The organism is Chloroflexota bacterium (assembly GCA_026708035.1).
Taxonomy (GTDB): domain Bacteria; phylum Chloroflexota; class UBA11872; order UBA11872; family UBA11872; genus JAJECS01.
In genome coordinates, this window is sequence record JAPOVQ010000035.1 from 1 (window position 1) to 115,343 (window position 115,343).

The 115,343-nt window shown below is 67.7% G+C and carries 100 protein-coding genes and 1 tRNA gene (1 of these 101 running past the window's edge); 50 read left to right on the forward strand and 51 right to left on the reverse strand.

The genetic code is table 11. The annotated features are described in order from the left end of the window. Positions 1–110 precede the first annotated feature (110 nt). Entirely contained in the window at positions 111–1,325 is a 1,215-nt protein-coding gene (locus OXG33_13725) for a mandelate racemase/muconate lactonizing enzyme family protein (protein ID MCY4114973.1), read from the forward strand. A 94-nt stretch (positions 1,326–1,419) separates the two neighbouring features. Then, complete coding sequence (locus tag OXG33_13730; GenBank protein MCY4114974.1) at positions 1,420–2,901, forward strand: M81 family metallopeptidase; 1,482 nt, start codon at positions 1,420–1,422, stop codon at positions 2,899–2,901. Between the two features lie 167 nt (positions 2,902–3,068). Here OXG33_13730 and OXG33_13735 read toward each other — a convergent pair whose 3' ends face one another. After that, positions 3,069–4,700 (reverse strand): hydantoinase B/oxoprolinase family protein, encoded by a 1,632-nt coding sequence (locus tag OXG33_13735; GenBank protein MCY4114975.1) that lies wholly within the window; start codon positions 4,698–4,700, stop codon positions 3,069–3,071. After that, positions 4,697–6,766, reverse strand: coding sequence for a hydantoinase/oxoprolinase family protein (locus OXG33_13740; GenBank protein ID MCY4114976.1), 2,070 nt, complete (start codon positions 6,764–6,766; stop codon positions 4,697–4,699). The genes OXG33_13735 and OXG33_13740 overlap by 4 nt, the downstream gene beginning before the upstream one ends. Before the next feature lie 101 nt (positions 6,767–6,867). Here OXG33_13740 and OXG33_13745 point away from each other — a divergent pair, with 101 nt between their 5' ends. After that, entirely contained in the window at positions 6,868–7,968 is a 1,101-nt protein-coding gene (locus OXG33_13745) for a sialidase family protein (protein ID MCY4114977.1), read from the forward strand. 85 nt (positions 7,969–8,053) lie between these two features. Here OXG33_13745 and OXG33_13750 read toward each other — a convergent pair whose 3' ends face one another. From OXG33_13750 to OXG33_13760, 3 genes are all read right to left on the reverse strand, one after another. Further along, positions 8,054–10,252, reverse strand: coding sequence for a beta-galactosidase (locus tag OXG33_13750; GenBank protein ID MCY4114978.1), 2,199 nt, complete (start codon positions 10,250–10,252; stop codon positions 8,054–8,056). Positions 10,253–10,376: 124 nt separating this feature from the next. Further along, the gene (locus tag OXG33_13755; protein ID MCY4114979.1) at positions 10,377–10,835 is read right to left on the reverse strand and encodes a RidA family protein; all 459 of its coding nucleotides are present in this window, start codon (positions 10,833–10,835) and stop codon (positions 10,377–10,379) included. A 776-nt stretch (positions 10,836–11,611) separates the two neighbouring features. Further along, positions 11,612–14,230 carry a hypothetical protein gene (locus OXG33_13760; protein ID MCY4114980.1) on the reverse strand — a complete coding sequence of 873 codons (2,619 nt, stop codon included), beginning with the start codon at positions 14,228–14,230 and terminating at the stop codon, positions 11,612–11,614. Between OXG33_13760 and OXG33_13765 the strand changes: the two genes are divergently transcribed. The 3 genes from OXG33_13765 (at position 14,229) to OXG33_13775 (ending at position 17,539) form a co-directional block, all read left to right on the forward strand. Then, a complete protein-coding gene (locus OXG33_13765; GenBank protein MCY4114981.1) occupies positions 14,229–15,506 on the forward strand; it encodes a sulfatase in 1,278 nt (425 codons plus the stop codon). The two genes, OXG33_13760 and OXG33_13765, sit on opposite strands and share 2 nt — an antisense overlap. Before the next feature lie 50 nt (positions 15,507–15,556). Next, on the forward strand, positions 15,557–16,282 hold the full coding sequence (locus OXG33_13770; GenBank protein ID MCY4114982.1) for an SOS response-associated peptidase: 726 nt from the start codon (positions 15,557–15,559) through the stop codon (positions 16,280–16,282). 75 nt (positions 16,283–16,357) lie between these two features. After that, entirely contained in the window at positions 16,358–17,539 is a 1,182-nt protein-coding gene (locus OXG33_13775; protein MCY4114983.1) for a phytanoyl-CoA dioxygenase family protein, read from the forward strand. Positions 17,540–17,578: 39 nt separating this feature from the next. Here the strand turns inward: OXG33_13775 and OXG33_13780 are convergent, their stop codons facing one another. Continuing rightward, entirely contained in the window at positions 17,579–18,484 is a 906-nt protein-coding gene (locus OXG33_13780) for a phytanoyl-CoA dioxygenase family protein (protein MCY4114984.1), read from the reverse strand. 191 nt (positions 18,485–18,675) lie between these two features. Here OXG33_13780 and OXG33_13785 point away from each other — a divergent pair, with 191 nt between their 5' ends. Beyond that, positions 18,676–19,155, forward strand: a complete 480-nt coding sequence (locus OXG33_13785; protein MCY4114985.1) for a GyrI-like domain-containing protein — start codon at positions 18,676–18,678, stop codon at positions 19,153–19,155. Positions 19,156–19,213: 58 nt separating this feature from the next. On the opposite strand, the gene OXG33_13790 is transcribed toward OXG33_13785, so the two are convergent. The 9 genes from OXG33_13790 to OXG33_13830 all read right to left on the reverse strand — a co-directional run bounded on the left by OXG33_13790 (position 19,214) and on the right by OXG33_13830 (position 30,121). Further along, a complete protein-coding gene (locus tag OXG33_13790; GenBank protein MCY4114986.1) occupies positions 19,214–20,305 on the reverse strand; it encodes a Gfo/Idh/MocA family oxidoreductase in 1,092 nt (363 codons plus the stop codon). Positions 20,306–20,315: 10 nt separating this feature from the next. Continuing rightward, positions 20,316–21,164 (reverse strand): sugar phosphate isomerase/epimerase, encoded by an 849-nt coding sequence (locus OXG33_13795; protein MCY4114987.1) that lies wholly within the window; start codon positions 21,162–21,164, stop codon positions 20,316–20,318. 112 nt (positions 21,165–21,276) lie between these two features. Then, positions 21,277–21,714, reverse strand: coding sequence for a hypothetical protein (locus tag OXG33_13800; GenBank protein MCY4114988.1), 438 nt, complete (start codon positions 21,712–21,714; stop codon positions 21,277–21,279). Positions 21,715–21,784: 70 nt separating this feature from the next. Further along, a complete protein-coding gene (locus OXG33_13805) occupies positions 21,785–22,819 on the reverse strand; it encodes an ATP-binding cassette domain-containing protein (protein MCY4114989.1) in 1,035 nt (344 codons plus the stop codon). A 34-nt stretch (positions 22,820–22,853) separates the two neighbouring features. After that, positions 22,854–23,891, reverse strand: coding sequence for an ABC transporter ATP-binding protein (locus OXG33_13810; protein MCY4114990.1), 1,038 nt, complete (start codon positions 23,889–23,891; stop codon positions 22,854–22,856). Between the two features lie 7 nt (positions 23,892–23,898). Further along, positions 23,899–25,044: an ABC transporter permease gene (locus OXG33_13815; protein MCY4114991.1), complete on the reverse strand. Its 1,146-nt coding sequence runs from the start codon at positions 25,042–25,044 to the stop codon at positions 23,899–23,901. Between the two features lie 3 nt (positions 25,045–25,047). After that, positions 25,048–26,058: an ABC transporter permease gene (locus OXG33_13820; protein MCY4114992.1), complete on the reverse strand. Its 1,011-nt coding sequence runs from the start codon at positions 26,056–26,058 to the stop codon at positions 25,048–25,050. Between the two features lie 158 nt (positions 26,059–26,216). Beyond that, a complete protein-coding gene (locus OXG33_13825) occupies positions 26,217–28,334 on the reverse strand; it encodes an ABC transporter substrate-binding protein (GenBank protein MCY4114993.1) in 2,118 nt (705 codons plus the stop codon). A 419-nt stretch (positions 28,335–28,753) separates the two neighbouring features. Then, the gene (locus OXG33_13830; protein ID MCY4114994.1) at positions 28,754–30,121 is read right to left on the reverse strand and encodes a hypothetical protein; all 1,368 of its coding nucleotides are present in this window, start codon (positions 30,119–30,121) and stop codon (positions 28,754–28,756) included. A 722-nt stretch (positions 30,122–30,843) separates the two neighbouring features. Between OXG33_13830 and OXG33_13835 the strand changes: the two genes are divergently transcribed. Both OXG33_13835 and OXG33_13840 read left to right on the forward strand, forming a co-directional pair. Beyond that, positions 30,844–32,949 carry a beta-galactosidase gene (locus OXG33_13835; protein MCY4114995.1) on the forward strand — a complete coding sequence of 702 codons (2,106 nt, stop codon included), beginning with the start codon at positions 30,844–30,846 and terminating at the stop codon, positions 32,947–32,949. A gap of 59 nt (positions 32,950–33,008) precedes the next feature. Beyond that, positions 33,009–34,952 carry a hypothetical protein gene (locus OXG33_13840; protein MCY4114996.1) on the forward strand — a complete coding sequence of 648 codons (1,944 nt, stop codon included), beginning with the start codon at positions 33,009–33,011 and terminating at the stop codon, positions 34,950–34,952. A 15-nt stretch (positions 34,953–34,967) separates the two neighbouring features. Here OXG33_13840 and OXG33_13845 read toward each other — a convergent pair whose 3' ends face one another. Then, positions 34,968–36,743 (reverse strand): family 10 glycosylhydrolase, encoded by a 1,776-nt coding sequence (locus OXG33_13845; GenBank protein MCY4114997.1) that lies wholly within the window; start codon positions 36,741–36,743, stop codon positions 34,968–34,970. Between the two features lie 106 nt (positions 36,744–36,849). On the opposite strand from OXG33_13845, the gene OXG33_13850 reads away from it, so the two are divergent. Genes OXG33_13850 through OXG33_13860 form a run of 3 tightly spaced genes read left to right on the forward strand, consistent with a single transcriptional unit; the run spans position 36,850 to position 39,939 of the window. Beyond that, positions 36,850–37,605 carry an aldolase/citrate lyase family protein gene (locus OXG33_13850; GenBank protein ID MCY4114998.1) on the forward strand — a complete coding sequence of 252 codons (756 nt, stop codon included), beginning with the start codon at positions 36,850–36,852 and terminating at the stop codon, positions 37,603–37,605. A gap of 16 nt (positions 37,606–37,621) precedes the next feature. Then, on the forward strand, positions 37,622–38,959 hold the full coding sequence (locus OXG33_13855; protein MCY4114999.1) for a sialidase family protein: 1,338 nt from the start codon (positions 37,622–37,624) through the stop codon (positions 38,957–38,959). Beyond that, positions 38,956–39,939, forward strand: coding sequence for a TIM barrel protein (locus OXG33_13860; protein MCY4115000.1), 984 nt, complete (start codon positions 38,956–38,958; stop codon positions 39,937–39,939). The genes OXG33_13855 and OXG33_13860 overlap by 4 nt, the downstream gene beginning before the upstream one ends. Before the next feature lie 271 nt (positions 39,940–40,210). Here the strand turns inward: OXG33_13860 and OXG33_13865 are convergent, their stop codons facing one another. After that, positions 40,211–40,699 (reverse strand): VOC family protein, encoded by a 489-nt coding sequence (locus OXG33_13865; protein ID MCY4115001.1) that lies wholly within the window; start codon positions 40,697–40,699, stop codon positions 40,211–40,213. Between the two features lie 101 nt (positions 40,700–40,800). Between OXG33_13865 and OXG33_13870 the strand changes: the two genes are divergently transcribed. Next, positions 40,801–42,039: a hypothetical protein gene (locus tag OXG33_13870; GenBank protein MCY4115002.1), complete on the forward strand. Its 1,239-nt coding sequence runs from the start codon at positions 40,801–40,803 to the stop codon at positions 42,037–42,039. A gap of 73 nt (positions 42,040–42,112) precedes the next feature. Further along, positions 42,113–43,024, forward strand: a complete 912-nt coding sequence (locus tag OXG33_13875; protein MCY4115003.1) for a dihydrodipicolinate synthase family protein — start codon at positions 42,113–42,115, stop codon at positions 43,022–43,024. A gap of 188 nt (positions 43,025–43,212) precedes the next feature. Here OXG33_13875 and OXG33_13880 read toward each other — a convergent pair whose 3' ends face one another. Continuing rightward, the gene (locus OXG33_13880) at positions 43,213–43,989 is read right to left on the reverse strand and encodes a phytanoyl-CoA dioxygenase family protein (protein MCY4115004.1); all 777 of its coding nucleotides are present in this window, start codon (positions 43,987–43,989) and stop codon (positions 43,213–43,215) included. A gap of 59 nt (positions 43,990–44,048) precedes the next feature. On the opposite strand from OXG33_13880, the gene OXG33_13885 reads away from it, so the two are divergent. The 7 genes from OXG33_13885 to OXG33_13915 all read left to right on the forward strand — a co-directional run bounded on the left by OXG33_13885 (position 44,049) and on the right by OXG33_13915 (position 51,567). Continuing rightward, positions 44,049–44,774 (forward strand): hypothetical protein, encoded by a 726-nt coding sequence (locus OXG33_13885; GenBank protein ID MCY4115005.1) that lies wholly within the window; start codon positions 44,049–44,051, stop codon positions 44,772–44,774. Positions 44,775–44,888: 114 nt separating this feature from the next. After that, a complete protein-coding gene (locus OXG33_13890; protein MCY4115006.1) occupies positions 44,889–46,181 on the forward strand; it encodes a sialidase family protein in 1,293 nt (430 codons plus the stop codon). A gap of 126 nt (positions 46,182–46,307) precedes the next feature. Further along, a complete protein-coding gene (locus OXG33_13895; GenBank protein MCY4115007.1) occupies positions 46,308–46,529 on the forward strand; it encodes a ribbon-helix-helix domain-containing protein in 222 nt (73 codons plus the stop codon). Then, the gene (locus OXG33_13900) at positions 46,507–46,767 is read left to right on the forward strand and encodes a type II toxin-antitoxin system RelE/ParE family toxin (GenBank protein MCY4115008.1); all 261 of its coding nucleotides are present in this window, start codon (positions 46,507–46,509) and stop codon (positions 46,765–46,767) included. The genes OXG33_13895 and OXG33_13900 overlap by 23 nt, the downstream gene beginning before the upstream one ends. A gap of 127 nt (positions 46,768–46,894) precedes the next feature. Further along, positions 46,895–47,908: a Gfo/Idh/MocA family oxidoreductase gene (locus tag OXG33_13905; protein ID MCY4115009.1), complete on the forward strand. Its 1,014-nt coding sequence runs from the start codon at positions 46,895–46,897 to the stop codon at positions 47,906–47,908. 106 nt (positions 47,909–48,014) lie between these two features. Further along, the gene (locus OXG33_13910) at positions 48,015–50,342 is read left to right on the forward strand and encodes a LamG domain-containing protein (GenBank protein MCY4115010.1); all 2,328 of its coding nucleotides are present in this window, start codon (positions 48,015–48,017) and stop codon (positions 50,340–50,342) included. Positions 50,343–50,346: 4 nt separating this feature from the next. After that, positions 50,347–51,567 (forward strand): aminotransferase class V-fold PLP-dependent enzyme, encoded by a 1,221-nt coding sequence (locus OXG33_13915; GenBank protein ID MCY4115011.1) that lies wholly within the window; start codon positions 50,347–50,349, stop codon positions 51,565–51,567. Between the two features lie 15 nt (positions 51,568–51,582). On the opposite strand, the gene OXG33_13920 is transcribed toward OXG33_13915, so the two are convergent. Further along, on the reverse strand, positions 51,583–52,674 hold the full coding sequence (locus OXG33_13920; GenBank protein MCY4115012.1) for a zinc-binding dehydrogenase: 1,092 nt from the start codon (positions 52,672–52,674) through the stop codon (positions 51,583–51,585). 133 nt (positions 52,675–52,807) lie between these two features. After that, complete coding sequence (locus tag OXG33_13925) at positions 52,808–53,821, reverse strand: hypothetical protein (GenBank protein ID MCY4115013.1); 1,014 nt, start codon at positions 53,819–53,821, stop codon at positions 52,808–52,810. A gap of 121 nt (positions 53,822–53,942) precedes the next feature. Between OXG33_13925 and OXG33_13930 the strand changes: the two genes are divergently transcribed. Next, entirely contained in the window at positions 53,943–55,121 is a 1,179-nt protein-coding gene (locus OXG33_13930; protein MCY4115014.1) for an LLM class flavin-dependent oxidoreductase, read from the forward strand. A 171-nt stretch (positions 55,122–55,292) separates the two neighbouring features. Here OXG33_13930 and OXG33_13935 read toward each other — a convergent pair whose 3' ends face one another. Beyond that, positions 55,293–56,396 (reverse strand): sialidase family protein, encoded by a 1,104-nt coding sequence (locus OXG33_13935; GenBank protein ID MCY4115015.1) that lies wholly within the window; start codon positions 56,394–56,396, stop codon positions 55,293–55,295. Positions 56,397–56,490: 94 nt separating this feature from the next. Here OXG33_13935 and OXG33_13940 point away from each other — a divergent pair, with 94 nt between their 5' ends. From OXG33_13940 to OXG33_13950, 3 genes are all read left to right on the forward strand, one after another. After that, positions 56,491–57,834 carry an aminotransferase class III-fold pyridoxal phosphate-dependent enzyme gene (locus OXG33_13940; GenBank protein MCY4115016.1) on the forward strand — a complete coding sequence of 448 codons (1,344 nt, stop codon included), beginning with the start codon at positions 56,491–56,493 and terminating at the stop codon, positions 57,832–57,834. A 144-nt stretch (positions 57,835–57,978) separates the two neighbouring features. After that, a complete protein-coding gene (locus tag OXG33_13945; GenBank protein MCY4115017.1) occupies positions 57,979–59,256 on the forward strand; it encodes a hypothetical protein in 1,278 nt (425 codons plus the stop codon). A gap of 33 nt (positions 59,257–59,289) precedes the next feature. Further along, positions 59,290–59,859, forward strand: a complete 570-nt coding sequence (locus OXG33_13950; GenBank protein ID MCY4115018.1) for a GNAT family protein — start codon at positions 59,290–59,292, stop codon at positions 59,857–59,859. Between the two features lie 53 nt (positions 59,860–59,912). Here the strand turns inward: OXG33_13950 and OXG33_13955 are convergent, their stop codons facing one another. From OXG33_13955 to OXG33_13995, 9 genes are all read right to left on the reverse strand, one after another. After that, positions 59,913–60,326 (reverse strand): ester cyclase, encoded by a 414-nt coding sequence (locus OXG33_13955; protein ID MCY4115019.1) that lies wholly within the window; start codon positions 60,324–60,326, stop codon positions 59,913–59,915. Positions 60,327–60,329: 3 nt separating this feature from the next. After that, positions 60,330–61,100 (reverse strand): SDR family NAD(P)-dependent oxidoreductase, encoded by a 771-nt coding sequence (locus OXG33_13960; protein ID MCY4115020.1) that lies wholly within the window; start codon positions 61,098–61,100, stop codon positions 60,330–60,332. Positions 61,101–61,241: 141 nt separating this feature from the next. Beyond that, on the reverse strand, positions 61,242–62,024 hold the full coding sequence (locus OXG33_13965; protein MCY4115021.1) for an alpha/beta hydrolase: 783 nt from the start codon (positions 62,022–62,024) through the stop codon (positions 61,242–61,244). Beyond that, a complete protein-coding gene (locus OXG33_13970) occupies positions 62,021–63,181 on the reverse strand; it encodes an exo-alpha-sialidase (protein MCY4115022.1) in 1,161 nt (386 codons plus the stop codon). The genes OXG33_13965 and OXG33_13970 overlap by 4 nt, the downstream gene beginning before the upstream one ends. Further along, the gene (locus OXG33_13975; protein MCY4115023.1) at positions 63,174–64,742 is read right to left on the reverse strand and encodes an FAD-dependent oxidoreductase; all 1,569 of its coding nucleotides are present in this window, start codon (positions 64,740–64,742) and stop codon (positions 63,174–63,176) included. Before OXG33_13975 ends, OXG33_13970 begins: the two co-directional genes overlap by 8 nt. 78 nt (positions 64,743–64,820) lie before the next feature. Then, on the reverse strand, positions 64,821–65,930 hold the full coding sequence (locus OXG33_13980; protein MCY4115024.1) for a metal ABC transporter permease: 1,110 nt from the start codon (positions 65,928–65,930) through the stop codon (positions 64,821–64,823). Continuing rightward, on the reverse strand, positions 65,927–67,060 hold the full coding sequence (locus OXG33_13985) for a metal ABC transporter permease (GenBank protein MCY4115025.1): 1,134 nt from the start codon (positions 67,058–67,060) through the stop codon (positions 65,927–65,929). Before OXG33_13985 ends, OXG33_13980 begins: the two co-directional genes overlap by 4 nt. Positions 67,061–67,094: 34 nt before the next feature. Next, complete coding sequence (locus OXG33_13990) at positions 67,095–67,910, reverse strand: metal ABC transporter ATP-binding protein (protein ID MCY4115026.1); 816 nt, start codon at positions 67,908–67,910, stop codon at positions 67,095–67,097. Then, on the reverse strand, positions 67,907–68,737 hold the full coding sequence (locus OXG33_13995) for a zinc ABC transporter substrate-binding protein (GenBank protein ID MCY4115027.1): 831 nt from the start codon (positions 68,735–68,737) through the stop codon (positions 67,907–67,909). Before OXG33_13995 ends, OXG33_13990 begins: the two co-directional genes overlap by 4 nt. A 356-nt stretch (positions 68,738–69,093) precedes the next feature. Here OXG33_13995 and OXG33_14000 point away from each other — a divergent pair, with 356 nt between their 5' ends. Further along, positions 69,094–69,351, forward strand: a complete 258-nt coding sequence (locus OXG33_14000; protein ID MCY4115028.1) for an antitoxin — start codon at positions 69,094–69,096, stop codon at positions 69,349–69,351. After that, positions 69,348–69,773, forward strand: coding sequence for a type II toxin-antitoxin system VapC family toxin (locus OXG33_14005; protein MCY4115029.1), 426 nt, complete (start codon positions 69,348–69,350; stop codon positions 69,771–69,773). Before OXG33_14000 ends, OXG33_14005 begins: the two co-directional genes overlap by 4 nt. Positions 69,774–69,887: 114 nt before the next feature. Here the strand turns inward: OXG33_14005 and OXG33_14010 are convergent, their stop codons facing one another. The 3 genes from OXG33_14010 to OXG33_14020 form a co-directional block, all read right to left on the reverse strand. After that, positions 69,888–71,255 (reverse strand): PD-(D/E)XK nuclease family protein, encoded by a 1,368-nt coding sequence (locus OXG33_14010; GenBank protein MCY4115030.1) that lies wholly within the window; start codon positions 71,253–71,255, stop codon positions 69,888–69,890. Positions 71,256–71,355: 100 nt separating this feature from the next. Further along, the gene (locus OXG33_14015) at positions 71,356–71,829 is read right to left on the reverse strand and encodes an SRPBCC family protein (protein MCY4115031.1); all 474 of its coding nucleotides are present in this window, start codon (positions 71,827–71,829) and stop codon (positions 71,356–71,358) included. A 40-nt stretch (positions 71,830–71,869) separates the two neighbouring features. Then, the gene (locus tag OXG33_14020; protein MCY4115032.1) at positions 71,870–72,688 is read right to left on the reverse strand and encodes a class I SAM-dependent methyltransferase; all 819 of its coding nucleotides are present in this window, start codon (positions 72,686–72,688) and stop codon (positions 71,870–71,872) included. Between the two features lie 195 nt (positions 72,689–72,883). On the opposite strand from OXG33_14020, the gene OXG33_14025 reads away from it, so the two are divergent. Beyond that, positions 72,884–74,461, forward strand: coding sequence for an NAD(P)/FAD-dependent oxidoreductase (locus tag OXG33_14025; protein MCY4115033.1), 1,578 nt, complete (start codon positions 72,884–72,886; stop codon positions 74,459–74,461). A 44-nt stretch (positions 74,462–74,505) separates the two neighbouring features. Here OXG33_14025 and OXG33_14030 read toward each other — a convergent pair whose 3' ends face one another. The 3 genes from OXG33_14030 to OXG33_14040 form a co-directional block, all read right to left on the reverse strand. Then, positions 74,506–75,537 (reverse strand): restriction endonuclease, encoded by a 1,032-nt coding sequence (locus OXG33_14030; protein MCY4115034.1) that lies wholly within the window; start codon positions 75,535–75,537, stop codon positions 74,506–74,508. A 92-nt stretch (positions 75,538–75,629) separates the two neighbouring features. Beyond that, positions 75,630–75,706, reverse strand: a tRNA-Pro gene (locus OXG33_14035). 37 nt (positions 75,707–75,743) lie between these two features. Continuing rightward, a complete protein-coding gene (locus OXG33_14040; protein ID MCY4115035.1) occupies positions 75,744–76,667 on the reverse strand; it encodes an FAD-binding oxidoreductase in 924 nt (307 codons plus the stop codon). Between the two features lie 21 nt (positions 76,668–76,688). Between OXG33_14040 and OXG33_14045 the strand changes: the two genes are divergently transcribed. Both OXG33_14045 and OXG33_14050 read left to right on the forward strand, forming a co-directional pair. Continuing rightward, positions 76,689–78,083, forward strand: coding sequence for a MurT ligase domain-containing protein (locus tag OXG33_14045; GenBank protein ID MCY4115036.1), 1,395 nt, complete (start codon positions 76,689–76,691; stop codon positions 78,081–78,083). Continuing rightward, positions 78,080–78,832 (forward strand): glutamine amidotransferase, encoded by a 753-nt coding sequence (locus OXG33_14050; protein MCY4115037.1) that lies wholly within the window; start codon positions 78,080–78,082, stop codon positions 78,830–78,832. Before OXG33_14045 ends, OXG33_14050 begins: the two co-directional genes overlap by 4 nt. Here the strand turns inward: OXG33_14050 and OXG33_14055 are convergent. Further along, positions 78,829–79,764 carry an alpha/beta hydrolase gene (locus OXG33_14055; protein MCY4115038.1) on the reverse strand — a complete coding sequence of 312 codons (936 nt, stop codon included), beginning with the start codon at positions 79,762–79,764 and terminating at the stop codon, positions 78,829–78,831. The genes OXG33_14050 and OXG33_14055 overlap by 4 nt on opposite strands. 255 nt (positions 79,765–80,019) lie before the next feature. Between OXG33_14055 and OXG33_14060 the strand changes: the two genes are divergently transcribed. Then, complete coding sequence (locus OXG33_14060; GenBank protein ID MCY4115039.1) at positions 80,020–80,517, forward strand: Rieske (2Fe-2S) protein; 498 nt, start codon at positions 80,020–80,022, stop codon at positions 80,515–80,517. A 59-nt stretch (positions 80,518–80,576) separates the two neighbouring features. After that, positions 80,577–81,059, forward strand: coding sequence for an HIT domain-containing protein (locus OXG33_14065; GenBank protein MCY4115040.1), 483 nt, complete (start codon positions 80,577–80,579; stop codon positions 81,057–81,059). A gap of 171 nt (positions 81,060–81,230) precedes the next feature. Here OXG33_14065 and OXG33_14070 read toward each other — a convergent pair whose 3' ends face one another. After that, positions 81,231–82,172, reverse strand: coding sequence for a DUF402 domain-containing protein (locus OXG33_14070; GenBank protein ID MCY4115041.1), 942 nt, complete (start codon positions 82,170–82,172; stop codon positions 81,231–81,233). Positions 82,173–82,335: 163 nt separating this feature from the next. Between OXG33_14070 and OXG33_14075 the strand changes: the two genes are divergently transcribed. The 3 genes from OXG33_14075 to OXG33_14085 all read left to right on the forward strand — a co-directional run bounded on the left by OXG33_14075 (position 82,336) and on the right by OXG33_14085 (position 84,165). Beyond that, positions 82,336–82,821 (forward strand): HIT family protein, encoded by a 486-nt coding sequence (locus tag OXG33_14075; GenBank protein MCY4115042.1) that lies wholly within the window; start codon positions 82,336–82,338, stop codon positions 82,819–82,821. Between the two features lie 113 nt (positions 82,822–82,934). After that, positions 82,935–83,375 carry an SRPBCC family protein gene (locus OXG33_14080; GenBank protein MCY4115043.1) on the forward strand — a complete coding sequence of 147 codons (441 nt, stop codon included), beginning with the start codon at positions 82,935–82,937 and terminating at the stop codon, positions 83,373–83,375. Positions 83,376–83,385: 10 nt separating this feature from the next. Further along, on the forward strand, positions 83,386–84,165 hold the full coding sequence (locus OXG33_14085) for a hypothetical protein (GenBank protein MCY4115044.1): 780 nt from the start codon (positions 83,386–83,388) through the stop codon (positions 84,163–84,165). A 20-nt stretch (positions 84,166–84,185) separates the two neighbouring features. Here OXG33_14085 and OXG33_14090 read toward each other — a convergent pair whose 3' ends face one another. From OXG33_14090 to aroF, 9 genes are read right to left on the reverse strand one after another with little or no spacing between them, the layout of a single operon-like run. Continuing rightward, positions 84,186–85,361 (reverse strand): mandelate racemase/muconate lactonizing enzyme family protein, encoded by a 1,176-nt coding sequence (locus OXG33_14090; protein MCY4115045.1) that lies wholly within the window; start codon positions 85,359–85,361, stop codon positions 84,186–84,188. Positions 85,362–85,395: 34 nt separating this feature from the next. Further along, a complete protein-coding gene (radC, locus tag OXG33_14095; protein MCY4115046.1) occupies positions 85,396–86,127 on the reverse strand; it encodes a DNA repair protein RadC in 732 nt (243 codons plus the stop codon). Between the two features lie 8 nt (positions 86,128–86,135). Further along, positions 86,136–86,960 (reverse strand): gamma carbonic anhydrase family protein, encoded by an 825-nt coding sequence (locus OXG33_14100; protein MCY4115047.1) that lies wholly within the window; start codon positions 86,958–86,960, stop codon positions 86,136–86,138. Between the two features lie 51 nt (positions 86,961–87,011). Continuing rightward, complete coding sequence (aroB, locus tag OXG33_14105) at positions 87,012–88,076, reverse strand: 3-dehydroquinate synthase (GenBank protein ID MCY4115048.1); 1,065 nt, start codon at positions 88,074–88,076, stop codon at positions 87,012–87,014. Beyond that, a complete protein-coding gene (aroK, locus tag OXG33_14110) occupies positions 88,076–88,624 on the reverse strand; it encodes a shikimate kinase AroK (GenBank protein MCY4115049.1) in 549 nt (182 codons plus the stop codon). Before aroK ends, aroB begins: the two co-directional genes overlap by 1 nt. Beyond that, complete coding sequence (aroC, locus tag OXG33_14115; GenBank protein MCY4115050.1) at positions 88,621–89,805, reverse strand: chorismate synthase; 1,185 nt, start codon at positions 89,803–89,805, stop codon at positions 88,621–88,623. The genes aroK and aroC overlap by 4 nt, the downstream gene beginning before the upstream one ends. Positions 89,806–89,809: 4 nt before the next feature. Then, entirely contained in the window at positions 89,810–90,673 is an 864-nt protein-coding gene (gene aroE / locus OXG33_14120) for a shikimate dehydrogenase (protein ID MCY4115051.1), read from the reverse strand. After that, a complete protein-coding gene (gene aroA, locus OXG33_14125) occupies positions 90,670–91,962 on the reverse strand; it encodes a 3-phosphoshikimate 1-carboxyvinyltransferase (GenBank protein ID MCY4115052.1) in 1,293 nt (430 codons plus the stop codon). Before aroA ends, aroE begins: the two co-directional genes overlap by 4 nt. After that, positions 91,962–92,999, reverse strand: a complete 1,038-nt coding sequence (gene aroF, locus OXG33_14130) for a 3-deoxy-7-phosphoheptulonate synthase (protein ID MCY4115053.1) — start codon at positions 92,997–92,999, stop codon at positions 91,962–91,964. The genes aroA and aroF overlap by 1 nt, the downstream gene beginning before the upstream one ends. 339 nt (positions 93,000–93,338) lie before the next feature. On the opposite strand from aroF, the gene OXG33_14135 reads away from it, so the two are divergent. Next, complete coding sequence (locus tag OXG33_14135) at positions 93,339–94,769, forward strand: DUF2851 family protein (GenBank protein ID MCY4115054.1); 1,431 nt, start codon at positions 93,339–93,341, stop codon at positions 94,767–94,769. Between the two features lie 26 nt (positions 94,770–94,795). Here OXG33_14135 and OXG33_14140 read toward each other — a convergent pair whose 3' ends face one another. Further along, a complete protein-coding gene (locus tag OXG33_14140) occupies positions 94,796–96,109 on the reverse strand; it encodes an extracellular solute-binding protein (protein ID MCY4115055.1) in 1,314 nt (437 codons plus the stop codon). 173 nt (positions 96,110–96,282) lie between these two features. Here OXG33_14140 and lon point away from each other — a divergent pair, with 173 nt between their 5' ends. From lon to OXG33_14175, 7 genes are all read left to right on the forward strand, one after another. Further along, a complete protein-coding gene (gene lon / locus OXG33_14145) occupies positions 96,283–98,706 on the forward strand; it encodes an endopeptidase La (protein ID MCY4115056.1) in 2,424 nt (807 codons plus the stop codon). A 12-nt stretch (positions 98,707–98,718) separates the two neighbouring features. Beyond that, a complete protein-coding gene (gene dnaK / locus OXG33_14150; GenBank protein MCY4115057.1) occupies positions 98,719–100,650 on the forward strand; it encodes a molecular chaperone DnaK in 1,932 nt (643 codons plus the stop codon). 3 nt (positions 100,651–100,653) lie between these two features. Continuing rightward, a complete protein-coding gene (locus OXG33_14155; GenBank protein ID MCY4115058.1) occupies positions 100,654–101,178 on the forward strand; it encodes a nucleotide exchange factor GrpE in 525 nt (174 codons plus the stop codon). Between the two features lie 7 nt (positions 101,179–101,185). Beyond that, a complete protein-coding gene (locus tag OXG33_14160) occupies positions 101,186–102,112 on the forward strand; it encodes a J domain-containing protein (GenBank protein MCY4115059.1) in 927 nt (308 codons plus the stop codon). After that, a complete protein-coding gene (locus tag OXG33_14165; GenBank protein MCY4115060.1) occupies positions 102,113–102,523 on the forward strand; it encodes a MerR family transcriptional regulator in 411 nt (136 codons plus the stop codon). A gap of 27 nt (positions 102,524–102,550) precedes the next feature. Further along, on the forward strand, positions 102,551–105,079 hold the full coding sequence (locus OXG33_14170) for an AAA family ATPase (GenBank protein ID MCY4115061.1): 2,529 nt from the start codon (positions 102,551–102,553) through the stop codon (positions 105,077–105,079). A gap of 198 nt (positions 105,080–105,277) precedes the next feature. Next, on the forward strand, positions 105,278–106,027 hold the full coding sequence (locus OXG33_14175) for a creatininase family protein (protein ID MCY4115062.1): 750 nt from the start codon (positions 105,278–105,280) through the stop codon (positions 106,025–106,027). A gap of 2 nt (positions 106,028–106,029) precedes the next feature. Here the strand turns inward: OXG33_14175 and OXG33_14180 are convergent, their stop codons facing one another. Continuing rightward, positions 106,030–107,859 carry an ASKHA domain-containing protein gene (locus OXG33_14180; GenBank protein ID MCY4115063.1) on the reverse strand — a complete coding sequence of 610 codons (1,830 nt, stop codon included), beginning with the start codon at positions 107,857–107,859 and terminating at the stop codon, positions 106,030–106,032. Positions 107,860–108,180: 321 nt separating this feature from the next. Here OXG33_14180 and OXG33_14185 point away from each other — a divergent pair, with 321 nt between their 5' ends. From OXG33_14185 to hisG, 6 genes are all read left to right on the forward strand, one after another. Beyond that, entirely contained in the window at positions 108,181–108,666 is a 486-nt protein-coding gene (locus OXG33_14185; GenBank protein ID MCY4115064.1) for an NADH-quinone oxidoreductase subunit B, read from the forward strand. Positions 108,667–108,705: 39 nt separating this feature from the next. Continuing rightward, on the forward strand, positions 108,706–109,395 hold the full coding sequence (locus OXG33_14190; GenBank protein MCY4115065.1) for a PHP domain-containing protein: 690 nt from the start codon (positions 108,706–108,708) through the stop codon (positions 109,393–109,395). Between the two features lie 10 nt (positions 109,396–109,405). Then, positions 109,406–110,755, forward strand: coding sequence for a hypothetical protein (locus tag OXG33_14195; protein MCY4115066.1), 1,350 nt, complete (start codon positions 109,406–109,408; stop codon positions 110,753–110,755). 232 nt (positions 110,756–110,987) lie between these two features. After that, complete coding sequence (locus OXG33_14200) at positions 110,988–111,833, forward strand: ABC transporter ATP-binding protein (GenBank protein MCY4115067.1); 846 nt, start codon at positions 110,988–110,990, stop codon at positions 111,831–111,833. Beyond that, positions 111,830–112,654: an ABC transporter permease gene (locus tag OXG33_14205; protein ID MCY4115068.1), complete on the forward strand. Its 825-nt coding sequence runs from the start codon at positions 111,830–111,832 to the stop codon at positions 112,652–112,654. The genes OXG33_14200 and OXG33_14205 overlap by 4 nt, the downstream gene beginning before the upstream one ends. 125 nt (positions 112,655–112,779) lie before the next feature. After that, the gene (gene hisG, locus OXG33_14210; protein MCY4115069.1) at positions 112,780–113,673 is read left to right on the forward strand and encodes an ATP phosphoribosyltransferase; all 894 of its coding nucleotides are present in this window, start codon (positions 112,780–112,782) and stop codon (positions 113,671–113,673) included. Here the strand turns inward: hisG and OXG33_14215 are convergent, their stop codons facing one another. Both OXG33_14215 and OXG33_14220 read right to left on the reverse strand, forming a co-directional pair. Next, complete coding sequence (locus OXG33_14215) at positions 113,674–114,357, reverse strand: MBL fold metallo-hydrolase (GenBank protein ID MCY4115070.1); 684 nt, start codon at positions 114,355–114,357, stop codon at positions 113,674–113,676. Between the two features lie 33 nt (positions 114,358–114,390). Continuing rightward, positions 114,391–114,870, reverse strand: coding sequence for a flavin reductase family protein (locus tag OXG33_14220; protein MCY4115071.1), 480 nt, complete (start codon positions 114,868–114,870; stop codon positions 114,391–114,393). A gap of 163 nt (positions 114,871–115,033) precedes the next feature. Between OXG33_14220 and OXG33_14225 the strand changes: the two genes are divergently transcribed. Then, positions 115,034–115,343 carry the 5' portion of a hypothetical protein gene (locus tag OXG33_14225; GenBank protein MCY4115072.1) on the forward strand. The gene runs 593 nt beyond the window's last position, so 310 of the gene's 903 nt are visible here — the first part of the coding sequence; its start codon is at positions 115,034–115,036; its stop codon lies off the right edge, out of view.

Genomic DNA, 115,343 nt, shown 5'->3' on the forward strand with positions numbered 1-115,343 from the left:
GATCTTCAACCATGAGGTCGGAGACCGGCCGCGCCTGATGCTCGATCATGTGATGCTGGTACGGAAAGAATCGCCTGGCGCCCAATAGCCGCCCGGACGGAGAACCGACTATGCGAATCACCGACATTCGCTCGCTGCTGCACCATCCCGCACGGTTGACGTTGATCGAGGTTCACACCGACGCCGGAATCGTGGGGCTGGGATCCACGGGGTCGCCGCCGGGCATGATCGAGTCCATCATCGACGATCCCGGCGACGGCCTGCGTCAGCTTGTGGTGGGTGAGGATCCCGGCGACCCCGAGGCGCTTTGGCGGCGAATGGCTGAGCGATGGCCGGCCCAGCGCGGGCGCGCCGACCGCGGCGGTCTCCAGGCGAATGCAATGGGGGCCATCGACATGGCGGTGTGGGATATCGCCGGCAAGGCCGCCGGCAAGCCGGTGCACGAGTTGCTGGGCGGCGCTCGTCGCGACCGCGTGCTGGCCTATGGCTCAGCGTCCACGATGTTCTACGCCGCGAGCAAGAAGAGCGACGAAACGGCGCGGGAGCGCGAGCTGCGGCACAAGCCGCCGGAGGAGATCGCCCGCGAGTGCACCACGCTCCGCGAGCAGGGCTTCAGGGCGGTCAAGTTCGGCTGGGGCAACGACTTTGGCGACGAGGGGATGGCCAAGCTCGCCGCGGCCCGCGAGGCGCTGGGGCCAGATGTTCGGCTGAGCGTCGATTTCGGATGTCCCGCGTATTTCGATCCGTCCTGGAGTGTCGAGCAAGCGATCGAGGCTGCCCACAAGCTCGAGGCATACGACGTGTACTTCTTCGAGGAGGCGTTGCACCCACTGGACGTGGACGGCTTCGCCGAGGTAACGGCGGCCACGTCCGTCCACATCGCCACCGGGGAGAGCCTGACCACGACCGAGGAGTTCGAGCCGTTCATCCGGCAGCGCGCGCTCGACATCGTGCAGCCGGACGCGGCGCAGATGGGTATCACGCAGACGTTTCAGGTGGCGCGCGACGCCGAGGCCGCGGGCATGATGTGCGTGCCGCACGGCCCGTGGACGGTCTTCACCGTCACTTGCCACACGCAGATCCTGAGCGTGGCGGGCCTGGAACCCATGATCGAGTACCCGGCGCTGGTCAGCTATCGCGGCGAGGGCCTTGTCACGCAGCGAGCCACGGCGCTGGCCAACTACGAGTTGGTAGAGACGCCGCCGGAGCTGGTGGACGGGCACGTGGTGCTGCCGCAGGGACCGGGCTTGGGCCTCGGCAACTTCGTGCCGGAAGCCGTGGAGCGCTACCAGGCGCTCATGGAGGAAGCGGCGTCGATGTCTTGACGGCGCAGTCTTGATTCCGGCGCATTTGGCTCCGCAGCCGGCTCCCGCCGGCTCGCGTACCATCGCATCCGATCGCCTGCCCACCTGAGGCGCCATGCGCATCGCCACCGGCACCATTGCCCACGAATCCAGCACATTTACGCCGATTCCCACGCCATACGAAGCGTTCTCCGAAGGTTCGGCCCTTGGCATCGTGCGTGGCCAGGAGATCCTGGAGGCGCACCGCGACACCAATCGCGAGCCCGCCGGCTATCTGGACAGTGCCGAGGAGCACGGGTTCGAGCTCGTGGGGTTGCTGTGGACCGCGACGCAGCCGTCAGGCCCAATCGAGGCTTCGGCGTGGCGCCGCTTGAAGGGTGAGTTCGTCGAGCGCTTGCAGGCCGCGATGCCGGTCGACGGCGGGCTCTTCGACCTGCACGGCGCGATGGTCGCCGAGGGCGTGGAGGACGCCGAAGGCGATCTGCTCGAGGCCATCCGCGAGGTCATGGGACTCGACCGCCCGGTCTTCGTGACGCTCGACCTGCACTGCAACATCACGCCGCAGATGGTCGAGATGGCCGACGTCATCATCCCGTGCGACAACTTTCCGCACACCGACCTGCGCGAGCGTGGGCGCGAGGCCGCCGACCTGATCGTGCGCACCCTTCGAAGTGAGATTCGACCGACGATGAGCTGGACCCAGCTGCCGCAGCTCTGGGTGGCGGGGCAGTTCACCGGGCTGGAGCCGTTCAAATCGATCATCGGGCGGGCCCACGAGCTGGAGGCCCAACCGGGCATCCTCACGGCCTCGGTCGCGCCGGGATTCACGTGGGCCGACATCGAGCACGCCGGCTCCTCGGTGATCGTCATCGCGGACGGGGACCAGGCGCTGGCCGACCGCGAGTCGCGCGCGCTCGGCGAGTGGGTGTTCGCCCAGCGCGAGCACTTCGACGCGCATATGGTGAGCTTCGACGAGGCCGTGCAGTCCGCGCAGGCGATGAACAGCTGGCCGGCGGTGATCTCGGACCCGCAGGACAACCCCGGCGCGGGAACCCCCGGCGACTCCACCGGTATGCTGCGGGCGTTCCTCGAGGCCGACCTCCAGAACGCGCTGCTGGCGTGCGTGTGGGATCCCGAAGTGGCGGCGGCCGCGACGGCCGCCGGGGTAGGGGCGGAGCTGACCGTCGATGTGGGCGGCAAGTCGATCGCCACGCAGGGCGCGCCGGTGCCCATGACGGCGACGGTCGAGCACCTGTGGGACGGCAGATTCACGGTCGAGGGGCCGATGCATGCCGGAATCCTCGAGGACTATGGCCCGACGGCAGTGCTCCGTCGCGGCGGCGTGCACGTGGCCGTGATGACCGAGCGCAGCCAGATCTACGACCTGGAGCCGATTCGCAAGATGGGGTTCGACCCGGCCGCGCTGCGCTGGATCGGCCTCAAGTCCATCAATCACTTCCGGGCCGCGTTCGCGCGCGTCTCGGACAGCATTCACCGGGTCGAGTTTCCCAGCTGCCAGCCGCACGACGCCCGCAAGCTTCCCTATAGGCGCCTGCGAAGGCCCATCTGGCCGCTGGACGAGGACGCGAGGCTCTAGCCAGCGGACGACGACCGGCGATCCTCTCCGGGTTCCAGAAATGTCATTCCGAAACGAAGTGAGGAATCTAAGGACGCTGCGCCGTCTCCCCGCCCCTTAGATTTCTCGCTCCGCTCGAAATGACAGCTCAGTTCGTTTGCAAGCCAAGTGCTGGGGCAAAGGACTAGTTAGATCTTCTCCTCGCGGCGATCTCTCTCGATGAGGGCCGGATCGCGTTCGGACGGATCGCCGTAGCCGCCGCCGCCCGAGGTCTGCATGGAGATCACGTCGCCGGCGGCCATCGGCATGTTGGAGACCTTGTTCGGGAGCCGGCACTCGTCTTTGGAATCGGGGTTCAGCACGTAGCGACCCGACACGCCCGGCTCGCCGCCGAGCATGCCCAGTGGGGCGAACTTGTAGTGGTCGCCCAGCAAGTTCATCCGGGCGCCCTCGACCAGCACGCGGATGTCACGCCGCAGCCCCAACCCGCCCCGGAATTTTCCGGCCCCGCCGGTGCCCGGCAAGAGCGAATAGTGCTCCACGCGGAGGCGCGGATTCGACTCCACCACCTCGATCGGCGTTGTCGCCAGGTTGTGGACGTGGGCGCTGTAGGCATCCAATCCGTCTGCGGTGGGCCGCGCCCCCCAGCCGCCAACCTCGATTTCGAAGTGGACCCAGGGCGCGCCGGTGTCGGGGTCGAAGCCGCCGATGTTGCAGATGTTGCTCGCGCCGTAATAGCCGGCGGTGACCCGGTCGGGAATCGCCTGCACCAGCGCCTGCATCATGGCGTCCACGATCCGGTGGCAAGTGGTGACCCGGCTGGCCACCGGCGCCGGCGGTCCAGCATTCACCAGGGAGCGCTCCGGCGCCCGGACCGTGATCGCGCGGCGCCAGGCGTCGTTCTTGGGGATGTCCTCGCCGATGGTCGCCATGGCGACGTACATGACGCTGCTGCGCGTCATCTCCATCGTGGCGCTTACCGGGCCGGCGGGTTGCGGCGAGGTGCCGGCAAAGTCCACCTCCAGCGTGTCGCCGCGACGTGTGACGGTGGCCTCGATGCGCAGCGGGTCGTCCGTGATGCCGTCGTCGTCCACGTGGTCGACGCCGCGATAGGTGCCCTCGGGGATCAGCGCCAGCCGTTGCCGCACCTGGCGTTCGGTGCTGTCGAGGATCTCGGCCATGGCGGAGCGGGCCGTCGCGGGGCCGTACTCGTCGGCCAACGCATGCAGCGTCGCCTCGCCGAGCGAGGTGCAGGCCCACATGGCCGTCAGGTCGCCGCGCAGCTTCTCGGGTTCCCGGACGTTCAAACCGATGAGTTGCAGCAGCTCTTCGTTGACTTCGCCACCCCGAATGATCTTGCTGGGCGGAATGCGCAATCCTTCGTGATAGATCTCGGTGGCGGAGGCCAGATACCCGCCGGCCGCGCCACCGCCCGTGTCCAACATGTGGCCGATAGCGCCGGCAAATCCAATCAGCTCGCCGCCGCTAAACGCCGGCCGAAGCACGATGTAGTCCGGCAGGTGCTGGGCCTCACAGGCATAGGGATCGTTGAGGAGCACAACGTCGCCGGGCTGCCAGTCGTAGCCCGTCCGGATCAGATATCCCATGGGCGCGGACATGGTCATCATCTGGAACGGAATCTGCGACGACTGGGCCACCATGCGGCCTTCGACGTCGAATATGGCGGTTGAGTAATCCAGCACCTCGCGGATCACTGTCGAGAACGAGCTCTTCCAGAGCGTGACGGCCATTTGCTCCGCGCCGGCGACCAGCCGGTTGCGGATCAGCGCGAGAGTGATCGGGTCGACGGCGGCACTCATTCCGACAGAATCTCTAGCACGATGTCGCTCGTCGCGTGCACGTGGGCAGATGTTGCGGGCGGCACCACCAGCGTCGTCTGGTCTTGGATAACCAGGGCCGGACCGTCGATTTGGTCGTCGCGGCCAAGGCGTTCCCGCGCGTATACCGGCGCGTCGTGGGTCTCCCCGGCCCAGATCATCGACTGGACACCGAGTTGGCGCCGGGCCAGCGGCTCCGCTGGGAGTGCAAGTTCGGTTGCGCCGGGCCGAACCGTCCGGGCCGTGATGCTGGCACGCAGCGTGACCCACTCGATCGCGGCGTCTTCGTCACGATGCCCGTGCAGCCGGGCGTGTTCTCGATGGAACTCCCGATTCACCGCGTGCCGCAGGGCATCGCCAAACGCCGGCGGCTCTTCGAGCCACACCGGAACTTCGTATGCCTGGCCGCTGTAGCGGACATCGACGCCGAGACGCGCGATGATTGCCTGGTCCCTGAAGCCGGCATCGCGAAGCTCGTGCGCGCCCTGGTCGCGCATGTGGGCGAAGCGTCGCTCCACCTCGGGAAGCTCAAGATCGCTTTCGGCGCTGAGCATGGCCGTGGAGAAGTCGCGTCGAGCTTCGGCCACGAGCAGGCCGCGCGCCGATTGCACCCCGGCCTCCGGTGGAATCACGACCCGGCTGCAGCCGAGCTCGCGCGCGAGGTCCGCCGCGTGCATGGGGCCGGCCCCGCCGAACGCCACCATCGTGAATTCGCGCGGATCGTGACCACGCGCCACGGAGACAAGCTCCAACGCCCGTCCCATTTTCGCGCCCGCAAGTGCAAGGATGCCTTCCGCCGCGCCCTCGACGCTCATTCCCAGCGGGCCGGCGACGTATTTGGCCACCGCCCGCCGCGCGGCGCCAATGTCCAACTGGATATGTCCGCCGGCAAACCGATCGGGTCGCAGGCGTCCGAGCACGGCGTTGGCGTCGGTGGTTGTGGGACGCGCACCGCCGCGGCCGTAGCACGCCGGCCCCGGCTCCGCGCCGGCGCTGGCCGGACCCACATAGAGCGAGCCGCCGGCATCCACGCCGGCGATCGAGCCGCCGCCGGTGCCAATCTCGACAAGGTCGATCACTGGGGTGCGAAGCGGATAGCCGGTGCCGAAGCCTCCGTGCAGTCCCCCGCCGATCTCGTAGTCGTTGTTGATGGTCACGTGACCGTCGCGGATCAGCGTGGCCTTGGTGCTGGTGCCGCCCATGTCGAACGAGATGACGTTGGACGCCCCCAACCGCCGTCCGACCTCCGCGGCGGCGATCACCCCTGCCGCCGGTCCCGACTCGACGATCGAGGCCGGCTCGCGGGCCACGGTGGCGGCGGGGGCCATGCCGCCGCTGGATTGCATGACCGAGAGCGGGGCGCTGATGCCACGTGTGGTGAGCCGGGAGCCGATATCGCCGATGTACGTCGCGACTCGCGGCAGAACCGCCGCATGCACCGCCGCCGTGCTGAAGCGCTCATACTCGCGATACTCGCGGCACACGGCGTGGCTGGCGACCACCGGCAGGCGTGTCTCCCTCGCGATGACGGCGGCGGCTTCTCGCTCATGCTGCGGGTAGCTGTAGCTGTGCAGAAACGCCACCACGATCGCCTCAGCCCCCAGGTCCTTTAGCCGATGCGCGGCGCGCACCACGTCGGCCACGTGAAGGGGTTTAACGATTGAGCCGTCGGCGCCAATGCGTTCGCGCACCTCCAGCCGGTGCTCGCGCGCGATCAAGGTTGGAGGCTTTTCCAGGAATAGGTTGTAAAGATCGCGTCTTTGGTGACGCCCAATCTCCAGCACGTCGCGAAATCCCCGGGTCGTCACCAGGCCCAGCCGTGCCGTGGTTCCCTCGAGCACGGCGTTGGTGGCGACGGTAGTGGCGTGGACGATCTCGCGAATCTCCTGTTCGCCGGCGTCATCCTGCCAACGCTCGAGCACGTCCAGGAGACCTTCCGCCGGATTGGCCGGCGTGGTCAGGACCTTGGCCGACCACGTGCGCCCGTCGTCCGCGACGGCAAACAGGTCTGTGAATGTGCCGCCGATGTCGATGCCAACGCGAGTCAATCTGCTGCCCGCCGCCTGATGTCGCAAGGTGGGATTGTAGTCGCGACCCGCCTCCACGATGGCCGCCTATACTCGCCTCAGGCGACCCCTGGAGACCGTTTGTGATCGAGGTCATCGAGTCCGGTCTCGTCTACCGCAGCCCGGTTTCGCAGTCGCCGCCGCTGCATACGTGGCACCCGACGGCCGTCTTGCTCGATTCGGGTGAACTGGTGGCCGCCTTCGACATCGCCGACCATGCCGAGAGCCTGGACTACGCGACCTATATCGCCCGTTCGACCGATGAGGGGCGCACCTGGTCGGCGCCGGCCCGGATGTTTCTCGACTCCGTCCAGGGCCGGGTCACCAGCTTCGCGCGTATTGCTCGCGTGGGCCCAGGCGAGCTGATCGCGACCGGCGCTCGAGCCTACCGCCGACCCGACGACGACAGCCTGGTGAACCGCGACACGTTGGGATTCGTGCCGGTCGACCTGGTCATGCTGCGCAGTGCTGACGGCGGGCAATCCTGGAGCGGCCCGGAAACCATCGAGCCGCCACTGGACGGACCGTCGTTCGAGATTTGCCACGCGGTGATCGTGCTGCGCGACGGCCGTTGGCTTTGGCCCACGGCTACCTGGAAAGGCTGGGACGGCGACGCGCCAAACGGCATGAAGGCCATCGCGCTGGTCTCGTTCGACCAAGGTGCGTCCTGGCCAACCTACTTCGATGTCTTGGATCAATACGACCGCCACGTGTTTTCGTGGGAACAGTCCATCGTGGAGCTTCCCGACTCCCGGCTCTTGCAGGTCGCGTGGGCCTACGACGAGGTTTCGGGACACAGCGAACCGACGCCCTACGTGATCTCGGCGGATGGCTGGAAGTTTTCGGAGCCACGGGCCACGGGCTTGCGGGGGCAAACCACCAAACTGCACGTGTTGGTGGACGGCACGGTGCTGGCGCTCTACCGACGCGACGACCGTCCCGGGCTATGGGCCCAGCGGGTCCGCATCGATGGCGAAATGTGGATCAATTTGGAAGACCTGGCCGTCTGGCAGGGCGCGCCGTCGGGCATGGCGGGCGAGGGCACCGGCGCCGACGAGCTGGTGGATCTTCAATTCGGATTTCCACAGATGCTCTCATTGCCGAACGGCGACGTGTTTGCCGTCCTCTGGTGCCAGGAAGACGGCATCCGCAACATCCGCTGGTTCCGCCTTCGGGTCACCTAGTCCCGGGCTGGGATTCGGCTTACCGCTTTGGGCGCCTAGGCCGCTCCAGGGAATCCGCCCGTGCCGGAGACCGTGCGGCCAACTGTCACGCCAGGTGCACCACCGCATGCTTCCAGGCCGGAATCGTGATCTCAAACGCACCGTCGTTGACCGGAATCTCTGCCTTGGTGAGCAAGTTGCGCACGGAGTTGGGGCCGCGCTTGGGGCGGACGGCGACAGCGGCGGCGGAGCGCTCGAGGTTGAAGAGAAACGCCACCTCTCCGCCCATCGCCGATCCGCGGACCACCGGCACGACGCCCGAGCCCTCGATCGTCAGAGGCGCTTCAATTGAAGCCTCTTGCACGTGTGGCAGCACCAGGTCTGGGTGGCCGGCGTCGCCGAAGCCGGCCGACAGCGACAGCCCCCACCAGGTGAACCGTCCGTCGGCGCTGCGCACGGCCACCGTTTCGCCCTCGAGCGAGGCAATGGCCGTTGCGCCGTTCTTGGGCTCGAGGACGGCGTAGCCGCAAGGAGTGCTAATCGAAATGGTTCCAGCCGGCGCGTGTAGCACGTTTCGACCATCCATGATGTCCTGCTCGGTGATGGCGTTGAAGTCCGCCACTCGCACGCCGAATCGCTCGGCGAAGCCCTCCGGGGGGGCGTAGGACGATTGTCCATCGGCTGAATACAGCCCAAAGCTCCCGTCCGCCACGAGCTGTACATCCGGGTTGTCGCTGAGGGTCTGCTCGATGCGTCGGCGCAGCTCGTCGGTCATGAGCGCCGCGTTGGTCAGATGGATCAGGCGGTACGGCGACCAATCCATGCCGGGTGACACGATGTCGACCGGAATGCCGTTGGCCCAGAGCGTGCGGTGGACGCCGCGCACGTCGTCGAGATAGCGGTCGTCTTCGTCGTTATAGGAAAACAGCTCCTGTGACTCGGACTGATAGACGACGGCCACGTCCGCGGTGTCGCACGTGAGCGGCAGGTGGTCCTCCATGCCGGCCATCTGGCACAGCGCTTCGGTGGTGGATTGCCAGCGGGCGGTGGGCTGACCGTCCAGGGCGATGAGGTTGTAGCCGGGGGACTCGAAGCTGAAGTACTCGGGGCGATACTGCCAATACATGGCGCCCGCGCCGCCCGAGGCCAGGCACATCCACAGCAACATGGTGGGTTCCTCGGGCGCCGACTGCTTGCGCCAGGTCACGCCGCCGCGCGACATGCCCGAGTAGATCTCCTCATTCCACCAGCGGTTGTTCTTGCCGACGCTGCGTGACCAGTCGTAGCCGAAAGCCCGCTCCGACAGCTTGTACGGGTCTTCGGAAGTCAGCAGATTGTTGGAAGACATGGACATGCCCCAGCTGTCGGCGACGGGCGCGCACATAGTGTCTTGCGGTCTCGGGTACCAGGCGCCGTGGGAGCGCTTCTCGTGCACCGGGTCCACGTCATTGGCGACGTCCATGACCCACTGGAGATGGCCGGCCAGGTTCTCGTAGTGGAATTGCTTGTACAGCAGCATCTCGACGACATTCTGATTCGAGCGCGGCGGCTGCACGTCTTCCCATCGGCGATAGCGGCGGTGCACACGCGCGTTCAGCTCGTCGAGCGTGAAGCGCTCCTTGAGCCAGGCGTCGTAGCGCGCCAGCGTGCTGGGGCAATAGCACGGGAGGCCGTCGGACGTCTTGCTCCACGCTGCCGAGAGCGCGATGCCGTCCCAAAGGCCCCACACCAGCAGGGCCGGGTGGTCCTTGTATCGCCCGATCATGTGGCGCAAGAGATTCTCGCCGTATTCGCGCCACGCGGGATGGTCGTAGCAGTGGATCTGGCTGCCCTGGGGGTAGGCGGGGCTGGCGCTGGTCAGCGAGACGTGGTTGCGGTAGCTGACCACGCGCATGTCGGGGTGCTCGCGCGTCAGCCACTCCGGGCAGGCGCCGTGCGTGGCCAGCGGGAGGTCGAGCCACACCCGCAAGTCGTGCTTGTGCGCCAGATCGAAGAGCAGATCGATGTCGTCGGTCTCGTAGATGCCCGGGCGGGGTTCGAGATGGTTCCAATAGTTGAAGGTGCGAATGATGCGCATGCCACCGGCACGGATGCGGGCGAAGTCTTCGTCCCACAGCTCCGACTTGGGAACGGGCGCGCGGTAGTACTCCACGCCGACAGGAAACGGGACGCCGGGAATACCGAACTGGTTGTCGCTGGCCACGTCAACCCCTTGCTGGACGGCGCGTTCGCCGGCGGGTCGGCGAGACGATTCCGCGCTTGGCATGGTGGGGCGGCCGGCGCGGGCCGTCAAGGCGTGCGCCATGCGCCTGGTTCACGAATTGGCTGAGTCGCCATCACTTGACATAAATCTAGGGCGGGTGAAGCCGTGCATGCGCGATTGGCACGGGAGTCACGTTTTGGACCGGATGCCCGCAGGGGACGCGGCGCTAGCTCTTGAGCTGAAACACCGCCTCGACGGACAACGGGACGTTGCGCGGCATCGTGCCCACGCCCACTGCGGAGCGGACGCCCCGGCCTTCCGGCCCAAACACTTCACGCATCAGCTCGGAGCATCCGTTGACGACTTCGCCCGCCTGGTCCATGCCCGGCGCGGCGTTCACGTGTCCCAACATGCGCACGACCCCTTCGATGCGATCAAGCGAGCCGACGGCCCAGCGCGCGGCGGCCAGCAGGCCAATCCCCGCCGCCCGCGCCGCCTGTTTGGCCTCGGCGACCGAGTAGTCGGTGCCCACCTGCCCCGGACGCCAGGCCCCTCCCGGGGAGTGGCCCGAGACCCACACCAGGTCGCCCGTGACTACGGCCGGGATGTAAGGCGCGTCCGGAAGCGGCGGTGGCAGTTCCGGCAACTCGATACCCAAGGCGGCGAGGCGGTCCTCTGGCGACATGGTGACGCCCTTGACGGATCAGCAGCGCGGGATCAGTCTAGCGATATCGCCATCAGCCGCGAGGGCTGATGGCGGCTGCTAGCCCCCCAAGAGCAGGTCTGCGAGATTCCCGGCCCTGGAAGATTCTTCTCGATACATCTCCGTGTAGCCGCATTCGGCGCAAGACACCGCAATAAACCTCTTGCTTTGCATGTCGAAGAATCTGGAGTACTTGCCAGCAAGCCTCACGTCTTCTCGATCGCACATCCGACAATCGCATTTTGGGCACACGAAATCAGGTCTCACCATGACTTATCCTCGCCTCCCGCGCTCCCACGGTGACCGCTCGCCATCGTCTCGGGCAGTCTATCAGTGGTTTCGGCTATGCCTCCGCTCAGATTACCGGTCACGCTGGCCCTATCGTCCCCGCACCGCCTCGGTATTCCCTCACCCCACCGGCACTCTGACAAAAGGCCTGTTCCGTACTCGATACGTGCCCGGAATCCGGCTGCAACACGTCAAGGGCCGCACCACGCCGCCGCGGACAGGCTTTCCGCTTGCGTGAGGACGGGCTCGGCGAGCCACCTATCGCGGCGGGAGCCAACGCCTTCGTTTGTGTCGGACTGATGGGGCCTCAGGGACCCGGTAAATCGTGGGACTTCGGCCTGCGACTGCGTCCGGAGTCTCGCGTCGATGGAGCGCTGTCATGCCCACATCGGAAGGGCCGGCGCGACACCCTGCACTGAGTGCCTCAGCCATAGGATCGACTTAGGATACGCCCTCGTCCGAGTGGATGGTCATGCGCCGTCGCGTTCGACGATCTCAACGTCGAAGGCCATTTTGTTGTCGAACCATGCGACGCCTTCCTTCACCATTCCGATGATTAGGGAATATTGGCCGGGGTGTGTTGGCGTATCGATGGGACCGGAGAAGGTATACGCCGACCCGGGCACGACCGGGTCCCAGCGCGAAAAGCCATCCAGGTCAATGAAGAGCCGGTCTTCGAGCTGCTGAGGGGCGCTTGAAGGGGATGAACTGCTTTTCAGAGTCCACGAGTATCCCAAGCGATAGTTGCCATCCCATTCTTCGGACCCTCGATTTGTCGCTGAAGCAACGACGCGGACGGACTCGCCGGAGACAACGATCTGGGTGAGCTCGAACACCTGCACCTCGGTGTCCAAGACCGGGTTCCAAGCTGGGGCATCGAACGTCTCGGGCGGCCGCACGGTCACGGTCGCCCTCGCCAACTCGAATCCCTCGAACCCCAACACCAGTCGATAGGAACCGGGAACCTCAGGGGCGCTGAGTCTCACGGGGACCGCGACGGCTCCCGTTGCCGGGATAGCCGGCGGCGGCTGGAATTGAGCGACTCGGGTCAGCGGCGCCGAACCGGAACTCGGCTCCCAACGCACGTCGAGCTCGTAGGTACCCTGCGGGACCGGGCTTAGCCACGGTGTGGCGTTGGCGTTGAACAGGTTGAGAGGCGCGACCAGCTCTCGGCCTGCCGCAAGGTCGGCCAGAAACACTGTTCCCAGAATCGTGTCCCAGGACGACACGGGGCTGGTGTATCCCTGTTCCCCTAGACGGAGCACGACGAACCGCCCCACGTCGGTCCGCGACCCAGCGACCGGTATGTCCGCAAGAGCCCGCGTCCAAGCTCCCGGGCTGCCCTTGCGCATTTCATCGGTATTGAGAATGACCGTCCGAACTCCCAGGGCGTGGAGCGCTGCGTAGATTCGCGGAGCCTCGGTGTGATTCAGCCCGTTGACCAAGCCCGCCAGGTGCTCCTGAGTCGGCGGAATGTAGCCGTTGTATCCGTTCAGAAGCGGCAGCACCGAGCTCTCCGCGCTCCACGTCATATATCTCGACTTCGTTTCCGGATTCTTGAGAATCGGGACCACGATTGCCGGATCGCGCGGAATCGTCCGAAGATAGGCCCTTAGCTCACTCTCTTCCGGCTGCTGATGAAGGCTGAAGGACGGCCGGCCGGTGTCCAGAGCCAGGAGGACGACTGCCGCGGGTACTAGCAGCAGTCGCCACTGCCCGAAGCGACCGGCCAGAGACCAGATCGCCGCAAAGCCTATGCCGGCCAGGATGCTCAGCCCGAGGTGAACTCCCAAGGCCCAGCGGTTGACCGCCCGCAACGACTGGACGCCCGGAATATGCTCGAACACGAACGCATAGGGAAGCGAGATGTCGGTCAACTCCCCCTCCCAATGCAGTATCGGCCCAAGAGACAACACGAAGCATGTAGCTGCGATCAATGCCGCCAGGACTATGGCCATTCGTTGTCGCGTTTTCGCCACTGCATACACCAGACCTAGCGCCGCGAATACAGCGCCCATCAGGCCGGAAACAAAATATGGAGGATAGGAGGCGGCATCGGTCCAGAAGGCCGATTGAATCCACCATCCGCCTCCCCATGAGCTCAAATACTCCGGCAGCACACCGGACTGATTCACGGTCTCGTCAATACGTCGTATTGCGCTCCACGACAGATAGAACTGCAGGTATCCGAATCCAAGCAGCGCCGACAAGGCGAGAGCCGGCAAACCGCCCAAACTCAACGATCGTATGGCATGAAATCTGCCACTCTCGAAGCGACCCCACAGCAGGCTCACGAGAATGAACAACAGAAAAATCCAAGCCGCAAAGAACCCCCAGTAGATGGAAGTGGCAAATTGCAGGAACAACGACATCGTCGCGCCGAGAAAGTTCTTGCTGGGACTCTCTTTGAGGGCTCCAAACAAGTACCAGAGCATGAGCGGCGTCCACCACGCCATCAACAATTGATGATTGGGAATAAACAGCTGCGGCAGAATTGCAAAGCCGAAGACGGCTCCCGCAAACATCCCGGCCACCCAGCTGTCCGTAATTCGCCGCACGAGAAGGTGCATGGCCCAGCCATTGAAGACGAAGAGAGAGATGTACATGACGTTGAATCCGCCTGCGGGTCCCAGAATCCAGGCGGCGACGATGTAGACGGGAAGCGATCCCAAGAGGAGATCGCCAAAGAAGAGAGCGCCAGGCGTCAGATAGTAGAAATTGCCATTGAAGAAATTCGGAAGATCGTTGAAGATCGCGTAGCGTTGCCATTCCAAAAGTGCATGTATCAGGATTGGATCTGATCCGATGTATATCTTGTGTCCGGTCAGATTTGATGCGAGAGGCCATGTGAATATAAGCGTGGCAATCGCGAATACAATTGGTGGGATAAAACGAGCTCGATCAACGCCTCGCGCTTGATGTCTGGCGGGCGGCTGACGCTGGTTGACGGCGTTGATCAGGGGAGAGGATTCCAATTGGTTTGATGCGTGGATAGTAGCAGCGAGCAGATGCGGGACCGTGCGCTGACGGAAACCGCTCGACTCGGACAATGTGCGCGCCCGCGGTCCGCCGCATACATTGTCGACCATGCAGCGTCCGAATGTCCTGATCGTCACCACGCACGACACGGGACGGTTCGTTGAGCCGTACGGCGTCGCCACCGTGGAGACGCCAAACCTGAATCGCCTGGCGGCTGACGGCGTGCGGTTCAATGCCTACGCCACGGCGCCGCAGTGCTCGCCGAGCCGGGCGAGCCTGACGACCGGCCGCTATCCCCACGCCAACGGCACCATGGGGCTCACCCACGGCGAGCATCGCTGGGACCTGCACTCCCATGAGCGCACCATCCCGCAGATTCTGCGCACGGCCGGCTACCGCAGCGGCCACTGGGGCGTGGAGCACGCCGCGCGCGATCCTGACCGCATCGGCAACGACTTCTACGACGAGGGGCGCGAGATTGCATCGATCGTTGGCGGGATGGCCGCGTTCATCGACGCCGATACCGAGCGTCCGTTCGTGGTGCAGATTGGCCTCACCGAGACTCACCGCGTGAGCGATCACGGCTTCGGCGGCGCACCGTTCGATGCTAGGGGCATCACCGTGCCCGCCTATCTGCCGGATGCTCCGGACACGCGCACCGACCTGGCCGACTTTCAGGGCTGCGTCAGTCGAGCCGACGCGCAGGTTGGCCGAATCATCGCGGTGCTGGAAGAGCGCGAGCTGCTGGATGGGACGCTGGTGCTATTTGTGAGCGACCACGGCATCGCCTTTCCGCGGGCGAAGTGCACGCTCTATGACCCTGGAATTGAGATCTCACTCATTGCTCGCCTCCCGGGAACTCCGTTGAGCGGCGGTGTTGCACCTGACGGCATGGCCAGCATCATGGACGTCGTGCCGACCCTGATCGACTTGACCGGTGCCGAGGCCCCGGCCGATCTGCACGGCGCCTCGTTGCTGCCGCTGGCTGCCAGCGCGTCGCCGGGTCACGCCGAGTTGTTCGTGGAGAAGACCTATCACAGCTACTACGACCCCATGCGCGGCGTCCGGTCCGATGACTGGAAGTACATCCGAAACTTCGAGGCCGGGCTGGGTGTTGAGGTGCCGGCCGACGTTGCGGGTGGCGGTGCCTATCGTGACCTGGCCGGCCTGCTGGAACCGTCGGTGCACGCGCCTGCCGAGCTGTACGACCTGCGGTCCGATCCCAATGAACGGACCAATCTGGCCGGCCACACGGACTACGCAAGCATCGAGGCCGAGCTGGACGCCAAAGTGGCGAACTGGATGCGCGAGACCGGCGACCCGCTCGTCAATGGGCCGGTACCGTCACCGTTCTATCGTCGGGCTGTTCAAGGGCTCTTAGGCTAGGCGTGTGACCATGTCGGTGACGCCGGTCGCGACTGGGGACGTTGCCACTCGTGTGCGCAAGGTATAGCCGTCACTCGGATCCTCAAGTCCTCGCGGAGTTCTTCAAGTCGGCGCCGCTCGAGCCGGCTGTCGCGCCGCCGCCAAACTTCAACGTTGCGCCCACGCAGCAGTCGCTGGTGGTGCTGGATGATCCTCGACGCCTGCACGTCATGCGCTGGGGGCTCATTCCCGCGTGGGCCAAGCACGCGAGATTCGGCGCTCGCACCATCAATGCGCGCGCCGAGACGGTGGCTGACAAGCCGGCCTTCCGTGCAGCCTTTCGCGCGCGCCGCTGCCTGGTGCCGGCCGACGGCTTCTACGAATGGACAGGGCCCCGCAACAAGCGCCAGCCGCACTACATTCACCGTGCCGACGGCCACCCGCTGGCCATGGCCGGGCTCTGGGAGTGGCACGCTGAGTTCGGCCTGTCGTTCACGATCATTACCACGGCGCCCAGCACCTGGATGTCGGCCGTCCACAGCCGTATGCCGGCGATCCTCGAACAGGGCGACTGGGACGCCTGGCTCTCGGCCGGCGATGACGATCCGGGGTGGCAGGCGGCCCTGTTGCGACCGGCGGCGGAGCAGGTGCTGCGGAGGCACCCGGTCAGCCGCGACGTCAATGCCGTGGCCAGCAGCGGGCCCGAGCTGATCCAGCCCATTGCCGCGCCGGAGTCGCGCATGTCGCCAGACAAGGATTCGCAGCCGACGCTCTTTGGAGGCAACGGAAAACTTTGACCATCCAATGGCCTGGCACAGCACGATGGCACGTGGGCGCGGCGAGGCGCCGCGGCCGGCGTGAGGGGGAGGCAAATGCCTGATCTACGGTCCGAGCTTGCCGAGCAAGGCTACGTGATCATCAGGCGAACGATTCCGCCCGAGCGACTGGATGGGCTCCGGGCGACGTTCGAGGTCCTGGTGGGGCGGCAACTCGACCGATGGCGGCGCGAGCGGGACGCGGCGGGCCGGTGGCCGGACAGCTACTTTGCCCGTCAGCCGCGAGTCCTTATTCAGAGCGTGGTCGACGCGTCAACTGCCGAGGCGGTGGAGCTATGCCTGGAGGAGGGCACGCTGGGCGTGAGCCGTCGGCTGATGCAGGCGCCGCACGCCGCGCCGACGCTGATGTCCCTGATGTGCAACCCCTCGGAGGACCACGGGCCGGATCGCTGGCACCGCGATATCCGACCGGCGTCGCTCGCTCCGCTGGCTGGATTGCAGCACGACGCGCAAGCCAATGGACCGGCATATGTGCAGTGGAACATTCCGCTCTACGACGATGAGGTGCTGTGGGTGGTTCCCGGCAGCCACTGGCGCGTGAACACGGACGAGGAAAACCGCATTCTTGCGCGCGATGCTTCGGTGCCCCTGCCCGGCGGCATCCCCGCGGAGCTGAACGCAGGCGACGCCGTGGTGTACCTCAACACGATGCTGCACTGGGGCAGCGACTACAGCACCAGGCTGCGCCGCACGGTTCATCTCGGCTACCGAGCGTTTGGCGCCGCCATCTATCCGCACGCCCACGCGTTCAACTGGGACCTTGGCTTCACGAGCCGCCTGTCCGCCGACACGCGCCGACAGTTCGAGTTCTTTTTCGAGCTGCACGCATCCGAGCGGCGGGTGATTGAAGCGTTGCTTCGCGCGGCGCTCGAGCGGGATGCCGATGAGTTCCAGCGACAGTTGACGATTCTTCATCCCGGCGTCGAGGCTCGCATGGTGGCCCTGGTGCTGCTGTCCAAGCTCGTCCTGCGGCTCGCCGGCTTGGCCCGGACCGATCGTGCCGGATTCGATCGGCGCAAGGACATTGCGGAAGCCTTCTCCGCCGGCGAGATCGAGGCGATTGAGCGCCGGTTCGCCGCGCTGGATGCCGCGCTGCGCGCACCGGCCGACCACCTCGTGCCGGGCTTTCAGGACGGCCCGGCGGGCTACGCAAACAACGATATGCCGGCGGGATTTGGCGTCGACGAGTTCATCGCCGGTTGGGGCGCGGCCGCCTAGCCGGGTGACGCCGGTCCGATTCGCGTTTCGGCCGGCGTCCTACATGCCGGGAGCTACGTCCTCGTCCTCGCCTTGCTGCGTCGCGAAGAGGGATTGATAGCCCCCTGACCAGTCCGGAGGAATCTGGCAAGGGCGCGGATCGTGGTGGGCATATCGGGCCGGTTCGCCGCGCACGATTGTGCCGTAGAAACTCGACATAATTGGATTGTAGGTGTAGGTGAAGGCATCGGCGGAGGAGTAGGCATAGAGCAGCAGCGGCCGCCCGGTGTCCGATTGGTTCGGCGGCGATCCGTGAACGGTGCGGCAGTTGTGGATCGTCAGTGAACCCGCCGGTCCGGTCATGTATTCGACGTTCTCCAGGTCCAGGTTGGCCGCGTCGGCGTCGGAAAGCGCGCCGTTCCAGGTCCCGTCGTCGTTGTAGAGGTCGAAGAGCGGGCCGTTGTGGCTGCCCGGAAGGCCGCCGAGCGGTCCTTGATCCGGACCGCAGTCGTAGAGCAAGGTGCCGATCGTTGCCGGTGAGTAGTTCGTGTGCGGCCAGAACTGAACGTCCTGGTGCCACTTCACCTCTTCGCCGCCTTCCGCCCATTTAAAGTTTAGCTTCGAGTGGTGAAACTTCACGTGGGGCCCGACAACGTCCGCCGCCACGTCGGCCACGACTGAGTCCGACGCGAACTCCCAATATACGGGGTGTTGCTCGACGGGGCTTGTCAGGCGGCGCAGCCGGGGATTCTCGGCGGTGTGATCCGGCTCGAGGTCCCAGACTGCATCGGATTCCGTGATTTCGCGGCTCCGCTCAACAAAGTCATTCGTGACATCGCGCAGCCGCTCGATCCACTCGTCGGGCACGGCGTTCTCGACGATGACATAGCCCTTCTCGAAGTACGACTCGCGCTGAGCCTGGGTCAGCACGCGCGGCGGATGGGAGAGGATCTGCTCTGGCGTCATGTCGTAGCCTCCGAGGTTCGCGGACCCGTTGCCATCAGCGTATCTGAGTATCTCGAGATTCGCTCGTCGTGCGGAACGCTTCCCTCTCGGAAGGCACGGGACGCCGGTGCGGAGCCGTTCCGGCGTTGGTCGCAATCTGTGCGATCATCCCTAGCGCACTCCGGCATTCAGCCAAAACGCCTGCGATCTGAATGACAACGAACGGTTCAACAACCAGCGACATCACGCTGCAGCACGTCTCGTCGCAGCCAACCCTGGTCGTGCGCTTCAACTTCGGCGGTCGGGACGTGGCCGAGCTGATGGGCCACGCCCTGGATGCGGTGCAGGAGTATCTGACGCGCGCGCAAATGAGCCCCGTGGGCCCACCGTTCACGCGCTACCTGGCGATGACCGATGAGGTCAAGCGCGCCGAAACGGGATTCCCCGTGGAGTGGGCGATCGAAGGCGGCGACCTGGTCGTGGCGAGCCAGCTTCCCGCCGGACGAGTGGCCCGCATGATCCACACCGGGCCTTACGAGAACCTGATGGACGCGCACAACTCGATGGTGGATTGGATCCGGGATCGCGGCCTCACGCCGGCGGGCGGTCCCATCGAGATCTACCTCAACGATCCGTTCGACGTCGAGGATCCTTCGGAGTACCAGACCGAGATCATCTGGCCCATTGAGTGACGCGCGGCGGGTGGAGGCCGTTAGCCCCACGTCAGGCTGACACCCGCGCCTCAGGTCTCTAGACGGCGGGTACCACCACGGGCTCGACCTGGCCAGAGTCGATTGAGCGGTTCATGGCCAGCACGACTGCCAGACTGCGCATGCCGTCGGCATATGTGCTCAATATGCCGGAGGTGTCTCCCGTGCGTACCGCATCCAGGAACGTGACCATTTCCTGGTAGTGCATGAAGTCGGGCGGCGCGTCGAGCGGCGCGTCAGGCTTGCGCGAGCCGTCGCGGCCCAAGCTTGGGGCTCGAGGAAACGCGTCGTTGACGACGGTTCCTTCACCCTTCGGATCGCCGATGGTGCCGAATACGCCTGGTGCGTTTCCGGCGGGTTCCAGCTCCAGGTGGAAATCCGGGCCATTGAACTCGAACTTGGTGTACCCCCAGGGCGCCGCCCATGAATGCACCTGGTAGCCCACCGCACCGGATTCGAACTGGATCGTACTGACGGCGGTGTCCTCGACCGTAAAGCCAGGACCCTTGGGGCGCGCCACGTTGCTGCCGAACGCGTGGACACTCGTGATCTCACCGACGAGAAAGCGCATGAGATCGGCGTAATGGATGGCCTGGTCTAGCAAGGGGCCGCCCGAGCGAGCTTTGTCAAAAAACCACGGACGGAACCCGCCCGTGAGCGCCGGGGCGCTGAGATAGGTGCACAGCACAAGGCTTACTGTCCGGCCGGCGAGCAGCTCGCGCATTCGCTGAACCGGCGGCAAGTAGCGCATGTTGAATCCGGCCATGCACACGATGCCGCTGTCGCGCACGATGTGGGCCACGGCCTGTGCGTGCTCCAGGGAATCTGCCGGCGGCTTCTCACAGAAGACCGCGACATCTCGCTCAGCCGCCCGCTCGAACACTTGGCGTCGGATCCCCGGCGGCACGCAGATGAGCACGGCGTCCAGCCCGCGCTCCGCATCGAACATGGCGTCGACCGACGGGTATGTGCTGGCGCCGGCCCGGCTTGCCAGCTTGGTGGCTTGGGCGTCGTCGGCATCACATACGGCGACGACGCGATTTCCGGGAATGAACTCCAGGTTTGAGTAGTGGCGCCTGCCAATGCTTCCGGCGCCAATGATGCCGATTGCGAGTTCGTCGGATGGCGTCATGTCAGTACTCCTAGCCGCGAGGCACGCCGGCTTCGCGGAATGCGCCGTCCAAGGTGGCATAGGCGAATTCAGCGGCGGCCACGGGGAGGTAGGCCGGCTTGTTCCAGACCATGCCACTCACCTCCAAGGTGATGAAATCGTCCCAGCCGGCCTCATGCATGGCCCGCACATAGCCGGTCGTGTCCAGCTCGCCTTGGCCGAGCAGCAGCAGGTCGAGGCTGCCGTCGTCGTAGACGCGCGTGTCCGTGACATGGGTATGCCCGGTGATCGGCACCAGCGCCGGCACCGCCTCTTCGACCGTCTCGCCGGCAAGAAAGAAGTGCACCATGTCGAAGTGCAGCTTGACCCGGTCGTGGCCGATCTGGTCGATCAGCCACAGCGCGCGGGTGGTGCGGTCGACGGCGGCGCCGGAGTGGGCCTCGATCGCGAGGTGGAAGCCCTCACGCTCGGCGAGCTCCCCGTACTCCCGACCCGCCGCGGCCAGCGAGTCGCGGATCTTGAGCCATTCGTAGTCCCTTCCGCCAATGCCGAATGCCAGTACCGGCTCGCGGTCGGGAACGAAGTCTCGCACCAGGCCATTGAGCTCGCGAGCGAATTCGAAGTTCGCGGCGTGCTTGGCGGCCTCTGTTTCATGCACGTGAAGGGCCGTGGCGAACGAGGCCGGCACGCCCATGTCGTGATCGGCGAGCAATCCACGAATAGCTGCGCGCCGGTTCGGAGTCATCGCCTCCGGCAGCGAACCGACGTGGCGCGGCCCAGTGCAAATCTCGACGCCGTCGTAGCCGATGTTCGCCAGGATCGGGATGGCGTCCTCGAGCGTGTGCTTCGGCATGGCATAGGTTCCGTAGGCAATCTTCATGTGCTGGAGCTCCGTGTGACTGGGCCGGTGGCCCGGCGGCTGCCGTCGCTTCCGGAGCGAAGGCAGAGAGATTGGATGGCTGTCTTTCGGATCAACGCCGGCAATCTTCGCATCAGGACGCGGTGTGGTTGTTCAGTGGCCGGCGCGCCGCGTCCACGAACTCCTGCCAGCCGCTGGCTTCCCACTCACGCCGGCGCTCATTGATGCCCTCGATGAGGGACTCGCGCGTGAATTCGTCGGCAACCAGGCGCGTAGTCTCGATGTAGCGCACCAAGCGGTCGAGCTCGCGGCCGATGGATGAGCGGGCCAGCTCGACAATTGCCTCGATGTCCGCGCTCGCTCCATCCTTGCGCCGCAGCTTGCCCGCACGTTTGCGAAACGTCTCGATCCAGGGAAGTGGCACTTCGCCCTCGTTCACGATGAGCTCGGCGAAACGATGTCGCTCTTCGATTTGGCTTGCTGCCCGCCGCACCATCCACAGCGACCAGAGAATGACGCCCGTGCACACGAGGGCGATAAGGAAGCCCAGCGGGATTACCAACTGCAGCAAAGACACCGACTCGGCCTGCCGCCTGCCTAACTCACGCCGCCGAGGCCGCGCAGCAGCTGGGCAGGTGGACTCAAGCGGTTACGCCGCGAAGGTCTAGCTCCTCGGCAAAGTGGCAGGCAGATTCGTGTCCCTCGCCAACCACGCGCAACTCAGGGGTTTCCTCGCGGCATCGGTCTTGAGCGTAGCGGCAGCGCGGGTGGAAATAGCATCCGCTCGGTGGGTCCGCGGGGTCGGCCACCTCGCCCTCCAGCGTAATCTCTTCGAGCTTCCGCTTCGGGTCGGGCAGCGGCACCGCCGACATGAGGGCCTCGGTGTAGGGGTGCTTGGGGTTGCTGAAGAGTTCTTCGGTCGAGGCGTGCTCAACGACCTTGCCGACGTACATCACCGCCACTTCGTCGGAGATGTGCTCGACGACGCTCAGGTCGTGAGCGATGAACAGGTAGGCGATGCCGAACTCTTCCTGCAGCTCTTCCAGCAGGTTGATGATCTGCGCCTGGACCGAGACGTCGAGTGCCGAGACGGCTTCGTCACAGATGATGACCTTCGGGTTCAAGGCCAAGGCGCGAGCAATTCCGATGCGCTGGCGCTGCCCGCCGCTGAACGCGTGTGGATAACGCTTGAGGTAGCGGATGTCCAGACCGACCACCTCGAGCAGCTCGCTCACGCGAGTCTCGAGCTCGCGGCCGCGCGCCACATTGTGAATCCGGAGCGGCTCACCCACGATGTCCAGCACGGTTTTTCGGGGATCGAGGCTGGAATAAGGATCCTGGAAGACCATCTGCAGGTTGCGACGGTACTCGCGCAACTCGCGGGAGCCGAGCTCCGTCAGCTCCGTATCCTGGTTGTCGACTTGCATGCGAACGCTGCCGTCGGTGGGCTCGATGGCGCGCACCACGCAACGGCCGAGCGTGGTCTTGCCGCATCCCGATTCGCCCACGAGACCGAGCGTCTTCCCCTCGGCTATCGAAAGGCTGACGTCGTCAACGGCGCGGACGTATCCAACGACTCGCCGCAACAGGCCCCTCTCAATGGGGAAGTACTTCTTGAGCCCCTCGATCTCGAGAATGGTGTTGGCGGCTTGCCCGTTGGATGTCTCTGTCGACATGGACTGGGTTGAGTCGCTCTGCATATCTTGCTCGCTACTCATAGAGCACACACCGTACGTGGTGGCCCGGCGACGTTTCGAGCATGTCCGGCACCTTGGCGTCGCAGCGGCCGGGGATGAACTTGGGACAGCGAGAAGAAAAGCCGCATTCCTCGGGCGGATTCAGCGGCACCGGCACGGTTCCGGCAATGGAGCTGAGGCGCTCGCCGCGCGTCAATCCGATCCGCGGAATCGATTCCATGAGCGCTTGCGTGTATGGGTGTTGCGGCTCGCCGAAGATCGCTTCGACCGAGCCCTGCTCGACGACACGCCCGAGGTACATCACGACCATCTGGTCGGCCATGTTCGCGATCACGCCGAGGTTGTGCGTGATGAACATGATCGACATGCCCATTTCCTTCTGAAGGTCCTGCATCAGACGCAGGATCTGGGCTTGGATGGTTACGTCCAGCGCGGTGGTGGGCTCGTCGGCGATGAGCAGCTTGGGTCGCAGCACCAGCGCCATGGCAATCATGGCTCGCTGACGCATGCCGCCGGACAACTCATGCGGCAGTGCGTCGACGCGCCGCTCGGCCTCCGGGATGCCCACCTGGCTCAGTACCTCAATGGCGCGCTCACGGGCAGCCTGCTTCGGTACGTTTTCGTGCACCAGGATGGCTTCCATGATCTGGTTGCCCACGCTGTGCACGGGCGAGAACGCCGTCATCGGCTCCTGGAAGATCATGGCGATATCGCGCCCGCGAACGTCGCGGATTTCCCGCCCGGACGGATGGAGCGACGCGAGATCAACGGTTTCGCCGTTGCGCCGCAACCAGATGTTGCCTTCGGTTTCGCCGGGCTTGGGCACGATGCGAAGAATCGACTGGCCGGTGACGCTCTTGCCGCAGCCGGACTCGCCGACGATTCCAAGTGTCTCGTTGCGCCGAATGGCGAACGAGACGCCGTCAACGGCCTTCAGCGTTCCTTCATCCAATTCGAAGTACGTGCGGACATCGTTCAGCTCGAGAATGACGTCTTCGTCCGTGAGCGCCCCTGATTCGGGCGCGGCGACGGTTGCTTGTTCTTCTGTCATGGCTCCCCTATCGGTACGGGTCCGCGGCGTCCCGTAGTCCGTCGCCCAGGAAGTTGAACAGCAGCACGGCGAGGATCACAAACACTCCCGGGATCATGAGCCAGGGGAAGACCGCGATCACGCTCACGTTCTGCGCGTCTTGCATCAGCGTGCCCCAGCTCACGGCGGGAGCGCGGATGCCCAAGCGCAGGAAGCTGAGCGTGGTTTCGGCCAGGATCATGCTCGGCACTGCCAGAGTCAGATGCACAATCAGGAAGCTCATGAAGCCGGGCACGAGGTGATCAAACAGCACGCGCATGTTGCCGGCGCCGGCCACGCGTGCCGCCATCACATAGTCGTTCTCACGCAACTCGAGGATCTTGCCACGCACAACCCGGGCCAGGCCTGCCCAACTGACCACCGACAGCACAACCGTGATCGCGAAATAGGTCTGCAGCGGCGACCAGGTAATCGGCACCGCGGCGCTCAGCGACATCCAGAGCGGAATGGTTGGCACCGAAATCACGAACTCGATGAACCGCTGGATCAGCAGGTCAACGGTGCCGCCGAAATAGCCGGAAACGCCGCCGATGATGATTCCCAGCACGAAGCTGAGGACGACGCCAACCAGCCCGATCGAAAGGCTGATGCGGGCCGCGGCAAGGGTCCGCGAGAACACGTCACGCCCCAACTCATCGGTGCCGAAGAGGTGAATTGTCGTCCCCTCTACGCCAAAGAAGTGGCGATCCCACTCGAAGAGGCCCCAAAATTTGTAGGGTGCGCTCTGCGTGAACAGACCGATGGGACGGACTTGCTCGGGGTCCTCTTCAAACGTTCGTTTGAACGACACTGGGTCGACAATCGCCTTCGTGCCGTAAAGGAATGGCATCTGCCATGTCCCGTTGCTATCGATGACGTGAATGCGGGTCGGCGGAGAGGACAGCTTGTCGTGCCGGTCCGTGAAGTCGTAGGGGATCCAGAAGTCATAGGTGATGGCGAAGAAGTAGCCGAGTAGCAACAGCACGCCGCTGAGATAGCCCAAACGGTGGCGGCGGAACTTGCGCCACATGAGCTGCCATTGCGAGGCGACGTAGTACTGCTCTTCCTCGGTGAATTCACGGACTGATATTCCGGCTCCCGAGGTGGTCGTGGGTTCGTAGGAGGTTGTTGCCATTGGTTAGGCCGCCACGGCGCGTTCTTGGCGAATCCGCGGATCCACCACCGCCAGAAGAATGTCGGAAAGGAATGTTCCAAAGATGACGAGCGCGCCCTCGACCATGACGATGCTGCCGGCGAGGAACATGTCCTGCGCCCGGAGGGCCGTTAGCAAGACGGGGCCGGTCATCGGCAGGCTGAGCACGATGGCGACGACGGCGTTGCCGCCGAAGATGCCCGGCAGAATGTAGGCCGTGCTGCTCACGATGGGGTTCAGGGCCAGCCGGACGGGGTACTTGAACAGCAGCTTGCGCTCGGATACGCCGCGTGCGCGTGCCGTGATCACATACTGCTTGCCAAGCTCGTCGAGCAGCACGCCGCGCATCACGCGTATGGTGCCGGCGGTTCCGGCGGTGCCGAGAACCACAACCGGCACGATTAAGTGCTGCAACATGTCGATGACTTTTTCAATGCTCCAAGGCGCCAGCGCGTACTCGGTCGAAAAGAGACCACCGGCGCTGATATCGAAGAATTCATTCAACGCCCACATCAAAAGGAGGGCGAGCATGAAATTAGGCACTGCCAATCCAATGAACCCGATGGCGGTGAAGAAATAGTCGCCCGGTCGGTACTGGTGCGTCGCCGAGTAGATTCCGATCGGGATGGCGACCGCGTAGGTGAAAATGAGCGCCCCGGTCGATAAGAGGATCGTGAAGGGGAGCACTTCGGCAAGAATCTTGGTTACCGGCTGCTCGGCGGCGCGCCAACTGCCGAAGGAACGACCCAGATCGCCCACCACGAAGCGGCCCGCCCAGTAGAAGTACTGCTCGATGGGCGTGCGGTCGAGGCCGTAGTAGAGCTTGAGGGACTCGATCTCCTCACGCTCGAGGAACGTCCCAGCCTGCTCCTGGCCGGCGATGTAGTTGGTGAGGAAGTCTCCCGGCGGGAGCTGGATGACGATGAAGACCACCACACTCAGCAGCCACCATCCGACGACCATGAACAGGAACCGTCGGACCAGATATGCCCTCATGCGTTGCGTCCCTCTCTGACGCCCAACCTCAACTCGCCAGCGTTTCCGTCAACTCGATCCGGTCGTGGCGCTCGCCACCGTAGCGCAAACTCCACGACCGTTGCCACCGGGAGCCGCCGACTGGATGGCCGGCGGCTCCCGGCGACCTTAGGTCGCGACTATGCGTCCGGGATGAACCACTGGAACGCGCGATAGGGCTTCGTGAAGTTGGCCCCAGCGCCGAACCACAGGTTCTCCTCGTCGTCCGGGAAGTTCTTCACCCGGTTGTTGATGATCACCGGCTGCGGGGCAAGCCCCACGGTGCCGATCACCGTCAACTGCTCCGCCTGCCACCCGAAGTACTGCCGACCGAGGTCGTCGTACTCCGCGGTGCCCGGCGCTGCCAGCTGCCAGGCGAACTTCAACTCGGCGTTGTCCTTGATCGCCTGCGGCGGCTCCGCGCCCTCGGCGCCGTCCGTGGCAAACCATCGGGTCCAACCGCCGGCCCAAACGGCTCGCTTGCCCTTGTAGCCCCAGACCCACGGGACCCAGCGGGTGAAGTACCCGGCGGCTTCCGTGTGCTCGGTACCGATCATGATCTCGGTGAGCTGGTCCAAGCGCTCCTCGTAGAGCGGGCGCTCCATCTGGTTCCACTGGGTGTCGAGACCGACGTCACGCCAGTTCTCGGCCACCAGCTCGGCGATCGCGTCCTTCGGGCCTTCCTGGTCACCGATCTCGAAGATCAGCGTCAGGCGCTCGCCGTCCGGTCGCAGGCGCCAGCCTTCGCCGTCACGCTGGTCCAGCCCAATGCCGTCCAGCAACTCGTTGGCCTTGGCCTGGTCGAACTCGGTGTGGATCGTGCCCCAGTGGTCCTCGTAGAACGTGTAGCTCGGGAGGATCGTGCCCTGGAACGGCGTCGCCAGACCGAAGAACACCGCGTCGTTGATGGCGTCGCGGTCGATGGCCACCGAGAGCGCGATACGGAAGTCGAGCTCCTGGAAGATCTCGGCAACCGCCGCGTCCTTGTACGTCCAGTTGGGCTGGAGCGCCAAGGCCGAGCTTCGGAGCGCCTTGCTGATCAGCGTCCGGTAGTTGCCCGATCCCTCCTTGTCGCGGTACAGCGGCATGTTGTTGAAGTCGAGCTCGAACTGCCCGAAGTCAAGGTCGCCGTTGGTGATACGGAGCTGGTAGACCTCCTTGTCGGAGTACAACTCGTAGTTCAGACCGTCCACGTAGGGAAGCTGGTTCCCCTCGGTGTCGACGATGTGGTAGTACGGGTTGCGGTCCAGCGAGGCTCGGTCCGCCGAGTGGGCGGTGAGCGTCCACGGCGCCAGCACCGGGCGGTTCACCGCATGCTCGGTAAACCAGGTCTGGTGCGCGCCCCAGCGCATCTTGGCCTTGAAGAGCTGCGTCCAGTCGTCGAACCCCTCGTCGGTCGCCATCTTCGGGGCGTCCGCGTTGAAGTCCGCGTGGTACTGCTCCATGTAGTGCGACGACAGGTAGAACCCGCGCTCGCTACCACCACGGCCCAGCCGGTCCAGCAGGATCGGCACGGGGTCCGGGTAGGAGATCTCCACCGTCAGCTCGTCGGGCGTCTCGACCTTCGGCGGCTTGCCGTTGATCTTGGGGCCCGGGCCGGACGGCGAAAGCTCTTCGTTCACCATGTAGTTGTCGTAGTGCCACTGGAAGTTGGCGGACGTGAACGGCGCCCCGTCCGACCACTTGTGGCCCTTGCGCAACTCGTAGACAACGGTGGTGCCGTCGGAGCTCACGTGGTGGCTCTTGACGGCGTCGTTGACCAGCGCGGTGCCCTCCATGTTGTAGGCCACGGCGTCGGTGCGGTTGGCGTTGCCAATGTCCACCGAAATCGCCACGCTGGCCCAGTTCGTGCGGCCACCGTAGTTGCCGATCGCTTCCCACGGCTGCCAGATCAGCGGCTCGTCGGGCAGGCGCTCTTCAACCGGCGGAAGATCGCCCGCGGCAACCATGTCGGCCAGCGCCGGCGCTTCCTTGTAGTCCTTGCCCAGCTCATACGTCATGCCCGTGTTGCGGTCGTGCTCGGGCATCATGCTGGGCGCTTCGGTCATGGCGGCGGTCGGCGCCTCGGTCGGCGCGGCGGTCGGGGCCGCGGTCGGGGCGGCAGTCGGGGCCGCCGTCGGGGCCGGCGTTGCCGGCGCCGCGGTCGCCTCGGCTACCTCGTCCTCAGCTTCGCCACAGGCGGCCAGCACGCCAACGGCGGCGGCCCCCGCGGTCACGGCGAGCATTCGCCGTCTACTTAGCAACAGGTCCTTCGTCATCCTCTCCCCCTTCTGGTCTCTACGGTCCCTTGGCGACACTCCGGTCGCCGATTCGGCGCTCAGCGTGGCGCCAACGAACAACTGACGCACGCATGTCCTCTGCTCCCACGCGCGCCGAATCTAGAGATACGCGAACTTGCCACAGTCTGAATGGATGGCATCGCGAACGTCACGCCGAATATTGCCATATGCAACCGGCGCTGTCTGCCCCCACTCGCGCGCCCGCGTTCACGAGCGCACTTCCGTCGAACTCCACCTGCTGGAAAAGCCTCCCTCGCGTGCACAGCGCTAACTGTTACGCAGCGGCCCAACCGGCCCTTTGGCGGTTCGGGTGCCGACGATACCCGTTCGCGAATTCGCATGTCAACGGCGTGAGATGCCGGGCGGTGGCGACCCAGTCGTGTCTGGCGATCGCCGGGTCAGAGGAGCTGCGGCGGTGCAAGCATCGCCGCGATGATCGTCAAAATGAAGATGCCGAGCGTGATGCGGGCACTGATACCACCCGCAGGCCCGACGACGCACCGCCAGAATCGTGGTTGAGGCCCGTGCGGCCCGCGCCAAACAAGAATGACCGGCAGTACCCACAGAAAAGCGATGTGCGTAGCCACCTCGCCGATCAACCACCAGTGTCGTGGCTGTAGCTCCAGCAACCCTTCGAGAAAGCGCCGGTGCGACGTGATCCGCATGGCGAGGTCTTTCCCAAATCGTGTCGGTTCGCCGCTTACTCGGGCCGAACCTTCGGCGATCACGGTGCCGTCGGCCAGGCCCAGGAAAACGTAGGGCAATGGACCGCTGAGGACGCCAACGGCCAGGGTGAACGCCTTCCCGCGACTGTCGGGGATCGGCTCGAAATGAAACGCGGCGGTTGCGTCGCTGAAACGTCGTGCCTCGATCGTCGCCCGGCTCTCGCGCACCGGCCGCACCGAGCCCTCGGGTGTCAGCCGGGCGAAAATCTCGGCGCGCCCGGGCGCGCCATCAACGTAGGCCCAGACATCAATGCGATGGAGGAGGTCATGGCTCGCGCGGAATCGTTGCTCGACCAGCGAGACGGGGCCGGTGTAGGCAATCTGGATCGGAGGCTCGGAGCGCCTGTCGTCGGAGAGGTGCTGCGCAAACAGCAGAAACGCGCCGGCGACTAGAAGCAAGTCGATGAGAGCCAGGACCCAACGCCGACGAGTCGGATTGACCCGACCGATGCCGGGTCGCGCCACCAAGGTCTCGATGAGCACCACGATCAGGACGGCGGCACCCATGGTTTCCGCCCCTTCTTCGAGGTATTGCGACCAGGCAAGGGGCTTATAGCGGAACACTTCGATGTCTTGGACAACGGCTCCGATGAGCAGGGCACTTGCCAGCCCCACCAGCAGCTGCCGTTCTGGATGCCCGCGCTGCGCGGTCCATAGGGTCCACCCCGCCGCCAGCAGCGGAACGGCAATCAGTGGCGCAATCGCGACCACCCAACGATTCAACGGGTGCACCATGTGAAGCCACGTCAGCTCTGCCGTCAGGTCGTAGCCCAAGGCGTCCTTCCGATTGGCGACATCTTCGTAGGCGACGAGCGACGCCACGAGCGTCAGGCAGAGCCAACCGACGACGTGCAGCCAGCGTCGCGACTCAGGTGGGCGGGGGCGAATCAGTTGTGCCAGTCCAAGAACAGCGACAGCCCCCCACAGGACTGCGGAGTACGTGTTGGCCCACGCCCACTCATTGTCGGCCCAGAGGTGTTTAATCCACTCTGGTTCCGGATTCAGCAACGCGAGATGACGCGAACCAGCGGCCGGCAGCAAGACCAGAGCAAAACTGACCGCCAGAAACGACGCCAGCAGGCGGGCGCGGATGCGCGGGCTACGCCACCACCCGAGCGGGGCTACGATGAGATGAAGCCCACGATGGACGCAGTTATCCCAATGGTAGTGAGCAACACTGGGGTCGTCGTGTGAGCAGCGAAGTCTTCAACTGAGCGAAGTCCGTACGGCGAGCGATGGACTCGAAATGCGTATCAATGACCGCACGCCGATTGTCGATACGCCGCAGTTCCCGTTCGGTGCCTGCAGTCCTGGTCGTGGCGGCTAAGCATTCGCTAGTCGGAGTTGGCGCCCAGCGGGCCTTGCGGCCAGCGGCGACATGCGGTGAATTGGGCGTCGCGTTCGCGGTTTCCGCGCCCACGTCCAATGCGGCCTTGGGATCGGCCTTGGCGATGATGCGCTGGATCATTCCGTGGGGGGCTCACCGAGGTCAAGTGGGCCGGTGTGCGCCTGGCGGTGCTCGTCAGCCGAATTCGCCGTCCGAATCACCGAGTGGCGGAGCGAGATTGCTTCGGCGCCAGCGAATGCCACGGCCTCACCATGCTGGCAAATCAGAGTTCAATGACACTACCGAATGCCGCGACAGGTTCCCGTGTGCCCCGCGCGTCGCCGCAGCATTTCGCGCTCCGCCGGTCACTCGCGCTGCCGGGAATTGACGAGTAGCATGCCGCGGTACCGCCTGCCCCCGCATTGTGGCTTGCCGCATGTCTGAGTCAGCCTTCGTCAGCATTCCCGACCACCCGTTTCCCGTCGGCACGGAGCACTACCGCGGGCCGATCCCCAAGCTCGATGTCTGGGACGGCGACTATGCGCGCATCCGGGAATCGGGCATGCGCATCGTGCGCAGCCACTCCTATTGGAACCACATGGAGCCCCGGCCGGGGCAGTACGAGCTTGACGACTTCGACATGATGTTCGATCTGGGGGAGAAGCACGGGCTCTACGTCTGGCTGGACATCATGCTCGGCACCCACGGCGCCTGCCCCGAGTGGCTGACTCGCGAACACCCGGACATGCGGGTGGTGAACTACCTGGGGCAAACGGTGTCGTCGCATGCGAGCGGGGCCTATCCGCAGGGCGGCGTCATCCACTGCTACGACCATCCAGCTTGGCGCGAATACGGCGGCGGCCTGCTGCAGCACGTCGTCAATAGATATAAGGACAGGCCGAGCTTGCTGATCTGGGGGCTCTGGGACGGCGTCAACTATTCCGCCGCCTGGAGCCCGCAAGGCGGCGGCTATCCGTGCTACTGCGACTACACCCTCGCGAAGTACAAATCCTGGCTGCGCGAGCGATACACCTTGGACGAGCTGAACGAACGCTTCCTGCGCCGCTACCGGCGCTGGGAAGACGTTGAGCCGCCGCGCTCCCACAACAATGTGGTCGAGATGCTGGTCTATCGCCGGTTCCACTACGAGAACTTGGCCGATCACCTGCAATGGATGGTGGACACGGCGAATGCCATCGATCCCCACCACGAGAAGCGGGCGCACGGCGCCTGGTTCCCGCGGCCCTGGGATGAGATCTGCGCGCCCTACGCCGACAGTTGGGGCATGTCCATGCCGTCCAACAATCTGTTGACCTCGGACGATCCCTACAAGATCGCCGAGCGGGCCTTCGCGTTCGATTGGTCGCGCAGCGTCGGCAAGAACGGTCGGTGGTGGAACGAGGAGATCTACGCGGGCATGTCGCCGGGCGGCGTGACCTGGAGCAAGCAGTCGGACCCGCAGGAGACCACAACCCTCCTGTGGATGACCCTGGCGCACGGCGCCGCCGGCGCGATGTTCTGGCAGTACCGTCCGGAGTACCTGAGCTTCGAGTCGCCCGGCTATAGCCTGACGGCGCTGGACGGCCGCGACACGCCGCGCCTCACCTCGGCCGCCGAGGCCGTCTCGCAAATCCAGGGCCTGCGCGAGCACCTGCCGCTGGAGTGCCCGCCGGCCGACGTGGCTGTGATCTACCACCCGGAATCCCAGGAGCTGTTCAACTACAACGAGGAGGGCGATCGCTTCGTGGCCGACGTGCGCGGCGTCTACCGCACGCTGTGGGCCAACGGCATCCCCGCCGACGTGCTCTCGCCCAACATGGACTGGTCCGGCTACAAGCTGGTGATCATGCCCAATGCGGCGCTCATGACGGAGGCGCTGCAACGCCGGATCGAGGAGACGCTCGAGCATTCACCCGAGACTCGAATCGTCGCCGAGGGCAGTTTTGGCATGTACTCTGCCGACGGCCAATCGAGCTACGCCCCCCCGGAGGGGTTCGCCGAGCGGTTCGGCGTGCGCGTGGCCGACTTTTCTGGAGTGACCGAATTCGACATCCGCGAGGGCCGCAATCAATTGTCGACGGCCTACGGCGACCTTTCGATCACCAGCGAGTGCGGCTATGCCGTGCTCGAGCCGCTGGGCACGACGAAGGCCGTGGCCGCTATCGATGGCGAAACGGTCGCGGTGCAGACGGCGGACGCCCGCTTCACGTGGTTCGGTCTCACGACCTCGGCCGGCTTCGGCGACGTGGGAGTGCCGGAGGTGGTGCTGGGGCTGGCGCGCGACGCCGGTGTATTGGCGCCCATCGATGTCACGGGCGACCCGGTCGTGCCGGTGGCGCGGCGTTCTCGCCTCGGTGGTCGGCTGCTATTCGTCTTCAACGTCGAGCGCACTTCGGCGCGCTTTCGCCTGCGTCCCCGCGAAGCCGCCGTGACGGCTCGCGATTTGCTCACGCACACGGACCTGCCGGTGAGCGACGGCTCAATCGATCTGGAAATCGAGCCTTGGGGCCGCGCGGTCATTCATCTGCCGGATCACGCATGACTCGCACGCGGCAATCGCCGGGAATGACCGGCCGGACCGCCGGCTAGCGCGTCAAACCCATGGCAGCACCTCGAGGGCGCCCCGTCTGGTCACGGCTCCGCCAAGGCAGCGGCGGCACGGTCACGTGCCTGGCGTCCGCGCCGATCGGCTCGGGGTCGTCGGCCGTGCTGGCGGGGACGCTGAGCGGGCTCTTCCTGTCGCCGGACGGCGGGCAGAGGTGGGTGCGCGCGGCCGGCGGCATTGGCGCGCCCTACGTGCAGTCGGCGGCGGTGTCGCCGGCGTTTGCCACCGATCACACGCTATTGGTCGGCACCGTCGACGCTTCGGCTTTCGTGTCCATCGACGGCGGGGCCACCTGGCGCGACACCTTCTTCTGGGGCGCCAAGGCCAGTGTCACGTCCGCCGCATTCTCGCCGCAATACGGCCAGGATCGACTCGCGCTGGTGGGAACCGAAAACGACGGAGTTTACGTATCGGCCAACCTCGGTCGGACATGGAATGCGCAAAACGACGGTCTGGACGACCAGCAGGTCCTCGCCGTGGCCGTGTCGCCGGGCCCGCCGCACCAGGAGCGCGTGCTGGCCGGAACCGCGAGCGGCCTCTACATGCGTTCCCGAGGCGCTAGCGCCTGGCGCCTTGCCGACGATTGCGCCAAGGGCTATCCGGTTCAGGCGCTTGAGTTCGTGGCGCATCCCGATGCGTACACGGCCTATGCCGCCACCGAAGGCGCCGGTCTCTACCGCACTACGACCAATGGTCTCACCTGGCAGCAGGTACCCGAAGTCGGCGCCTCGACAACAGTGAACGCGCTGGCGATCTCTCCCGACTACGGCCAAGACGGCATGGTCGTCATCGCGTCCGCCGAACGTGGCTTGCTGCGGACCAGCGACCGCGGCGAGACCTGGCAGCAGATCGGCAACATTGACGGGCGTCTGGTCTTGACCTTGGCCGCCGTGGAAGCCGGCGGCGGATGGGCACTGTTGGCCGGCCTCTACGAAGGCGGCGTCTGGCGCTCCGACGACCATGGCGAGACGTGGCGGCGCAGTGACGACGGCCTTGCCAGCCGTCCGCTGCTTGCGCTGGCCGCGTCCCCGGCCTTCGCGGACGACGGCACGCTCATCGCCGGTACCGCCGACGAAGGGTTGCTGTGCTCGCACGACGCCGGTCGCACCTGGTCGCCACCGGCAGCCGCGCCCGACGAGCCGACGATTTCCACCCTGGCCATGTCGCCCGATTTCGGCAATGACAAGCGCGTGCTCGCCATCGCCGGGACAGACGTGCAGCAAAGCACCGATGGCGGCCGGCACTGGGACGAGTTGCCCGGCCTGCCTGAGACCCTTTCGCCCGCGAGCCTGACGATCGGGGCCGGGGGGCGTCTCGCGGTCGGCGGCGCGGCCGGTGAGCTGCGGCTTTCCGACGACGGCGGATCAACGTGGCGCCAGGTCGCCGAACGGTTCAGCAACGGACGCGTCGTGGCGATTGCCTTTTCGCCGCGGGTAGACGACGACGGGACGATCTTCGTCACCTCCATTGCGGATGGACGCATTCGCCTCTATCACACACGCGACGCCGGGGTTACCTGGGTGCGGGTGTTCGAGAAGGGCGCGCGCGGGCAATTGGCGCCCATCGCCGTGCCATCCAACTACCGTGATGCCCGCGCGTTCGTGGGCGTGGTTGCCGGGCGCGACGTCTTCACGCCCAACGGCCCACGCATGGCGTCATGGGTCGAAGGCCGGGTGAGCGTGGATCGCTTGGCTGCGGTCACCAGCCTGGATGTCTCGCCGAACTTTGGGCGCACGGGCCGGTTCTACGCCGGCACGGGCCTGGGGCTGTTCTACTCGCGGGACAAGGGGCACACCTGGAGCCCCACCGGCGGCCGCGACGCTCCCGCGAACGTGACCTGCGTCACCGCGGCCATCGAAGCCTCGGGCGCGGAGGCCGTGTTCGCCGGCACGCTGGACGGCGACGTCTGGCGTCGAGGTCCGCGCGCGCCGACCGACTAACGCGGTCGGCGCGCCCTAGCCGGGAGTGTCGTAGGAGAAGTCCCAGTCGCCGAGCGTCGTCAGCGTGTGCTGCGGCGCCGACAGGTCCGGCTCACCCGCCGCATGCCAGGCCTCGATGTTCTCGCGATGCCCGAGCGAACGCAGCCCCTTAAAGGAATCGTGCGCCGTGGTGCAGTCCCAGAAGAACAGCCGCTCGACGCCCGTGCGATAGATGCGCGCGGCGGCGTGCTGGTATTCCTCGGGCGTCATGGACCGCGGCAGCACGCTCGCGGCCAACTCGACCGGCGTGTCGCGCACCAGGTCCAGGAAGAACTCGAGCTGCCGCTCGGGATCGTCCCAGGCGGGCACCCGGCTGTTGAGCTCCGGCGCCGAGGTGTAGGGAATGATCGTGTCGATCAGCCCCTCGGCCACCCAGGCTTGCAGGTCAAGGGCGCGGTGCAGGTTCTCGGCTTCGTCCTTCATCACGATCGCGGAGACGTTGATCGGCTTGTCACGTCCGGTGGCTGCGGCCACCTCGGCCAGCCCGGCCCGCAGCTCCCGCATGAAGTCAGTCATCACGCGCGCCCTAAATCGCAGCCAGTCCGGGTCGTGCTCGTCCAGCTCGCGGGGGTCGTGGCCCGAGGCGGCTGTGAACGCCTCGACGACGTGCGGCTCGTACTCCGTGAACGGCGGACGGCGGTTGTAGAGCAGGCACACGCCGTCGACCGGCTTTTCGGCCATCTCGCGCAGCAGGGAAATGGCGAAGGCGCGGAAGCCCGGATAGGCGTAGGAGAGCCGCGGCGTAATCCGACCCTCACGGTCCACGCTGCGCCACTCGGGATGCGCTTCGAACACCCCGTCGCCGGAATTGAAGTGATCGTTGGGCGGCGGGTAGTGGAAGCCCGTCACGCGCCACGAAGCGTGAATCTCCATGCCCATGTCGTGGGCGTGCTCGATGGCAACGTCGTAGGGATCGACGCCCTGGTCTCGAAAGATCCGCCAGGCCTCCGACTGCTTCCGGTAGCCGACGTGCGAGAAGTCCTCGTGAGCGTCGAGCGTGTGATCGCGGGCGATCTTGGTGAAGTAGTTCAGCAGGTCGCCGCCGCCGGTTTCCAGATAGATTCGCTCGAAGTCTGTGTTGCGGTACGGCTCGAGGTGACCCTGAACGTCCTCCGGCGTGTGCGCTCGGACATGGCCCATCCAGCCGTGGTTGTCGTCGTGGGCGTAGAGGCGCTTGGTGTCGGTTCGCGCGCGGTCGGCTTGGAGCGCCGCCACCTCGCCGTCGGTGAGGGGCACGAGCTTGACGTAGGCCGGCCGGGCCGGCTCGCAATCGCAGATGCCATCCGGCTGGTTGACATCCGCCGACACGGCGATCTGCTTGAACTGCATGTCCTGACCGGTGAGGTCGGCGATCTTGAAGAAAGTCTCCGCCAGCAGCACGCCGCCGCCGGGCTGTGGGTTGATGCGCGGCGGGAGATGCATGTTGGTGAAGCCGCGCTCGCCGCTGAGCTTCGCCAGCAAGTTGCCGCTCCACTCGTAGAGCTCGTGGTCGTGCACCATCTGGCCGATCGAAATCGCGTGCCAGCCGCTCACGCCGAGGGGCAGCGTTACCTCCGGCGCGGCCGTGTTGTCGCCGGCGTAGAGCAGCGTGCCGCTCAGGTTGGCCGTGGAATAGGCAAACGCGCGCCAGCGGCCCGTCTTGGACTCGCTCGACAGCGCGTCCGCCGGCTGGCAGCGGTCGAGATTCGTGAGATAGATCGGCGGCTGGGACAGACCGAGATCGCCGATGTGTGCGGTGCCTGCTGTGGACATTCGGAACCACCTTTGCGGCAAGCGGGCGGGACTTTCGGCCGCGGTGGGCGGCCGCCACGGTGCCGCAGTATGCTCCGGTCGGCACGGCCTCGCCAAAACCAACGCGGTGAAATTTCCCAATCCGGTCAAAGAGAAGCTCGCGCGGGGCGAGGTGTCGATCGGCTCGTGGCTCAACCTGGCCTCGCCGCTAGCGGCGGAAGTGCTGGCGGAGGCCGGCTATGAATGGCTGGCCATCGACACCGAGCACACCGCCTGGGACCTGGCCGAGATCACGCACGCCGTGCGGGCCATCGAGGCGCGAGGCGCGGTGCCGATGGCGCGTGCCTGGTCGCACGAGCCCGAGGGTCTCGGACGAATCCTGGACACCGGCGTGATGGGCCTCATCGTCCCCCACGTGAGCACGGTGGAGCAGGCCGAGGCCATCGCCGACGCCGTGCGTTATGCGCCACGCGGCCACCGGTCGGGCGGCAACTCGCGCGCCGCGATCTCCGGCGACTACGTGTCACAGATCGACGACAACCTGCTGGTGTGTCCGCAGATCGAGGACTGCGAAGGCGTCGACAACATCGCCGAGATCATGGCCGTGGACGGCATGGACGTTGCGTTCATCGGTCCCAACGATCTCGTCGTCGCGCTGGGCTACACGCGCGCCGACGTCTATCGCGTGCCGGAGCACCTGGAAGCCATGGCCCGGATCCTCGCCGGCGCGCAGGCCAACGGCAAGCCCGCCGGAACGCCCGCCCCGACGGCCGCGCACGCGCGGCAGCTCATCGCGCAAGGATTCACGTTCGTCGATCTCTCCAGCGATCTGCGCCTGCTGGCCCAGGTCGCGTCGCAGGAATTGCAGGCGGTCCGCGCCTGAGCTGAAAGGACGACCCATGGCTCCCGCATCGACCGCCGCCGATCGTTGGGCCGACGCCCACGTGAGCGACCCGGATTTCGTGGTCTACATCCCACAGGACGGCGACACGCCGGCGCACCGCGAGGCAACTGAAAACGGGCCTTGGGACGCGGGCAACGTGCACTTCGTGGTCACAGCCACCACGACCGGCGCGTTGCTCGGCACCTGGACCCAGGCCGACGGCAACAGCTTTCACGGCCCCAACGCTCGCGTCGTGGTGGCGCGCAGCGAGGACCGGGGCCGCACCTGGAGCCGGCCGACGGTTCTCGACGCCCCGCCCGAGGGCACCGAGCAAACGGCCGTGTGGTCGGTGCCGGTGGTCGTGCCGCACTCAGGGCGCGTGTGGATCTTCTATCACCGCAACACCGGGCCGGTGGACTTCGACCGCGGCATGACCGGCCTGCTGGCATGGCGCGTCTCCGACGATGACGGCCACACGTGGGGACCGCGGCGCGACACCGCTATCGGCCGCGGCGCCATCGACGATCCCGATCCGGCACTGCTCAGCTCCTGGGTCACCTCCGGCTGGCAGGCGCCCATCGTCACCCGGCGCGGCAGCGTGCTGTGTCCGATCACACGCTGGGCGGGCAACGCCTTTCAGGGTCAATTCGAGACGGTGACGCCCGAGATCGGCTTCAACGAGCGGCACCACGAGGCGTGGTTCCTGCGCTTCGACAACGTGATGACGGTGGACAACCCGGCCGACCTGACCGTGTCGACCTGGCCCGACGCCGACCACGGGATCCGAGTGCCGCAGCTGCGCGATTCGCGCATGAGTACGGCGATGGAGCCGAGCATTCAGCCCCTGAGCGACGGACGTATCGTCTGCGTGTTGCGGACCATGACCGGCTACATCTGGTATTCGGTGTCGAGCGACGACGGACAGTCCTGGTCGGAAGCGGAGATGCTGCGCTTCCAGCCGGACGGTCCGCCGATTCCCCACCCGTCGGCGCCTTGCCCGCTCTACAAGCTGCGGGACGGCCGCTACTTGCTGTTCTTCCACAACAACGACGGCACCGCCAACGGCGGCAGCGGTCCGGGCAGCGGCGAGTCTCGCCGCCCGATATTCGTCAGCGTCGGACGCGAGATCGACAATCCCGGCGGCCAACCGCTGGTTTTCGGACGGCCGCATCTGATCGTCGACAACGCCTGGGCAACCTCGGTGACTCGTGGGCGCCCGGGTGGCCTCGCCGCCTACGGCAGCCTGACCGACTTCGCCGATGAGGTTGTCCTCTGGTACTGCGACCGCATGCAGTACCTGCTCGGTCGGCGGCTGACCGACGTGATGCTCGACGACACCTGGCTCCCGCGGTGAGCAGCCGCGCGTGGCGGCCGCGCTTTTCAGACGGTCTCTACCGCCACTTTCGGACACGGCACGTCGACGGTCCGTCCAACGCGGAGATCGACGCCGCGTTCCGGCACATGGACGGCGTGCCGGACGTGGAGGGCGTGGAGTGCTTTAGCCGCACGACCGTCACGCTCGAGAACGCCGCGCACGTAAAGCGTCGACTCGACGAGCGCGGGCTGGTGTGCGCCATGGTGTCGCACGGCGAGACGGTGGCGCGCGGGTTTCCCAAGGCGCTCTGGACGTCGCCGGAGGCCGCCGACCGGCGCGACGCCATCGACATGGCCCTCTACTCGATCGACGTGGCGCGGGCCCTCGATGCCCGCGGCATTTACCTGTTCACCGCGCTGGATGGACCCGACTATCCCTTCCAGCAGAATTTTCGTCTTGCGCGGCGCTACACGCTGGAGGCGCTGCGGGAGATCTGCGATGCGGCCGGCGACCTGCTCGTGGCGCTCGAATACCGCATTCACACGCCGAAGGGCTGGTCCAACATCGGCTCGATGGCCGCCACGCTGGACCTAGCCAACGAGGTCGGGCGACCGAACCTCGGCGCGCAGCTCGAGGTGGCCCACACCCTGCTCAGCCACGAGAACCTGGGCCAGGCCGCCTGGGACGCCGCGCGCGTAGGTCGGCTGCACCATCTCCACCTCAACGACACGCAGCTGCCGATCGACATCGGCACGATATTCGCCAGCCACCACTTCTGGGAGTGCCTGGAGCTGCTCTACTGGCTGCGCGAGGCCGACTACGCCGGCTTCCTGGGGATCGATTGCTTCTGGTGGCAGGTCGACTCGGCGCAGAACGCCGCGCAACAGGTCCACAACATCCATTTCATGCTGCGGGTGCTCGAGGCCCTCGACGACACGGCCTTCCGCGAGGCGATGAGCGAGCAGGACATCCTGGCGACCCAGCGCATGCTGTGGGAGGCGCTGCGGCGGGCGAGTTAGAGGCGACCTACCCGGATAACCCGAAGACTGCGGACGGGCGCCCACGAGGGGCGCCCCTACAGGGAATCCGGAAGTTGTAGGGGCAGCCCTTGTGGCTGCCCGGATTTGGTCACCCGGAATGGCCGCCAATGCTCACCCCGAACGGCGACGGCCCACGCTGCACGCAGCGTGGGCCACCGGATGAGGAACGCGGACGGGCGCCCACCAGGGGCGCCCCTACACCGGATTGGGGTTGTCGGGGCGGCCGGGATCCCGGGCTGTAGGGGCAGCCCTAGCGGCTGCCCGGATTCACCTGGCTGTCTCCCGGATGCCGCACGTCGGGCAGCCGTTCGTTGAACTCCACCACGTTTCCCTCGGGGTCCTTGGCGTAGAGCACGCGGCGCCAGAGGCGAGGCCAGTCCACCGGCCCGCCCCACGCGTCCAGCCCCTCCGCGCGCAGCGCATCGACGATTGGGTCGAGCTCGTCAACCACGAACTGCACGTGATTCGGGCCGTTTCCCGATGGGCCGCGGGCGGGGCTTGCATCAGGGTGGTTGTGGTACTTGAGCAGCTCCACGGCCTCGGGGCGTTCGTCGGTGCCCAGGAAGACGGCTTCAAGCGTGACGCCCGACAACCCGGTGAGTTCGTCGATGTGCGGCCCCTCGAGGGTCGCAGCGCGGGTCTCCCGCAGGCCCGCCACGCGTATGTAGAAATCGCGCATGCGGTCCATGTCCCGGACCACAAGGCCAACGTGGCCCACCGTGGGGGCGGTGTGGGGCATTGGCGACCTCGGAATCTCGGGGCGGCATTCTTGCATGAAGCGCCCACCACGATGCGAGACTTGCATACGCTAGGGACTCCGTGACGCATCGAGCGTCGGTGATGAGCTACGACCTCGCCGAAAACTACGACCTCACCGACCGCCTGAGAGGCTGGCCGGGATTTCGGATCGGCGCCGTGGCCGGACTGGTGATCGCCTTCGCCTGGATCCATCACGTCGACTTGGTGTCGGCCGTGCTCGCGGGCGACACCTTTGCGCTCGGCATCGGCCTTCACACCGTCATCTTTGGGTTGCTGTTGGCCGGCTGGATCTGGGGATTGCTCTTCCGTCTGCGCGCCGGTTTTTCCTGGGCGGCCGGGCTGGCGGTGGCGCTTGGCTTCGTGACCGGGCTCATTGCGTGGCTCGACACCTTCATCGGCTGGGGTGTCGATTGGCAGATTGGGGAGCGTGCATTGCTCGTGCCCGCCGAGGCCCGTCCGAAGGGCTTTGGACTGGCCTTGCTCGCCGGCACGCTGTGGGCAGTTGCCAGCGCCGCGTTCGTGTTTATCTTCGCGATGGTCGCGGCGCTCATCGGCGCTACCACGCTGCGACGCCTGGTCGAGCCTTGGGCCGGGCGCGTATTCCCTCGGTTCGTGGACGGGCTGCCGGAGTTCTGGCATGCATTCCTCGCGGCTCGCGGGAATGACGAGGCCCCGCAGCGAGTAAGCCCGGCGCTGAGCGCCCGGCGTCGCCTCCCCGAGCGCGCACAAGCGTGGCGCACGGTCTATGGACGCGCGGTGCTGATCCTGGCCTACGGCGCCGCCGTGCTCACGCAGCTGTGGATCGAGCCCGCCGAACGTGCCGACGCGGCGTTCATGTTCGGCATGTTCGCGATGGCCGACGGCGCGCTGCTGCTGGTGCTCGCAGACCGGAGCCGCGCATTCGCGCCCGCCCGGCGCCAACTGCGCCTCGAAGCGGCGGCATCGATTGTGATTGGGCTCATCGCCGCCGTCATTTCGTTTGGCCTCGGCCGCCCAATGCCTTTCGAGCTGTTTTATGGACTGGTTGCCGTGTGGGCGATGCTGACGGCCGGGGCGCAGTTCGCGGTGTCATTCGCCATGCGCCACGGCGATTCCGCGCACCTCGTGATTCTCTACACGATATTCATCGCCGTGACCCGCCTCGTCTACGGCGTCGAGGCCGCCGCCGCCCCCGAGGTCGTGCGCCTGGCCAACACGCAGAGTGTGATTCTTATGGCGGTCGTGGTGCTCACGGCCATGCTCTACGTGCTCCTCGGAAACGTCCTGCGGGAGTGGCCGCGATCCGAATTCGAAGCGGCGGGGCGCTCCGCGCGCACCTGAGGTCATTGGTCGGGGCGGCACGCCGGTGTCACACTGCGCGCCGGATGTCGATTCAAGGTATTCGGGGGCAGGCATGAGTCGCGGACAAGACGTGCTCGCGCGGATGAAGGGTCCGGTCGTTCCAATCAACTTGTGCTTCAACGTCGACGGCACCCCGGACTACCCGTCGATCGCGCGCTATGTGGACTGGCTCGCGGACGAGGGCATGCCGATCCTCATGCTCACGGCCGGCAGCAGCGAGTTCGCCAGCCTGAGCGACGACGAGATCTGGCGGCTCACCGCGGTCGTGGCCGAAGCCAACCAGGGCCGCGCCGTCTTCATCGCTTCATCCGGCCTATGGAAACCGTCCGTGACGCGCGAGTTCCTCGTCCACGCCGACCGCGTGGGCGCCGATGCCGTCAAGTTGCAGTTCAGCAGCTGGCTCACGCTGAGTCACGGGGTCGTGGTGCGCTATTTCGACCTGGTGCAGGACGCCGCGGACGTGCCGATGCTGCTGCTGTCGGGGCCCAACTTCCCGCTGGACGCGGCCATCGAGTTGGCCGCGCGCCCCAACATGATCGGCATCAAGAACGACGGGCATCCGTTCTACGACTACTACGAGCTGATGCGCGGCACCGCGGACGAGGACTTTGGCGTCATCAGCGGCGGCCAAATGCGTAACTTCATGTTCGGTTACCCGCTGGGTTCACCGGCCTACCTCTGTCCCATCGCGCCGATCCGGCCGCGCCTGGCCAACGAGTTCTACGACCACCTGGCGGCCGGTCGCATCGACGAGGCCTGGGAGTTCGTCTTCAAATACGAGGACCCGTGGCTCCAGTGGGCCTCGAGCCAGAACTGGCTGGCGTCGCTCAAGGCGGCGATCCACCTGCAGGGCCTCTACCCGAACAACCTGCTCGGGCACGCCTACCCGCACCCGGAATCCGACGTCGTCGACAAGGTGCGGGACAAGCTGATCGAGGTGTTCGGCAGCGCGACGGTTGAGTAGGTGAGCAGCCGCAAGGAGTGCGGCGTCCCCACGTTGTCATTCCGAACGAAGTGAGGAATCTAAGGACGCTGGAAACGCTCCCCGCCCTTTAGATTCCTCGCCTTCGGCTCGGACTGACAGATCGGGGCGGCCGACGCAGGTCGCCCGGAGGGCCGGGCTGCGTGCAGCCCGGGAGCCAGCCGAAACGGCTATGCAAACGCCAGGTTGCGCTTCTGTCCTCGCAGAATCAGGCCGTTGACGCCGGAGTTGTGCCCGCCGGTCTGCACGTTCTGCGGATCGCGGTAGCCCGTGCGAACCAGGCGCCGCCACCCATCGGTGCGGTTCGGGTCCGAGCCGTGAATCGTCAGGTAGCTCATGAAGACCACGTCGCCGGCGTTGGCGGGCACGGGCGTGGCGTCCGCCAGCCGGTATTCGTCCACCGGCAGGTGGGGACGGGTGTCCTTGGAGTCCACGCGCCCGATGTGCTGCAGCGGGCCAAGCTTGTGGCTGCCGGGTAGGAACTTCAGGCAGCCATTTGCCTCCGTGGCGTCGTCGATATGGAGCAGCGCGTCGATGTACCCCGGACCCTCATGCGCGTAGAAGGGGTAGTCCTGGTGCATCGGAAACGGCGTGCCCATCTCGGGCCCCTTGGCGTGCAGCATCGTGTGGTGATACTCGACGGCGGTGCCCAGCAGGTCCGCCACTGCGCCGACCAGCTTGTCGTCGGTGACGGCGCGGAAGTACTCCGCGGAATAGCCGGGAAGATCGCCAAGAATGTCTAATCTCGCACGTTGGTCTTCCTCGGCCGTCATGTAGGCTTGACGCCATGGCCCCTTCCACCCCGGACCCTGGGTGGCCCACTCTTGCATGAGCCGCTCCAACTCCTCCGACTGGCGGGCGACGGTTTCGGCGTCGAAGACATTCTCCAGCCGCAGATAGCCGTGCTCGTTGAAGGCGTCGACCTGATCCTGCGTCAGCGTTTCCATGCGCACACCTCTGGCAGCGACTCCAAAGTCTACCGCTCGTTGACGTACTGGCGGTCCCAATGACGGTACAGGCGTCCGCCGCCGAGCTGCGGACGGTCGCGGTTCCGCGATCCCGCTGGTGGCTGCTGATGGTGCGCGCCGTGGTGCCGCTGCTCTTCGCCAACGCGCAGATCGGCCTGCTGTGGCCCGAGGACCTGAAGGCGCCGCCGGCCATCGTGTTCGGCATCTTTGCGCTGGTTGACGGCGCGCTGGCGCTGGCCGTGGCGCTGGGCATGCGCGAGTTTCGGCCGGCGCGTGGTTTGGTCCTGGCGGACGCCGCGCTGGGAGCCGCCGCGGGCATTACCGGATTCCTGCTGTGGCTGGTGGTGTGGTCCGATTCCGTGGTCCCGGCCGCGGCATACGTCGGGCTCGCCGGCACCTGGGCCTTCTTGAGCGGCCTGCTGCACGCCGCCGTCGCCATTCCGCTGCGACGCCTCGAAGGTGCGCAAATGCCGCTGCTGTTCATCATTGTCAGCGGCCTGGTTCGCATGGCCTACGGCGTACCGACGGGACTCTCGGCCCTCGTCGTGCTCAATTTCACCGGCTTCCGCCGATTCCTCTCTGTGCAGCAGTGGTTCGTGCTGCTCCATGGGATCACCTATCTGTTGTTCTACGGCGGGCTCGCCGAAGTGTGGCGGGAGCGGCGGCAGACCGAGGTGGCGACGCAAGAGCGGATCGCGCGCAAGGACTTGCAGGTGCGGCAGGCGCGGGAACGCCGCGCGGCGCAGGAATTCCGCACGGTATAGCGACAGGCCGACCGCCGCCTCTCCAGGCGTGGGCTATGATCCCGCACTCGCCGCTGGACCGGGACTGATTCTCGACCGTCGGGAACGGCGCCCGGACAAAGGAGGCGCGCGGTGATGATTGACGAGAGCCAGCACCAGACCTATTCCGACGACTGGCGGCGCACCAACCCCGATCTGGCGTTCTTCCTTCCGCCCGCGCCGCCGGAGTGGCAGGAGTCGGTGGACCACGTGCTGGTCAGCCTCACGCGCGAGGGCGCGCTGCTGGCCATCTGGACCTACTGCACCCAGGAGCACGCCGCCGACGAATCGATCATGGTGCGCCGCAGCGAGGACGGCGGCCGCACCTGGAGCGGCCCCGACGTGCTGGCGGGACCGGGACGCTACCCCGGCCAGGTCGCGTCGTTCGGGTTCCCGGTGATGAGCCAGGGCGGGCGTATCTATTGCTTCTACAACCGCAGCACGGGCCTGGGCGACAGCTACACCAATGCGTTCCTGGAGTGCAAGGTCTCGGACGACGACGGCCGCACCTGGGTCGACGGCAACGTGCAGATCCCCTTCCGGCACACCCGTTTCGACCTGACCGACCCCAAAGCCGGCGCCTCCTGCATCGTGTGGCAGAAGCCGATTCGCGATCGCAACAACAAACACATCGTGGGTATCACCCGCTGGACGTCGGAACGCGTCCGGCGGCGAACGCCGGCCTCCGCTCGCGCGCCGCGCGGCGTCGGCGACTGCCACGTCGAGTTCCTACGTTTCGAAAACATCGACGACGAGCCGGACCCGCAGGACCTCGAGCTCACCTGGCTGCCCGACAGCGACGACCTCGTTTCGTCACCCGTCATGTTCGACACCGAGTACACCGCCGGATACTCCTTTTGCCAGGAGCCAGGCCTGGTGCTGCTGCCGGACGGACGTCTGTTCGCCAGCATGCGCACGCCCAACGGGCAGATCTGGTACACGGTCTCCGCCGACGACGGCCACTCGTGGCGCCCGAGCGAGATGCTCCGGTTTCAGGACGGCGGCGCCCCGATGGAGAACCCGGTCTCGCCCACGCCGCTCTACCGGCTGCACGACGGTCGCTACATCCAGCTGCTCCAGAACCACGACGGGTGGGGATACAACGGCTTCGGCCCGCTCAACAGCGACAGCCGGCGGCCGCAGTTCCTCGCGGTCGGCGAGTTCCGCCCCAACGCCCATCAACCGCTCTGGTTCAGCGAGCCGCTGCTGCTGTTCGACACCGACGGCGTGGGCATCGCGCCGCACTACCGACCGTGGCTGTCGATGTATTCCAGCCTCACGGAGCGCGAGGGCGAGCGCATCCTCTGGTACTCCGACCGCAAGCTGTTCGGGCTTGGGCGCTACATCACCGACGAAATGCTCGCGCCGCTGACCGTGCCCGAGGCGTAGATCGGGAGCGTCGTCGGCGCTACAATAACTCAATCAATGTCATTGACATTGATTGCAATGAAACAGCATCAGGGAAGATGCGCCATAGCGATCAAGGAAGACTCGCCATGACCGGGAGGCTGCGCCATGACTCAGATCACCGCCCGCGTGCCAAACGAGCTGGCGGAATCTCTAGACGCGGCCGCGGCCATGCTCAAGCGCAGTCGCGCCGCCGTGGTCCGCCAGGCGTTGGAGCAATACTTGGAGAACTTCGACGACCTGTCTGTCGCGCTGGACCGGCTGCGGGATCCCGCGGATCCCGTGCTGGACTGGGACGAGGTCAGGCGTGAGCTACTCGGTTCGGATTAAGCGCAGCGCGTCGCGAGAACTGGCCCGAATTCCCCAGCCGGCGAGGACGCGCTTGGTCCACGCCATCGACGGCCTTGGCGAACAGCCGTTCAGCGGCAGCGTCCTGAAGGGCGGGTTGCGCGGTCTGCGCCGCCTGCTCGTGGGCGACTACCGCATCGTGTATGAGGTGCTCGACGCCGAGTTGGTCGTCCTCGTGATTCGCGTCGCTCGCCGTGGAGGCGCCTACCGACCGATCTGAGCCGGTCGTACATCGGCGCCTCGCGCGTCCTCGAGGCCGGACCGAGCGCCCGCGATTCCAGGACACCCTGGGCGGGCATAGACTGTCGGGCGTGCACGCCGCGTGCGCTCAGTGAAGGGAAAGCTTCTTGGCCACCGTTGCGTTCATCACCGAGTCCGAAGCCAAGCATCGAATGCCCTATGCCGAGGCCATCCGCGACGTCGAGCGGATCGAGGCCGCGCACGTGGTCGACGACGGCGACGACGGCCTGCTCGGCGTCATCGGCTCGAAGCTCGTAGGCCGGCATACGTCCGTGGACGGCCTGCTCGACACGGTACGCCCGGACATGGCCATCGTGTCCCTGGTGGCGTCCAACTCGCCGCCCGCGATCGAGGCGCTGCTCAACGCCGGCGTGCCGGTCATGGCGGAGAAGCCGGCTTGCGTGGACCCCGAAGACTTCGCCCCGCTGGCGCGGCTCGCCGACGAGAAAGGCGTGCCGCTGATGCTGGCGCTGGCCAACCGCATGCGCCCCGACATGACCGACGCCCGCCGCATCATCGCCGAGGGGGGAATCGGCGAGCTGTACGCCGTGCGGGCGGCGCAGGTGGCGGATCAGACCCGCATCCAGGAGCTCACCGAGCCCGATTGGACGTTCGAACGCGCCCGGGCCGGCGGCGGACATCTGGTCTGGTTGGGGATTCACTTCGTCGACGTGATTCGTTACGTCACCGGCCGCGACATCGAGCAGGTGCAGGCGCTCACGGGCGTCGTGGGCGGCGCGCCAATCGACGTTGAAGACCTGGCCCTGGTCAACATGCGCTTGTCCGGTGGCGCGCTGGTGTCGCTGTTCTCCGGCTACGTGATGGAGGAGAAGGGCCATCAAGGCTTGACGATCTACGGCTCACGGGGCTGGCTGCAAACCGACGCCGCCGCGTCGCCGAAGTTGATGTTGTGCTCGGGACGCGGCGACGACGCGAAGGTGCGGCGCACGCTCTACGAGGACCGCGGCGCGCCCTACACGAGTTGGGTGGCCTTGACGCTGCGCGCCTGCCTGGGCGAGATCGAGCCGCCGCTGTCGGCCGCCGACGGTCTGGCGGCGCTGCGCGCGGTGCACGCGGCGTATGCTTCGGCCGCGCACGGCCGGCCGGAGACGCTGGCGTAGGCCGACCCTGGCCAGCCATGAACGCGTGATTGGGCGTTCTGGGGCATGCTTGGCGTCGCGCTCGGCGGATGACTCGATGCACCTTGCGGCAAAGGACCGGTAAGCCATGAAGATCGTCGGCTATTGCGATCCCCTGCACGTCGCGCCCGGCGACACGGTGCGCTTCATGGTCAGCAGCGCGCATGCGACCTACCGGGCCGATCTGGTTCGGGTGGTGCATTGCGACAACAACCCTCGCGGCCCCGGATTCAAGGCACCGATGGTCGAATCCGCCCTCAGCGGCGACTACGCCGGACGCGAGCAGGAAATCCGGACCGGCTCGAGCGTGCAGATCCCATACGCCGACGCGCTGGGCCAGCTCGACAGCTTCACGGTCACGGCCTGGATGATGCCGACGATGCCCGACAAAGGGAGACCACAGGCCGTCGTTTCGCATGGCCTCGAGGCTCCCGGCAATGCCGGCTACGGCCTTTTGGTTGGAACCGGCGGCCATCTCGTCGGGCAAGTCGGCGACGGCACGGGGGGCATGACGGTCGTCGGTCCCGCCACGCCGCTGATCGAGCATCAGTGGACGCTCGCGGCCATGACCTATGACGCGGGCTCGCAGCGGCTCGCGGTCTATCAGCTCCCCAAGCACCCCTGGCCGGTCGAGCGCGGACGCGGCGTGGCGGTGACATCAGCGCCAGGTTCCCGACCTTCGGTGGGCGCGCCGTTGGTGATGGCGGCGGCGGTCGAGTCGCGCGAAGGCGGCAAGGTGCTCACACACTCCCACTACAACGGCAAGATCGACGCGCCGCGCATCTACGACCGCGCGCTGTCAGGCGACGAGATCGAGTCCCTGGCGGGCGGCGGAGACTCGCTGGCGGTCGAGGGGTTGGTGGCCGCCTGGGACTTCAGCCGGGACATCAGCACCGACCACGTGACCGACCTCGGTCCGCACGGCCTCCACGGACGCGCGGTGCAGATGCCCACCCGCGGCGTCACCGGCCACAACTACACCGGACGCGAGACGAATTACCGGCTGGCGCCGGACGAATACGGCGCCATCCACTTCCACGACGACGATCTCGAGGACGCCGGCTGGGAGGTCGACTTCGAGCTGACGGTCCCGGACGACCTGCGCAGCGGCGTCTACGCCGCCTGGGTGCGATCGGGCGTCGACGAGGACTGCATAACCTTCTTCGTGCGGCCCGCCGACGATGCCGAGACGGCCCCGATCGGCGTGTTGATGTCGACGGTTTCCTACGTCACCTATGCCAACTTCCGGGACGTCGACGGCGGCTTCTGGAGCCCGGAGCGCGTCCCGAACGCCGATCCCAGCCTGAACCCGGCGGCGCACGAATTCCTGCGGGCGAACCCGATGCCGGGGCTCTACGACTTCCACTCCGACGGGACGGGGGCGGCGCTGTGCTCCTGGCGCCGGCCGATCCTGAACATGCGGCCCACCTACCGCTACCGCGTCTGGTCGGCGCCGTCGCGCTTCCCGGCGGACCCCTACGTCATCGATTGGCTGGAGGCCCGCGGCCTGGACTACGACGTGATCACCGACCACGACCTCCACGCCCAGGGCGCGGATCTGCTCAAGCGGCACCGCGTCATCATCTCGGCCTCGCATCCGGAGTACTGGACCTCGCCCATGATCGAGGGGCTGGAGACCTATCTGAACGACGGCGGGCGCTTGATGTACCTGGGCGGCAACGGCTTCTTCGGCGTCGCCGCCGTCGACCCGAACCGGCCGCACGTGGTGGAGGTGCGGCGCTGGGGCACGAGCTGGCCCTTCGAGCATCCCCCGGCCGAGCGAGTGCTCGCCACGACCGGCGAGCTGGGCGGCGTCTGGCGCAACCGCGGCCGTCCGCCGCAGGCGCTGGTGGGTATCGGCTGCGGCTCGGCGGGCTTCGACAAGGGGGCGCCCTACATCCGGCAGCCCGACAGCCACGATCCGCGCGCAGCCTTCATCTTCGAGGGCATCGGCGACGACGAGCACATCGGCGACATCCCGTCGCTGGTAGTCAATCACGGCGCCGCGGGCTACGAGATGGACCGGCTGGACTTCAGCCTGGGCACGCCGCCGCACACCCTGCTGCTGGCGTCTTCGCTGGGGCATTCCGACAAGTACGTCGGGCTGGCCGACGAGGCGCTCTGGTACACGCGCGGCATCGACGGCGTGTCGGTAGGGGATCCGACAACGCCGGGGGAGTACCACCCGTTCATTCGCGCCGACATGACCTATTTCGAGACGCCCAACGGCGGCGGCGTGTTCTCGACGGGCTCCATCGCCTGGCGCTCGTGCCTGTCCTACAACGACTACGACAACACGGTTTCACGCGTGACCGAGAACGTCGTGCGGCGGTTCGCGTCGCCCGAGCCCCTGGCCGATCCGTCGGCCAATCCGGGCGTCATCACGATGGCCGGCGAATCTCGCCGGGAGGAGTAGCCCCGTGGCCCAGGAGTTCGAGCGACACACGCCTCACGACCCGCTGCCCATGCCGCCGCCGATGGATTTTCCGGAGGAGGGCGCGGCCGAATCCGAAGTCCTGGGCGACGTGCACGCGCGGATCGCGGAGGATCCGTTCTCCGTCGAGCGCAACTTCGGCATCACCTACGTCGGGCCGCCGCATCCGATCGCGGAGTGCGTCGCGACGCTGACCCGGGGCACGTACTTCGTGGAGTGGGCGCGCCAGATGAACCCCGGCGCCTACGCCTTCGAGAAGGAAGCCATTCGCATGATGGCCAGCCTGCTCGGCCGGCCCGAGGCCACCGGTTTCATCACCAGCGGCGGCACCGAGTCGAACATGTCGGCCATGCGGCTGGCGCGCAACCTGGGTGGCAAGTCGGAACCCGAGATCGTCATGCCCACGTCGGCGCACTACAGCTTCCGCCTGGGCGCCGAGTTGCTCGGCATCAGCCTGATCGAGACGCCGGTGGACGAGCAGATGGCGCCCGACATGGATGCGGTCAAGCGCGCCATCACCCCCAACACCGTGGGGTTGATCTGCTCCGCGCCCGAGGGGAATTTCGGCCAACTGGACCCCATTCCCGAGTTCGCCAAGCTGGCGGTCGAGCACGATCTCTACCTGCACGTCGACGGAGCGTTCGGCGGGTTCATCCTGCCGTTCATGCGCGAGCTGGGTCACGACCTGTGCGACTTCGACCTCAGCGTGCCGGGGGTCAGCTCGTTCATGACCGACGGGCACAAGCTGGGTCAGCTGCCGGTGGCGACGGGATTCTTCCTGATCCGCGACGCGAGCCTGCTGGAGGCCGTGCCGCTGGATTGGACGTTCATCCACACGCTCACCGCCACCAAGCCCGGCGACCACGCCGCAACCGCCTGGGCCGTGATGCGGCACCTGGGACGCGCCGGCTACCGCGCCTCCACCGCGCGGCTGCTCGAGTCCGTGCGCATCGTGGTCGAGGGCATTGAGGCCATCGACGAGCTGCGGCTGATGGTGAAACCGTTGATCAGCGTCATTAACTTCACCTCGGACACGGTGGACATGGAGCAGGTGTTCAACGACCTGTCACGGCGCGGCTGGGGCAGCACCTTCGGCCACATGAACGGCCACGCCCGCATCCGCCTGTCGCTCCACCCCTACCGCGACGCCGACCACGCTCATGGGTTCGTGCAGGCGTTGAGGGAGTCGGTTCAAGCCGCAAGGTAGGGCGATCGGCCCGACTCATGCCCACGGATCGAGCGCGACCTTGACTACACCGTCGGCAGGCGTGGCCGAGCGGACGAGCTCGATGCCCTCGGCGGCCTGGGCCAGCGGCAGGCGGTGGGTGAGCATGCGGTCCAGCGGGTAGCGTCCGGTTTCGGCGAGTTGGACGGCCGCGCGGACGGCCTGGGTTTCGTGGCTGTTGACGCCAAGTACGCGGACCTCGCGGGCCACCAATTGGTCCCAGGGAAGCTCGACGGGCGCGCCGCCCTTGGACCCGGCCATGACGAAGGTGCCGAGCGGACGCACGACCGAGGCCGCCTGGCCGGCCGCCCCGGGACTGGCCGTCACGTCGACTGCGACGTCGGCCATTCGGCCCGCCGTGAGGTCAGCAATGTCGGCCACCGTTGAATCCGAGGCGATCAGGGCGTCGGTGGCGCCGAACTCACGGGCAAGGCTGAGCCGGGCGCGGTCACGGTCCAGGCCGACGACGATGATCCGGGTCGCGCCGGCCGCGTGCGCCGCGATGGTGCAGGCCAGCCCCTGCGGTCCGGGTCCGAAGACGACGACCGTGTCGCCGACGCCGGCGTTGCCCAGCGTTTGCACCCAGCGGATGCCATTGGCCAGCACCGCACCGAGCACGACGCCAACCTCGGGCGTGATCCGCTCCGACACGCGGTGTACCCGGGCGCGCGGCGGCAGGTAGAGAAACTGTCCGTAGGCGCCCCAGAGATAGGGCGGGTCGGCGGCGGACAAGCGACCGCCATAACCCTGCTCGTCGGCGCACATCTGGTAGGAGCCTCGGCGGCACCACTCGCAGCGGCCGCAACCGAAGCTGGCCTCCACGATCACGCGGTCGCCGGCGGCCGCCTGCCAGCGGTCGGCGGCGTCCGCGCCCACTTGCTCGATGCGGCCCACGATCTCGTGGCCGAGCAGGGCCGGGACATTGCGGATGACGGCGGAGTGGCCGTCCCAGTGGTGAATGTCGCTGCCGCAGATGCCGGCGAGCTCGACGCGCAGCAGGCCGTCGTCGTCGCCGATGGCGGGGAGCGGGAAGTCGCGCGGCTCGATGCGGTGCGCCGCGACGAGCACGGCGCCGCGGCTGGTGGTCACGTTGACTCGCCGGACTGGATTCCGGCTTTCGCCGGAATGACGGAGGGAGCGGTCCCCTCACCCCAATCCTCTCCCCACGGGAGAGGGAGTCGAACCGGTACCGACGCACGGGGCGGCTTGGTGGGCCTCGAGGTCATGGTCGGCTTGCGAGGCAGCCGACGATCGTGTCCACGTGCGACACAAATTCGGCGGTCAGCTCGATGGCCTCGCCGAGCGTGGCCTTGGCATCCCAGGACCACGAGCCGTCCGCCTGCTGCGTCTCGACGAACCAGTCGCCCACCCGCACCGTCCAGTCGCGGTATTCGGCGTCTCCCGTGAGCTGATAGAGCAGCGCGGAGCCCCAGCCGCTCTTGCAGACTTGGGCGTAGTCGAACTGGCGCGGCGTGCATTGCATGGAAAAGTCCATATGGTCCCGGGCGAGAACCAGATAGCCCGGCTGCGGGTCGACCATGTGCAAGCGGCAGAGAAACGCCGCGGCAATGCCGCCCACCGTCCAGCGCTGCTTGCGAGCGGCCTGGGCTTCGACCGTGAACCACGACTCCTCGCCGGCCTCGGGCGTAACGAGCGCCTGCCGCTCGCGCGACCACGCATAGTGCAGCCGGTTGGGAAGCTCGCGCTGCGCGTGCCAGATCCGCTCCAGGAAGGCATGGACCGCCCGCGCTTCGTCAAGGCGCCCCAGGGCGATGCAGGCCAGGCCGCAGCCGCAGGCGTAGGGCACGTCCATTACGTCGCTGGGCGCGCCGTCGGCGTCCAGGTCGTTGGTGAACCCGCCGGATTGCGGATCTTGCATGGTGAGCATGAAATCGAGTCCGCGGCTGCTCAGGTCGAACTGCCGCGCCATGTGCGCGCCGTAGACCAGCGTGGCGTTGCGATAGGCATAGGCATCGGTCAGCACGCGCCGACCGCCATCGAAATCGCCCTCGGGGGTGAACATGTGCTCACGGATCCAACCGCACAGCGCCGTGGCCGCGGCAGTTTCGCCGGCCACGGTCAACGTCCACGGCACGCGGTAGAACCTGAAGCCATGCGACGGATTGCCGATCGAGCCGTCGGGATGCATGTGCCCAAGCAGCCAATCGGCGCCGCGTCGCTTGGCGTCGGCGTACGACTCCAAGCGAGCGCGCAGATCGATCGGCGAGGCGCTCATCGTCATCGGCGGTCAGCTTAGCCCCACGCGCGGCGCGTCGACAGCGGCCGGCCGGTCGCGCTACGGTCGGCTCGACCCCGATCCAACCCGAGCGTTGCCCACGAATGCCGAGGCGCCTCTGATGACGCTGGCCATCGACGCCTTCTACGGCGGTCACGTCGAGATGCCGAACCCGGGATTTCGGGGGCCGCCGGCGCACACGCGGCGAATGAGCGACGCGCACCTGGCGACGGTCTACGACGAGGCCCTGCGCTTCGCCGAGCTGATGGAGCGCACGGGCTACGACACGCTCTGGCTGGCCGAGCATCATTTTCAGCGCGAGGGCTACGGCTGCATCGGCAACGTGCCGCTGCTGAGCCTGCATCTGGCGCACCACACCGAGCGGCTCAAGTTCGGCGCGTTCTTCAACACGGTCACTGCCTGGCACCCGATGCGACTGGCCGAAGACTACGCCACGGTCGACGTGCTCACCGGCGGCCGGCTGCGGTTCGGCATCGGACGCGGCTATGTGGCGCGAGAGGTCGAGACGCTGGGCGGCCCGCTACTCGATGACGCGGCCAACCGCGATCTGTTCGAGGAACAGGTGGAGATCATGCTGAAGGCGTGGCACGAGCCGGAGTTCGCCCATGCGGGCACGGCCTACCGGGTGCCCGCCGACGTGCCGCACATGTTTGACGACCTTGTTGACATAACGCTTGTGCCGCGACCGGCGCACCTGCCGGTTGAAATCTGGCAGCCCATCACCAGCACCAAGCGGCGCGGACTGGACTTCATGGCGCGGCATGGCATCAAGGGCGTGATCGCGGGCGGCACGGCGCCGGGTGGTCGAGCCGACCAGGCGGCGGCCGTTTATCGCGACGCGTTGGCGCGGGCGGGCCGCCAGACTGAGCTTGGCGAGGACCTGGCGGTTGGTTTCCAGATACACCTCGCGGACAGCCGCGAGGCCGCGTTGCGCGAGGCGACCCCGTGGTGCGAAGAGCACCTCAAGGGACTCGCGCCGCTGGGCCGCTATCCGCAACTCAGCGAGGCCCAGATTCGGGCCACCGCAGAGGGCGAGGCGGCCTATGGCGCGGGACTGCCCACCATTCGCGATCTGGATGCCGAGGGAACCTGGGTGTGCGGGACGCCCGATCACGTGTGCGACCATTTGAGCGGCTTACTCGAACGCCTGCCCGGCTTGCGTCGCGTCTTCATCCAGACCGGATCGCTGGGCGTGCCGCCGTCGGCTATGCGAGCCGACATTCAGTGGTTCGCGCAGGACGTGATGCCCGGATTTGTTCCGGCGTCGGGAAACCGTTAAGTAGATGGACGGTATCCCGCGCTCGAGGCCCGAATCCCCCTCACCCTAGCGCTCTCCCCCCAGGGAGAGGGAACAGGACCTGCCCTTCAGGCTCGGCTGGAGACATTGCGCGAGCGGCTCCGCCGGCTGAAACGGGCGGCTAGTCCTGGCCTATACGCCGTCAAGCGGCGTTTACGAAATCCGCAGGCGATACCAGCGGATGTTGTAGACCTCGTCCTCTTCGCACCAGAAGGCCACGTACACGTCGCCGTCGGGAAGCAGCGCCAGGCTCGGAAAGCCGAATGGCAGGTCGACCAGCTCCTGCCCGCTGCTTTCCGTGGCGCCGGTCATGCTGGATGAGGCGCTTTCCCAGAGTGGCGTTGCGGCCAGATTGATCCAGTCGTCGCCGTCCAGCCGCGATAGGTTGGCCCACAGGCCCGGCTGCCGGTCGTGGCGGTAGACGAACAGAATGCGGTCGTCCGGCAGCGCCAGCAGCTTGCCCGTCTGGCCGTGAATGCCGGTGGACCGCGGCTCGGAAAACGTCCGGCCGTCGGCTGAGATTGCGTACGGGTTGGGCTCGGTGCCGCCCGTGGCGGAGTCGAAGGCCCAGGCGGTTGCCAGGAGCCGGCCGTCGCTCAGCTGGCGCAGCGAGACCTCCCACGAGAAGACGCCGCGATGGGTCTCGTCGATCAGCGCCAGGTGCTCCGGCCATGTCCGGCCGCGGTCGTGGGACACGAATGCCAGCGCCATGGCCCCGATCGGCTCCTCGCCGTCCCAGCCGCGCCAGGGGGCCATCGGGGCGAGCCAGCGGCCGTCGTCCAGCTCCACGATGTGGTGGCACACCTCCCACGCCGGACTCCACACCGGGGGATCGAGGATCTCGGGCTTGCTCCACGAGTGACCGCGGTCGGAGCTGTGCGTGGTGATGAGGTCCATGGGCGCATGGCCAAGGTTCTCGCGATTGACGAGCTGCCCGCCGTGAACGTCGCGGTAGGTGCGCCCGCCGATGCCGACCAGCGTGCCGTCGCGCAGCAGGCTCACGCGGACGCCGCCGGTTGTCGGTCGGGTCGTGGAGCTTTCGACCAGCAGCTCGGGCGCCGACCAGGTCACGCCGCCGTCGGACGAGCGGGCCTTGTAGGTCTGGTAGTCGAGCGCTTCCACGCCCGAGGCGAGATCGAAGCTGGCAAACAGCTCGCCGTCGTCGAGCACGATGATCGAGGGATGCCAGGCGTGGACGGCGCGCCGCTTCGGTTCCGGATTTCGATAGACCAGGCCGGTGGCCAGCACGTCAATCACGGGCGAGCTCCGGCTGCCATAATCCGGGCTGGTTCACGGTCGGATCACCCGACGCCGAATTCCATGCCGCCCGACGGGGCGCAGGGAGCATGCGATGCCTCCGGTCGAAGCCCTGGTGGATGCCCGCCGCAGCATAGAAGCCCGCTATCGCGCGCGCACGCCTGAATCGCGGGCGTTGCACGAGCGAGCGCTGCAGTCGCTGCCCGGCGGCGAGTCCCGCACGGCGACCTGGTTTGCGCCCTACCCGACCTACATCGCCTCGGGTCTGGGCTCAACCCTGACTGACGTTGACGGCAATCAGTTGGTGGACTTCACCTTCAACTCCACGTCGGTCATCCATGGTCATGCGCACCCCGAGATTGTGGCGGCTGTGCAACGCCGCGTGGCCGAGGGCACCGCGTGGAACGCGCCCAACGCGGGCCAGGTCGAGTTGGCCGAGATCCTCTGTGCGCAGGTGCCGTCGCTCGATCAGGTGCGTTTCTGCGCCTCGGGCACCGAGGCCAACATGCAGGCGATCAAGGCCGCGCGGGCGTTCACCGACCGTGATCTGATTATCAAGATGGACCTGGCCTATCACGGCACCTACGAGGGCGTGGAGCTCCATCAAGGGTCGGACGGTTGGGGCGGTCCGGGAGCGCCGGTGTCGCGGGGCGTGCCCAGCAATGCCGTGGACAACGTGCTGATTGCCCCTTTCGACGACGCGGAGATCGTGGAGTGGCTGCTCGAATCCCATCCCGGGCAGGTGGCCGCCATCGTGGTCAACCCGGCCCAAACCCAGGGTGGCCTGCGGGCGCCGTCGCCGGGGTATCTGAAGGCCCTGCGCGACGCCGCGGATGCGCACGGCACGCTGCTGGTGTTCGACGAAGTCATCACGCTGCGTCTGGCGCGCGGCGGCGGCCAGGAGTTGTTCGGCGTGCTGCCGGACCTGACGGCGATGGGCAAGATCATCGGCGGCGGGCTGCCCGTCGGCGGCTTCGGCGGTCGGGCGGAGGTGATGGACATCTTTGCCGACCGGCAGCCGCCGGTCCTGCCGCATGCCGGCACCTTCAACGGCAACCCGGCCACCATGGCCGCGGGACTGGCGGCCATGCGGATGCTCGACGCGCCGGCATTTGAGCTTCTGGCGGAGCGCGGCGAGGCACTTGGCAGGGGTTTGGTCGAAGCCGCGCAACGGGCCGGCGTCGCGCTGGAAGTGACGCAGATCGCATCGGTGATCGGCGTCGACATTCCACTGGCCGGCGCATCCGCGGGGGAGATCATGGAGCTGATCGTCCTCGAGCTGTTGAACCGCGGATTCAAGGCGGCATCCATGATGACCGTGTCCACGGCAACGATCGCCGACGAGATTCAGGCGCTGACCGAAGCGCTGACGGACGTGCTGCGGCAGCTGCGTCCCGCAATTGCCGAGGCCGCGCCCGCAGCAGCACTCACCGCGTAGGCGCCGGAGGGCGATCCAGCGGTAGCGTTCATCACTTGACCGACGTAACGATGGCCGTCACGATGTGTGGTGAGTCGAGCCGGTTTGCGGTCTACTGCCGCCGGTTTCGCCAAACGTCGTCTGCAGGAATAGGAGCCGCCTGCCGTGGCTGCCATTGCAACCAATGTTCGTCGTCTTCCCGGCCCGATTCAGGCCCTCATCGCGTCCCTTGTATTCGTTGCGCTTGCGCTTCTGATTCTCCGGGTCGCGCTCGACCCGAACGAAGAGAGGATGCGGGCCAGCGCCGAGGCGGCGCGCCCTCAACGCGAGGCGGTTCAGGTTCGTACGCGGGCGCCGACGGATGCGTCGACGACCACGGAATCGTCGGCGGCGACGGACGCGGCCGCGGAAAGCGACCTGCCGGGCGTTGGCGACACCCTGGTATCGACGGACGATCTATCGGTCACCCTGCTTGCGGTTGAAGATCTGTCAGAGCTGCCCCAACTCGTGGGCGGCCCGGTCGATCCGCGCAGGGACTACTTCCGGATCGTCACCATTGAATTCGAGAACAACAGCTCCGACCCAACCACTGTGCAGAACACCAACATCTGGCTGGTGAAGGACGACGGCTCCCGAGTCGTCATCGACTCAAACTCGCTCGACAGGCTCATCTCCGCACCGCCGCTTGCTTTCGATAGCCGGCCGCTGTTTCTGGCGGAATCGGTGCCGGTAGACAAGTCAATCGTGGTGTCGGTGTCGTTCGACGTCAGGGAAAGCGACACGATTACCAAGCTCGACGTCGAGGGCCTTCTATTTGCGATGCCCGCGGTCAACCTCGATGCCGGCGCGGCGGCAGTGGCGGAGGCGGAAGCGGAGACCGAGGCCACGGCCACGGCTGAGGCCGAGGCCACGCCGGAAGCCAATGTTCGCGACACTCGTGCCGGAAGCTCGCTGGACACCGCCGTGAACCGGGGGCGGGCGCGCATTGAAGCCGAGGAGCAGGTCGCGGAATCTCGCACCGGCCTGCCCACGGTAGGCGACGCGCTGCTTGGGGATGACGGGCTCGAGGTGACGCTGGTGTCGGTGCAGCGATTCGAGGAGTTGACGCAGGTTCACGGCTCACCGTTCCGGCCGAAGAACGGCTTGTTCCAGATCGTGACCATCACATTCAACAACACCAACGACAGCGGGAACATCGTGGTCTCCAAGGCCAACATCGTGATGATCGAGCCGGACGGCAACGAAATCCCCGTGAATTCGCCAGGCATCAATGCGCTCATAGGCATGGCCACGACGGCTACGGAAGGCCGTCCGCTGTTCCTGGTCGAAAGCGTGCCGAACGGAAAGACAGCCACGGTGGCCGTGGTGTTCGATGTCGACCCGGGCTTGCTTGACCTGCAAATCGACATCGAGGGCTTCATCTTCGAGGTGCCGAACCCCTAGGCTTCGGCGCGTAGCCAACGGCATACTCGGGAAATGACCGAGGTGTCGGGCGGGCCTGAGTTTCCGCGCACCATTCGCACGCCGCGTCTCACGCTCCGTCCGTTCAAGCCGTCGGACGTGAACGCCGTTCTGGGGTATGAGTCGGACGCAGCCTATGGCGAGTTTCTCGGCGTTCCGCATCCTTACCGTCGATCGGACGCCGAGCGCGGCGTCGCGTCCCGCATGCTCTGCGACTGGACGCGCGCGGCGATGTGGGCCGTGGATCTCGAGGGCGACGCCATCGGGAACGTCGGGATGACGCTATACGCCGGTCACGGGCGCATTGATCTCTACTACGGCCTCGCGCGGGCGCACTGGGGAATGGGCTATATGACTGAGGCCGTGCGCGCCGCCATTGACGCCGCCTTCACCACGTTTCCGAACGTCAACCGCGTTCAGGCCGACGCCAACCCCGAGAATCCGGCCTCGCTGCGCGTCATGGCAAAGGCCGGGATGACTCCCGAGGGCGTGCTGCGCCAATACGTGGTCATGCACGGCGCGGCCACGGATCAGGTCATGTGCAGCATCCTGCGCCGCGAGTGGGAGACCGTGAGCAAGGAGTAGCAGCCTTCCCCTGCCGGCGCAATGGCGATGGGGCTCGCCTGCCGAGGCCGTCGCTACCGCTGCGAGATTCCGCCGCCGATTTGCTCCACCACGCGCAGGGTGTCTGCCACCGCCCACGTCTCCACGATGCGCCCATCCACGATGCGCCGGATGGCCATCACCTCACCGCTCACCGTCCCGCCCGTGGCCTGGATGCCCAGATGGGTCCCCAGGTGCGTCCCGCGCCACGTGGCATGCGTGATGACGAACTCGCCGTCCTCGAACTGTCGCTCGATGGTCCAGCGCAGGTCCGGAAAGGCCTGCAAGCGGTCGCGATGCACGTTCTTGATCGCCGCGGGCGTCACGCTCTCGCCCGCGCGGTGCACGAGGCCCGAAGAATCGTGCAGCTCGTCGAACACGTCCCAGTTCCGACCGTTGAAGGCCTCATCGGCCAGACGTTGCACGACCGCCGCATTGCGGCCGGTCACCGGCTAGTCGTCCTCGGGCATGAAGCCGGCGTTGATGAAGCCGCCGTCGATGGTGATGGCGGTGCCGCTGATGTAGGTCGACCCGTCGCCGCACAGGAACACCGCAAGGTCCGCAATCTCCTCCGGCACCGCCTCACGCTTCTTGGGGAAGCGTCGAATGCGCTGATCCCGCAGCTCCGGTCTGCGCCTGTAGATCTCCTGCACCATCGGCGTTCGCGTCACGCCGGGACAGATCGCGTTTACATTGATGTCGTAGGGCGCCCACTCGATGGACAGCATCTGGGCGAGCGCAATCAACCCGGCCTTGGCGGGACTGTACGCGCCGCGATCCGGCACCGGCACCATGGCGCCAACCGACGAGATCAGCACCACGCGCCCACCCTCGCCCTGCCGAACCAGCTGGCGTCCGATGGACTGACAGAGCAGAAAGCCGCCCGTGAGATGCGTGTCGAGGACCGAGCGCCAGTCCTCCTCCGGCAATTCGAGCAACGGGGCGATGGCAGTGTTGCCGGCGCCGTGGACCAGGAAATCGCAGCGGCCAAAGTGTTCGACGACCGCATCGACAGCCTGCTGCACCGAGGCGCTGGAGGCTGAGTCGAGAACGACCGGCAGGGACTGGCCTCCGCTCTCGGAAATCTCGTTCGCGAGCGCCTCGCTCCGGCCGAGGTCGATGTCGGCGATTGCGACCGCCGCGCCGTCGCGCACGAAACGCCGGCAGATCGCCGCTCCTAGACCGCCCGCGCCGCCGCTCACGAATGCCACCTTGCCCGTCATGGAGTTGCCCCTTCGCAGATTGGCTGCGCCAGTCGCCCCGTGGCGCGCGTCCGGTGATTTGAAGCGCCAAGGATCTCGCTCGAGCCGCAGCCTATCGCTAAGCGACGCACCTGGGCGAAACCTCGGTCACTCGTCGCCGAATCAGTTTCGCTGCATGAAGTCGGCGATCAGCCGTGCGACCTCGCGCGGGCACTCCAGCGGCAGCGAGTGCGACGCTCCCGCCAGCCAGCGCAGCTCGATATTGTCCCGCCGGGGCAGGTGCAGCTGTTCATGCGTCGCCGGCTCGCGTCCTCGGTCACCGTAGAGCTCGAGGATCGGCAGGTCGGTTCGCTGAAGGACGTCGGTGCCGTCCCAGGTTCTCCAGATGGCGCCGAAGTCGCGCCGTTGCCGGTCGGTCCAGCGGTGCAGGACCTCGTGGCGCAGCTGCTCGCGTTGCTCCAGCTGCTCGGCGGACAGCGTGCTCATGGTGTCGTCTCGGAACGCGTCGCGCTGCGCGTGATGGTTGGTCCAGCCTTCGATCGAAATCACACCGCGCAAGGCATCGGGGCGGACCCGCGCGATCTCAATCGCGATCATGCCGCCGATGCTGTGGCCGCCGACGAAGCACCGCGGCAGCTTCAGTTGGTCCACGACTTGCAGCACGTCCTGCGCGAACAGCTCAATGGATCCGTTTGCCGGCGGCGGCCAGCTGCCGCCGTGTCCGCGGAGATCGACGAGGACCATGAGCAGCGCCGCGTCCAGGTGGTCGACTATGTCTTTGAGCCCCCTGGCTGCGTTGAAGCTGCCGGGAATCAGCACCAGCGGCGGACCGCGTCCACCGCGTTCGTGGTAGGAGAGTGTTGCGCCCGGCGCCTCGATCGCGTGTTGGGCAAATGCCGGTCCCAGGCCCGCGCCAGAACCGGGCGATGCCGAATCCGGCCTCACCGAACCGACTCCAGCGGCGGATTGCGCACGCCGTCGAGATCGGCAAGGCGTACCCGCAGCAGCTCCACCGTCTGCTTGCCGCCGGCGAAGGAAATAAAGAGGTGGTCGCCATGCTCGATCACGTGTGGGTAGTCCACCCAGCGTCCGCCCGCCAGGTACGCCATCGTGTGAAAGACCAGGCCGTCGTCGCTGACTGAGATAGCCAGCGGATCGCGCATTCTCGGGTTGGGGTTCGAGACGAGCACGTAGCGACCGTCGGCCAGCCGCAGCCCGCTGAACTTGGACGTGGCGTCCGGGAAATTCGTTCGAACCGGGCGGCCCCAGGTACTCCCGCCGTCCACGGAAATCGCGCGGTAGAGGTATCCGCTGCGGCGACCGTCGCGAAACAGCGCCGCCAACCGCCCGTCGGGCAGCGTCCACCAGTGCGGCTCCTCCGCCGAAAGCTCGGTGTTCGACCCCAGGACGGGAACCGATGCCCACCGGTCGATCGCGTCCACGCCGCCGACCAGAAATTCAACGCCGACCTCGCGATAGTTGTGGCGGCGCCGGGACATGCTCCATTGGCCGTCAGGCAGGCGCTCCGGCGGGAAGTTGTTGATGGCGTCACGGCAGACGACGCCGGCGGGCTCCCACGAATCGCCGGTCGGATTGAGTCGAAACGCGTGCAGCGCAAGGCTCGGACCGAAGAATCCGGCCGCCTCGTCCAGCGACGCCAGCGCCAACAGCTCGCCGTCCCGTTGCCAGAAACCGCGCGAGATAAATCGCAGGCCGCGATCGGTGCGCTGGCCATACAGCGGCGAAGATGGACCGGACCCGGGCGGCGCGGGCGTGAGGTACCGGGGACTCGACCATCGACGTCCATCGGGGCTGGTGGCGAACTTCACCCGCTGGCCCACGCGGTCCTCGATGCCTGGACCGTCGCTCCACATGAGCCAGAACTTGCCCCCGTGATTGGCCAGGTAGTTGTGCTGGTTGACGCCGCCCCGGTCGCGGTCGAGATCGCTGCCGTGGTGCGCCTCGGCGCGCACATCGCTCACCATGACGTGCTGCGACGGCACGCGCGGCAGCGACGCAAAGTCGATTCGGTGTGAGTCGTCCGGCACCCACGGACCCGCCAGCATGAGCGCTGGATTCGGGCGCACCACGTGCTCAGCCATCTGGAATCGACACGATTTGCCTCTGAGCGGCGAGCAGGCGCTGAAGCTCGTCCACCGGCACATGGCGCGGCGTGACGCCGTGGCGCAGCGCCAGGTACGCGGCGGTTCCCGCCGCCTGCCCCAGCGCCATCCAGGTGGGCTCCATGCGGATCGATGAGTAGGCCACGTGCGTGGTCGACGCCGCAACCGGGACGATGAGGTTCTCGACGTTCACCGGAATCATGATGCGATACGGAATCTCGTACGGGTGCGTGAGTTCGTCCAGCATGCCCAGATAGCCTTCGAGCACCTGCGTGTCCGTGGGCTGGCGCTTGCGGCAAGGGAAGCTGTCGATGGGGAACTCGCCCACCGCGATCGCGTCCTCGTGCCGGCGCGAGCCGGTGGTCAAGTCGTGCTCGGTCAGCGTGTACTCGCCGACGAGCCGCCGGCCCTCGCGCACGTAGAGTTGGAAGGGAAATCGACCGTTGTCGGTGAACTCGTCGCGCGGCAGGTGATAGCCGTTGGCGATGCGCCGGTCCTCGGCTGGAATGTGCTCGTCGTTCTGCAGGAACCATAGGAGCCCCAAGGTCAGGTCACGGTGCCTCTGGCGGATTCGCTGCCGGGTTGCGTCGTCGCCCTCGATATAGCCCCGATTTTCCTCCGGGAATGGGAACCCCAGCGGCCGCGGGTTGATGTTGACGTCGGTCTTCCGGTTGGGGATCTCGGTCACGGACAGCGCCCGTACCAGCGTGTCGAAGTGGGCTGGGTTGTAGCCGCGTCCGGGCTTGAGCGTCTTGGGTCCGCTGAGCCGTCCGGCGACAAGATCGTCGAAATATCCAACATACTCGCCGCGGTCGTAACCCGGCGGCGGCCCGGTGAGCCGGTAGGCGTTGTCCGGGTCCGAGGTCAGGCACAGCCGGTAGGTGTAGGCCGGCAGCCGGTCGTCCGCGGCTCCGGTGGTGCCGGGAAGGAATCGGCCGTCCTGGTAGTCGTAGTAGACGACGCCGGCGTGCGGCTCATCGAAGTCGTCGCGCGCCTCCCGGCCGAGACGGAATGCGGCGCCCGCGGGCGCATAGAGATCGCCCTCGTAGGTGGCGTCGACGAACTGACAGCCGTGGATCATCGTGGCGCGCCCGCTGCGCCGATCGATGATCCTGATCGCCGTCACGGACGCATTGGAGCAAGTCACATCAGCCAGCCGCGCACCGCGGTGGACGCCTATGCCGGCCTGCTCGCCGACCATGCCCTCGAACACCGCTTCGGCCACCGACGGCTCGTAGTAATAGCCGTCGTCGCAGAGGCGCACGTTATCCGAATCCGCGCCGTAGCGCGCCACATAGGCGGCTAGCACGCGCTCCGTGAACTCGTGAAACAAGCCGCCGATGAGCTCTCGATGCTCGATGTCGCTCTTGCCCAGCCCACTGGCCGCCATGCCGCCGATGTGCCGGTGGTATTCGACGAGCAAGACCGAATGCCCCAGGCGTGCGGCGGCCACGGCGGCCGCGATTCCGCCCGGCGTCGCCCCCAGCACGACGATGTCGGCCTGCTGCGGCGTGAACGGTGCCGGGCCGGCATCGGTCATTTCGCGATCGAAGCGTGCGGTCATTTCTCGATTGCGGCGCGGCCGTGTGCTGCGGGTCGGCTCAGGGCAGGGTACGCGCTAGGTGAGGGACGCGAGACGCGCGGCCTGACGCCCCGACTCGGTCAGCCGCAGGCGGTCGACGTCGCGCGTGACCAGTCCGCGGTCGGCCGCCGACTGCACCACGCGTTCGGCGAAGTTGGGCTGCCATCGCATGTGCCGCTGCATGTGGTCGATGCGGCTCTCGTCCTCGGCGGCGGGCGTCCCCTCGTGCGTCGCCAGGTGGATCAGGAGCAACTGGCGGGCGAACTCCCAGCGCTGGCGACCGCGACGCCGCGCCGTCAGCAGCAGGCCACGCTCGGGCGCCAGCAGCAAGGCGATGACGAACGCCACGCCAACGACCGTGGCCATGGCGCCGGCGATGTTGGCGTCCAGGGCGCGCGCTAGCCAGTACCCGCCGATCGCGCAGACGGCCCCAATGGCCACGCTGAGCCCGAGCAGGCGCGGCAGCCGATCGGTGAGCAGGTACGCCGCCGCGGGCGGACCGATCATCAGCGCCACCACCAGGATGCTGCCAACGGCGTCGAAGGCGCCAACGGCCGTGACCGACACCATGCCCATCAAGCCGTAGTGAATCAACGCGGGCGAAAATCCGAGCGCCGTTGCCAGTCCGGCGTCGAAGGTGGCCACCTTGAACTCTTTGTAGAACGCTCCGAAGACAGCCACGTTGATGAGCAAGATGCCGCCCATCACCCAGAGCGCCACCGGCCCCAGGTCCTGGCCGAACGGCGTGAAGCGGTTGAACGGGGCGAACGCCAGCTCGCCAAGAAGTACCGCGTCACTGTCCAGGTGCACGTCCCCCGCAAGGGCCGAGATGAGAATCACGGCGATGGAGAACAAGGCGGGAAACACCAGCCCGATGGCGGTGTCCTCGCGCACCAGCCCGGTGCGGTTGACCACCTCCACCAGCGCGACCGTCGCCAGCCCCACGATGGCCGCGCCGGCGATCAGCAGCGGGGACCGCAGGTCGGCCACGATGAAGAACGCCAGCACGATGCCCAACAAGACGGTGTGGCTGATGGCGTCGCTCATCATGGACATCCGTCGCAACATCAGGAAAGCGCCGGGAATCGCGCACGCGGCGGCCACGACGACCGCAACGATCTGAACCTCGAGCTGCGCGGGCGTCACGGGGCGCCGGCCTGAGTCGCGCGCTGACGCTCCGCCCGGGAGGCTCTTTCACGCCCACGGTCGGTCAGCGTCCAGGTGTCGCCGGCGGTGCGACGGGCGAGGCCCTGCACCGCAAGCTCCGCCAACGCCCGGTCGACGACCGCGCGACCGCGAATCGCGTACAGCGCAGCCACGTGGTGCGCGTGCGCTGGATCACGCGCGTGCTGCGCCGAGAGCGCCGCCAAATCGCCAAGCACGGCCTCGAGGGCCAGCAATCGACGACGGCGCCAAGCGTGGAAACGCGCCCACGCGACGCCGCGGCGCGGCGCGAAGAGCAGCGAAACGGCCACGAACCCCGTCGCGACCAGGACGATCGTCGGCCCCGTGGCGGTGTGGGCCGTCGTGCTGATGACCGAGCCGGCCACGCCGGCGGCCGCGCCAAGGGCGGCCGAAAGAATCACCATCACGCCGAGCCGGTCGGTCCACTGGCGCGCGGCGGCCCCGGGGGCGACCACCATGGCGCTCATCAAGACCACGCCGACCGTCTTGAGTCCCACCACGATGGCGATGACGAGCAGACTCGTGAGCAGCACGTCCAGCCGCCGTACGGGATAGCCCAGCGATGCGGCGAAGTCGGGATTGAAGCTCAGCAGCTTGAACTCCTTCCAGAGCGTCAGCAGGATCAGCACCGCGACGGCGCCGACGGCCGCCATGGTGATCACGTCGATTTCGAGCAGCGCGGCCGCCTGGCCGAAGAGATATCGATCCAGTCCGGCCTTGCCGGCCGCGGGCTGTCGCTGAATGAACGTGAGGACCACCAGCCCGGCGCCAAAGAACACGCTGAGGATCAGGGCCATGGCGGCGTCGGCCTTGACCCGCGACGCGCGGACGATTCCGATCACGGCCAGCGCCGCCACCCACCCGGCCAGCGCCGCTCCGAGCATGAGCACCAGCGGCGTCCGGCTGCCGGTGATGAGAAACGCCAGCGCAACGCCGGGCAGCGCGGCATGGGACATGGCGTCGCCCAGCAGCGCCTGCCGCCGCAAGACGGCGAATGCGCCCACGGCGCCGCTCACGACGCCCAGCGCCGCCGAACCCAGCGCCACCGTGCGCAGCGTGTAGTCGAAGAGCAGGTCGCTGAGAACGTCCATGGGGACGCCCGTCAGTTCCGCCGGCTGGAAGCGTTCACGGGGTCGATTTCGGGCTCGTTCCGTTGGCGTGTCCGCCAGCGATGCCCGAGACGCGCCCGCCGTAGGTCTCCCGCAGGTTTTCTTCGGTGAACGAGTCCGCGACCGGTCCGGCCGCGATGCGGCGCACGTTGAGCAGCGTGACCCAGTCGAAATATTCCGCCACCGTCTGCAGGTCGTGGTGCACCGCGACCACGGTCTTGCCCTGGGCGCGCAGGGTTCGCAGCAGGCTCACGATCGCCCGCTCGGTGGTGGCGTCCACGCCCTGGAAGGGCTCGTCCATCAGGTAGACCTCGGCGTCCTGCACCAGCGCACGGGCCAGGAACACGCGCTGCTGCTGTCCGCCGGAGAGCTGGCTGATCTGACGGTCGGCGTAGGTCTCCATGCCAACCTGACGTAACGCGGCCAGCGATCGCCGGCGTTCGCTCGCTCCGGGGCGACGAATCCAGCCCAGCTGCCCGTAGGTGCCCATGGCGACGACGTCGCGCACCGTGGTGGGAAAGTCCCAGTCCACGCTGCTGCGCTGCGGCACGTAGGCCACCAGGTGGCGCTGCGCGCGGTAGGGACGCCCCAGGATGCGCACCCGCCCGGCAGCGGGCCGGAGCAGACCGAGGATGGTCCGCAGCAGGGTGGTCTTGCCGGCGCCGTTGGGACCCACGATGGCCATCAAGACGCCGCGCGGCACCTCCAGGTCCACGTCCCATAGCGCGGGGCGTTGGTGATAGGCCAGCGTGACGTCGGTGGCCTCGACCGCCAGCGGGGCGTCAGCCTCCGTCGGAGCGTCGAGCGACGTGCGCGTGCTTGTTGCGCTCATTCGCCCGTCAGCCCGCCGACGATCGTGTCGATGTTGTGGCGGATCATCCCCAGGTAGGTGCCTTCCGGCGTGCCCGCGGCGCCCATGGCGTCGGAGAAAATCTCGCCCCCGACGACCACCGTGTGCCCGCGCGCGCCCGCGGCTTCGATGACGGCCTGCACGCCCTGGTCTGGCACCGAGGACTCGATGAAGACGGCGCGAATTCCGCGGTCGCTGATGAATCGCGCCAGGGCTTGCACGTCGGCGGTGCTCGCCTCGCTCTCGGTGCTGATGCCCTGAAGGCCCCGCACCTCGAATCCGTAGCGCCGGGCGAAATAGTTGAACGCGTCGTGGGCGGTGACCAGGGCGCGAATGCCCGCATCCAGCGTGTCGGCCTGCGCCGTGACATAGGCGTCCAGGACTTCGATTTCGGCGATGTAGGCCTCGGCGTTGGCGCGGTAGGTCGCCGCTCGATCAGGGTCCATGTCGAGCAAGGCGTCACGGACGCTCGCGACGACGATTGTCCACAAGCCCAGATCGAACCACACGTGCGGGTCGTACGCGCCTTCGAACTCGGGCGGCGCCAGCAGCTGACCGCGGTCGATGCCGTCGGTCACGCGCACCGAGCGCACGCCCAAGTCCTCCATGCGCTCCAGCACGCCGGTCATGCCCGCCTCGAGGTGCAGGCCGTTCCAGAACACGGCGTCGGCCGATTCGAGCCGCGTGATGTCGCTCTCGCTCGCCCGATAGAGGTGCGGATCGACGCCGGGCCCCATGAGGGCGTGGACCTCCACGGCGTCGCCGCCGACCCGGCGCACGGCGTCGGCAATCTGCCCGATCGTGGCCACGATGCGCAGTCGAGGGTCATCCGCGCCATCGGTCGCCGGAGCGCTGCCGTTGCAGGCGGCAATGAGGAACAGGGCGGCGGCGAGGCTCCCAATCAGTCCGCAAACCAGCGCCGTTTGGACGGCTCCCGAACGCAGCGGTCACATCCTCGCAGGCAACATCGGCTCCCAATGGTTTCATGAATCGATCCGTTAAGTCAATGATTGCAATACTAAAGTTGCATTATTCAACATTTGCGTCGGACTCGTCCTGGGTCCACCGCCGCGGGACGGTCGGGGACTCGAATGGGAGGGCTCGGCGCTCGTGGCGGGGCAGTCGGCATCTTGACATCATTTGAACAACGCATCATGATGTCTCCATGCGAACCACGCTCACGCTCGACGCTGACGTCGCCGACTTCCTGCGCGAGCAGGCCCGGCTCCGGAACCGGCCGTTCAAACAGATCGTGAACGACACCTTGCGCCGAGGGATGTCGCCCGCCGCCCCCGAGGAACGCCCGGCCTATCGGGTCACGCCGCACCACGGCGGGTTCCGTGCCGGCGTGGATCCGCTCAAGCTCAATCAGCTCAACGATGAGCTGGAGACGCAGGAGTTCATCGGCCGGGACGCCGAGTGATCGTCCCGGACCTGAACCTGCTGCTCTACGCCTACAACTACGGCGCGCCCTTCCACGACGCGGCGCGACGCTGGTGGGAAGCATCGGTCAACGGATCGGAGCGTGTCGGGGTGCCGTGGGCGGTGTCCACCGGCTTCGTGCGGCTGATGACCCATCCGAGGGTGCTGGCGGACCCCGCTACGCCGTCGACGGCGGCGGGCTACGTGGACGAGTGGTTCCGCTTGGCCAACGTCATTCCCCTAAACCCTGGCCGGGATCACCTGGCCCTCTTCCGACGCTGCCTCGCCGCCGCCGGCGTCGGCGCCAACCTCGTCACCGACGCCCACCTGGCGGCCCTGGCCATGGAATACCAGGCGGAGCTCCACTCCACCGACACGGACTTCAGCCGCTTTCCAGGCCTCCGCTGGCGCAATCCGCTCTGACGAGTAGCTCGCTCGGCCTCTTCGTCATTCCGGCGGAGGCCGGAATCCAGGGGATCGCCGCGCCCACGTGTACCGTCGCGACATGCCACGCGTCACGGTGGACGCGCTGACTGCCTAGCTCTGCTTCTCAGCCTGGTGTTTGTTGAGACAGTCCACGATGACCTGATTCATTCTGGGGAGCCTCGTTGCTGTGAAGTCCGACAGCCACGACTCGAGCTTTGCGCGCGTCGTGCCAGCATCCCAGCCTAGCCCCAAGTCATCTTCCTCCAACATATGATCCTCGTCGCTGTGCAGGATCATCCAGGACGCGCGAACCGCGCTCTCCCTTGGACTGAAAAGCGTGGGGCGCTGTTTAATCGCTTCAAAGAGACACTCCCTAAGTTTCTCGTTTTTCTCGTTGGCAGGAGACATCCAGACCTGGAAGCGTGGTCGCCCATCCTGGATTAGGAATTCGAAGAGGATCAAGGCATCGGAATCGCTCTCCCAGCCGCTGCCTGTCCGCGTCACTCCATACCGATCCCAGACGTTCGCTCGAAACCGAATAGCATTCTTGATCTCGTGATCTAGTCTCCATTCCAAATGCCGCTCGATTGCTATCTTGAATGCTGGCTTGATCTCAGCCGCCCAGTCTGGGCGATTCGCGAGCAGGAGCTCTACGGCCTCCCGGTGCTCCAGGTAGATTCGACGGGCGAGTTGCGAAACGCTGGTGTCGGGCACGAGGTTCCTCCTCAGCGTGGTTGCGTATAGACGCAAGAATGCGCGGACATCGGGATTCATCGAGTTCTCGCCGTCGGCCGCAATCTGTTGGACGACATCCAATACTGCCGAATAGGGAAGGGCCGTCCAGAGTGATAGCTCTTCCTGGCGGAGCGGCTCAGTCCCTTGCGGCGTCAAGAACACGCGGCATTTGGCAAACGATGGATAGGCGGCATCCAGTGCGATTCGATAACGAGTGAGCTGCTCATGATGTTCGCTTGAAAACGTCTTGTTCTCGATGGCGCACAGAAGCCGCGCTTCGCGGTCGACCACCAGAATGTCCAGATATCCCAATTGCCCATCGACTTCGTGTTCCCACTCCCGGACGACTTCTGCGGCCGAAAGATTAACGGCGCCGACGTCTTGTGAGGTTCCGGCGCAGTGCAGAAGTGCCCGCAGAAAACAGTCGCCGAGCCCATGGCGTTCCTTGGGATTCAGCAGCAGGGCCAGCACGTCTGAATGGAATTCTTCCCACCCCCAGAGCGCCTGCCCTGATCCCAACCGCGACTCACCGATGAAGTCGAGCCCATCGAACTCGGATCGCTGCTGATCGGCGAGTCTCTCCAGCCGCTGCAGACGCTCATCCGCGATTAGAGCGTCGAGGCTTGCCGCTAGTCTCATGCGCTCCTCGCCAAGCGCGCGCTCCAATTGCTCGATCGCGGGGACTACGCCATCCAGCGCCGCCGAAGGGCCGCTCGGCATCCCATCATGTGTCGGCAAATTCACCGTCGCCAACAAAGGTGAACACGGCCTCACCGGGCATTGTAGGGGTATCCGGTGGCCCAGGCTGCGCACAGCGTGGGATTCGTCGTGCCTGCGGAGGCTCCTACTCGTCCCCGTCCGACGTGTCCTCCGAGGCCAGGGCCGTGCTCTCCGCGAAGACCTTGAACGATTCCATGATCTTGAGCGACTGCCGCTTGAACAGCGGCCGCATGAACCACGCCGCGATGCGCATGAAGCCGCCGAACTCGAACACGTTGTGCGCGATCCACTGGGTGGCGTTGGGGCCGTCTTCGACGAACCAATTCTCGATGACGTTCCGCACGCCCTCGGTCTCGTAGGTGCCGCTGATCTCGTCCGGCAGGTTATAGCGCGTGAGTGTTTCGATCATGTCGAACGTCTCGCCGTTGTCACGCGCGAAGACCAGGCGCGACTGGGCGCCCGGCTGTCCCTGCGTGCCTTTGACGTGCTCGAAGCTCTGCAGGCCGTCCATCCACTTGAGCATGTTGTCGGGATCGTCGAACAGCTCGACCATCCGCTCGCGCGGCAGGTTGATGACGAGCTTGCAGGTGTACTTCACATAACATCCCCAGGGTGACGCTGTCCCATGCTACAGCGGGTCAGCGCCGCACCGTGTAGCGAATCGCGCTCTTGGGCACGCGCAATACGCCGTGGCGGTCGATCTCGCGCCGGATCAGATCGGAAATCTTCGCCGTGATCGCGGCGCGGTGGCTGTCGTCGGCGGGGCGGTCGGCGATGGCGTCGATGGGCCCCGTCGCGTAGTAGCGCAACGCGTCGGGCACGGTTGGAAACAAGAAGGCGTCGTCCCAGGTGTCGAGCCGGCATTGCGCGAATTCAGACGCGACGAGAGGCTCGTCCAGTTCGGTGAACCGCAGCGTGCGTCGCGGACGCGGCGCATAGCCCGCCGCCCGCGCAGCCTGGCGGTGCAGCTCGATCAGGACCGCCTGGCTGTCCGAGGCGTTGGTCGTGAGCACGGCACGGCCGCCGGGCTTCAGCACGCGCCGGATCTCTTGCAGAGCCAGCTCCAAGTCCGGCACGTGGAAGAGCACGTAGTTGGCGAGGACTCGATCCACCGCGCCGTCGGCGATGGGAAGAGACTGGAGATCAGCGACGCCAAGTCCCAAGGGCGCCCCGTCGCCCTCAGACTGCGAGGCCTTTTCCACCATCGCCGCTGATCGGTCGATGCCCACGATCCGAGCGCCGCGCCGCCGCAGCTCGTCGAAGCACGCCCCGTAGCCGCAACCCGCGTCCAGGACAAGGTCGCCGGGTCGCAGCGCCAGGCCATCGATCACCCACGCCACGAATGAATCGGACCGCTCGGAGAAGCTCCGGTGGGCTTCGATGCGCGTCCTCAGGCGCGAAGTATCCGAGTACTGCTCGTGCAGCAACGCGGCGTCGGCCGCCGGCCGGGCAGTCATGGCTTGAGAGACGCAGGGGCCGCAGCCGCTGACGTCAACCGACCGCAGTCACGTCGGAAACTCCGCCGTCGAGAACGCCGGCCCCTGCGTATACGCCCCATGGCGTTGGCGCCTCCCCACAAGGTCGAGCGCAGCGGCGGTTGGGCGGTCCGGGGCCGAGTCCGCCCAGTGCCCATGTCGCACGAGTTTGCCATTATGGCCGCGAAACAGACCGAGGGCCTGACCATGGCTGAGAATCCTCGAGTCGTCATCGTTGGCGCCGGACACAATGGTCTCGTCGCCGCCGGCTACCTTGGGCGGGCCGGCCTGGACGTCCAGGTCCTCGAGCGCCGGGACGTCGTCGGCGGCGCGGCGGTGACCGAGGAGTGGTTTCCCGGATTCAACGTCTCCACCTGTTCCTATGTCTGCCACATCCTGCAGCAGAAGGTCATCGACGAGCTCGAGCTGCGCCGTCACGGTTTCCACGTCTACCCCATCGATCCGTCGCGCGTCCATCCCCACCCCAACGGCACGGCGCTCACGCTCTGGCACGACGACGAGCAGACGGTCGAGGAAATCCGCAAGATTTCGCCGGAGGACGCCGACGCCTGGATGGATTGGGCCGACTTTTGGCACCGCGCCGTCGGCATCCTCAGCGACTACTACCTGCGCCCGCCGCCCTCGCTGGCCGAGCTTTCCGAGCGGTTTCGCCGCGAGGACGAGGAGGAGCTGCTGGAGACCCTGCTCACGGTCCCGTTCAGGGAGCTGATCGAGCATTACTTCGTCTCGGACCAGGTCAGGGCGGCGATGAGCACCAGCACCTGGGACATGGGCGACATCGGCGCGCCGGGCAGCGCCTACATCACGGCCCTCTACCGCTTCAGCGCCTTCCGGGAAGATACGGAGAACTACGGCATCGTCCGCGGCGGCATGGGCGGCATCACCCAGTCGCTCGCCCGCTCCGCCGAGGCAGCCGGCGTTTCCATCAGGACCGGCGCCGAGGTGCGACGCGTTTTGGTGGAGCGGGGCCGGGTCACGGGCGTCCAGCTGCGCGATGGGGAGGTCGTCGAAGCCGACATCGTGCTGTCGAACGCGGATCCCAAACGGACCTTTCTCAAGCTGCTGGACGAGACCGATCTTGACGCGGAATTCCTCGAGGCGGTCAAGGCGCTGAAAACCGATTCGGCCTCGGCCAAGTTCCTTTGCGCGCTGCGGGAGTTGCCCGACTTTTCCGCTTACCTGGGCGACGACTACAACCCGGAGCACCTGGCGATGATCAATCTCTGCCCCTCGGTCGAGAACGCGGAGCGGAGCTGGAACGACGCGAAGCACGGCCGTGTGCCCACCACGCCGATCGTCCAGGTGCAGATCCCCACCGTGTACGACCCGACGATCGCTCCGGAAGGCCGCCACATCCTGTCGATGTGGGTGTTCTTCGTGCCGCCGCATATCCGCGACGGCTCCTGGTCGGAATTGCGCCAGCCGTTTGGCGAGTGGCTGATCGACGAGCTGACGGCCTACGCTCCAAACTTCAGGGACGCCATCATCGACTGGACGCTGCTGACGCCGGAGGACATCGAGGAGCGCATCGGACTCACCGACGGCAACATCCGGCACATCGATCTCATTCCGCAGCAGATCCTCTCGCGGCGACCGCTGCCGGGTTGGTCGGACTATCGGACGCCGGTCGAAGGCCTCTTCCTCTGCGGGGCCGGCACGCATCCCGGCGGTGAGGTGACCGGCGCGCCCGGCCACAACGCGGCGCATGTGGTGCTGCAAGCGCTCGGCCGCTGAAAGCCTGATCGGCATCCGGGCGTCTACTCGGTTCGGTCAGGGCGTTAGTTGCGGGCGTTGACGCCCTCATCAAGCGTGTAGAGCTCGTAGCTCTCGACCCGCGCACCGATCTGATGCTCGGCCAATAGCGCAGCGAGTTGCTCGCCACCGACAAGAGCGACTGGAGCCGCGTCTGCGCGCTCCGCCTCCTTCTTGGCCCCGCTACTGAAATCACTGGTCGTGATGATGAGTCCCTGCTCGTGCGCTCCGAGCGATCCGCGCACTTGCTGAACCACTGGCGCTTGCACGTTTCCCTTCCAGCGTTTCGCCTGCACCGCCATGCGAATCCGCACCGCACCACCAACGACCAGGATGCCGCGAACGTCTACGCCGCCGTCTCCAGAGGCGTTGGTCACGCTGACATCCTCGAAGCCCATCGCTGTAAGGAGCTCTCCGACGAGGTTCTCGAAATCGGCAGGGGAACCGCTGCGTGCACGCTCAAGCAGCGCCTGGCGAACTTCCTTGTTTCTTTCCTCGATCAGAACCACGACCTCGCTCGGCAGCCAGGCAGTTAGTCCAACCATGCCGCGGCCGTGCCAGTCAAAGCGAGGCGTCTCACCGTGCTCTTCCTGACGCCGGACCTCACCCCAAATCATTGAATACATCGATGCTGCCGGAGTGCGCCCTTCGGTGCGAATAAGGCCTTGATAAATCGCGCGCTGCGTGATCGTCTTGTAGTGCAACGGCTCTTGACTGCCAGACTCGCCCAGTACCCGTTCGGCTGCATCGGTGAATGACAGGCTGCGCGGGGCAGCGCCGACCTCTTGCCGCGTATCGACTTCCTGCGGGTGAGCCGACCCAGCGTCTGGGACGATCGACGGATTCAGCGCAAAGCGGCCGCGGCCAGTGCGAACGAACCGAGCGGCATTGCCCTTTCTCTTCATTTCCCCGGAGATCTGCGCGTACACGGAATCTGAAGGCTTCTTGGCTGCCGTAGCCCATAGCGCGCGGGTCAGTATTCGCTCGGTAATCTCGCGATAGTGAAGAGGCCCGTCGGCGTCAAGGAGGACCACAGCAACTGCGTCTTGTGCGTTCACGCGGCAACCTCCCCTGGAAGCACGGCGACCTCAAATCCCACCGTCTTCGGCTCGCATGTGAACACGGCAAGAGCGCCAATGGATGAATTCGTTGGTCGGGGCGAGAGGATTTGAACCTCCGACCTCATCGTCCCGAACGATGCGCGCTACCTGGCTGCGCCACGCCCCGATACCCGCCAGTATAGGCGAGCGGCGACGCCAGTCGGCTAGACCAGGGCTCGCTCGGGGTCGAGAGCATCCCTAAGGGGGGTCCAGGCATCATCGGATGGTGGCATTGGCGCCGCCAGGGGGCGGTCGATGGCAGACCAGCCGCCCCGGTCTTGGATGGCATTCGCAACGGCCGCAGCTACCCCGGGACTTGGACAGCCGATGAGCGCGCGGGAGCCATCGGCGCTGACGACCCGTGGCATCGCGGGTGCGAAAGCTTCCCACTCGGCCTCACTCCATCCGGACGGCAGCTCCTCGGCCCGCACCTCGACGGGCGACGCAAGCACCTGGCTCAGCTCCGGGCGTGCGTCGGCGCCGATCGCATCACCCGGCGCGGCATGGCGCAGACGCAGCGTCACTTCGGCGAGTGCGCCCAGGTGTCCGCCGGAGCCCCACATGGCGTGTGTGAGGCCATATCCCGCCGAGAATTTGACCGTGGCGCCCCCGACGTGAATGGTCTCGCCCGAGGCCAGCACTACCGTGGCGCCGAGGATCCACCGTCGCGCCGGCGCGTCATCCGCGCGCACCGCCGATCCGCGACCGGACGCGATCAGCCCGCCCACGGTGCCGTCGGGCTCCAGCCGCTCGACCGGCCACACCAGTCCGTGTTCCCAAAGGCGCTGCCGCAAATCGGCCAGCGTCACGCCGGCCCGCACGCGCGCGATCAAGTCGAGCGGCTCGATCTGGATCTCGTTGAGCGCAGCGGTCGTGACCACCAGGGCATTTGGCGGCGGCGGCGCCGTGCGTGAGGCCAGGCTCTGCGTGCCCACGATGCGAATGTGCCGGGCCTCGGCCAGCGCGGCGCCCAGCGCGGCTATGGTGGGCGGCGTCAGATCGGCCGGCGGATGGCGCATGCGGGCAAAGGGTAGCGCGGGGGCCGTCCACGACCCAGAATCGGCCATGAGCACCGGACCAACGTTCATGCGGCGATCGGTTCGCACGCCTTGAGACGGCGGATCCAACGCGCGGCGGCCACGGCCACCGCGCGCGCGGCGACCGCCGTGTCCCGCTTGACTCGACGCGGCGGGGGAACCGCCATCAGCGGGCTCGTGGCTCAGGCGGTTTGGCCGCACTACGTGCCCGATGCCCTCAATAGCCTCTCGCGGCTGGTGCTCGTCAGCGGCACCAACGGCAAGACCACGACCACGGCGCTGATTGCGGCGGCGCTGCGCGCGTCGGGTCACGAGGTCTGGACCAACCCCACGGGATCGAATCTGGAGCGCGGCATCGCGGCGGCGCTGGCGCGGCGCGCCGCGTGGCACGGCGGACAACGTCGTGAACGGTCGGCGGTTGGCGTCTTCGAGGTGGATGAGTGGGCGCTCGCGTCCCTGCTGCCGCGCCTATCGCCGACGCTCGTGGTGCTGTTGAACCTGTTTCGAGATCAGCTCGATCGCTACGGCGAGATCGACACGACCGCCGGCGCCTGGCGCGAGGTCATTGCGGGGCTGCCCGACACGGCAACCGTCCTCGCCAACGCCGACGATCCGCTGGTGACGTCGGTGGCCGAGGTTCACCCGGGTCGCGTGGATTGGTTCGGCAGCGACCGCTTGGGCGCGGCGGGGGAGCTTGATCCCTGGGCCGACGTCCGCGGCTGTCCCACGTGCGGTGAACCGCTGACTTACGACGCCGTCGCCTTTGCGCATCTGGGCCGCTGGCGCTGTCCGGCGGGCGACCTGGTGCGCCCCTCGCCCGACGTGGCCATCGTGGCCGCCCAACCCCGCGGAGTTGACGGATTGAACCTCACCCTGACGGCCGACGGCTGGCAATCCGAGGCGGACGTACCGCTGCCGGGTCTCTACAGCGCCTACAACGTCGCCGCCGCCGTAGCCGCCGCGCGGGCGATCGGCATTGGACCGGCGGAGGCGCTGGATGCCGTGGCCCAAACCGGCCCCGCCTTTGGCCGCGCGGAAGTGATCCCGACTCCTCACGGGGAGATCGTGCTGCTGCTCACCAAAAATCCCACCAGCGCCAACCAGGTCCTGGATCTGCTGGCCGCCGAGCCGGAACGGCTGGATACGCTGGTGCTGCTGAACGACGGCGTCGCCGACGGCGAGGATGTCTCGTGGATTTGGGACGTGGAGTTCGAGCGCCTGCGACCGCGTCGGCTCACGCTTGGCGGTCGGCGGGCTCGTGACCTGGAGTTGCGCGTGAAATACGCCGGGGTGCAGCCATTGGCCGGAGGCGTCGAGATCGAGCCGGGCATTACCGAACCGCTTGATCGGGCGCTGAGCCGCGCTGGCGGCCGGCTGGCGGTCGTCGCCACCTATACGGCGATGCTGGACGTGCGGGCCGTGTGCGTCGCGCGGGGCTGGACGACTCCCTACTGGAGCGACGCGTGACCGCCGACGGCCCGACGCTGCGGCTGGCATATCTGTACCCCGATCTGATGAATCTCTACGCGGACCGCGGCAACGTGACCTGCCTGCAACAGCGCTGCGCCTGGCGCGGGATCGAACTCCGGGTCACCACGGTCGCCTGGGGTGATTCGCTGGACGATCCGCAGGACATCTACGTGATCGGCGGCGGTCAGGACCGCCAGCAGCGAGCCGCCAGCGAGGGCCTGTCGCGGCGGCATGCCGATCACATTGGACGCGATATCGCCGACGGCGCGGCCATGTTGGCCGTATGCGGCGGCTATCAGCTGATGGGGCGGTCCTACCGCGACGCCGACGGCACCGCGATGCAAGGGCTCGGCATCTTCGACATGGAGACTGTGCACCCCGGGCCCAAGGTGGCGCGTTGCATCGGCAACATCGCCTGCCGTTGGGAGGGATCCGATCTCATCGGGTTCGAGAACCACGGCGGCCGCACCTATCTGGGCGCCGGCGCGCGACCGCTGGCCGCGGTCGTCAAGGGGTTTGGCAACAACGGCACGGACGGCGGCGAAGGGGCCCTGGCGGGCGCCGCTATCGGCACGTATATGCATGGGTCGCTGCTGCCGAAGAACCCGCACCTGGCCGACCACCTGCTCGCCATGGCGCTGCGGCGTGTAGACCCGGAGTACGCCCTCGCACCGCTGGACGACGATGTCGAGTGGCGGGCCCATCGGGCCGCGCTGCGGATCGTGGGGGTTTCGGCACGTCGCTAGGCGGGCGGCGCTCCTTGAGCGTCGTTCATGGCCACCCGGATCGCCTGTGCCACGATTTCCGGTTCGTCGAGCTGCACGGAATGCCCGGCGCCGGCAATCACCCGCAAGCGCCCGTCGGGCACGCGCGCCGCGACCTCGCGGCCCAGCTCAACGGAAAGCGTGCGGTCGCCGGCGCCCCAAAGCACCAGCACCGGCGCACGCACGTCGGCCAGCTGCTCGCGGAGGTCGTCGACCGGCGGCTGGATATAGCCGTCGTGGATTCCTTCCAGAAAGCCGGGCGTCTGGGTCTGGCGGAACAGCTCGTCAATGCGGCCAGCGGGCAGCCGGTGCGGCTTCGCCATCTGCTGCCGCTGGCGCCAGGCGAGCCAGCGCCGGCTGAACATGCTGCGCTCGAAGAGCCAGACGACCAGGGGCCAGGTCCACGCGTCGCGCGCCGGATATGGGTCCGGCTCGCGGGCGAATGGCGCGACGAGCACCAGATTTCGCACCCGCGACGGATAGCGGCCGGCGAAGGCCAGCGCCGTCTGCCCGCCCATGGAGGCGCCGACCAACGTCACCGCGTCGAGTTGTAGAGTGTCCAGCAGAGCGCGCAGCCACTCCGCGCGTCCCCAGACTCCCGCAGGGACGGACGCGCCCTTGGCTGAGCGACCGAACCCCGGCAGGTCCACCGCCACGCAGCGATGGCCCGGTCCGAGCCGGTCGATCACCGGATCCCATACGCCGGCCGTGCTCAGGAAGCCGTGCAGAAACACCACCGGCGGGCCGTCGCCCGTCACTCGCGCGTGATAGGCCGAGCCGTCCACCTCGATGAATCCGGCCCCGTCGGCCGCGGGGCCTACCGGTGTGGGTTCCCGGGGCGGCTGCAAACGACGCCGGACGGCAAGCACCCCGGCGGCCGCCGCCAGCACCGCCGCTAGCACCACCTGACGCATCGGAAGTCCGCAGGCAACGTCGCCCCGGCACGCTAGCACCTCCTGCCCCCCGCGCTCCCTCACCTAACGGCCCGGCTCCTGCTTCCCTGCCGGTCCGGCCCCCTCTCCCAAGGGAGAGGGTTGGGGTGAGGGGGTCTGGGGCATGCCGGATCACGTCGCCCCACCGTCACTACCGCCCCGCCACCTACACTGGCCGCGCCCGCTGTGAAGGCACGCCCCCGAGGTTCGATCTGGACACCACACCCACGCGACGCTGTGACCGCCCTGCGTGACGCGCCCGGCGAACGTCGCTCGCGCCGGTGGTGGTTGCGGCGCAGCTTCGTGCCGCCGCTGGTGGGCGCGCTTGGCGCGATCGGCATCGGCGCCGCGTGGCGTCTCGCCTGGACGCCGGCCACGAGGCGCTTTGGCGGCACGATTCGCGTGGGCCGGCCCGATGACTACCAGGTTGGCGAGTCACGCCACTGGGCGGACGGCCAATTCCACTTGGTGCGACTTGCCGATGGGTTCCTGGCGCTTTATGAGCGCTGCCCGCACCTCGGCTGCCCGATTCCGCCCCCGCGCGACGGCGTGTTCGAGTGCCGCTGCCACTTTTCGCGCTTCGCCCTCAGCGGCGAGCGACTGACGGGTCCCGCTGAGCGCCCGATGGATCTCTTTCCGGTGGGCTTGAGCGGCGAGGCGCTGGTGGTGCGCACCGGCCTGGGGGCCATCCGGCAGCGGGAGGCTTACGACCCTGGGCAGGCGCTCCAACCGTAGCGCCGTGGCATGATGCGCCGCGTGACGACCGAACCACTGCGTGAGGAGCGTTCACGCTCATGAGACATCCCTCTTACGACTCCGCCTGCGACGTGTGCCACGCCAACGCCGGAGAGGCCCCGAGTCCCGGCGGCGTCATCTTCGCCAACGACCTGTGGTTCGTGCGTCACACGCCCCCGCCGGCGCCGCTGGCCGGCTGGATGATGCTGCATCCCCAGCGGCACGTGCAGGGCCCGGCGCACTTCACCGACGAGGAGACCGAGAACTTCGGTCCGGTGCTGCGGCATCTCACGCGCACGCTCGAGCAGGTGACCGGCGCGCTGCGGATCTACGTCGTCGCGTTCGGCGAGAGCGTGCCGCACATGCACGCCCACCTGGCGCCCCGTTACGCCAAGATGCCCAACGACGCGGTGGCCTGGAGCCTCAGCGACACGTTTCGCCAGGTTGCCGGCGGCGAGCTGCCGGGCGCGGACCAGGCCGAGGTGGATCGCATCATCTCGGACTACCGCGTGGCGCTGGAGGCCGATCCGCCGCCGCGGTAGGAGCCTCGGGCGAGGTCCGATCCCCTCTCCCTGGAAGGGAGAGGGCCAGGGTGAGGGTCAGGCCTTGTCAGTCTTGCCCGGCCCCTATCCGTCATTTCCGCGGAGGCGGGAATCCCGGCCCGGCTTTCGGACCGCGCAATTGGGTGCTCTGTACCGCAGGCTTTGCGCCGACTAGAACCAGGACGCGGCAACGAAGCGCGGCGCGGTGACGACGCCGCGCGCGGCAATGCCCGAGAGTCGCAGCGCCGCGTCCAGGCGCATCGTCAGTGCCTCGTCGGATCCATCCAGCGCCGCGTGGAACTCCGCCAGCGGCTCCATTTCGTGTTCTCGCGCCAGCGCGAGCGTGACCAGCGTGCGTCCGCCGTAGATGCCCAGCGCGGCGCGCGCGTGCGGCACCAGCCGATCCAGCTCACCGGGCGCTCCGGCGATGAGCACGCCGTCGCGCGGCGGCGCGTCGGGTGGCAGCACCATCAGGGGATTCACGAACGCATCGTGCACGGAAGCCGGGTTCAGGCGCGCGAACATGCGTTCCAAGGACGTGCGCCCGGCGCCGTCGAGTTCGCCGACCACCGCCAGGCCGTCGCCCGCGCCGGGAATCAGCCAGAAGCGCGACTCCTCCGAGCCGTACGGCGCACCCGGTTCGGCCCGAACGAACGGCGGGCGCGCGGCCGCAATGTCGTCCACGATCGCGACGATCTCCTGCCGTACGCGCTCGAAGTCCGCCGCAGGCAGCGCCGCGCGAGCGCCCACCAGCTCCGGAATGTCCGCGAGGTGATACGCGCCGTCGGGATACGCCTCGACGTCCACGATCAGGTCGCGCCAAGTCACGACGCCGCCACTGATCTCCACTGGACGGATGACGTTCACGTACCAATGCCGGCCCGGCGTCGACAGCTCCATCACCTGGCGCCACGCGCCGTGCCAATAGCGGTCCAGGCTGGCGTCCTGCCCGGACCACGAGGAACCGTCCGCCATGCGGAAGTCCGTGCCGGCGGGGACCGCGATCGTGAAGCCTTCGGTCGTCACCTCGTGCACCAGCGCCCGGCACTCCCACTTGGGCGTGTCGCCATGCCACGGCAGCTTGCGCACGGTGACTTGCTGCCCGGGTCGCATCGTGGCCTCAGCGGCGTTCTCAGAGATGCGAGCCTCTTCCGGCGATGATCCGTAGCATTCCCGGCCGGCAGTCTAGGCGGAGGATGTTGTGTGTCTACCCGAGACGCCTTGTCCGCCGGGTGTCAACACTCGATGCCGCGCGGCGTCAGGGCGATACTGACGCATGGAAACCGCCTTGACCTACGCTCCGTCGGGCTACGACTGCCCGTTCTGCCGCATCGCACGCGGGGTATTTGGCGGTACGGTTCGCGGCGGCGCGGAGGCCGACGTGCTGCGGACGCCGGACGTGACGGCGTTTGTCGGCTCCCACTGGTGGCCGCGAAACGAGGGATCGGTGATCGTGATCCCCAACGCGCACTACGAGTCCATCTTCGACCTGCCGATCGCGGCCGCCGCGCGGATTCACGCGGCGGCGCAGCGTGTCGCCGTGGCCATGACCAGCGTCTATCGCTGCGAGGGCGTTTCCACGCGTCAGCACAACGGCCCCGGGGGCGGGCAAGAGGTCTGGCACTACCACCTCCACGTGCTGCCGCGTTGGCCCAACGACCGTCTCTACGAGCGCACGGCGGAACGCTTCCGGGCGCCACCGGACGAACGCGCATGCCGTGCAGGCATGCTGCGGGCGGAGCTTGATTCCGACCTCAAATAGCCGCCAATGCCTTGTTGGGGCAGTTTCGGTATCCATCACCGTCGGCAACCCGAATTCCCGAATGGCGGCCGACCTGCGCCACAATGGGGGTCAACGGCAGCCGAGAGACACCCATGCAAGAAATCGCCCAGATCCGTATCGACGCCTCGCCCGACGACGTGTTTGCGCTGCTCGCTGATACCGACCGCCGCGGCGAGTGGCAGGAAGGCGTCGAGACGTTCGACTACGCGTCCGAGTTCGATCCCGACAACGCCGTGGGCGCCACGTTCACCCAGCGCATCCGCGAAGGCTGGCGCGTCACCGAATACCTGGGCGAGATCACGACCTACGACCCGGGCGCCTGCTGGGGCTCGCGCACGACCGGCGGCTCCTACTCGATGGTCGTCGAATACCGGCTCACGCCCGTCGACGGCGGCACGACGGTAATCACCGTCGTGGACGTGGGTTCGACCTCGTGGTTCGTGCGCCTGATGGGGTTGCTGTTCGGCTGGCTGACGCGCTCGCTGGGCCGCAAGCACCTGCGCGCGCTCAAGGACCTGGTCGAAGCCGCCTGATTCGACCGCGATGCCGCGCATTCGCCTGATTCATTGGAATGCCGACGAGGCCGCAGGACGGGCGGCGCGGCTGGCAGCGGGCGAGCTGCAGGTTGACCACGCGCCGTTGGACCCGGCCGGACTGCGGGCGCTGCGCGCCGATCCGCCGGATGCTGTCGTCATCGATCTGAGTCGCCTGCCGTCGCACGGGCGCGATTTGGGCGCGGCGCTGCGGCAGGCAAAGTCCACGCGAGAGATTCCGCTGGTGTTCGTGGATGGGGACCCGGCCAAGGTCGACCGCGCGCGCGAACTGCTGCCGGATGCGGTTTACACCGACTGGGCGGGTATCCACCAGGACTTGGCGCAGTCGATGGCCCAACCGCCTACAGACCCGGTGGTGCCGGGGTCGAACCTTGCCGGCTACTCGGGCACGCCGTTGCCGCGAAAGCTCGGCATCAAGTCCGGCTATGCCGTGGCGCTGGTGGGCGCGCCCGACGACTTCGAGCGCACCCTGGGCGAGCTGCCGCTCGACGTGACCCTGCGCCGCCGCGCGCAGGGTCGCTGCGATCTGATCGTCTGGTTCGTCGGCTCGCGTCGCGATCTGAAGCGGCGGGTCGCGCGTTACGGAGAAAAGGCGGGTGCCGGCGGGCTGTGGATCTGCTGGCCCAAGAAGACCTCCGGCGTGGTGTCCGATCTATCCGAGCGTGTGGTGCGCGAAACCGGGCTGGCCCGTGGGCTTGTGGACTACAAGATCGCGTCCATCGATCGCGTCTGGTCCGGCCTGCGATTTACACGCCGCAAGTCCGGCTGAGGACGGCGCGGATTCGGCGGCTACCCGGGCCGCGGCCAGGGATGCTCGGCGATCGCCGCTTCGTCGAGGTCCGTGCCCCAGCCCGGCGCGGTGGGGATGCGCATATGGCCGTCGGCGATCTCGGGCAGCGCGGTCACGATGTCGTCGCGCCAGGGCGCCGAGTCCACGTCGACCTCCATCATGGCCAGGTTGGTGACGCAGGCGCTCCACTGCGCCGCGATGAACGTGGCCAGGTGGCTGTAGTAGTTGTGCGGCGCGACGTTGATTTCGTAAGTCGCGGCGAGCGTGGCGATCTCCACCGACTGGGCCATGCCGTTCCACGGCACGTCGATCACCGCCACGTCCACGGCGTGTCCCTCCAGGAACGGCAGGAAGTCGCGCACGGTGTTGAGGCTTTCGAGTGAGGCCAGCGGCATGGGCGCGGCATCGCGGATGTCCCGCAGCGCGGCCGGGTCGTACATGTCGATCTCGATCCAGCGCAGGTCGAACGGCTCCAGCGCCCGGACGAGCCTGATGCAGGCTTCCGGGCGAAAGCGGAAGTTGAGGTCGAGGCAGATGTCGACGCGCGGCCCCACGGCCTCGCGCAGCGTGCCGATCAGGCGCACGGCGGTGTCGAGCGTCTCGTGGTCGAGGTTGGCGTCCCCCCGCGTCCAGAAGTTCGCCGGCGCGCCCGGCGCGAAGATGTTGGTCTTGAGCGCCGTGTAGCCACGGCGCACGGCGTCCCGGCCCAGCTCCGCGACGTCGTCCCAGGTCCGCAGGGGCGGGGTGCCGAGAACCTCCGGGCTGCGCGCGCGGTAGCTGCCGAAGTGCGACCAATAGAGCCGCACGCGGTCGCGCGTGGGACCGCCCAGGAGCCGATGCACCGGCACCCCAAGCGCCTTGCCCTGGATGTCCCACAGCGCCAGCTCGATGCCCGCGATGCACTTGGTCAGCAGCCCACCCAGATTCTGCTGCGTGTGACGGCTGAGATCGCGCACGACGGCGCGGATGGCGCCCGCATCGCGCCCCACCACCAGCGGGGCCAGGTCGCGGATTCCGCCGGCCAGCGCGTGCGCCCCGCGCCAGTCGGTGCACTCGCCGTAGCCGGTGATGCCCGCGTCCGTGCTGACCTTCACGAAGGTCCAGGCCGTCCAGCCCGCGTCGCATTGCAGCGGCTCGACCGACGTGACCTTCATCCGGACGCTGATCCGTGACACGCGTGAGTCGTCCGGCCGGTGCGGAGTGGCACGGCTACCACTCCATCCCGTGCTCGCGCAGGCTCACGAAGTTGGGCGGGTCGGTCGGACCGCGGGCGATCACCAGGTGGTCCAAGACTTCGACGCCCAGGAGCTTGCCGGCCTCCGCGGCCGTGCGCGTGAGCTTGGCGTCGTCGTCAGACGGCGAGGGATCGCCCGAGGGGTGGTTGTGCGCCAGGATCACCGCGGGACAATCCCGCCGCACGGCGTCCCGAAACACGTCCGCCATGCTGGCGCCCACGGTGTTGACCCGGCCTTCCGCAATCGGCGCCAGATCCATCATGCGATGCCGTCCGTCGAGCAGGATGACTTGCAGCGTCTCGCGCGGCAGCGCGGCTATGCGCGGCGCCAGGATGCGCGCCGCGTCCTCCGGGCTGCGGATTTCGGGGCGCTCGTCCAAGGGCTCGCGTTGAAGCCGGCGCCCGAGTTGCAGCGCCGCCTTGATCTGCACGGCCTTGGCGCGGCCGATGCCGTGGTGCGCGCAAAGCTCGGCCACGCTCGCATTCTCGAGCGCCGACAAACCGCCCATTTCCGAGAGCAGCGACTGGGCCAGCTCAACGGCGCTGCCGCGGTCCGAACCGACGCGCAGGATGATGGCCAGCAGCTCGGCCTCGCTCAGGGCCTCGGCGCCATCCTGGGCCAGCCGCTCGCGCGGGCGGTTGGCGGCCGCCATGTCGCGAATGCGAACGCTGTAGCCCGGTCGCTGGTCGTCGGGCGCGGCGGCCATCGGGCGAATCAGCCCGCCGCGGTGTTGTGGCCGGCGTCGCGCTCGTCGCCCGCCAGCGCGCGGTATTCCGCCGCGCGCTCCACGATCAGGTGCTGGACCTCCTGCGCCGTGACGTCGCGCATCGGCCGCGCCGGCACGCCGACCAGCAACGACGATTCGGGAAACTCCTTGTTCTCCGGCACCAGCGCGGCGGCGCCGACGATGGAGTGACGGCGCACGTGTGACCCGCTGAGCACGGTGGACTGGATGCCGATGAGGCACTCGTCCTCGATGATGCAGGCGTGCAGGACGGCCATGTGCCCCACGGTGACGTCGGCCCCGATGCGCAGCGGGACGCCCGGGTCCACGTGCAGCACGCAGCCATCCTGGATGTTCGTGCCCGCGCCGATGATCACCGGCGCAATGTCGGCGCGGATCACCGTGTTGAACCACACGCTGGCGCCGTCCCCGAGGCGCACGTCGCCTATGAGCTTGGCCCCGGGCGCCACGAAGGCGCCGCGGCCGATGGTGGGCGCCTTGCCGTTAATCGCCAGCAAGCTTGGGGCGGGCTCCGCCGCGGGCGACGGGCCCATGTCCCGCAGCAGCACTTCTTCCTGCAACGCGCGCAGGTAGGCGTCGTCGAGCGTTTCGCGGGGCCGCAGGATCAGATAGAGCACGGCGCCAATGGGTCCGAGCAGCAGCACCATCAGGGTGGCGAACAGGCGCACGTAGATGTCCTGGGTGCGCCGCCCGATGTCGTAGTGCGCCCAGATGGCGCCGGCCACCCACGCCGCCGCCGCGAAGGCGGCCGCCAGCGCCAGCGCCACGGTGATCCCGCGGCCGAGCGGCTCCACGCTAGGTTGTCCTGGGCCGGAGAGGCATGCCCGATTGTAGAGGCGGCGGGCTCATGCGGCCGGGGCGCGCAGCTCGTGCAGCACGTCCCGCACGATGTGAGGGTTCACGTGATGCCCCGGACTGGCCGCGCCGATGCGCTCGGCCAGCACCCACTGGATGCGTCCGCCGCGTACTTTCTTGTCCCGCTGCATGGCCTGCAGCAGGTCGTCGGGCGCGGAATTCATGTAGGACTGCGACAAGCCGACATGCCGCAGCAACTCGTGTTGTCGCACGGCGTCGGCTGCAGCCAGCGCGCCCACGCGGACGCTGATGGCCGCGGCTCCCCGCATGCCGATGGCCACCGCCTCGCCGTGCCGATAGGCGCCGTAGCCGCACACGGTCTCCAGCGCGTGGGCGATGGTGTGGCCGTAGTTGAGCACGGCGCGCGCGCCGCGGTCGTGCGGGTCCTCGTCGACGATCCGCGCCTTCCAGCGCACGCAGCGCGTCACCAGTTCCTCGAGCAAGGCCGTGTCGTCAAGCTCGTCGACGCGCCGCTCGATCAGCTCGAACATGCCGGCGTCGAAGATCATGGCGGTCTTGATCACCTCGGCGTAGTCGGCCACGAGCTGCGCGTGCGGCAGGGTGGCCAGCAGGTCGGGATCGATCACGCTCTGCCGCGCCGGGTAGAAGGCGCCGACGAGGTTCTTGCCCGCCGCCAGGTCCACCGCGACCTTTCCGCCGACGCTGCTGTCGATCTGGGCCAGCAGCGTGGTCGGCACCTGGATCAACGGAACCCCGCGCAGGTAGGCGGCGGCCACGAATCCGGCCAGGTCGCCCACCACGCCGCCGCCGAGCGCGATGATCGGGTCGCCGCGTTCGGCGCCTTGCTCCGCCAACCAGGCCCAGAGCTCGTTGGCCGCGGCGACCGATTTGCTGGATTCTCCGGGCGGCACGGCGCGCGACTCGACCGTGACGCCGGCCTGCGTCAGCTCCCCGACGATGCGCTGACCGTGCAGCTGCATCACGGTGGTGTCGGCGATCACCCACGCCCGCGGCGGCAGGCCCTCTTGGTCCAGCACCTGCGCCAACCGGCCGCTGGCGCCGCGCTCGATCTGGATGTAGTCCAGCGTGTCCATCAGGCCGGGCGGCAGGCCATGGCGGCGCGCACCTCGGCGGCCAGCGCCTCGGCAACTTCGGCCACCGAGCGTTGGTCCGTGTCGACATGCACGTGGGCCTGCCGATAGGCGGCCTCACGCGCCGCGATCAAGTCGGCGAGGCGGCGTCGCGGATCGTCGCCGAGCATGGGCCGGGGCTCGTCCGCCAGACCGTCCGCCAGGCGGGCGGCGGCGACGTCCGGGCTGACTTGCAGCCACGCGACGAGCCCGCGCGCGAGCAGCCGCTCGCGGGTCGTTGCGTCGGCCATGGCGCCGCCGCCGAGCGCCCCGGCGGCGCGCGGTTGCGCGCTCAATTCGTCCACCACGTCCCGCTCCAGGGCGCGAAAGGCCGGCTCGCCGTCCTGGGCGAAGATCTGCGGGATCGACCGGCCGTCGCGCGCCGCGATTTCGACGTCGCTGTCCCAGGCCGTCCAGCCGAGTCGAGTCGCGGCGGCCCTGGCGACCGACGATTTGCCGGCGCCGCTCATGCCCACGAGGAACACTCGGTCCACGGGGCGGCGACCGCTCACGTGGCGGCGGGAGCGGCCCGCGAGGCCGCCCGCTGCGCGCGCACCGCGGCCGCGATGTCCTCCATGTTGTCGCCGCCGAACTTTTCGAGCAGCGCATCGGCGAGCACCAGCGCCACCATGGCCTCGCCGATCACGCCTGCGGCCGGCACCACGCACACGTCCGAGCGTTCGAAGTGAGCCTGAGTGCGCTCGAGGGTCTTGACGTCGACGGTTTGCAGCGGGGTGCGCATGGTCGAGATGGGCTTGAGGGCGCCACGCACGATCAGCGGCTGCCCGTTGGTCATGCCGCCTTCGGTGCCCCCGGCGCGGTTGCTCAGGCGGGTCCAGCCGCGCGCCTGGGTGCGGTCGATCTCATCGTGCACGTCGTGGCCCCGGCGCGCGGTGTTGTCGAAGGCGCTGCCGATCTCCACGCCCTTCACGGCGTTGATGCTCAGGATGGCTTGCGCCAGGCGCCCGTCGAGCTTGCGATCCCAGTGCACGTGGCTGCCCAGGCCGATGGGCAGGCCCCACGCCACGACCTCGAAGACGCCGCCAAGAGTCGAGCCGGCTTCCCGCGCCGCGTCGATGGCTTCGATCATGGCGTCGGCGCGCTGCGCGGTGACGGCGCGCACCGGCGAGGTCTCGACCTCGTCCCAGGGCCAGGTTTCCGGCTGCAGCGGGTCGAGATCGGGCGTGTCGTCCACCGGACCGATTCGGGCCGCCCGGCTGCGAATCTCAATGCCGGCGGCCGCCAGCAGCCGCCGCGCCACCGCGCCGGCGGCCACCCGCGAGGTGGTCTCGCGCGCGCTGGAGCGCTCCAAGATATTGCGCAGGTCGTCGGTGCCGTACTTGACCATACCCGCCAGGTCCGCGTGCCCGGGTCGGGGCTTGGTGACCGGCGGAATCTCCCCGTCGATCGGCTCCACCGACATCTTCTCTTGCCAGTTGGCCCAGTCGCGGTTCTCAAGCAGCATGGCCACCGGACTGCCCAGGGTGCGTCCGTGGCGCACGCCGCTGCGGATGGTGACCTGATCGCGCTCGATCTGCATGCGCCCACCGCGACCGTAGCCGCCCTGCCGGCGCGCCAAGTCGGGATTGATGTCGTCCGCCGTGAGGACAAGACCGAACGGCAGCCCCTCGACGATGACGGTCAGTCCGGGGCCGTGCGACTCCCCGGCGGTGAGAAAACGAAGGCGTCCCATGGTGCTAGGCCCCTGGCGCGGCCAGCGCGTGGCGGGCGGCTTCCATCATAGTGCCCACGGGCGCCGGCCGACCGAGCCATCGCTCGAGGCTGGCGGCGCCCTGCAAGACCAGCATTTCCAGACCGCCGAGCACGCGGCAGCCGATGGACCGCGCATGCGCCAGCAGGGGCGTTTCCGCGGGACGGTACACGATGTCGCAAACGAAGAGTTCATCGTGCAGCCACGACAGCGGCAGTGGGGCGGCCAGCGGGTCCGGGCCTCCAGCCATGCCGAGGCTCGTGGCGTTCACGAGCAACGCAGCCGTGCGCAGCTCGCGTTCTAGCGCCGGATCGTCGAGGCCGCTGCTGGTGACGCCAAGCGGCTGACCGCCGAGGGCCGCCGCCAGCGCGTCGGCGCGGTCGCGGCGGCGGTTGGCCAACGTGAGGTGCGCGACGCCTAGGTCGGCGAGCGCCCAGGCCACGGCACGGCCCGCGCCGCCGGCGCCGACCAGTACGGCGCGGGCACCGGACGGATCGAAGCTGCCGTGCTCAGTGAGCGCGCGCGCAAAGCCTTCCACGTCGGTGTTGTCGCCGATGAGCCGGCCGTCGCGCGCGTCCACCGTGTTGACCGCGTCCAGCCGCTCGGCGGCTGCGGTGCGGGAATCGACCAGCTCGGCCACGCGCAGCTTGTGCGGAATGGTGACGTTGAGCCCGCGCCACGCGCCTCGGCGCGCCTCGAACAGCCGTGATTCCAGAGCGTCGGGCGTCGTCGGGAGGGCGCGATAGACGGCCGGCACGCCCAGGGCGTCGAGCGCCGCCTGCTGAAACGCCGGGGACAGCGTGTGGCCGAGCGGCCAGCCGATCACGCCGAAGCGGAGGTCGCGGCTCATTCGCTGAGGGTCGCCAGGTCGTCCCAGAAGCCGGGATAGGACACGGCAGCGCTGTCGGCGTCGTCGATGGCGACGGGTCCGTCACCGGTCAATGCGGCGACCGCCGCCAGCATGGCGATGCGGTGATCGCCGGCGGCGTCGGCGCGGCCGCCGCCGACGCGTTGGTCCCCGGCGGTCGCGAAGCCGTCGGGCTGCTCGTCAACCTCGACGCCCAGCGCGGCCAACGCGGCGGCCGTCGTGCGCAGCCGGTTGGACTCCTTGGCGGCCAGCTCGGCGGCGTCACGCAGCCGGGATTCGCCGTCGGCGTGCACGGCCAGCAAGGCGACCAATGGCGCCTCGTCGATGAGTCGCGGCACGAGGTCGCCGCCCACATCCGAGGCGCGCAACGACGATGATCGGGCCACGACGGTCCCGACGGGCTCCGGCTCATGCCGCTCGACCTCGACGGTCACGTCGGCGTCCATGGCGCGCAGCACGTCGAGCAGGCCGGTTCGGAGAGGATTCAGGCCGACGTCGCGAATGGTGATGGCCGCGTCGGGGTGCACCACGGCCGCCGCGATCCAGAATGCCGCCGACGAAAAGTCGCCGGGAACGTCCAGGTCCAGCGGCGCGAGGGCCGCGTTGGGTTCGCACGTGACGCTGGCATCGGTGGTCGAAACGGACGCGCCCTGGCCGCGCAGCAGCCGCTCGGTGTGGTCGCGTGACACCGTCGGCTGCTCGAGTGAGGTCGGCCCCTCGGCTTGCAGCGCGGCGAGCAGCACGGCCGATTTCACTTGCGCGCTGGCCACCGGCGACCGCAGATGGGCTCCATGCAACCGGGCCGGCGCGAAGGCCATGGGGGCGCGGGTGCCCTCGGCGCGGGCATGGATGTGCGCGCCCATCGCGCGCAGCGGCTCGACCACCCGCCCCATCGGCCGGCGGCGCAGCGAATCGTCGCCGGTGACGAACGAGTGGAAGGGCCGGCCCGCCAGGATGCCGCTGACGAGGCGCAGCGTGGTGCCGCTGTTGCCGCACGGCAGCACGTCGGCCGGCTCGCGCAGGCCCGAAAACCCGCGGCCGCGAACCACCAGCTCGTCGCCGTGCACGGCGTGATCCACGCCCAGGGCCGCGACGACGCCGGCCGAGGCCTCGATATCGGCGCCGAAGCCGGGCCTTCGAACGCGCGAGTCCCCGGACCCGATCGCGCCGAGCAGATAGGCCCGATGGGTGATGGACTTGTCGCCCGCCACGCGCAGCTCGCCGCGCAGCCGGCGCGCCGGCTGGACGACGCGGGCGCGCGCCGGCGGCATCAGGTCACCGCGGCGCCGGCGGCCGGCACCGGTCGCCCCAGCGCCTGCGCCATCGGCACGAGTTTCTGCATGAGCTGCGAGAAATGCTCCAGGCTGAGGCTCTGCGCGCCGTCGATGAGCGCCGTGTCCGGCGAGGGGTGCACCTCCAGCAGCACGGCGTCGGCGCCGGCGGCGACCGCCGCCAGGGTCATGGATTCCACCATATGCCACTTGCCGGTGCCCTGCGACGGATCGACGACGACCGGCAAGTGCGTGGAGCGGCGCAGCAGCGGCACGGCGTTCAGATCGAGCGTGAATCGCGATTCGGTTTCAAAGGTCCGGATGCCGCGCTCGCAGAGCAGCACATTGGGATTGCCCGCCGCCAAAATGTACTCGGCGCACATGATCCACTCTTCAATGGTGTTGCCCATCCCCCGCTTGAGCAGCACCGGGGTATCCAGACGCCCCACCTCGTTGAGCAGGGGGTAGTTCTGCGCGTTGCGCGTGCCGATCTGCAAGATATCGGCGATGTCGGCGATTTCTGCCACCTGCCGCGGGTCGATCACCTCCGTAACGACGGGCAAGCCGGTCACCGCTTTGGCTTCCTCGAGCAGCCGCAGTCCCTCGGCTCCCATCCCCTGGAAGCTGTAGGGCGAGCTGCGCGGCTTGAACGCGCCGCCGCGAAGAATCTGCGCGCCTTGCGCCGCCACGTGCTCGGCCGTGGTGATGAGTTGATCGCGGCTCTCGACCGTGCACGGACCCGCCATGACGGCGACCGAGCCGTCGCCGATCGTGACGCCGCCGACGGTGATGGCGGTGCGCGCCTGCCCGTTGCGCCGCGCCGCCAGCTTGTAGGGCGCGCCGACCGGCATGGCGGTCTCGACCCCCGGCATGCGCTGGACCTGCTGCAGTAGCTCGGGCGGCCGGTGGCCGATTACCGCGATCACGGTCTTCTCGACGCCGTAGAGCATCCGCGTCTCCAATCCCTCGGCGCGGATGCGTCCGGCGACGGCTTCGATCTGGTCGCTGGAGGCCTGTTTGGCCAGGACGACAATCATGGGTAGGTTCTCCTTTGGGGGAATCCGGGCAACAAAAAAGCAGAGGCTTTGACCTCTGCTGCCGGCGCGTTCTCGATCGTGGGAGCTACATGGCGTGCACACCCAGCCGCGCCGGCCGCATAAACGCGAAGGTATACCGCTCGACCCGGCTGAAGCTTGGCATTCGTGAGCCCGCGCGCTCCCTGTACGCCGAGAGTGTGCGCGCGGTGCGTGGATTCGTCAACGGTGAATCACAACTGTCACGATCAATGCGGCGCCCTCCGCCCCGCGCCGATCGCCGCGGAGCCTTGATTCGATGCGCTGAGTCTTGCCGTGAAGGCTTGCGACGGAGGGGCGTATATGCTTGATCGCTCCGGCCGGATCGAAGTGAGTGGCACAACGCTGAACGGCGACAGGCAGCGGCCGGCCTCCGAGGCCGTGCTGGTGGCGGCCTGGCTGCGGGAGGCGGTGCGGCGCGGTCCGTGGCGCGACAGCAGCGGCCGCAGCGTCGCCGTCATCTATCCCGGGCGCTGGACGGGCCTGCCGGGCCCGGATCTTCGCGACGCCATCGTGAGCATCGACGACGGGCCGGCGCGCCGCCTCGACCTCGAGGCGCATCTGGCTGTCGCAGACTGGTGGCGCCACGGTCACGATCGAGATCCGGCCTATGCCGGCGTCGGCCTGCACCTGGTCTGGGAGAAGTGCGCCCACCCGCCCGCGGCGGGGCCGCCGACCATTGCCCTGGGTCCCGCGCTTGCCGGGGGCGGTGGGCCGGTCGTGGCCGACTCGTCGCCCGCGCGCGAGGGGTTGCCATGCCGACGTTCCGATCCGGCGGACGCCGCCTCCCGCCGCGAAGCCGTCGACGTCATCGAGCGACAGGGCCAGCGCCGCCATGCCGAGCGCACGGCGGCGCTGGAAGGCAACATCGCCGCGCTGGGGCCCGATCAGGCGCTGCACCAGGCCATCTTGCGCGCGCTGGGCTATCGACCGAACGCCGAGGCCTTCGAAGTCCTGGGCGGCTGCGTGACCAGCGAGCTCAGCGAGGCGCTGGCGAGTAATGCCGAGGACGCCGGCCTTGCGGTGCTCGAGGCCGTGCTCATGGGCGCCGCCGGGCTGCTGCCCCTGCAGCGCCGCGGGCCGCCGGCCGACGGCTACGCGCGCACGCTGCAGCGCATCTGGCAGTCCTACGGGCGTCTCACGTGCCTGCAAGCGTCCGACTGGACCCTGCAGTCGGTGCGGCCGGCCAATCGGCCGAGCCGCCGCATCGCCGCGGCGGCTCGGCTGCTGTCGCGCGCGCCGGATCCGGGCCGGAGCCTGGTGGACACCGTGGTGGCGGACGTGCGCCGCGCGGCCGGCGCGTCGGATCTGCGACGGCTCCAGGCCCGGTTTCAGGTTGCCGAGCCAGCCGACGCCTATTGGGCCCGGCATTTCGACTTTGGGAAACCCACGCGGCGGCCGGCGCCCGCGCTGGTGGGCGCCGGTCGAGCGAGGGACATCCTGGTCAACGCCGCGCTCCCGTTTGCTGCGGCCCTGGGCCATGCCCAGGGAGATTCCGACCTGCCGCGGGCGAGCGCCGCGATCCTCGCCGCGCTGCCGGGCGGCGCGTGGAACCAAGACTCGCGCTACATGATCCACACGCTGGGGATCGAGCGCCGCGGCCTCGGCGGGGCAACGGCGCAGCAAGGGCTCTTGCGGCTCCACCGCCGCTGGTGCCGGGACAAGCGTTGCGGCGTCTGTCCGATGGCCCGCTGCGCCACGACGCCAGGCGTGGAAACGGCGGCTCCCGCTTAGGGCCTTCGCCCGCGGCGATCGCGACGCTAGCCGTTCGAGTCCAGGGCGAGGTCCCGAGCGACGGCCTCCGCCGCCTCCAGGGCCCCGTCGGCCGACTGCCGGCCGAAGATCGCGGCTTGGACCTGGTCCTGCAACGCGTGCTCCCAGGACAGAAACCAGCGTTCCCACAGCCGCTCCACGGGACGCGCGGCGGCCAAGATCGTCGTCAGGGCGCTCGGATCGATCCAGGCCGCCAAGTCGCCCTCGACGTCCGGGCGGTCGAGCAGCTGGCGGTAGGCGGGAATCAGCCCCTCCTGCCGCAGCCAAAAGGCCGCCGAGGCATAGTCGCCGGCAGGTCCCGGGCCGCCGAGATAGTTCACCAGGTCGCCGGCGTCCGCCGGCCGCGGCGCGTTGGCGGCCACTGAGTAGAGGGGCGTCCAGGCGACGGTACCTCGCGGCGAGGCGATGCCCGGAATTGGCGCCACGCCAAATGCGCCGGGCGAGGCTTGATTGAGGCGGCGGAGCACGTGGGCGCCGACGATGCTGAAGATGTGCTGCTCGCGGGCCAGCGCGTCGTAGGTGGCCAAGCCGAAGTCGGGATCCACGACGTTCGACACCGCGCTGGCGTCGCGCAGCCACTCCAACACTGCGACCGCCGCCGGATCCGGGCCGTCGGGCGCCGCCAGCCGACCGCCGGAGGCATACACGAGCCCCCACCACGGCAGGTTGGTGAAGACCTTCGGCGCGAGATTCAGGGAAATGCCGAACTCGACGATCTGCCGCCGCGCGGCGTCACGGCAGACGTCGGTGAGCTCTTCGAGCGTGCTCGGCACGGGCGCGCCCACGCGCTCCAGCAGCTGCCGGTTGTAGGCCAGCAGCATCGCGTCCGCGTAATAGGGCAGGCCGACCACCTGTCCGCCAAGGGTGACGGCCTGCCGGGCGTGGGGCCACATGGCATCCAGCACCGCGCGCCAGGTGTCCTCGGCGCCCATGGTTTGCAACGCGCGACCCGACCACCACGCGCCCACCAAGCCGTCGCGCGCCTGCACGACGTCCACCGAGGGCAAACGGGTCAGCGCCTCGAGAGCTCGCACCGGATAGTCGTGCTGCGCCTGCTCGTGGAGCACGCGAACGTCGCCGCGATACTGCTCGAAGGCATCAAGCCGCTGCCGCAGCAGATCCGGGCGGAACGGCCAGCCCAGCAGGCGCAGCTGCGCCGGAGCGGGAGGCTCCGGCGGCGCGGTGGGCGGCGGCGTCGGGATCGGCGACGGCGCGGGCGCCGCCTCCAGCGCCGCTTCGCCGCACGCCACAAGGGTGACGGCGGCTCCCAGACCCGCGCCCAGGACATGCCGGCGGGACAAGCGGCGACGCCGGCGCATCGCCGGGCGTTGGACGTTCGGCATAGGCTGAAAGTGTAGCCCGGAACGGGCGTCAAGCCGCGCACCGTCGGCGGTGTCGCCGGGCCGCTCAAGATGTAAGTCATCACACTGAATATTCTTGACACAACCGCACTCAATCTTTAGACTCAATCTCGATGGGCCGCAGTGCGGAGCAGTCGGTGTTGGGCAATCTGGCGTCAGTCGACGACACGTCGGCGACCACGGCCGAGACGCGCTCGGAGCTGGCGGTCATGCCCGTGGTGCCGCTGCTCGATTGGGTCGCGTTCCCGGAGATGGCCATGCCCTTGCAGGCCAGCCGGGACGCGTCGTTGGCCGCCGTGGCGGCGGCCGAGACGCGTGGCGGCCGCGTCGTGCTGGTGGCGCAGCGGCGCGCCAGCGACAAGGTGCGTCCATCGGACCTTTTTGAGGTCGGCACCACTGCCGAGGTCATTCGCAAGCTGCGCATGCCCGACGGCAGCCAGCAGGTCCTGCTGCAGGGCCGCCAGCGCGCCCGGCTCGAGTCCGTGGAAGAGCGCGAAGGCCATCTCGTCGCCCGCGTCGAACCCGTGGAGACTCCCCACGAGTCGTCGCTGGAGCTCGAGGCCCTGCGCCGCGTGGTCGTGGCCCAGGTCGAGGCGGTCGCCGAGGAGACCAACACCTTCCCCCCCGACGTCGTGGCCATGACGCGCCGCGTGTCCGATCCAAGCTGGCTCTGCGACTACATCTGCTTTTCGTCCGACATGCCGATGCGGGAGCGTCAGGATGTGTTGGAGGCGTTCGCGCCCGTGGAGCGCCTGCGGCGCGTGGCCCGCTACCTGGCGCGCCAGGCGGAGATGCTGGACGTCCGCAACAAGATTCAAGGCGAGATTCAGGACGGCATTGAGAAAGTCCAGCGCGACTTCTACCTGCGCGAGCAGCTGCGGGCGATCCAGCGCGAGCTCGGAATCTCGAACACCCAGATCGACGACACCGACGAGCTGAGCCGGCGGGTGGAGGAGTCCGACCTGCCCGAGGTGGTGCGCGAGAAGGCCGAGCACGAAATCAGCCGGCTCGAAGCCACGCCCCCGACTTCGCCGGAGATCGGCGTGATCCGCGGCTACCTCGACTGGCTCCTCGGCCTGCCGTGGAGCACGGAAACCGCGGATCACCGCGAGCTGCGGCGCGCGCGGCGGGTGCTGGAGCGCGACCACTACGGCCTGGTGCACGTCAAGCAGCGGGTGCTGGAGTTTCTGGCGGTGCGCATGCTGTCGGACGCCTTCCGCACGCCGATCCTGTGCCTGGTCGGACCGCCCGGCGTCGGCAAGACGAGTCTCGGGCGTTCGGTGGCCCGGGCGCTGGGGCGGGAGTTCGTGCGCATCTCACTCGGCGGTGTGCGCGACGAGGCGGAAATCCGCGGCCATCGCCGCACCTACGTGGGGGCCTTGCCGGGCCGCATCGTGCAGGCCATGCGCCGCGCGGGCTCGCGCAATCCGGTGTTGCTGCTCGACGAGGTCGACAAGATCGGGCGCGACTTTCGCGGCGATCCCTCGTCCGCCCTGCTGGAAGTGCTCGATCCGGAACATAACCACAGCTTCACCGACCACTATCTCGAGGTGCCGCTCGATCTGTCGCGCGTGCTGTTCGTCACCACGGCCAACGACGCCGAAACCATCCCGGCGGTGCTGCGCGATCGGATGGAGGTCATCGAGCTGCACGGCTACACCGAGGACGAGAAGGTCCGCATCGCCGACGGGCATTTGCTCCCGCGCCAGCTCAAGCAGCACGGGCTCGGCGGACGCGGCATCGAGTTCTCGGACCGCGCCATTCGCGAGGCGATCCGGCACTACACCCGCGAGGCCGGTGTGCGCAACCTCGAGCGCGAGCTCGGGTCGGTGTGCCGCAAGCTGGCGCGCCGCGTGGCGGACGGGCGGCGCATCGCGCGCCGGGTCACCCCGCGTGTGGTGCGCTCGCTGCTCAGAGCGCCGCGCTATCTGCCGGAAGACGACGACCGCTCGCCGCTGGTGGGCGTCGCGACCGGTCTGGCCGTCACGCCATTCGGCGGCGAGGTGCTCGACGTGGAGGCGTCCGCCGTGCCGGGCAGCGGCAAGCTGCGGCTCACCGGACAGCTGGGCGACGTGATGCGCGAGTCGGCGCAGGCCGCGCTGTCCTATGTGCGCGCGCGGGGCGACGCGTTCGGCATGGATCGACCCACGTTCGGAAAGACCGACGTGCACGTGCACGTGCCGGCGGGCAGCGTGCCCAAGGACGGCCCCTCGGCGGGCATCACCATGAGCACCGCGATCATGTCGGCCGTGGCCGGCGTGCCCGTGCGGCGCCAGGTGGCCATGACCGGCGAGGTCACGCTGCGCGGCCGCGTCCTGCCCATCGGGGGACTCAAGGAGAAAGTGCTGGCGGCGCATCGCGCCGGCCTTCGCACGGTGGTGGCGCCGGCGGAAAACCGGGCGGACATCGACGACGTGCCCGCGAAAGTCCGACGACAGATGCGATTTGTGTGGGTGGACGACATGGACGCGGTCCTGACGACCGCTTTGATGACACCGGCGACGAGCCGGCCCGCGCCCCAGGGCGCGACGGCCTAGGAGGCAGAACGAATGGCAACCAAGATCATCGGCATCGACCTCGGCACGACGAACTCCGTCGTGGCCGTGATGGAGGGCGGCGCCCCCACCGTGGTCACCAACAGCGAGGGCTCGCGCATCACGCCCAGCGTGGTGGGCTTCGCCAAGGACGGCCAGCGGCTGGTGGGCCAGCTGGCGCGACGCCAGGCCGTGATGAACCCCGAGAACACCATCTACTCCGCCAAGCGCTTCATCGGCCGCCGCTACGACGAAGTCGGCGACGAACGCAGCGCGGTGACCTTCGACGTGGTGCAGGGCAAGGCCGGCGAAGCGCTGATCAAGATTCCGGAGCGCGGCCAGGAGATCACGCCCGAAGAGATCGCCTCCATGGTGGTCCAAAAGCTCAAGCAGGAGGCCGAGCGCTATCTGGGCGAATCGGTCACCGATGCCGTGATCACCGTTCCGGCCTATTTCAACGACTCGCAGCGTCAGGCCACGCGCAACGCCGGCGAGGTCGCCGGGCTGAACGTGCGCCGGATCATCAACGAGCCGACCGCGGCAGCCCTGGCCTATGGCCTGGACAAGAAGGGCGCCGAGACGATCCTCGTCTGGGACCTGGGCGGCGGCACCTTCGACGTGTCGATCCTTGAGGCCGGCGACGGCGTATTCGAGGTAAAGGCCACCAGCGGCGACACGCATCTGGGCGGCGACGACTACGACCGCCGCATCGTCGATCACGTGGCCGACGAGTTCCAGCGCGATCAGGGCATCGACCTGCGCCAGGATTCCCAATCGCTCCAGCGCCTGGTCGAGGCCGCGGAGAAGGCCAAGCAGGAGCTCTCAACCGTGCCTCAGGCGCAGATCAGCCTGCCCTTCATCACCGCCGACCAGCACGGTCCCAAGCACCTGGACCACACGCTGACGCGGGCGCAGTTCGAGGACCTGACCGCGGACCTGACGGCGCGCTGCGTGCCGCCGTTCAAGCAGGCGCTGCGGGATGCGGGCATCGAGGCCGGCGCCATCGACGAAGTGGTGCTGGTCGGCGGATCCACGCGCATGCCGGCCATCGTGGACCTGGTCACGCGGCTGAGCGGCAAGGAGCCCGACCAGAGCGTCAACCCGGACGAAGTGGTCGCGGTCGGCGCGGCCATCCAGGGCGGCGTCCTGGCCGGCGAGGTGGACGACGTTGTGCTGCTGGACGTGACGCCGCTGTCGCTGGGCGTCGAGACCCTCGGCGGCGTCATGACGAGCCTGATCGAGCGCAACACCACGATTCCCACCAGCAAGTCGGAGATCTTCTCCACCGCCGAGGACGGGCAAACCGCCGTGGACATCCACGTGCTGCAGGGCGAGCGCCCGATGGCGCGCGACAACACCACGCTGGGCCGCTTCCGGCTGGAGGGCATTCCGGCGGCGCCGCGCGGCGTGCCGCAGGTCGAGGTCACGTTCGATCTCGACGCCAACGGCATCGTCAACGTGTCGGCCAAGGACCTGGCCACGGGCAAGGAGCAGCGCATCACCATCACCGCGAGCACCAATCTCTCGCGCGAGCAGGTGGAAGCGCTGGTCAAGGAGGCCGAGGAGAACGCCGAAACGGATCGGGAGGCGCTCGAGGCGATCGAGACTCGCAACGCTGCCGATAGCCTGGCCTACCAGACCGAGCGGCTGATCAAGGACAACGGCGACAAGCTCAACGCGGACGACTGCGCCGCCGCCGAGCAGGCCATCGAAGAGGTGCGCGAGGCGCTGAAGGGCGAAGACCTGGACAAGCTCCGGAACTCAGTAGCCGTGCTGGAAACCGCCGCCCAAAAACTGGGCGAGCAGCTCTATGCGGCGCAGCAAGCCCAGGGCGACGGCGCCGCGGCCGACGGCCCGCAGCCCGAGACCGACGCCGACGACGTGGTGGACGCGGAGTTCAAGACGAGCGATTCGGATGCCGAGGCGCAGCCGGCCGACGAGAAGTAGCCCATGTGCGCCACCGAACCCCGTGAATCCACGTCCGGCATGCACGACGACGCGATGTCCGAGCACCGCGAGCCGGAGGAGGAGATCGCCGCGCTGCGCGCGGAGATCGAGGCGCTCAACGACAGGCTGCTGCGCGTTCGCGCCGACACCGACAACTATCGCAAGCGCCTGGAACGCACCACCGAGGATCTGGTACGCGGCGCCAAGCGCGGGCTGTTCATGGACCTGCTGAGCCTCGCCGACGACCTGGAGCGGGCGCTGGCCGCGCCGCACGACGACGGCCGAGCGCTGGCCGAGGGCGTGGATCTCACGCTCACGCGCCTGCGGGACGTGCTGGCCGGCTATGGCGTGCGCCGCATGGACTCCGGCGGCGCGTTCGACCCGAACTTGCACGAGGCCGTCGCCACCGCGGCCTCCAGCGACGTTCCCGACGGCCACATCCTCGACGAAGTCGGCCGCGGCTATCTCTGGGGCGACATGGTGCTGCGCGCGGCGCGCGTGCGCGTCGCGGTGGCGCCCGACGACTAGCGACGCCATGGAATTCCGGGACTACTACAAGACCTTGGGCGTCAGCCGGCAGGCCAGCGACGACGAGCTCAAGCGGGCCTTCCGTCGCCTGGCGCGTCGCTACCACCCCGACGTCAATCCCGGCGATCCGCAGGCCGACGCGCGCTTCAAGGAGATCAACGAGGCCTATCAGGTGCTCAGCGACCCCGACAAGCGCAAGCGCTACGACCGCTTTGGATCGAATTGGCGACAGACCGGGTCGTTCGAAGAGGCATTTCGTCGAGCCGGAGCCCCGACCGGCGCCTCGCCCGGAGGCTTTGGCGGCGCGGGCTTCAGCGATTTCTTCGAGTCCCTGTTCGGCAGCATGGGCTTCGGCGGTCAGCGCCCGGGCCCGCCGCCCAGCGCCGACGTCGAGGACCGGCTGGACATCACCCTGCGCGAAGTCGCCGAGGGCGGCCGGCGCTCGCTGATGCTGCGCACGCCGCACGCCGACGGCCAGATACGCCAGGAGCACATCGACGTCACCATTCCCAAAGCGGTGCGCGACGGCCAGCGGCTGCGCGTGACCGGCAAGGGCAGCATCCGGCCGGACGGCACGCGCGGTGACCTGTATCTGCGCGTCGCGGTGGCGCCCGACTCGCGCTTCGAACGCCACGACGCCGACCTGCACACCACGGCCACCATCGGTCTCTCGGAAGCCATGCTCGGCGCCAACGTCAACGTCTCCACCCTCAGCGGGCCGACCTTGACGATGCAGGTGCCGCCGGAGACCCGCGACGGCGCTCGACTGCGGTTGCGCGGCCAGGGACTGCCGAAGGCCGGGTCAAACCAGCGCGGCGACATGCTCGTGCGCATTCGCGTGCGGTTTCCCCAGGATCTCTCACACCGCGAGCAAGCGCTGTTCCGCGAGCTGGCCGAGCTGCGCGGCGAGCAGCCGCTGCCCCAACGAAGCTGAATGCGTTCCCCCGACGACTTCGACGCCGTCTCCGAACCGGACGTCGGCATGCGCGAGCGGCCCGCGGTGTTCATCGGCGTGGTGGCGGAAATCACCCGCGTGCATCCGCAAACGCTGCGCCACTACGAGCGCATCGGCCTGGTCACTCCGGGACGATCCCGGGGCAACGTGCGCCTCTATTCGCAGGAAGACATCGAGCGCGTACGGCTGATTCAGCGCTTGACCCATGAGCTGGGCGTGAACCTGGCGGGCGTCGAGGTGATTCTGAACATGCGCGAGACCCACGAGCGCCAGCGGCAGGAATCCGAACGCCGGGAGCAGCGCTTGGGCGATCGCCATCAGCTGGAGATTGAGCGACTGCAGGCGGAAGTCGATCGACTGCGCGCCGCGCTGCGCCGCCTGGTCGGATAGCGGGGCGGACAAGGAGCAACGACCACGATGATGAACTTCGACCGATTCACCGAAAAGGCGCAGGAGACGGTCCAGCGCGCCCAGTCGATCATGCTGGAGCACGCCCACAACCAGCTCGACGCCGAGCACATCCTGCTGGCGTTGCTGGAGCCGGCGGACGGCGTGGCGGTGCGCATCGTCCAGCGGCTGCGTGTCTCGCCGGACCTGATCCGGGGCGAGCTGCGCCGGCTGCTGGCCGACAAACCCCGCGTCAGCGTCGAGGACGGCAGCGGCGGCGTCGCTCAGGGCCAGATGTTCGTGACCCCGCAGACCCTCGAGCTGATGAACGCGGCCCGCGAGGAGGCCGAGCGCCTCAGCGACGAGTTCGTGGGCAACGAGCACCTGTTGCTGGCCGTGACTCGCTCGCGCAACTCCGAGGCCGGGCACGTGCTGCGCCGCACCGGGGTCGATACGGAAGGCATCTACGGCGCCCTGCGCGACGTTCGGGGCGCGCAGCGCTCCTCAAGTCCGTCGGCCGAGAGCCGCTACGAGGTGCTCGAGAAGTACAGCACCGACCTCACGGAAATCGCACGGCACGACAAGCTCGATCCGGTCATCGGTCGCGAGCCGGAAATCAAGCGCGTGATCCAGGTGCTCGCGCGCCGGACCAAGAACAACCCGGCCCTCATCGGCGAGCCGGGCGTCGGCAAGACCGCCATCGTCGAGGGTCTGGCCCAGCGCATTGCCGGCAACGACGTGCCGCGCATCCTGCGCGACCGCCGCGTGTTGGCCATTGACATGGGCGCCATGGTCGCCGGCTCGAAGTTTCGCGGCGAGTTCGAGGAACGGCTCAAGGCCGTCATCAACGAGGTCCGCGCCTCCGACGGCGAGATCATCCTCTTCTTCGACGAGCTGCACCAGGCCGTGGGGGCGGGCGCCGCCGAGGGCGCCATCGATGCATCGAGCATGCTCAAGCCGGCCCTGGCCCGCGGCGAGCTGCAGGCCATCGGCGCCACCACGCTCGACGAGTTCCGCACCCACGTCGAGCGCGACAAGGCGCTGGCGCGGCGGTTTCAGCCGGTCTACGTGGAGGAGCCATCGGTCGAGGAGACGGTGGCGGTGCTCCAGGGGCTGCGCCCGCGCTACGAGCAGCACCACGACCTCAAGATCAACGACGAGGCCATCGATGCCGCCGCGCGGCTTTCCGACCGCTATCTCACCGAGCGCCACCTGCCGGACAAGGCGATCGACCTGATGGACGAGGCCGCCGCCAAGGTCCGGGTCGACATTTTCGACACGCCGCCCGAGCTGCGCGACGTGGAGAAGCGCATCGAGGAACTGCAAGAGGCCGAGGAAAACGCCTGGCAGGCCCGTGACTACGAGCGGGCCGCCAACGTCAAGTCGGACGTGCTGCAGCTCAACGCCAAGCTCGAGGACTGGCGCAAGCGCTGGCTGGCCGAACGGGACCTCGACGACGTGGTCAGCCGCGAGGACATCGCCGACGTGGTCTCCAACATCACCGGCATTCCCGTGGCGCGCATGTTCGAGGAGGAGGCCGCGCGCCTGCTCCACATGGAAGACGCGCTGCACAAGCGCATCGTCAATCAGCAGGAGGCGGTGACGGCCGTGGCCGACGCCATCCGGCGCTCGCGCGCAGGCATCGCGGATCCGCGTCGGCCCATCGGCTCATTCTTCTTCCTGGGTCCCACCGGCGTCGGCAAGACGGAGCTGGCGCGGGCGCTGGCCGAGTTCATGTTCGACGACGAGTCGGCCATGCTGCGCATCGATATGTCGGAGTTCGGCGAGCGGCACTCGGTTAGCCGGCTGGTCGGGGCGCCTCCCGGATACGTCGGCTACGACGACGCGGCCCAGCTCACGGAAAAGGTGCGGCGGCGGCCCTACCAGGTGGTGCTATTCGACGAGGTCGAGAAGGCCCACCCGGAGATCTTCAACGTCCTGCTGCAGGTGCTCGACGACGGGCGGCTCACCGACGGCCACGGGCGTGTGGTGGACTTCAGCCACACCATCATCATCATGACGTCCAACGTGGGCGCCCAGCAGATTCGGCGCGAAAACGCCCTGGGATTCCGGCAGAGCGATGCCCCGGACTCGGCCGCCAGCGAAGACCGCGCCATGCGCACCCGGCTGCGGAACGAGCTGCGCAAGACGTTCCGGCCCGAGTTCCTCAACCGGGTGGACGAAATCATCATCTTTCACTCGCTCACCCAGCCGCAGCTGCGCGAGATCGTGGACCTGATGGCCGCCGACCTGGGCCGCCGCATGGCCGCGCAGGGCATCGGCGTCGAACTCACCACGGCCGCCAAGGACCGCGTGCTCGAGCTCGGCTGGAATCCGGACTACGGCGCGCGGCCGCTGCGGCGCACCCTGCAGCGCGAGGTCGAAAATCACATCGCGCGGCTGCTGCTGGACCAGAGCTGCGATGCGGGCTGCAGCGTCCGCGTCGACGTGGCCGACGACGACTTCACGTTCGACGTGCAGCAGGCGGCGCCCGCGCTGAACGGCAACAACGGCGCCACGGCCGAAGCCTCGCCGGAACCCGCGGCGACGAACGCCTAGGCGGGGACCGGTCGGGGAACGGCCCTCGCGGCCTCCCCAGCGCGAGGGCCGCTCGTTGACCGGAGTTGGCATTGTTCCGCGCCATTCGCCCCGAGGCAATGAAATTCTGTGGTTGCGAGGGACGGCCAAGTGCCCCACCATTTCGCGCAAGGCATCGCCGTGAGAGGTGCGCAGATGGCCCACGTGGCGTTTGAACGGATGACACGCGATGAAATCGGCGCCCTGGCGCCCTCGGCGGTGGCCATACTGCCCACCGCGGCCATCGAGCAGCACGGGCCGCACAACCCCGTGGGCCTCGACACCATGTGCTGCATGGCGGTGGCGCGGGCCGCGGCGGAGGCCGCGGGCCCTGATCTCAACGTGGTCGTGTGCCCGCCGCTGCACTTCGGCAGCTCGCTCCATCACCTGCCGTGGCCCGGCGTGCTCACGCTGACCAGCCACACGTTCGGCGTGGTGGTCTACGAGCTGCTCGACAGCCTGCGCATGATGGGGTTTCGCCGGGTGTTCGTGCTCAACGGCCACGGCGGCAACGAGTTCCTGATTCAGCAGACCGCGCGCGATTTCGTGCTGGAATTTCGCGAAGTGCACGTGGTCGCCGGCAGCTACTGGGACCTCGCCCGCGAGGCGCTGGAGGCCGTTCCGCGCGATGGGGGGTTCTCCATCCCAGGGCACGCGGGGTCGTTTGAGACGTCGCTGATGCTCCATCTCGACCCGGAGCTGGTGCGGGCCGAACACATTCCGGTGACCGGCGACACACCGCTGCCGGCCGGCCTCGCCAACGTGACCGAGGCCCGCGACGGCGATTTCCTGGGCGACCGGCCCACCGGCGTGAGCGACGACGCGTCGCACGGCACGGCCGAGTTGGGCCGTCAGTACCTCGACGCGGCGGCGACGGTGGTGGCCGCGCAGATTCGGGAAATCGCGGCGTCGGGCGGCGACCGGGCGTAGAGCTAGACGACGTTTTCGTCAGACGCCGGAAAGCCCATGGCGTCGCCGAACTGATCCTGGAAGTCGGGTACGGCGGACAACTCGACATAATGCACGTGGCCGGGCAGGTCGGTGGCGCGCACGCGCGACGTCAATGACAGCAGGCACATGCGCGCCCCATGGCCGGCGGCGTTGCCAATCGCCTCGACGGCCTGCTCCGGCACCGGCGGCAGCAGCCCGATGGCCAGGGCCTGCGCCGGATCGATGTAGCTGCCGAAGGCGCCGGCCAGCATCACGCGGTCGAGATCGGACGGCTTCAAGCCGGCCTCGCGCAAGAGGACGTTCGTGCCGCAGCGAATGCTGCCCTTGGCCAGCTGCAAGCGTCGGATGTCCTGCGCATGCAGCGCGATACTCTCCTCCGGCGACGCCGGATCGCCCGTGAGCACGAATTCGCCGCCGGTGTCGTCGGGCCGCACCCGGTCGGCCAGGCCGGGCAGCGTCCGCTCCATTTCGTCCCGCGAGAGCAGCCGGCCGCTCGGCGCCACCGCGCCCACGCGCAGCAACTCGGCCACCGCGTCGACGAGGCCCGATCCACAGATCCCCTCGGGCTCGCCGCCGCCGATCACATCCACCTCCACCGACGTGGGGGTGATGCGCACGCGCTCGATCGCCCCGGGCGCCGCGCGCATGCCGCGCGTGATCTCGGCGCCTTCGAATGCCGGTCCGGCGGGCGCGGCCGTGGCGAAAAGCCGCCGCCGGTGCGCCAGCACGATCTCACCGTTGGTGCCCACGTCGATGACCAGCGTCGTACCGCGGCGGCGTCCCAGATTCGTGCTCAGCATCACGCCCACGATGTCGCCGCCGACATAGCTGGCCACCGCAGGCGCCACCCACACCCACGCCGACGGGAGCACCGGCAAGTCGAGCTCCGACGCCCGCAGGGACACCGGATCGACCGTGGTCGGCGCAAACGGCGAATACGAGATGCGCGACGGATCGATGCCCAGCAGCAGGTGCGTCATCACCGTGTTGCCGACGAACGTGGCCTCGTAGACGCGGTCCGGACGCACGTCCGCGGCCTCCAGGCAGCGGGTGGCAATGCCGCGCACCGTGTCCAGGATCGCCCGGTGCAGGCGCTCGACGAACTCAGGGCCGCGCATGGTCGCGCTCATGCGACTGATCACGTCGCCGCCGTAGATGTGCTGGCCGTTGATGTCGGACGCAACGGCGACCTCTTGCCCGGTGGTCAAGTCCATCAGCGCACCCACCACCGTGGTCGTGCCGATATCGAACGCCAGGCCATAGGCCACGCCGGTGGTATCGCCGCGCTCGACCGAGATCACCCGGTTGCCGGCGATCACCACCGTGACGCCCTGGCTGATGTCCTCGCCGATCGCCCCCAGCCGGCTCAGCGCATCCCGCGTCGGATCGAGGTCGCCGGCGGCCGCGGCCAGCTCGTCCTGCACCAGGCTCCAGTCGGCGCGCGGATCGTGCAGGGACGGCGGCGACGGCTTGACATAAATCTTCTGGATATTCGGATCGAGACTGATGCGCCCCAATCCGGCGCTCTCCACCACCCGCACCGCGCGAATCCCCAATGGATGCGAGTAGACCGCGCCCGCGTCCACCGGGTGCTGGCAGGCCAGGCGCCATCCGCCGGCGAGCTGCGCGATCGCCAGGCGGCGCTTGTCGTGCGGCGTCGGCTCGGGAACCTCGGCGTCGCGCACCAGCACCCGGCAGGTGCCGCAGGTGCCCTTCCCGGCGCACACCGTCTCCACGGGAATGTCGTTGGCGTGGGCGGCGTCGAGGATCGTCGTGCCGACTTCCGCCTCGATCGCGCGGTCTTCGGGCAAGAAGCGACATGAAACGGTGCTGGGGGCGCTAATGGGGCGGACCTCCGGGGTCGATGTGGGCATTGTGCGCCAAAGCGCCCGTGAAGACGACGGCGCAACCGCTTACAATTGTCGAGGTTCGCAGGGACGACGCAAGCGGACGGAGGTCCGAGCACCATGGCAACCAGCGACGGCAACGGCTCGCCCGGCGAGCGCCGCCACGACTTCGGGCTGGACAATATCCCGCTGGGCGAGCAGCCGTGGGGCAAAGCGCCCATGGTCTATGGCGACGACACAATCCCGCTGCGCCAACTGTCGGACCGCGTCGGCGTGCTGGACGCCATGACCACCACGGTGGACAAGCTGTTCTCCTGGGCACAATCAAACGCGTTGTGGGGCATGGGGTTCGGGCTGGCCTGCTGCGCCATCGAGATGATGGCGAGCGCTTCACCGCACTACGACCTCGATCGCTTCGGCACTATCTTTCGCTCGTCGCCGCGGCAGTCGGACGTGATGGTCGTCTCCGGCACCGTCACCAACAAGATGGCCCCCGTCGTCAAGCGCCTCTACGACCAGATGCCCGACCCCAAGTGGGTGATCGCCATGGGCGCGTGCGCCACCTGCGGCGGGCCCTTCCGCAGCTACAGCACGCTGCAGGGCGTCGACCGCGTGGTGCCCGTGGACGTCTACATCGCCGGGTGCCCGCCGCGACCCGAGGCGCTCATCGACGGCATCATGATGCTGCAGCGCAAGATTCAACGCGACGGCATCATGGGCACGGGCCGGTTGAAGGCGCTGCGCGAGGAGCAGGCGGCCGAAGCCGGATAGGTTGCGACCACGCGCGCCCGGTCCTCAGGCCACCCCTCGATGACGACACCTGACGGCCGCATCCGCCTGGAGCTTCACGCCCACACCCACGCGTCCCCCGACTGCGGGCTGAGCCCGACCCGACTCATCGAGCTGCTGCAAGACCGCGGCATCGAGGCGCTGGCGGTGACGGATCACAACACCATGGCCGGCGCCTTCGAGATGGCGCGCGTCTCGCCCCTGCCCACCATCCTCGCGGAAGAGATCAAGAGCACCGCCGGCGACATCATCGGTCTCTTCCTGGAGGAAGAAATCCCGCGCGACATGTCGCCGCGGGACACCGTGGCCGCCATCAAGGACCAGGGCGGGCTGGTGCTCGTGCCGCATCCATTCGACAGCCTGCGCCGGTCGGCGCTGCGGGAAGCCACCGAGAGCATCCGCGAGCAGATCGACATTCTCGAGGTGTTCAACGGGCGCACCCTGCGCGAGCGCGACAACCGCACGGCGCAGGACTATGCGCGGGATCACGGCCTGGTGGCGTCCGTCGGCTCGGACTCGCATCTGTCCCGCGAGGTGGGCGTGAGCTGGCAGGTGCTCGAGCCGTGGAACGATCCCGCCGAGTTCCTGGACAACCTGCGCGACGCCGAGCTGCACATGGAGCTGGCACCGGCCTGGGTGCATGCCGGCAGCTCGTTGCACGCCTACGCCACCAAGTTTCGGAAGCGGCTGAATACCTGGTTCGCCGGCTGACGCGACGCGCATGACGGCGGAAGCCGCGTCCGACGGCTGGGCGGCGTTCACGCGGCGCGGGCTGACGCTGTGGTTCCCGGCCTCGGTCAATCTGGGCATCGCCAGCCTGCTGGCCCCGGCCATGAACGCCCTGCTGGCGCGGGCCATCGATCCCGAGGCATCGATCGCGGGCTTCGCCGTGGCGCTGGGCGTCATCACCATCGTGGCGCTGCCCCAGTTCCGCATTCAGCAGCTGACGCTGGTGTTTCTGCACGATCATCAGGCGTTGCGCAGCCTGCGCCGATTCGTGGCCATCACCGCCGCGGTCGTGGGCGCGATCAGCTGCGTCGCGGCGCTGACGCCGCTGGCCGAGCTGATTCTCGAGGGAATCTTCGCCGCCACGGACGATTTGCTCACGCAGGCGCGGGCGGCGTTGGTGGCGCTGTGCCCGTTGCCGGTATTCATGGTGGCGCGCACGCACCTGCACGGCGCGGCCCTGCGGCTCGGGCAGGCGCGGCTGGTGTGGCTGGGCACCGGGCTCGGGGCCGGCGGCGCCGTTGCCATCTCCGCCGCGCTCATCGCGGCGGGCATGCAGGGGGCGGCCGCGGCCGGCGTGGGCACCACCCTGGCCGCCGGCCTGGAGACCGTCATGCTGATGGCGGCCACGCGCCATTTGCTGCGGCACGGGTTGCCCGCACACTCACCGCGCGGCCTCGATTCCAGCCTGGGCGCGGTGGCGCGCTTTTTCACGCCGCTGATCTTCGCCTCATTGCTTCCCGCCGCCACCACGCCGATCGTCAACGCGGCCCTGGCTCGCACGTCCGAGCCCGAGACCTCGCTGGCCGCCTTCGCCATCGCCATCGGCCTCTTCCAGTTCCTGACGATCCTGCTTTGGGGCGCCCAGCCCTCGATTCTCGCGCTGCTGGCGCGGGGCGACGGCATGCGCCGGATCGCGGTTTTGACCAATGCGGTCGCCGCCGCGGTTCTGGTCGTGTCGTTGGCCGTGGCATTTGTGCCGCCATTGAGTGCGCTGGTCGTCGAGGACATCAGCGGCGCGCGCGACCGGCTGGCCGAGCTGTCGTTGCTCGGGCTGCGCGTGCTGGCGCCCCTGCCGTTGATCCTGGTGCAGGAGCAGGTATTCGCCTCGGCCCTCATGCAGGTGCGCCGCACCCGCCCGATTCTTTACGTGAACTTGTGGCGGCTCGCCGCGCTGCTCGTCTTCGTGGTGCTCGCGCTCGGGTTGGAGGGACTGCCCGGCGTGGCCGTGGGCGCCGGCGCCTGGGCGGCCAGCCTGATCGTCGAAGCCGTGGCAACGTACGGCTATGGCCGCGGCGCCTATCGCCAACTCACGACCAGCGAGGCGTTGACATTCGGCCGTTAGCGCATAGGATGCTAGTCAGCACGACGACGTTGAGATTGCGATGGTCCTTGATGGGCGCGCATAGCCGATTCCGCCACGGCAGCATGCTGCCGACTCCGGGAGGGGTGTGCCCCGAACGCTGACGTCGTAGACCAACGCACGAACGACCGCGGACGCCGGGCACAGGCCCACCAAACGCTCCGCGGTTTTTTTTGTTGTCGCAAAACGCCGCACCCAGCCGCAAGGATGAGAAATGACCACCGCCGTTGAAATCGTCGAACTGGAAAAGGCCTTCGACCCATCGGGCCTCGTGGGTGAGCTGCGCCGCGTGGTTGGGCGGCCCACGACACCGGTTGCCGCGCTGCGCCGGGTCACGCTGCGTGTGGCGCGAGGTGAGATCTACGGCGTCGTCGGCTCGAACGGCTCCGGCAAGTCCACGCTGGCCCGCATCGTGGCCACGCTGCTGACACCCGACGCGGGCCGCGCGCGCGTGTTCGGCCGCGACGTGGAGCATGAGTCCGCCGACGTGCGGCGCCTGCTGAATCGCGTGTCGGTCGACGCGTCGTTCTTCAAGAAGCTCAGCCCGCTGGAGAACCTCGTCTTCTCGGCACGTCTGTACGACCTGCCGCCGCGCACCGCGGAGCCACGCGTGCGCCAGATTCTGCAACGGCTGGGTATCAGCGGCGGTCCCCTCACCCGGCCGGTCGAGCAGATGTCGCGCGGCATGCAGCAGAAGGTGGCCGTGGCGCGGGCCTTCCTAACCTCGCCGGTGCTGTTGGTGCTCGACGAGCCAACCACCGGACTGGATCCGGCGTCGAAGCGCGACGTGCAGGCGTTCATCCAGGAGGTCCGCGACACCCACGACGCCACGGTGCTGCTCATGTCGCACGACATGGACGAGATTGCCCGGCTGTGCGATCGCATGGCCGTGCTCGACGACGGCCGGATCGTCGCCCAGGGAACGCCCGCGTCGCTGGCCGCGCCCGGGGAGACCTTGGAAGACGCCTTCATTCGCCTCACTGGCCATGCCCTGGGCGACACCACCAACGGACGCTCCAAGCGGGGCGAACCCGCCGGCGTCGGGGAGACGAGACCATGATTGCCGTTCGGCGTGAATGGCGAGCGTCCTATGCCTTCGTGGAGCTGAACGTCCGCGCCATCAAGCGTTACTGGGGGTGGGAGGCCGTCTGGCTGGCCTTTGCCATCGTCAACGCGCTGACGGTGGCCTACATCGCGCCCGGCGGACGAGAGATCGCGGGCGAGGCCTTCGCCACCGACCGGCTGGTGCTCTCTCTGGTCATCGGCACCGTGGTGTGGGCCTATCTGCAGCAGGTGTTCGACTCCGTCGGCTTCATGATCGCCTGGCAGCGCTGGGAAGGGACGATCGAAAGCACCTTCATGGCGCCCGCGCGACGCCTCGCGATGGTGGCCGGCACCAGCGCGTTTGCGATTGCCTACGCCTTCGTCCGTGCCCTGCTGGTGCTGGCCGTGGTGTCGCTATTCTTCGACCTCGATCTGCTGCAGGCCAATTGGCTCACGGCGCTGGTCACGATCTGTGTCGGCAGCGTTGGCTTCCTTGGGCTGGCGCTGATGGTGTCAGCCCTGCCGTTGCTGTTCCTGGAACGCGGCGAGCAGATGGTGATGATCACGCTCGCGGCGTTGCTGCTCGTGTCCGGCGTGTTCTACCCGATTGAGGTGCTGCCGGGCTGGCTCCAGGTCGTGGGGCGTCTCTCACCGGCTACCTACGTGCTGGAGGGCATGCGCGCAGCGGTGCTGGACGGAGCATCGGTAGGCGACGTGGCCGAGCTATTCCTACCGTTGCTGGCCATCGCGGCCGTGGCGCTGCCGCTCGGCGTCGTGGTCTTTCGCGCCGCCGAGCGCTATGCGCTGCGCAGCGGGCGCCTGAAGCGACACGGATGATGCATCAACGATCACGGACCGATGGCAGGAGCCGCGCACGCGTCGCGGCTGCCAATCCACCCAAAACGCCACGCGCAGCGTCGAATGCGCAACAATCAGCCGGCGCGCCCAGGCGGCGCGCGTTCATGTGGGAGCGCACATCAGGTATGGATCCGGTACAGCTGGGGATTCCCAAGGGCAGTTTGCAAGACGCGACCATTGAGTTGCTCCGCCGCGCGGGCTGGAGCGTCTCGGTGTCGTCGCGCAACTACGTACCGGGCATCGATGACGACCATGTGCGCTGCAAGCTGGTGCGCGCCCAAGAAATTTCGCGCTACGTCGCCGACGGCAGTCTCGACGCGGGCATCACCGGACTCGACTGGACCCTTGAGAACGCCTCCGACGTGCGCGTCGTCGCGGACCTGGTCTATTCCAAGGCCAGCTTCCAGCCGACGCGCTGGGTGCTAGCGGTGCCCAACGACTCGCCGGCGCAGTGCGCGGAGGATCTGCAGGGCGGCAAGATCGCCACGGAACTGGTGAATTTCTCCACGAAGTATTTCAGCGATCGCGAGATCGACGTTTCCGTGGAGTTCTCCTGGGGCGCCACCGAGCTCAAGGCGGCCGAGGGCCTGGCCGACGCCATCGTCGAGGTCACCGAAACCGAAACCACGATCCGGGCGCATGGGCTGCGCGTCATCGAGACGCTCACCACCTCGAATCCGCAGCTGATCGCCAACCATGCCGCCTACGCCGACTCGGGGAAGCGGCGCAAGATCGATCAGATCGCGCTGTTGCTCAAGGGCGCGCTGGAAGCGGAGTCACGGGTGGGCCTCAAGATGAACGTGCCGCGGGCGAAGGTGGAAGCCATCGTCGAGGTGCTGCCGAGCATCACCGCGCCGACGGTCGCCAATCTCTTCGGCACCGACTGGCTGTCCATCGAGATCGTCGTCTCGGAGCACGAGGTGCGGGAGCTGATTCCGGAGCTTCGCGCCAAGGGCGCCGAAGGCATCATCGAATACCCGCTCAACAAGATCGTCTGATCAGCGGCGCTCGAGACGACGCGCCAGCCGCGTCAGGGCGTCGGGGTCGGTGCAGGGGCTGTAGTGCCCCGGCAGCACCACGCGCGCGCCGCTCGCCGCCAGGCGGCGGGCGGACGCGCGCTCATCGTCGCGGCTGGTGGCCAGCCAGGGCACGTTTACGTGCAGACGGCCCCGACTGTGGATCAGGGCGTCACCCGCCACGAGGACGTCGCCGCGTAGGAGCGACATGCTGCCGGGCGTGTGGCCGGGCGTGTGCAGCACCTGCCAGTCGTCGATCGCGTCGCCTTCTTGGACGGTTGAGACGTCGACCGGCGGACGCCAGCGCATGATCCATGGGACGAGCGGCCAGTAGAGCAGCGAGCGAAGGCCCGGACACGTCTCGGGCGCCGCCAGGTACGGCACGTCGGCCTCGTGAATCAGGATCGGCGCGCCGGTTCGCCGCTGCAGCTCCACCGCGCTGCCGCTGTGGTCCATGTCGAAGTGCGTCAGCACGATGCGATCGATCCCGGACGGCTCGACGCCAATCTCGCCGGCGGCGCGAAGGATCGCGCCGGCACGACCGGGCATCCCAGTGTCGACCAGCAGCGTCTCGACCCCGGTCAGCAGGTAGCACCACGAGCTGAGGAATCGGTCCACCGCGTAGCAGCCAGGCGCCAGTTCGAACGGCGGCTGGCGTTTGCTCATGCCCCGCCAGTCAGGCCAGGCGACCAACCGCGACTATCCCCCGTAGCTCATCCCCGTGGCGGACAGGAGCTGCGGCTCGCCGCCGCGTTCGGATCCGCCGACCACCTCGCCAAAGTAGACCACGTGGTCGCCGGGCTGGCTGCTCCCCACGACGCGGCACTCGAACCAAGCCACGGCCCCATCCAAGACCGGCGTGCCGGTGTCATACGACGTCACCGGCTCGCCTTCGAGACGGCCCTCGCCGCTGGTGGACTTGGCCGTGAACTTGAGCGAGAGATCTTTAGACCCGTCCGGCAGGACCGAAATCGAAAAGACGCCCGTCGCGTCGATGTTTTGCCGCGTGTGCGCCCCGTCCTGGATCGCCACCGCGACCACGCGCGGATCGAACGACACCTGGGTCAGCCAATTCGCCGTCATGCCGTTCGGCTCGCCATCCGCCGACTTCGTACCAACTACCACCAGGCCGTAGACAAGAGCGTTGAGCGCGTCGGATACCGGGTCGCTGTCAGACATGAGAGATCCCATCTGGGTGCAAGGGCCTTGGCTCCATGCGATTATCCGCGTCCCGCAGCGTCCGCGGCAATGCCGCGGGGAATCATGGCGCGAAGCCCGGCGATCAACGGCCGCAGCTACGCTACGATGCCTCGCCGCCACGACCAGCGATCAGGGAGCCCACGTGTCACGCGTCAATCGTTGCATCGAGCTGCTGGAGCAGGGACAGCCCGTTTACTACGACCGGGTCGACCCGCTCGAGCTCAGTTATGACCTGGGCCGCGAGATGAGCGGCACCTGGGCCGACTATCTGCGGATCGAGTTCGAGCACCAGGGATTGGACGCGGTGGCGCTGTCACGCTTCATGCGCGGCATGGTCGATGCCGGCCCGACGCGAAGCGGACACCGCACGCCGACGGTGATGTGCACCCTGCCTGCGACCGGCATGAGCGCCGACGAGGTCCGGCTCAACGCCTGGCAAATTCGCCACATCC

Coding starts and splice junctions, on each gene's coding strand:
- OXG33_14200 (MCY4115067.1), top strand. CDS start 110,988: ATGACCACCGCCGTTGAAATCGTCGAACTGGAAAAGGCCTTCGACCCA.
- OXG33_13750 (MCY4114978.1), bottom strand. CDS start 10,252: ATGGCGCACGCCTTGACGGCCCGCGCCGGCCGCCCCACCATGCCAAGC.
- OXG33_14195 (MCY4115066.1), top strand. CDS start 109,406: ATGACGGCGGAAGCCGCGTCCGACGGCTGGGCGGCGTTCACGCGGCGC.
- OXG33_13725 (MCY4114973.1), top strand. CDS start 111: ATGCGAATCACCGACATTCGCTCGCTGCTGCACCATCCCGCACGGTTG.
- OXG33_13795 (MCY4114987.1), bottom strand. CDS start 21,164: ATGAAGATTGCCTACGGAACCTATGCCATGCCGAAGCACACGCTCGAG.
- OXG33_13975 (MCY4115023.1), bottom strand. CDS start 64,742: ATGACCGATGCCGGCCCGGCACCGTTCACGCCGCAGCAGGCCGACATC.
- OXG33_13735 (MCY4114975.1), bottom strand. CDS start 4,700: ATGAGTGCCGCCGTCGACCCGATCACTCTCGCGCTGATCCGCAACCGG.
- OXG33_13790 (MCY4114986.1), bottom strand. CDS start 20,305: ATGACGCCATCCGACGAACTCGCAATCGGCATCATTGGCGCCGGAAGC.
- OXG33_14165 (MCY4115060.1), top strand. CDS start 102,113: ATGCGTTCCCCCGACGACTTCGACGCCGTCTCCGAACCGGACGTCGGC.
- OXG33_13865 (MCY4115001.1), bottom strand. CDS start 40,699: ATGCCCCACACCGCCCCCACGGTGGGCCACGTTGGCCTTGTGGTCCGG.
- OXG33_13785 (MCY4114985.1), top strand. CDS start 18,676: ATGACAACGAACGGTTCAACAACCAGCGACATCACGCTGCAGCACGTC.
- OXG33_14185 (MCY4115064.1), top strand. CDS start 108,181: ATGACCACCACGGTGGACAAGCTGTTCTCCTGGGCACAATCAAACGCG.
- OXG33_13815 (MCY4114991.1), bottom strand. CDS start 25,044: ATGGCAACAACCTCCTACGAACCCACGACCACCTCGGGAGCCGGAATA.
- OXG33_14065 (MCY4115040.1), top strand. CDS start 80,577: ATGAGACATCCCTCTTACGACTCCGCCTGCGACGTGTGCCACGCCAAC.
- OXG33_13940 (MCY4115016.1), top strand. CDS start 56,491: ATGCCTCCGGTCGAAGCCCTGGTGGATGCCCGCCGCAGCATAGAAGCC.
- OXG33_13755 (MCY4114979.1), bottom strand. CDS start 10,835: ATGTCGCCAGAGGACCGCCTCGCCGCCTTGGGTATCGAGTTGCCGGAA.
- OXG33_13990 (MCY4115026.1), bottom strand. CDS start 67,910: ATGAGCGCAACAAGCACGCGCACGTCGCTCGACGCTCCGACGGAGGCT.
- OXG33_13780 (MCY4114984.1), bottom strand. CDS start 18,484: ATGACGCCAGAGCAGATCCTCTCCCATCCGCCGCGCGTGCTGACCCAG.
- OXG33_14205 (MCY4115068.1), top strand. CDS start 111,830: ATGATTGCCGTTCGGCGTGAATGGCGAGCGTCCTATGCCTTCGTGGAG.
- aroC (MCY4115050.1), bottom strand. CDS start 89,805: ATGGGACGCCTTCGTTTTCTCACCGCCGGGGAGTCGCACGGCCCCGGA.
- OXG33_13985 (MCY4115025.1), bottom strand. CDS start 67,060: ATGGACGTTCTCAGCGACCTGCTCTTCGACTACACGCTGCGCACGGTG.
- OXG33_14155 (MCY4115058.1), top strand. CDS start 100,654: ATGTGCGCCACCGAACCCCGTGAATCCACGTCCGGCATGCACGACGAC.
- lon (MCY4115056.1), top strand. CDS start 96,283: ATGGGCCGCAGTGCGGAGCAGTCGGTGTTGGGCAATCTGGCGTCAGTC.
- OXG33_13835 (MCY4114995.1), top strand. CDS start 30,844: ATGTCTGAGTCAGCCTTCGTCAGCATTCCCGACCACCCGTTTCCCGTC.
- OXG33_14025 (MCY4115033.1), top strand. CDS start 72,884: ATGGCCGCGAAACAGACCGAGGGCCTGACCATGGCTGAGAATCCTCGA.
- OXG33_13870 (MCY4115002.1), top strand. CDS start 40,801: ATGAGCTACGACCTCGCCGAAAACTACGACCTCACCGACCGCCTGAGA.
- aroB (MCY4115048.1), bottom strand. CDS start 88,076: ATGGACACGCTGGACTACATCCAGATCGAGCGCGGCGCCAGCGGCCGG.
- OXG33_13810 (MCY4114990.1), bottom strand. CDS start 23,891: ATGACAGAAGAACAAGCAACCGTCGCCGCGCCCGAATCAGGGGCGCTC.
- aroA (MCY4115052.1), bottom strand. CDS start 91,962: ATGCCGCCGGCGCGCGCCCGCGTCGTCCAGCCGGCGCGCCGGCTGCGC.
- OXG33_14190 (MCY4115065.1), top strand. CDS start 108,706: ATGACGACACCTGACGGCCGCATCCGCCTGGAGCTTCACGCCCACACC.
- OXG33_14075 (MCY4115042.1), top strand. CDS start 82,336: ATGGAAACCGCCTTGACCTACGCTCCGTCGGGCTACGACTGCCCGTTC.
- OXG33_13840 (MCY4114996.1), top strand. CDS start 33,009: ATGGCAGCACCTCGAGGGCGCCCCGTCTGGTCACGGCTCCGCCAAGGC.
- dnaK (MCY4115057.1), top strand. CDS start 98,719: ATGGCAACCAAGATCATCGGCATCGACCTCGGCACGACGAACTCCGTC.
- OXG33_13730 (MCY4114974.1), top strand. CDS start 1,420: ATGCGCATCGCCACCGGCACCATTGCCCACGAATCCAGCACATTTACG.
- OXG33_13805 (MCY4114989.1), bottom strand. CDS start 22,819: ATGTCGACAGAGACATCCAACGGGCAAGCCGCCAACACCATTCTCGAG.
- OXG33_13760 (MCY4114980.1), bottom strand. CDS start 14,230: ATGGTCGACAATGTATGCGGCGGACCGCGGGCGCGCACATTGTCCGAG.
- OXG33_14160 (MCY4115059.1), top strand. CDS start 101,186: ATGGAATTCCGGGACTACTACAAGACCTTGGGCGTCAGCCGGCAGGCC.
- OXG33_13875 (MCY4115003.1), top strand. CDS start 42,113: ATGAGTCGCGGACAAGACGTGCTCGCGCGGATGAAGGGTCCGGTCGTT.
- OXG33_13885 (MCY4115005.1), top strand. CDS start 44,049: ATGACGGTACAGGCGTCCGCCGCCGAGCTGCGGACGGTCGCGGTTCCG.
- OXG33_13970 (MCY4115022.1), bottom strand. CDS start 63,181: ATGGCTGAGCACGTGGTGCGCCCGAATCCAGCGCTCATGCTGGCGGGT.
- OXG33_14070 (MCY4115041.1), bottom strand. CDS start 82,172: ATGCGACCCGGGCAGCAAGTCACCGTGCGCAAGCTGCCGTGGCATGGC.
- OXG33_14170 (MCY4115061.1), top strand. CDS start 102,551: ATGATGAACTTCGACCGATTCACCGAAAAGGCGCAGGAGACGGTCCAG.
- OXG33_13910 (MCY4115010.1), top strand. CDS start 48,015: ATGAAGATCGTCGGCTATTGCGATCCCCTGCACGTCGCGCCCGGCGAC.
- OXG33_13820 (MCY4114992.1), bottom strand. CDS start 26,058: ATGAGGGCATATCTGGTCCGACGGTTCCTGTTCATGGTCGTCGGATGG.
- OXG33_13930 (MCY4115014.1), top strand. CDS start 53,943: ATGACGCTGGCCATCGACGCCTTCTACGGCGGTCACGTCGAGATGCCG.
- OXG33_13960 (MCY4115020.1), bottom strand. CDS start 61,100: ATGACGGGCAAGGTGGCATTCGTGAGCGGCGGCGCGGGCGGTCTAGGA.
- OXG33_14215 (MCY4115070.1), bottom strand. CDS start 114,357: ATGAGCAAACGCCAGCCGCCGTTCGAACTGGCGCCTGGCTGCTACGCG.
- OXG33_13880 (MCY4115004.1), bottom strand. CDS start 43,989: ATGGAAACGCTGACGCAGGATCAGGTCGACGCCTTCAACGAGCACGGC.
- OXG33_13765 (MCY4114981.1), top strand. CDS start 14,229: ATGCAGCGTCCGAATGTCCTGATCGTCACCACGCACGACACGGGACGG.
- OXG33_13925 (MCY4115013.1), bottom strand. CDS start 53,821: ATGAGCGCCTCGCCGATCGATCTGCGCGCTCGCTTGGAGTCGTACGCC.
- radC (MCY4115046.1), bottom strand. CDS start 86,127: ATGGCCGCCGCGCCCGACGACCAGCGACCGGGCTACAGCGTTCGCATT.
- aroF (MCY4115053.1), bottom strand. CDS start 92,999: ATGATTGTCGTCCTGGCCAAACAGGCCTCCAGCGACCAGATCGAAGCC.
- OXG33_13890 (MCY4115006.1), top strand. CDS start 44,889: ATGATTGACGAGAGCCAGCACCAGACCTATTCCGACGACTGGCGGCGC.
- OXG33_14085 (MCY4115044.1), top strand. CDS start 83,386: ATGCCGCGCATTCGCCTGATTCATTGGAATGCCGACGAGGCCGCAGGA.
- OXG33_14000 (MCY4115028.1), top strand. CDS start 69,094: ATGCGAACCACGCTCACGCTCGACGCTGACGTCGCCGACTTCCTGCGC.
- OXG33_13895 (MCY4115007.1), top strand. CDS start 46,308: ATGACTCAGATCACCGCCCGCGTGCCAAACGAGCTGGCGGAATCTCTA.
- OXG33_13825 (MCY4114993.1), bottom strand. CDS start 28,334: ATGACGAAGGACCTGTTGCTAAGTAGACGGCGAATGCTCGCCGTGACC.
- OXG33_13950 (MCY4115018.1), top strand. CDS start 59,290: ATGACCGAGGTGTCGGGCGGGCCTGAGTTTCCGCGCACCATTCGCACG.
- OXG33_13855 (MCY4114999.1), top strand. CDS start 37,622: ATGGCTCCCGCATCGACCGCCGCCGATCGTTGGGCCGACGCCCACGTG.
- OXG33_14135 (MCY4115054.1), top strand. CDS start 93,339: ATGCTTGATCGCTCCGGCCGGATCGAAGTGAGTGGCACAACGCTGAAC.
- OXG33_14055 (MCY4115038.1), bottom strand. CDS start 79,764: ATGCGTCAGGTGGTGCTAGCGGCGGTGCTGGCGGCGGCCGCCGGGGTG.
- OXG33_14080 (MCY4115043.1), top strand. CDS start 82,935: ATGCAAGAAATCGCCCAGATCCGTATCGACGCCTCGCCCGACGACGTG.
- hisG (MCY4115069.1), top strand. CDS start 112,780: ATGTGGGAGCGCACATCAGGTATGGATCCGGTACAGCTGGGGATTCCC.
- OXG33_14175 (MCY4115062.1), top strand. CDS start 105,278: ATGACACGCGATGAAATCGGCGCCCTGGCGCCCTCGGCGGTGGCCATA.
- aroE (MCY4115051.1), bottom strand. CDS start 90,673: ATGAGCCGCGACCTCCGCTTCGGCGTGATCGGCTGGCCGCTCGGCCAC.
- OXG33_14040 (MCY4115035.1), bottom strand. CDS start 76,667: ATGAACGTTGGTCCGGTGCTCATGGCCGATTCTGGGTCGTGGACGGCC.
- OXG33_14220 (MCY4115071.1), bottom strand. CDS start 114,870: ATGTCTGACAGCGACCCGGTATCCGACGCGCTCAACGCTCTTGTCTAC.
- OXG33_13775 (MCY4114983.1), top strand. CDS start 16,358: ATGCCTGATCTACGGTCCGAGCTTGCCGAGCAAGGCTACGTGATCATC.
- OXG33_14020 (MCY4115032.1), bottom strand. CDS start 72,688: ATGACTGCCCGGCCGGCGGCCGACGCCGCGTTGCTGCACGAGCAGTAC.
- OXG33_13845 (MCY4114997.1), bottom strand. CDS start 36,743: ATGTCCACAGCAGGCACCGCACACATCGGCGATCTCGGTCTGTCCCAG.